The sequence below is a fragment of the Massilia sp. 2TAF26 genome, assembly GCF_052115005.1.
Taxonomy (GTDB): Bacteria; Pseudomonadota; Gammaproteobacteria; order Burkholderiales; family Burkholderiaceae_D; genus Telluria.
On the sequence record NZ_JBFRFV010000002.1, the window covers coordinates 113,674 to 225,715 of the forward strand.

Annotated in this window: 95 protein-coding genes and 1 pseudogene (2 of these 96 running past the window's edge); 54 read left to right on the forward strand and 42 right to left on the reverse strand. The window is 67.4% G+C overall.

Annotated elements, in window-relative coordinates; translation table 11 throughout:
* The 20 genes from cydB to AB4Z32_RS02710 all read left to right on the forward strand — a co-directional run.
* On the forward strand, nt 1-327 hold the final stretch of the coding sequence (gene cydB / locus AB4Z32_RS02615; protein WP_441934450.1) for a cytochrome d ubiquinol oxidase subunit II. It extends 681 nt beyond the left edge of the window; only the last 327 of its 1,008 coding nucleotides appear in the window; the start codon falls outside the window, past its left edge; the stop codon is at nt 325-327.
* On the forward strand, nt 327-449 hold the full coding sequence (locus tag AB4Z32_RS02620; RefSeq protein ID WP_441934083.1) for a DUF2474 family protein: 123 nt from the start codon (nt 327-329) through the stop codon (nt 447-449). Before cydB ends, AB4Z32_RS02620 begins: the two co-directional genes overlap by 1 nt.
* 124 nt (nt 450-573) lie before the next feature.
* Complete coding sequence (locus tag AB4Z32_RS02625; protein ID WP_441934085.1) at nt 574-1,209, forward strand: TorD/DmsD family molecular chaperone; 636 nt, start codon at nt 574-576, stop codon at nt 1,207-1,209.
* Nucleotides 1,210-1,217: 8 nt separating this feature from the next.
* Entirely contained in the window at nt 1,218-1,424 is a 207-nt protein-coding gene (locus AB4Z32_RS02630; RefSeq protein ID WP_441934087.1) for a formate dehydrogenase, read from the forward strand.
* 9 nt (nt 1,425-1,433) lie between these two features.
* Nucleotides 1,434-4,256 carry a formate dehydrogenase subunit alpha gene (locus AB4Z32_RS02635; protein ID WP_441934089.1) on the forward strand — a complete coding sequence of 941 codons (2,823 nt, stop codon included), beginning with the start codon at nt 1,434-1,436 and terminating at the stop codon, nt 4,254-4,256.
* Nucleotides 4,257-4,305: 49 nt separating this feature from the next.
* Nucleotides 4,306-4,986 (forward strand): formate dehydrogenase FDH3 subunit beta, encoded by a 681-nt coding sequence (fdh3B, locus tag AB4Z32_RS02640; RefSeq protein WP_441934091.1) that lies wholly within the window; start codon nt 4,306-4,308, stop codon nt 4,984-4,986.
* Nucleotides 4,983-5,195, forward strand: coding sequence for a hypothetical protein (locus AB4Z32_RS02645; protein ID WP_441934093.1), 213 nt, complete (start codon nt 4,983-4,985; stop codon nt 5,193-5,195). The genes fdh3B and AB4Z32_RS02645 overlap by 4 nt, the downstream gene beginning before the upstream one ends.
* A gap of 10 nt (nt 5,196-5,205) precedes the next feature.
* Nucleotides 5,206-6,291, forward strand: a complete 1,086-nt coding sequence (locus tag AB4Z32_RS02650; protein ID WP_441934095.1) for a formate dehydrogenase subunit gamma — start codon at nt 5,206-5,208, stop codon at nt 6,289-6,291.
* Entirely contained in the window at nt 6,288-6,737 is a 450-nt protein-coding gene (locus tag AB4Z32_RS02655) for a hypothetical protein (RefSeq protein ID WP_441934097.1), read from the forward strand. The genes AB4Z32_RS02650 and AB4Z32_RS02655 overlap by 4 nt, the downstream gene beginning before the upstream one ends.
* 42 nt (nt 6,738-6,779) lie before the next feature.
* Nucleotides 6,780-7,307 (forward strand): hypothetical protein, encoded by a 528-nt coding sequence (locus AB4Z32_RS02660; RefSeq protein ID WP_441934099.1) that lies wholly within the window; start codon nt 6,780-6,782, stop codon nt 7,305-7,307.
* An 18-nt stretch (nt 7,308-7,325) separates the two neighbouring features.
* Nucleotides 7,326-7,766, forward strand: coding sequence for a DUF3305 domain-containing protein (locus tag AB4Z32_RS02665; protein WP_441934101.1), 441 nt, complete (start codon nt 7,326-7,328; stop codon nt 7,764-7,766).
* Nucleotides 7,767-7,768: 2 nt separating this feature from the next.
* A complete protein-coding gene (locus AB4Z32_RS02670; protein ID WP_441934103.1) occupies nt 7,769-8,284 on the forward strand; it encodes a DUF3306 domain-containing protein in 516 nt (171 codons plus the stop codon).
* Entirely contained in the window at nt 8,281-9,969 is a 1,689-nt protein-coding gene (locus tag AB4Z32_RS02675; RefSeq protein WP_441934105.1) for a 4Fe-4S binding protein, read from the forward strand. Before AB4Z32_RS02670 ends, AB4Z32_RS02675 begins: the two co-directional genes overlap by 4 nt.
* Before the next feature lie 68 nt (nt 9,970-10,037).
* Nucleotides 10,038-11,726 carry an AMP-binding protein gene (locus AB4Z32_RS02680; RefSeq protein WP_441934107.1) on the forward strand — a complete coding sequence of 563 codons (1,689 nt, stop codon included), beginning with the start codon at nt 10,038-10,040 and terminating at the stop codon, nt 11,724-11,726.
* Nucleotides 11,727-11,813: 87 nt separating this feature from the next.
* Nucleotides 11,814-12,305, forward strand: coding sequence for an SET domain-containing protein (locus tag AB4Z32_RS02685; protein WP_441934109.1), 492 nt, complete (start codon nt 11,814-11,816; stop codon nt 12,303-12,305).
* Nucleotides 12,306-12,320: 15 nt separating this feature from the next.
* Entirely contained in the window at nt 12,321-13,508 is a 1,188-nt protein-coding gene (gene pncB, locus AB4Z32_RS02690; protein ID WP_441934111.1) for a nicotinate phosphoribosyltransferase, read from the forward strand.
* A 17-nt stretch (nt 13,509-13,525) separates the two neighbouring features.
* Nucleotides 13,526-14,272, forward strand: a complete 747-nt coding sequence (locus AB4Z32_RS02695; RefSeq protein ID WP_441934113.1) for an SDR family NAD(P)-dependent oxidoreductase — start codon at nt 13,526-13,528, stop codon at nt 14,270-14,272.
* 92 nt (nt 14,273-14,364) lie between these two features.
* Complete coding sequence (locus tag AB4Z32_RS02700) at nt 14,365-15,753, forward strand: FAD-binding oxidoreductase (protein ID WP_441934115.1); 1,389 nt, start codon at nt 14,365-14,367, stop codon at nt 15,751-15,753.
* A gap of 67 nt (nt 15,754-15,820) precedes the next feature.
* On the forward strand, nt 15,821-16,582 hold the full coding sequence (locus AB4Z32_RS02705) for an AraC family transcriptional regulator (protein ID WP_441934117.1): 762 nt from the start codon (nt 15,821-15,823) through the stop codon (nt 16,580-16,582).
* Between the two features lie 66 nt (nt 16,583-16,648).
* Nucleotides 16,649-17,611, forward strand: a complete 963-nt coding sequence (locus tag AB4Z32_RS02710) for a DMT family transporter (RefSeq protein ID WP_441934119.1) — start codon at nt 16,649-16,651, stop codon at nt 17,609-17,611.
* Here the strand turns inward: AB4Z32_RS02710 and AB4Z32_RS02715 are convergent.
* Nucleotides 17,608-18,501, reverse strand: a complete 894-nt coding sequence (locus AB4Z32_RS02715) for a LysR family transcriptional regulator (RefSeq protein WP_441934121.1) — start codon at nt 18,499-18,501, stop codon at nt 17,608-17,610. The two genes, AB4Z32_RS02710 and AB4Z32_RS02715, sit on opposite strands and share 4 nt — an antisense overlap.
* 112 nt (nt 18,502-18,613) lie before the next feature.
* Here AB4Z32_RS02715 and AB4Z32_RS02720 point away from each other — a divergent pair, with 112 nt between their 5' ends.
* Together AB4Z32_RS02720 and AB4Z32_RS02725 are read left to right on the forward strand one after the other, a co-directional pair.
* Nucleotides 18,614-19,222: a glutathione S-transferase family protein gene (locus tag AB4Z32_RS02720; RefSeq protein ID WP_441934123.1), complete on the forward strand. Its 609-nt coding sequence runs from the start codon at nt 18,614-18,616 to the stop codon at nt 19,220-19,222.
* A 10-nt stretch (nt 19,223-19,232) separates the two neighbouring features.
* A complete protein-coding gene (locus tag AB4Z32_RS02725; RefSeq protein WP_441934125.1) occupies nt 19,233-20,141 on the forward strand; it encodes a pyridoxamine 5'-phosphate oxidase family protein in 909 nt (302 codons plus the stop codon).
* Here the strand turns inward: AB4Z32_RS02725 and AB4Z32_RS02730 are convergent.
* Complete coding sequence (locus AB4Z32_RS02730; RefSeq protein ID WP_441934127.1) at nt 20,124-21,017, reverse strand: AEC family transporter; 894 nt, start codon at nt 21,015-21,017, stop codon at nt 20,124-20,126. The two genes, AB4Z32_RS02725 and AB4Z32_RS02730, sit on opposite strands and share 18 nt — an antisense overlap.
* A 144-nt stretch (nt 21,018-21,161) precedes the next feature.
* On the opposite strand from AB4Z32_RS02730, the gene AB4Z32_RS02735 reads away from it, so the two are divergent.
* On the forward strand, nt 21,162-21,314 hold the full coding sequence (locus tag AB4Z32_RS02735) for a hypothetical protein (protein ID WP_441934129.1): 153 nt from the start codon (nt 21,162-21,164) through the stop codon (nt 21,312-21,314).
* A 9-nt stretch (nt 21,315-21,323) separates the two neighbouring features.
* On the opposite strand, the gene AB4Z32_RS02740 is transcribed toward AB4Z32_RS02735, so the two are convergent.
* The 3 genes and pseudogenes from AB4Z32_RS02740 to AB4Z32_RS02750 form a co-directional block, all read right to left on the reverse strand.
* Complete coding sequence (locus AB4Z32_RS02740) at nt 21,324-22,370, reverse strand: L-dopachrome tautomerase-related protein (protein ID WP_441934131.1); 1,047 nt, start codon at nt 22,368-22,370, stop codon at nt 21,324-21,326.
* Nucleotides 22,371-22,397: 27 nt separating this feature from the next.
* The gene (locus tag AB4Z32_RS02745) at nt 22,398-23,546 is read right to left on the reverse strand and encodes a DNA topoisomerase IB (RefSeq protein ID WP_441934133.1); all 1,149 of its coding nucleotides are present in this window, start codon (nt 23,544-23,546) and stop codon (nt 22,398-22,400) included.
* Between the two features lie 147 nt (nt 23,547-23,693).
* Nucleotides 23,694-24,068: pseudogene (locus AB4Z32_RS02750) on the reverse strand (SgcJ/EcaC family oxidoreductase); the annotation flags it as partial.
* 126 nt (nt 24,069-24,194) lie between these two features.
* Here AB4Z32_RS02750 and AB4Z32_RS02755 point away from each other — a divergent pair.
* Nucleotides 24,195-25,805 (forward strand): L,D-transpeptidase family protein, encoded by a 1,611-nt coding sequence (locus tag AB4Z32_RS02755; RefSeq protein WP_441934135.1) that lies wholly within the window; start codon nt 24,195-24,197, stop codon nt 25,803-25,805.
* 52 nt (nt 25,806-25,857) lie between these two features.
* On the opposite strand, the gene AB4Z32_RS02760 is transcribed toward AB4Z32_RS02755, so the two are convergent.
* The 3 genes from AB4Z32_RS02760 to AB4Z32_RS02770 all read right to left on the reverse strand — a co-directional run bounded on the left by AB4Z32_RS02760 (nt 25,858) and on the right by AB4Z32_RS02770 (nt 31,236).
* Nucleotides 25,858-26,538 (reverse strand): NAD(P)H-binding protein, encoded by a 681-nt coding sequence (locus AB4Z32_RS02760; protein ID WP_441934137.1) that lies wholly within the window; start codon nt 26,536-26,538, stop codon nt 25,858-25,860.
* A gap of 183 nt (nt 26,539-26,721) precedes the next feature.
* Nucleotides 26,722-30,303: a M1 family aminopeptidase gene (locus AB4Z32_RS02765; protein ID WP_441934139.1), complete on the reverse strand. Its 3,582-nt coding sequence runs from the start codon at nt 30,301-30,303 to the stop codon at nt 26,722-26,724.
* 9 nt (nt 30,304-30,312) lie between these two features.
* Nucleotides 30,313-31,236, reverse strand: coding sequence for an ABC transporter ATP-binding protein (locus tag AB4Z32_RS02770; protein WP_441934141.1), 924 nt, complete (start codon nt 31,234-31,236; stop codon nt 30,313-30,315).
* Between the two features lie 210 nt (nt 31,237-31,446).
* Between AB4Z32_RS02770 and AB4Z32_RS02775 the strand changes: the two genes are divergently transcribed.
* On the forward strand, nt 31,447-31,890 hold the full coding sequence (locus AB4Z32_RS02775) for a nuclear transport factor 2 family protein (RefSeq protein WP_441934143.1): 444 nt from the start codon (nt 31,447-31,449) through the stop codon (nt 31,888-31,890).
* Between the two features lie 12 nt (nt 31,891-31,902).
* Here the strand turns inward: AB4Z32_RS02775 and AB4Z32_RS02780 are convergent, their stop codons facing one another.
* From AB4Z32_RS02780 to AB4Z32_RS02790, 3 genes are all read right to left on the reverse strand, one after another.
* Nucleotides 31,903-33,537: a Na+/H+ antiporter gene (locus AB4Z32_RS02780; RefSeq protein ID WP_441934145.1), complete on the reverse strand. Its 1,635-nt coding sequence runs from the start codon at nt 33,535-33,537 to the stop codon at nt 31,903-31,905.
* Nucleotides 33,538-33,603: 66 nt separating this feature from the next.
* Nucleotides 33,604-35,790 carry a hybrid sensor histidine kinase/response regulator gene (locus tag AB4Z32_RS02785; protein WP_441934147.1) on the reverse strand — a complete coding sequence of 729 codons (2,187 nt, stop codon included), beginning with the start codon at nt 35,788-35,790 and terminating at the stop codon, nt 33,604-33,606.
* 72 nt (nt 35,791-35,862) lie between these two features.
* On the reverse strand, nt 35,863-36,945 hold the full coding sequence (locus AB4Z32_RS02790; protein WP_441934148.1) for a pyridoxal phosphate-dependent aminotransferase: 1,083 nt from the start codon (nt 36,943-36,945) through the stop codon (nt 35,863-35,865).
* A gap of 278 nt (nt 36,946-37,223) precedes the next feature.
* Between AB4Z32_RS02790 and AB4Z32_RS02795 the strand changes: the two genes are divergently transcribed.
* Nucleotides 37,224-37,559: a hypothetical protein gene (locus tag AB4Z32_RS02795; protein ID WP_441934149.1), complete on the forward strand. Its 336-nt coding sequence runs from the start codon at nt 37,224-37,226 to the stop codon at nt 37,557-37,559.
* Between the two features lie 135 nt (nt 37,560-37,694).
* On the forward strand, nt 37,695-38,300 hold the full coding sequence (locus AB4Z32_RS02800) for an isochorismatase family protein (RefSeq protein WP_441934150.1): 606 nt from the start codon (nt 37,695-37,697) through the stop codon (nt 38,298-38,300).
* A 4-nt stretch (nt 38,301-38,304) separates the two neighbouring features.
* Here AB4Z32_RS02800 and AB4Z32_RS02805 read toward each other — a convergent pair whose 3' ends face one another.
* The 3 genes from AB4Z32_RS02805 to AB4Z32_RS02815 are packed head-to-tail and all read right to left on the reverse strand — an operon-like array spanning nt 38,305 to nt 42,576.
* Nucleotides 38,305-39,807 (reverse strand): tetratricopeptide repeat protein, encoded by a 1,503-nt coding sequence (locus AB4Z32_RS02805; RefSeq protein ID WP_441934152.1) that lies wholly within the window; start codon nt 39,805-39,807, stop codon nt 38,305-38,307.
* A gap of 1 nt (nt 39,808) precedes the next feature.
* Complete coding sequence (locus tag AB4Z32_RS02810) at nt 39,809-42,091, reverse strand: molybdopterin cofactor-binding domain-containing protein (protein WP_441934154.1); 2,283 nt, start codon at nt 42,089-42,091, stop codon at nt 39,809-39,811.
* Nucleotides 42,088-42,576 (reverse strand): (2Fe-2S)-binding protein, encoded by a 489-nt coding sequence (locus AB4Z32_RS02815; protein WP_441934156.1) that lies wholly within the window; start codon nt 42,574-42,576, stop codon nt 42,088-42,090. Before AB4Z32_RS02815 ends, AB4Z32_RS02810 begins: the two co-directional genes overlap by 4 nt.
* A 101-nt stretch (nt 42,577-42,677) precedes the next feature.
* On the opposite strand from AB4Z32_RS02815, the gene AB4Z32_RS02820 reads away from it, so the two are divergent.
* Nucleotides 42,678-43,520 (forward strand): hypothetical protein, encoded by an 843-nt coding sequence (locus AB4Z32_RS02820; RefSeq protein WP_441934158.1) that lies wholly within the window; start codon nt 42,678-42,680, stop codon nt 43,518-43,520.
* Here the strand turns inward: AB4Z32_RS02820 and AB4Z32_RS02825 are convergent.
* The 8 genes from AB4Z32_RS02825 to AB4Z32_RS02860 all read right to left on the reverse strand — a co-directional run bounded on the left by AB4Z32_RS02825 (nt 43,502) and on the right by AB4Z32_RS02860 (nt 49,762).
* A complete protein-coding gene (locus tag AB4Z32_RS02825) occupies nt 43,502-44,830 on the reverse strand; it encodes an erythromycin esterase family protein (protein ID WP_441934160.1) in 1,329 nt (442 codons plus the stop codon). The genes AB4Z32_RS02820 and AB4Z32_RS02825 overlap by 19 nt on opposite strands.
* A 16-nt stretch (nt 44,831-44,846) precedes the next feature.
* Nucleotides 44,847-46,109 (reverse strand): SRPBCC family protein, encoded by a 1,263-nt coding sequence (locus tag AB4Z32_RS02830; protein ID WP_441934162.1) that lies wholly within the window; start codon nt 46,107-46,109, stop codon nt 44,847-44,849.
* The gene (locus AB4Z32_RS02835) at nt 46,060-46,800 is read right to left on the reverse strand and encodes a phosphoribosyltransferase (RefSeq protein ID WP_441934164.1); all 741 of its coding nucleotides are present in this window, start codon (nt 46,798-46,800) and stop codon (nt 46,060-46,062) included. Before AB4Z32_RS02835 ends, AB4Z32_RS02830 begins: the two co-directional genes overlap by 50 nt.
* Before the next feature lie 30 nt (nt 46,801-46,830).
* Nucleotides 46,831-47,301, reverse strand: coding sequence for an Hsp20/alpha crystallin family protein (locus AB4Z32_RS02840; protein WP_441934166.1), 471 nt, complete (start codon nt 47,299-47,301; stop codon nt 46,831-46,833).
* A 122-nt stretch (nt 47,302-47,423) separates the two neighbouring features.
* Nucleotides 47,424-48,281, reverse strand: coding sequence for an S-formylglutathione hydrolase (fghA, locus tag AB4Z32_RS02845; protein ID WP_441934168.1), 858 nt, complete (start codon nt 48,279-48,281; stop codon nt 47,424-47,426).
* A gap of 78 nt (nt 48,282-48,359) precedes the next feature.
* The gene (locus tag AB4Z32_RS02850) at nt 48,360-48,947 is read right to left on the reverse strand and encodes a chromate transporter (protein ID WP_441934170.1); all 588 of its coding nucleotides are present in this window, start codon (nt 48,945-48,947) and stop codon (nt 48,360-48,362) included.
* Nucleotides 48,944-49,537, reverse strand: coding sequence for a chromate transporter (locus AB4Z32_RS02855; protein WP_441934172.1), 594 nt, complete (start codon nt 49,535-49,537; stop codon nt 48,944-48,946). The genes AB4Z32_RS02850 and AB4Z32_RS02855 overlap by 4 nt, the downstream gene beginning before the upstream one ends.
* Nucleotides 49,538-49,591: 54 nt before the next feature.
* Entirely contained in the window at nt 49,592-49,762 is a 171-nt protein-coding gene (locus AB4Z32_RS02860; protein ID WP_441934174.1) for a hypothetical protein, read from the reverse strand.
* A 195-nt stretch (nt 49,763-49,957) separates the two neighbouring features.
* On the opposite strand from AB4Z32_RS02860, the gene AB4Z32_RS02865 reads away from it, so the two are divergent.
* Complete coding sequence (locus AB4Z32_RS02865; protein ID WP_441934176.1) at nt 49,958-50,146, forward strand: hypothetical protein; 189 nt, start codon at nt 49,958-49,960, stop codon at nt 50,144-50,146.
* A gap of 301 nt (nt 50,147-50,447) precedes the next feature.
* Nucleotides 50,448-52,553 (forward strand): ATP-dependent helicase, encoded by a 2,106-nt coding sequence (locus tag AB4Z32_RS02870; protein ID WP_441934178.1) that lies wholly within the window; start codon nt 50,448-50,450, stop codon nt 52,551-52,553.
* Between the two features lie 320 nt (nt 52,554-52,873).
* Here AB4Z32_RS02870 and AB4Z32_RS02875 read toward each other — a convergent pair whose 3' ends face one another.
* From AB4Z32_RS02875 to AB4Z32_RS02900, 6 genes are all read right to left on the reverse strand, one after another.
* Nucleotides 52,874-53,704: an SIR2 family NAD-dependent protein deacylase gene (locus tag AB4Z32_RS02875; protein WP_441934180.1), complete on the reverse strand. Its 831-nt coding sequence runs from the start codon at nt 53,702-53,704 to the stop codon at nt 52,874-52,876.
* Nucleotides 53,691-54,302, reverse strand: coding sequence for a phosphohydrolase (locus tag AB4Z32_RS02880; protein WP_441934182.1), 612 nt, complete (start codon nt 54,300-54,302; stop codon nt 53,691-53,693). Before AB4Z32_RS02880 ends, AB4Z32_RS02875 begins: the two co-directional genes overlap by 14 nt.
* A 79-nt stretch (nt 54,303-54,381) precedes the next feature.
* The gene (locus tag AB4Z32_RS02885; protein WP_441934184.1) at nt 54,382-55,611 is read right to left on the reverse strand and encodes a CaiB/BaiF CoA transferase family protein; all 1,230 of its coding nucleotides are present in this window, start codon (nt 55,609-55,611) and stop codon (nt 54,382-54,384) included.
* Between the two features lie 11 nt (nt 55,612-55,622).
* Nucleotides 55,623-56,399 carry an enoyl-CoA hydratase/isomerase family protein gene (locus AB4Z32_RS02890; RefSeq protein WP_441934186.1) on the reverse strand — a complete coding sequence of 259 codons (777 nt, stop codon included), beginning with the start codon at nt 56,397-56,399 and terminating at the stop codon, nt 55,623-55,625.
* A gap of 65 nt (nt 56,400-56,464) precedes the next feature.
* The gene (locus AB4Z32_RS02895) at nt 56,465-57,748 is read right to left on the reverse strand and encodes an MFS transporter (RefSeq protein ID WP_441934188.1); all 1,284 of its coding nucleotides are present in this window, start codon (nt 57,746-57,748) and stop codon (nt 56,465-56,467) included.
* 45 nt (nt 57,749-57,793) lie between these two features.
* The gene (locus AB4Z32_RS02900; protein ID WP_441934189.1) at nt 57,794-59,029 is read right to left on the reverse strand and encodes a pyridoxal-phosphate-dependent aminotransferase family protein; all 1,236 of its coding nucleotides are present in this window, start codon (nt 59,027-59,029) and stop codon (nt 57,794-57,796) included.
* Between the two features lie 163 nt (nt 59,030-59,192).
* On the opposite strand from AB4Z32_RS02900, the gene AB4Z32_RS02905 reads away from it, so the two are divergent.
* The 3 genes from AB4Z32_RS02905 (at nt 59,193) to glpD (ending at nt 64,564) form a co-directional block, all read left to right on the forward strand.
* Nucleotides 59,193-59,909 carry a GntR family transcriptional regulator gene (locus AB4Z32_RS02905; RefSeq protein ID WP_441934191.1) on the forward strand — a complete coding sequence of 239 codons (717 nt, stop codon included), beginning with the start codon at nt 59,193-59,195 and terminating at the stop codon, nt 59,907-59,909.
* 1 nt (nt 59,910) lies between these two features.
* A complete protein-coding gene (locus AB4Z32_RS02910; RefSeq protein WP_441934193.1) occupies nt 59,911-62,934 on the forward strand; it encodes an FAD-binding and (Fe-S)-binding domain-containing protein in 3,024 nt (1,007 codons plus the stop codon).
* Between the two features lie 82 nt (nt 62,935-63,016).
* A complete protein-coding gene (glpD, locus tag AB4Z32_RS02915; RefSeq protein WP_441934194.1) occupies nt 63,017-64,564 on the forward strand; it encodes a glycerol-3-phosphate dehydrogenase in 1,548 nt (515 codons plus the stop codon).
* 81 nt (nt 64,565-64,645) lie between these two features.
* On the opposite strand, the gene AB4Z32_RS02920 is transcribed toward glpD, so the two are convergent.
* On the reverse strand, nt 64,646-67,303 hold the full coding sequence (locus tag AB4Z32_RS02920) for a M1 family metallopeptidase (RefSeq protein ID WP_441934196.1): 2,658 nt from the start codon (nt 67,301-67,303) through the stop codon (nt 64,646-64,648).
* 118 nt (nt 67,304-67,421) lie between these two features.
* On the opposite strand from AB4Z32_RS02920, the gene AB4Z32_RS02925 reads away from it, so the two are divergent.
* Entirely contained in the window at nt 67,422-68,045 is a 624-nt protein-coding gene (locus tag AB4Z32_RS02925; protein ID WP_441934198.1) for a glutathione S-transferase family protein, read from the forward strand.
* A 2-nt stretch (nt 68,046-68,047) separates the two neighbouring features.
* On the opposite strand, the gene AB4Z32_RS02930 is transcribed toward AB4Z32_RS02925, so the two are convergent.
* The 4 genes from AB4Z32_RS02930 to AB4Z32_RS02945 all read right to left on the reverse strand — a co-directional run bounded on the left by AB4Z32_RS02930 (nt 68,048) and on the right by AB4Z32_RS02945 (nt 75,197).
* Nucleotides 68,048-68,500 (reverse strand): RidA family protein, encoded by a 453-nt coding sequence (locus tag AB4Z32_RS02930; protein ID WP_441934200.1) that lies wholly within the window; start codon nt 68,498-68,500, stop codon nt 68,048-68,050.
* 90 nt (nt 68,501-68,590) lie between these two features.
* The gene (locus AB4Z32_RS02935; RefSeq protein ID WP_441934202.1) at nt 68,591-69,340 is read right to left on the reverse strand and encodes a helix-turn-helix transcriptional regulator; all 750 of its coding nucleotides are present in this window, start codon (nt 69,338-69,340) and stop codon (nt 68,591-68,593) included.
* A 36-nt stretch (nt 69,341-69,376) separates the two neighbouring features.
* On the reverse strand, nt 69,377-70,234 hold the full coding sequence (locus AB4Z32_RS02940; RefSeq protein ID WP_441934204.1) for a CheR family methyltransferase: 858 nt from the start codon (nt 70,232-70,234) through the stop codon (nt 69,377-69,379).
* A 34-nt stretch (nt 70,235-70,268) separates the two neighbouring features.
* Nucleotides 70,269-75,197, reverse strand: a complete 4,929-nt coding sequence (locus tag AB4Z32_RS02945) for a response regulator (RefSeq protein WP_441934206.1) — start codon at nt 75,195-75,197, stop codon at nt 70,269-70,271.
* 357 nt (nt 75,198-75,554) lie between these two features.
* Here AB4Z32_RS02945 and AB4Z32_RS02950 point away from each other — a divergent pair, with 357 nt between their 5' ends.
* The gene (locus AB4Z32_RS02950) at nt 75,555-76,286 is read left to right on the forward strand and encodes a helix-turn-helix transcriptional regulator (RefSeq protein WP_441934208.1); all 732 of its coding nucleotides are present in this window, start codon (nt 75,555-75,557) and stop codon (nt 76,284-76,286) included.
* On the opposite strand, the gene AB4Z32_RS02955 is transcribed toward AB4Z32_RS02950, so the two are convergent.
* Both AB4Z32_RS02955 and AB4Z32_RS02960 read right to left on the reverse strand, forming a co-directional pair.
* Nucleotides 76,261-76,584 carry a helix-turn-helix domain-containing protein gene (locus AB4Z32_RS02955; RefSeq protein ID WP_441934210.1) on the reverse strand — a complete coding sequence of 108 codons (324 nt, stop codon included), beginning with the start codon at nt 76,582-76,584 and terminating at the stop codon, nt 76,261-76,263. The genes AB4Z32_RS02950 and AB4Z32_RS02955 overlap by 26 nt on opposite strands.
* An 89-nt stretch (nt 76,585-76,673) precedes the next feature.
* Nucleotides 76,674-78,779, reverse strand: a complete 2,106-nt coding sequence (locus tag AB4Z32_RS02960; RefSeq protein WP_441934212.1) for a prolyl oligopeptidase family serine peptidase — start codon at nt 78,777-78,779, stop codon at nt 76,674-76,676.
* 60 nt (nt 78,780-78,839) lie between these two features.
* Here AB4Z32_RS02960 and AB4Z32_RS02965 point away from each other — a divergent pair, with 60 nt between their 5' ends.
* The 5 genes from AB4Z32_RS02965 (at nt 78,840) to motA (ending at nt 92,037) form a co-directional block, all read left to right on the forward strand.
* Complete coding sequence (locus AB4Z32_RS02965) at nt 78,840-81,893, forward strand: CHASE domain-containing protein (protein ID WP_441934214.1); 3,054 nt, start codon at nt 78,840-78,842, stop codon at nt 81,891-81,893.
* Nucleotides 81,894-81,962: 69 nt separating this feature from the next.
* Nucleotides 81,963-85,406, forward strand: a complete 3,444-nt coding sequence (recC, locus tag AB4Z32_RS02970) for an exodeoxyribonuclease V subunit gamma (protein ID WP_441934216.1) — start codon at nt 81,963-81,965, stop codon at nt 85,404-85,406.
* The gene (gene recB / locus AB4Z32_RS02975) at nt 85,403-89,074 is read left to right on the forward strand and encodes an exodeoxyribonuclease V subunit beta (RefSeq protein ID WP_441934218.1); all 3,672 of its coding nucleotides are present in this window, start codon (nt 85,403-85,405) and stop codon (nt 89,072-89,074) included. Before recC ends, recB begins: the two co-directional genes overlap by 4 nt.
* On the forward strand, nt 89,071-91,059 hold the full coding sequence (gene recD, locus AB4Z32_RS02980; protein WP_441934220.1) for an exodeoxyribonuclease V subunit alpha: 1,989 nt from the start codon (nt 89,071-89,073) through the stop codon (nt 91,057-91,059). Before recB ends, recD begins: the two co-directional genes overlap by 4 nt.
* A gap of 117 nt (nt 91,060-91,176) precedes the next feature.
* Nucleotides 91,177-92,037: a flagellar motor stator protein MotA gene (motA, locus tag AB4Z32_RS02985; RefSeq protein ID WP_441934222.1), complete on the forward strand. Its 861-nt coding sequence runs from the start codon at nt 91,177-91,179 to the stop codon at nt 92,035-92,037.
* A gap of 84 nt (nt 92,038-92,121) precedes the next feature.
* Here motA and AB4Z32_RS02990 read toward each other — a convergent pair whose 3' ends face one another.
* Nucleotides 92,122-93,063 (reverse strand): serine hydrolase, encoded by a 942-nt coding sequence (locus AB4Z32_RS02990; protein WP_441934224.1) that lies wholly within the window; start codon nt 93,061-93,063, stop codon nt 92,122-92,124.
* 303 nt (nt 93,064-93,366) lie between these two features.
* The gene (locus tag AB4Z32_RS02995; RefSeq protein ID WP_441934226.1) at nt 93,367-94,380 is read right to left on the reverse strand and encodes a sulfate ABC transporter substrate-binding protein; all 1,014 of its coding nucleotides are present in this window, start codon (nt 94,378-94,380) and stop codon (nt 93,367-93,369) included.
* A gap of 209 nt (nt 94,381-94,589) precedes the next feature.
* Between AB4Z32_RS02995 and AB4Z32_RS03000 the strand changes: the two genes are divergently transcribed.
* From AB4Z32_RS03000 to AB4Z32_RS03035, 8 genes are all read left to right on the forward strand, one after another.
* Nucleotides 94,590-95,108 (forward strand): GNAT family N-acetyltransferase, encoded by a 519-nt coding sequence (locus tag AB4Z32_RS03000; RefSeq protein ID WP_441934228.1) that lies wholly within the window; start codon nt 94,590-94,592, stop codon nt 95,106-95,108.
* A 115-nt stretch (nt 95,109-95,223) separates the two neighbouring features.
* A complete protein-coding gene (locus AB4Z32_RS03005; RefSeq protein ID WP_441934229.1) occupies nt 95,224-95,895 on the forward strand; it encodes a YcbK family protein in 672 nt (223 codons plus the stop codon).
* A gap of 90 nt (nt 95,896-95,985) precedes the next feature.
* Nucleotides 95,986-96,267: a DUF378 domain-containing protein gene (locus AB4Z32_RS03010; protein WP_441934231.1), complete on the forward strand. Its 282-nt coding sequence runs from the start codon at nt 95,986-95,988 to the stop codon at nt 96,265-96,267.
* 14 nt (nt 96,268-96,281) lie between these two features.
* On the forward strand, nt 96,282-96,737 hold the full coding sequence (locus tag AB4Z32_RS03015; protein ID WP_441934233.1) for a metallophosphoesterase family protein: 456 nt from the start codon (nt 96,282-96,284) through the stop codon (nt 96,735-96,737).
* A gap of 82 nt (nt 96,738-96,819) precedes the next feature.
* Nucleotides 96,820-97,236, forward strand: coding sequence for a hypothetical protein (locus AB4Z32_RS03020; protein WP_441934234.1), 417 nt, complete (start codon nt 96,820-96,822; stop codon nt 97,234-97,236).
* Between the two features lie 78 nt (nt 97,237-97,314).
* The gene (locus AB4Z32_RS03025; protein WP_441934236.1) at nt 97,315-98,121 is read left to right on the forward strand and encodes a transporter substrate-binding domain-containing protein; all 807 of its coding nucleotides are present in this window, start codon (nt 97,315-97,317) and stop codon (nt 98,119-98,121) included.
* Nucleotides 98,122-98,142: 21 nt separating this feature from the next.
* Nucleotides 98,143-98,814 (forward strand): amino acid ABC transporter permease, encoded by a 672-nt coding sequence (locus AB4Z32_RS03030; protein ID WP_441934238.1) that lies wholly within the window; start codon nt 98,143-98,145, stop codon nt 98,812-98,814.
* A 95-nt stretch (nt 98,815-98,909) separates the two neighbouring features.
* Nucleotides 98,910-99,410 (forward strand): EAL domain-containing protein, encoded by a 501-nt coding sequence (locus AB4Z32_RS03035; RefSeq protein WP_441934240.1) that lies wholly within the window; start codon nt 98,910-98,912, stop codon nt 99,408-99,410.
* A 50-nt stretch (nt 99,411-99,460) separates the two neighbouring features.
* Here AB4Z32_RS03035 and AB4Z32_RS03040 read toward each other — a convergent pair whose 3' ends face one another.
* Nucleotides 99,461-101,137 carry a 4Fe-4S dicluster domain-containing protein gene (locus AB4Z32_RS03040; RefSeq protein WP_441934242.1) on the reverse strand — a complete coding sequence of 559 codons (1,677 nt, stop codon included), beginning with the start codon at nt 101,135-101,137 and terminating at the stop codon, nt 99,461-99,463.
* A 223-nt stretch (nt 101,138-101,360) separates the two neighbouring features.
* Between AB4Z32_RS03040 and AB4Z32_RS03045 the strand changes: the two genes are divergently transcribed.
* Genes AB4Z32_RS03045 through AB4Z32_RS03055 form a run of 3 tightly spaced genes read left to right on the forward strand, consistent with a single transcriptional unit; the run spans nt 101,361 to nt 103,317 of the window.
* Nucleotides 101,361-102,101 carry an SDR family oxidoreductase gene (locus AB4Z32_RS03045; RefSeq protein ID WP_441934452.1) on the forward strand — a complete coding sequence of 247 codons (741 nt, stop codon included), beginning with the start codon at nt 101,361-101,363 and terminating at the stop codon, nt 102,099-102,101.
* A complete protein-coding gene (locus tag AB4Z32_RS03050) occupies nt 102,098-102,844 on the forward strand; it encodes an alpha/beta fold hydrolase (protein WP_441934244.1) in 747 nt (248 codons plus the stop codon). The genes AB4Z32_RS03045 and AB4Z32_RS03050 overlap by 4 nt, the downstream gene beginning before the upstream one ends.
* A gap of 41 nt (nt 102,845-102,885) precedes the next feature.
* A complete protein-coding gene (locus AB4Z32_RS03055) occupies nt 102,886-103,317 on the forward strand; it encodes an acyl-CoA thioesterase (protein WP_441934246.1) in 432 nt (143 codons plus the stop codon).
* Between the two features lie 6 nt (nt 103,318-103,323).
* Here the strand turns inward: AB4Z32_RS03055 and AB4Z32_RS03060 are convergent, their stop codons facing one another.
* Nucleotides 103,324-106,224, reverse strand: coding sequence for a WD40/YVTN/BNR-like repeat-containing protein (locus AB4Z32_RS03060; protein ID WP_441934248.1), 2,901 nt, complete (start codon nt 106,222-106,224; stop codon nt 103,324-103,326).
* A gap of 91 nt (nt 106,225-106,315) precedes the next feature.
* Nucleotides 106,316-106,846 carry a LuxR C-terminal-related transcriptional regulator gene (locus tag AB4Z32_RS03065; RefSeq protein WP_441934454.1) on the reverse strand — a complete coding sequence of 177 codons (531 nt, stop codon included), beginning with the start codon at nt 106,844-106,846 and terminating at the stop codon, nt 106,316-106,318.
* A 168-nt stretch (nt 106,847-107,014) separates the two neighbouring features.
* Between AB4Z32_RS03065 and AB4Z32_RS03070 the strand changes: the two genes are divergently transcribed.
* A complete protein-coding gene (locus AB4Z32_RS03070) occupies nt 107,015-107,713 on the forward strand; it encodes a CoA transferase subunit A (RefSeq protein WP_441934250.1) in 699 nt (232 codons plus the stop codon).
* Between the two features lie 23 nt (nt 107,714-107,736).
* On the forward strand, nt 107,737-108,387 hold the full coding sequence (locus tag AB4Z32_RS03075; protein ID WP_441934252.1) for a CoA transferase subunit B: 651 nt from the start codon (nt 107,737-107,739) through the stop codon (nt 108,385-108,387).
* 48 nt (nt 108,388-108,435) lie between these two features.
* Here the strand turns inward: AB4Z32_RS03075 and AB4Z32_RS03080 are convergent, their stop codons facing one another.
* The gene (locus AB4Z32_RS03080) at nt 108,436-109,710 is read right to left on the reverse strand and encodes a TonB family protein (RefSeq protein WP_441934253.1); all 1,275 of its coding nucleotides are present in this window, start codon (nt 109,708-109,710) and stop codon (nt 108,436-108,438) included.
* Nucleotides 109,707-110,093 carry a BlaI/MecI/CopY family transcriptional regulator gene (locus tag AB4Z32_RS03085; RefSeq protein WP_441934255.1) on the reverse strand — a complete coding sequence of 129 codons (387 nt, stop codon included), beginning with the start codon at nt 110,091-110,093 and terminating at the stop codon, nt 109,707-109,709. Before AB4Z32_RS03085 ends, AB4Z32_RS03080 begins: the two co-directional genes overlap by 4 nt.
* A gap of 149 nt (nt 110,094-110,242) precedes the next feature.
* Between AB4Z32_RS03085 and AB4Z32_RS03090 the strand changes: the two genes are divergently transcribed.
* Nucleotides 110,243-112,042: the 5' portion of an ABC transporter permease gene (locus AB4Z32_RS03090; protein WP_441934257.1), read on the forward strand. Its footprint extends 570 nt past the window's final position; 1,800 of the gene's 2,370 nt are visible here — the first part of the coding sequence; its start codon is at nt 110,243-110,245; its stop codon lies off the right edge, out of view.

A 112,042-nucleotide genomic window follows, 5' to 3' on the forward strand; every position in this document is an offset into this window, starting at 1 on the left:
CCGAACCTGCTGATCCTGTCGCCGGTGCCGCTGCTGGTGGCCGGGTCGGCGTTCTGGCTGCTGTGGTCGCTCAAGCGCGATCCGCACCGCCAGCCCTTCATCGCCGCGCTGGCGCTGACCCTGCTCGGCTATATCGGCATGGCAATCAGCATCTGGCCGCACATCGTGCCGCCCGCGATCACGATCTGGGAAGCGGCCGCGCCGCCGGCCACCCAGAGCTTCGCGCTGATCGGCACCCTGATCGTGCTGCCCCTGATCCTGGCTTATACGGGGTGGTCGTATTACGTGTTCCGAGGCAAGGTGGTCGACACGGAGGGTTATCACTGATGAATACGCTCTGGATGCGCAGGCTGGGCTGGATGCTCGGCCTCTGGCTGCTCGGTGTTGCGGCGCTGGGCGCTGTCGCCTGGCTGTTGCGGGTACTGATGCACGCGGCCGGCATGAAATAGAAAAGGCGAAGAAGTTCAACCGTGCGCGCCCTTTGGGTTCCCCGGGACTACACTTTCAGTGCAGATTTGTTAACGGGAGAACCGCTCAGTGCCGCAGGAAGCCACGTCTTTTCAAACGATCTCGATGCCCGTGTCCGACGAAGACCAGGCCAGGGCCGATTTTTATGCCCTGATCGCCCGCCTGATGCTGGCACCGCCCGACGATGTCCTGCTGGCTGCCCTGGCGGCGGCCGACCCGATCGCCGCCGACGGCGAGGACGAGGCAGGGCGCGCGCTCGAAGACGCGTGGCTGAAGCTGACCCAGGCCGCCAGCGTGGTCGATGCCAGCGCGGTGTCCGAGGAATTCGCGAACCTCTTCATCAGCACCGGCACCCCGCTCCTGAATCCCTATGGCTCCTTCTACCTGACGGGCCACATGAACGACTTTCCGCTGGCCGGGCTGCGCCAGGACCTGGCGCGCCTGCGCATCGCGCGCGCGCGGGGCGTCGGCGAGTTCGAAGACCACCTGGGCGCCCTGTGCGAAACCATGCGGGTCCTGATCACCGGCGCACCGGGCATCGCGCGCCAGCCGCTGCTGGAGCAGAAGCAGCTGTTCGTCACCCACATCCAGCCCTGGTACGCGGCCTGCGTGGCCGCCATCGCGGGCGCGGAACCCGCCAATTTCTACCGGGTGGTCGCCGCCTTCGCCGGCGCCTTCCTGGCGGTCGAAGCCCATGCCTTCAGGGTGTGGGAGCCGGCCGACGCAACCCTTGCCGCATGAGGATCGCCATGGCAGATAACGACAAAGTTCCGGACCCCGCCCGCCGCAGCCTGCTGAAGGCCGCGCCGCTGGGCGCCCTTGCCGTGGTGGCCGCCCGCGCCGGCGCCGCCGAGGCCGCGCCACCCGCGCCGGCCCCGGAGCCGCCGGCCAAACCCAAGGGCTATCACGAGACCGAACACATCCGCCGTTACTACCAGACGGCCGCTTACTGGTAAGGAGTTGCCATGACCCTGGTGAAGACATCGCGCGACAGCGGGCTGAAACGCCGCAAATTCCTGGTCGGTGCCGGCGTGACGGCCGGCGCCGCGGCGGTCGCGCGTCACCTGCCGCTGAACGTCATCGAACCGGCCAGCGCGGCCGATCCGGTCAATGCGGCCGAGACCAAGACCGAGATCAAGCACACCGTCTGCAGCCACTGCTCGGTCGGCTGCTCGGTGGAGGCGGTGGTCAGCAACGGGGTCTGGGTGCGCCAGGAAGCGGCCTTCGACTCGCCCATCAACATGGGTGCCCACTGTGCCAAGGGCGCCTCGGTGCGCGAGCACGGCTTCGGCGAGCACCGCCTGCGCTATCCGATGAAGCTGGTCAATGGCAAGTACGAGCGCATCTCCTGGGACCAGGCCATCAACGAGATCGGCGACAAGCTGCTCGAGCTGCGCCAGAAATCCGGTCCCGACGCGCTGATGGTCATCGGCAGCTCGAAGCACAACAACGAGCAGTCCTACCTGCTGCGCAAATGGGTCTCCTTCTGGGGCAGCAACAACTGCGACCACCAGGCGCGCATCTGCCACTCGACCACGGTGGCGGGCGTGGCCCAGACCTTCGGCTACGGCGCGATGACGAACTCCTTCAACGACCTGCACTACAGCAAGGCCGTGATGTTCATCGGTTCGAATCCGGCCGAGGCCCACCCGATCTCGATGCTGCACTTCCTGCACGCGAAGGAGCTGGGCGCCAAGATGATCGTGGTCGATCCGCGCTTCACGCGCACGGCGCGCTTCGCCCACCACTACGTACGGGTCCGTCCGGGCACCGACATCCCGCTGGTGTGGGGCATCCTGTGGCACATCTTCGAGAACGGCTGGGAAGACAAGGAATACATCGCCGCCCGCACCAACGGCATGGATGATGTCCGCAAGGAAGTCGCCAAATGGACCCCGGACAAGGTGACCGACGTCACCGGCGTGCCGGAGGCCTCGGTGCGCATGGCGGCCGAGATGCTGGCCAAGAACCGCCCGTCCTCGGTGGTCTGGTGCATGGGCATCACCCAGCACCACGTCGGCACCGCCAACGTGCGCGCCCTGTGCATCCTGCAGCTGGCGCTCGGCAATATCGGCACCCCGGGCGGCGGCGCCAACATCTACCGCGGCCACGACAACGTGCAGGGCGCCACCGACGTCGGCCCGAACGGCGATTCGCTGCCGGGCTATTACGGCATCGCCGAGGGCGCCTGGAAGCACTTCGCCGCCGTCTGGGGCGTCGACTACGAGTGGATCAAGTCGCGTTTCGGCTCCAAGGAGCTGATGGAAAAGCCGGGCATCACGGTGTCGCGCTGGTTCGACGCGGTGAACGAGCAGAACCAGTACGTCGACCAGCCGAGCAACCTGCGCGCCGTGTTCTACTGGGGCCACGCGCCGAACAGCCAGACCCGCCTGCCGGACATGAAGGCGGCAATGCAGAAGCTCGACATGCTGGTCGTGATCGACCCCTATCCGAGCATGACGGCCTCGATGCACGGGCGCGAGAACGGCGTCTACCTGCTGCCGGCGGCCTCGCAATTCGAGTGCCAGGGCTCGGTGACGGCCTCGAACCGCTCGATCCAGTGGCGCGAACGCGTCATCCAGCCCCTGTTCGAGTGCAAGACCGACCACGAGATCATGTACCTGTTCGCCCGCAAGCTGGGCTTCGGCGACGAACTGGTCAAGAACATCAAGGTGGTCGAGAACGAGCCGGTGATCGAGGACATCCTTCGCGAGATCAACCGCTCCTGCTGGACCATCGGCTATACCGGCTGCTCGCCGGAGCGCCTCAAGCTGCACATGCAGAACAAGCACACCTTCAACCCGACCACGCTGCGGGCCGAGGACGGGCCCTGCAAGGGCGATTATTACGGCCTGCCCTGGCCCTGCTGGGGCACGCCGGAGATGAAGCATCCAGGCACGCCGATCCTGTACGACCTGCACAAGTCCGTGGCCGAAGGCGGCCTGCCGTTCCGCGCCAACTGGGGCGTCGAGCACAACGGCGAGACCCTGCTGGCGGCCGACGGTTCGACCAACAAGGATAGCGAACTCGACGTCGGCTATCCGGAATTCGACCACGTCTTCATGAAGAAGCTCGGCTGGTGGGCCGACCTGACGCCGGAAGAGCAGCTTGCTGCCGAGGGCAAGAACTGGAAGACCGACCTGTCGGGCGGCATCATCCGCGTCGTCATCTCCCACGGCTGCGCGCCCTGGGGCAATGCGCGGGCGCGCTGCAATGTCTGGAACTTCCCGGACCCGATCCCGACCCACCGTGAGCCGATCGTCTCGCCGCGCCGCGATCTGGTGGCGAAATACCCTACCTACGACGACAAGGCCGCCTTCTGGCGCCTGCCGACCCTGTACAAGTCGGTCCAGCAGGTCGACTTCTCGAAGGACTATCCGCTCATCATGACCTCCGGCCGCCTGGTCGAGTTCGAGGGCGGCGGCGAGGAGACGCGTTCGAACCCCTGGCTGGCCGAGCTGCAGCAGAACATGTTCTGCGAGGTGAATCCGAACGATGCGGCCCAGATCGGCGTCAAGATCGGCGACTTCATCTGGGTGCAAACCCCGACCGGCGCCAACCTCAAGGTGATGGCGATGGTGACCGAGCGCGTGCCGCAGGGCCTGGTGTGGATGCCCTTCCACTTCGGTGGCTGGTGGATGGGTGAGGACCTCGAAAAGCACTATCCGGAGGGCGGGGCGCCGGAAGTGCGCGGGGAGGCCGTCAACACCGGCTGGACCTATGGCTACGACGCCGTGACGATGATGCAGGAAACCAAGGTATCGCTGTGCCGCCTGGTGCGCGCATAAGTTAGCTCGTCGCCCCCGCGCAGGCGGGGGCCCAAGTTTAGGAGGTCTTATGGCCAGGATGAAGTTTATTTGCGACACGGAGCGCTGCATCGACTGCAACGGCTGCGTGACGGCCTGCAAGAACGAGAACGAGACGCCCTGGGGCGTGAACCGGCGCCGCGTCGTGACGATCAACGACGGCGTTCCCGGCGAACGTTCGATCTCGGTGGCCTGCATGCACTGCACCGATGCGCCCTGCCTGGCGGTGTGCCCGGTCAACTGCATCTACCACACGGAAGACGGCATCGTGTTGCACTCCAAGGACCAGTGCATCGGCTGCGGCTACTGCTATTACGCCTGTCCCTTCGGCGCCCCGCAGTTCCCTGAGAGCGGCCTGTTCAATCACCGCGGCAAGATGGACAAGTGCACCTTCTGCGCCGGCGGTCCGGAACCGGATACCTCGGAAGCCGAATTCAAGAAATACGGCCGCAACCGCATCGCCGAAGGCAAGCTGCCGGCCTGCGCCGAGATGTGCGGCACCAAGGCCCTGATCGGCGGCGATGCCGGCGTCATCGCGGACATCTACCGCCAGCGCGTCGAAACCCGCGGCTACGGTCCGGAACTGTGGGGCTGGAAGATCGCCTACGGCAAGCCGAAGCGCGGCGGCGACATCAAGGCCACCGGCCAGGGACCGCGCGAGAACCAGAACCTCAAGGATTCGCAGAACGACGAGGGGAGGCTGCCGACATGAAGCGTCTCATCCTCATGCTGATTCCCATGGCGCTGCTGGCCGGCTGCCTGGAAGTCGACCAGCACCCGCACTGGATCAAGGGCCAGTACGCCGGCAAGAAGGACAACCTGCCGTTCGCCACCCACTTCCACAACGACAGGCTGGCCTGGTGGGGGACGATCAGCAACCGCAACCAGCACCAGAACGAATACAACCGGGCCAACCCCTGAGGAGCCGACCATGCGATCGATCATCCTGTGTGTGCTCATGGCGCTCAGCCTGTCGACGGCCTGGGCCGGTGTCCCGAACAACCGCGCCGAGCCGGCCTATGCCGAGGAGCAGACCATCCTGCAGGCCCAGCAGGACTCGCGCGTGCCCGATCCCGGCCTGGCCTCGAAGAATTCCGGCCGCGTGCATATCGACCGCCACTACCTCGGCCAGTACGGCAACAAGGAAGGGGACGTCATCGTCCAGCGCGGCGGCAACCAGTGGCGGGTGTTCCGCAACGGCCCGCTCGCCACCCTGGCCGGCACCGTGCTGGTGCTGGCGCTGCTGGCCGTCTTCCTGGTCGCCAAGGTGGTCGGCAAGCTGCAGCCGGGATCGCCGGATACCGGGCGCCGCATCCAGCGCTTCACCAACTGGGAGCGCCACATCCACTGGGCGACGGCGATCAGCTTCATCATCCTGGCCGTCACCGGCCTGGTGATCCTGTTCGGCAAGAAGCTGCTGATCCCGCTGGTCGGTCATGACGTGTTCGCCTTCATCGCCTATATCTTCAAGTACCTGCACAACTTTATCGGCCCGCTGTTCATCCTGTGCTCGGTGCTGATGTTCTTCACTTTCCTGCGCCGGAATTTCTTCCGCAAGGTCGACTGGCTGTGGTTCAGGAAGGCCGGCGGCATGCTGAGCCACGAACACGTGCCGGCCGGCTTCTTCAATGCCGGCGAGAAGAGCTGGTTCTGGTTCGGCGTGACCCTGCTGGGCCTGGTGATGTCGATCAGCGGCCTGATCCTCGACTTCGTCGCCTTCGGCCAGACCCGCTACGTGCTGCAGATCGCGAACTACCTGCATCTGCTCGGCGCCACCTTCTACATCGCCGCCGCCATGGGCCACATCTATATCGGCACCTGGGGCACGCCGGGTGCCTACCACGCGATGCGCCATGGCGACGTCGACGAAGCCTGGGCGCGGGCCCACCACGGCATCTGGTACGACGAGGTCAAGGCCGGCGTGCCGCCGGGCACCTTCGACAATCACGTGCCGCCGCCCGACCATCCGCCGGCCGGCGGCGCACCGGGCACTCTGCCGCCGGGAGTCAGACCATGAAAGCATTAGTTTTTCTTATGCATGCGGGCGCCCTGGCGCTGCTTGTGAGCGCGGCCGGCTGCAAGAAGCACGGCGACGAGTCGATGCGCCAGACCAGGTTCCCGGGCATGGTGACGGCCGGCGGCGAGTCCAGCGGCGTGGTGATGGCAAGGAATAACAAACCGAAGACCGACGCCACCTATGCGGGCGGTACCCCGGGCATCGCCGGCGGCGCCGGCGGTAATACGGCGGGCGCCGGCACCGGCGGCAGCACGCGCGAAACCGGCCAGGGCCCGAGCTCTGGCGTGTCGACGCCGTCCAGCGGCACCGCCGCGCAGACGGGCGCGACCGAGAAGCCGTCCGGCGACAGCGGCAACAACCCGGTGAAGCCGGCGGCGGAACCGGCGCCGCAGCCGGCCGCCGCCCACCGCGATCCGGGCGCCAACAGCGCTGCCCCCGGACGCTGAGCCGGACGTTGGGCGAAGCGCGGAAACGACGAGGACGATGCGATGAGAACCATTCATTTCAAGCGGGCGCACAAGGGGCGCCACCCGGCGATCAAGGCGGCCCTGCTGATCGCCGGCCTGCTGATCGCCAGCGTGGCCTGGGCGGCCCTGCCGCCGCCGACCCCGGCCCAGCAGCAGGCCGCGGCCGAGAAGAAGGCCAAGGCCGACGCCCAGGCCGCCAAGGACAAGGAAAGCCTGGCGGCGTCGATGGATGCCGTCACCACACGCTGGCGCTCGCGCGCCGGCGAGCAGGGCTGGAAGACCCATCCCGCGGTGGCGATCGCGGCGGCGGCGCCGGCGGCAGGCGCCGTCACCGCCGCCGGGCCGGCGAATCCGCCGCCTGCGGGCTCGCCTGGCGCCGGCAACACCACGGCCGCAGGACAGGCAGCCGGACAGCCGGCGATCAAGAGCGAGAAGCTGGGCACGGCGCCGCCGAGCGAGGACGTCAAGAAGGTCCCGACCCAGGCCCAGCCGAAGGACGCCCCGCCGACGGTACAGAAGGACACGCCGAAGAATGTCAGCAAGAAGTGAGGATGAGGTGAGCGAGCGATGAAGATGGGCAGCATGCCGATCGCGGTACTGATGCAGCGCCGCAGCGTCCGGCACGTGTGGGCGGACGAAGCCTGGGAAGCGGTGGGCGTGGTGCCCGACCGCGGCAACTTGCCGCACGTGCAGATGCTCAGCCAGACGCCGGAGCGCGACTACTACCTGGTCTCCGGCCTCGAACTGGAACTCTATCCGGACGAGAACGAGGGCTATTACGAAAACGTGATGGCGCCCGAGTCCAAGGTCTTCGTGCTGTGGCGCATGGAAGACGGGCGGGCGATGCCGGTGCGGGCCTCGGTCAGCTATGTCGAGGGCACGCGCATGTTCGACTCGGGCGAGAACGCCGACGGGGTCACCATGTCCGCCGATATCTACGCCTGGGTGGCCGCCTATCTGCGCGAGCACTACCAGCCCAAGCCGCGGCGCGGCCGGCAGCACGGGTGACCATGTCCGACGAAGGCTTCCTGCGCCGCTGGGCGCGTAGAAAGAACGAACTTCGGAGCGAAGCCCGGGAAGGCGGCGTGGCGCCGGCCGGGCCGGCACCGCTGCAGCCGGCCGAGCCCGCCGCCGTCGCCACGGCCCTTGCCGCGCAGCCCGCATCGCACTCGATCCCGCAGCCGCAGCCGCAGCCTCAGCCGAATGAGGCCCCGGAACGCCCGCTGCCGACGATGGACGACGTCGCCACCCTGGACAGCGGATCCGACTTCTCGGCCTTCGTCGCCCGCGGCGTCGACCAGGCCGTGCGCCGCAGCGCGCTGAAGAAACTGTTCGCCGACCCGCACTTCAACACCATGGACAGGCTGGACGTCTACATCGACGACTACACCCAGCCCAGCCCGGTGTCGGAACAGATGCTGGCCTCGCTCGATCACGCCAGGAGCGCCTTCCTGAAGATGATCGAGGACCCGGAAGAAGAACCGCAAATACAAACACAACAACCACCTGAGCAAGAGACACAATGAATATCCGCTTCATCGAAGGGCAGGGCGCCGATCCGGAAATCGAGGCACGCAATCGGCTCGCCCGCACGGCCGCCATCGCCGCGCTCGGCAACATCGAGCCGCCGGAGGCGCTGGACACGGTCGGCTACCGCTCCGCCGGCCACACCCTGGTGATCGGCAGCAGCGCCCAGGCCTTGCCCTGGGCCGACCGCCTGGCCGCCGGCCTGAACGTGACGGTGCTGCTGCTCGATGTTGAAGGCAAACCGCCGCTGCGCATCTACCCCGTGTTCCCGGCCCGCGCCATCGTCCTGAGCGGCTGGCTGGGCGCCTTCCAGGCCACCTGGCAGGCACCTGGCCGCGCGCCCGAGCATGGCAAGTTCGACCTGGTGCTGGACCTCGGCGCCAGTCCGCAGATCGCGACCCACCAGCACCCGCACGGCTACTACGCGCCGGGACTGGATGAAGCCGCGCGCGCGGCCGCCGTCGAGGAGCTGCTGGACATGGTCGGCGAATTCGAAAAGCCGACATATTTCAGCTACAAGGAGCGCCTGTGCGCCCACAGCCGCAACCAGCTGGTCGGCTGCAATGCCTGCGTCGAGATCTGCTCGGCCGGTGCGATCGAAGGCGCCGGCGACCTGATCAAGGTGAACCCCTATCTGTGCGCCGGCTGCGGCGCCTGCACCACGGTCTGCCCGACCGGTGCGATCTCCTACGCCTATCCGTCCGCCGGCCACACGGGCGGCCGCATCAAGACCGCGCTGCAGGCCTATGCGGAGGCCGGCGGCGTGGAGCCCGTCGTGCTGCTGCACGGCGCCGAAGGAGCGGCCCTGCTGGCCCAGCTCGGCGATGCCGTCCCCGGCCGCCTGCTGCCGCTCGGCCTGCACCACACGGCCTCGACCGGCATCGACGTCTGGCTGAGCGCCCTGGCCTATGGCGCGGCCGGCATCACGGTGCTGACGACGGCGGCCGAGGCGCCGCAATACGCGGCCGCGCTGGCCCAGCAGATGGAGATCGCCCAGGCCATCCTCGACGGTCTCGGCTACGCCGGCCCCCACCTGCAGCTGCTGCGGGCCGGCAGCGTGGACGAGCTGGCGGTCGGCCTGCAGCACGTGCCGCGTGGACACACCCCAAGCCAGCGCGCCGGCTTCAACATCGCCGCCGACAAGCGCAACACGCTGGACTACGCCCTCGACCACCTGGTGCGCCACGCCCCGGTCAAGGTCGACCAGATCCCGCTGCCGGCGGGCGCGCCGTTCGGCACGCTGGCGGTGGATGCCTCGGCCTGCAGCCTGTGCATGTCCTGCGTCGGCGCCTGCCCGAGTTCGGCGCTGATGGATGGCCAGAATGCGCCCCAGCTGCGCTTCGTCGAAAAGAACTGCGTGCAGTGCGGACTGTGCGCCACCACCTGTCCGGAGGACGCGATCCGCCTGGTGCCGCGGATGAACCTGATGGAGTCGCGCAAGCAGACCGTGGTGCTGAACGAGACCCAGCCCTTCCACTGCATCCGCTGCAGCAAGCCTTTCGGCACCCTGCGCATGGTCGAGACCATGCTGGCGCGCCTGGCCTCGCATCCGGCCTTCGCCGGCAACCTCGACCGCATGCGCATGTGCGGCGACTGCCGCGTCATCGACATGATGATGCCGAAGGACGACGTGCGCGTAGGCGAAGTCGATATCCGCGAAGTGAAGGAATTGCGCCGTCCCTGAAGCAGGTGTGGCAGGGATGCCGCCCGGCATGGCAGAATGTTCGAAGGAGAACATAATAGGAGACCGCCATGGCAGCATCCCCCTACGAGCGCTTCATCCGCACGCGCGACTTCCTGCAACAGCACCGCCTCGACTACGACACCGCCTACCGCGACTATCCGGCCCCGGAATTCGATGAATTCAACTGGGCCCTCGACTACTTCGACGTCCAGGCGAAGGATAACCAGACCCCGGCCCTGTGGGTGGTCGAGGAAGACGGCAGCGAGAAGAAGATCAGCTATGCCGACATGGCACTCCGCTCCGGCCAGGTGGCCAACTGGCTGAGGGAGCAGGGCGTGCGCCGCGGCGACCGCGTGCTGCTGATGCTGCCCAACCGGGTCGAGCTGTGGGAAATCATGCTGGCCGGGATCAAGCTGGGCGCCGTGCTGGTGCCGACCACGATGCTGGTCTCGCCCGCCGACCTCGAAGACCGCCTGCAGCGCGGCCATATCCGCCACGTGATTGCCCAGGCCTCCGAAGCCCATAAGTTCGCGGAGCTGGCCGGCGACTATACCCGCATCGCGGTAGGTGGTGGAAATGCGGGCAGGCCGGACGGCTGGCAAGACTTTGCGGATAGCAGCACGGCCGACGGGCAGTTCACCCCGGACGGCTCTACGCGCGCCACCGACCCGCTGCTCCTGTACTTCACCTCCGGCACCACCGCGAAGCCCAAGCTGGTGCTGCACAGCCACCAGAGCTATCCGGTGGGCCACCTGTCGACCATGTACTGGATCGGCCTCAAGCAGGGTGACGTCCACTGGAACATCAGCTCGCCCGGCTGGGCCAAGCATGCCTGGAGCTGCTTCTTCGCACCCTGGAATGCCGGCGCCACCATCTTCGTCTACAACTACGAGCGCTTCTCGGCGCGCGCCTGCCTGGACGTGATCTGCCGCTGCGGCGTGACCTCGCTGTGCGCGCCGCCGACCGTGTGGCGCATGATGATCAAGGAAGACCTGACGGCGTGGAAGCCGCCGCTGCGCGAACTGGTCGGCGCCGGCGAACCGCTGAATCCGGAAGTGATCGAACAGGTCGAGCGGGCCTGGGGCATCCGCATCCGCGACGGTTTCGGCCAGTCCGAAACCACCTGCCAGATCGGCAATCCGCCGGGCCAGCTCCTCAAGCCGGGCTCGATGGGCCGTCCGCTGCCGGGCTACCGTGTGGCGCTGCTGGACCCCGACGAACAGCCGGCCCAGGAGGGCGAGATCTCCCTTGTCCTGGACCCGGCGCCGTTGGGCCTGATGCTGTGCTACGAGGGCGACGAGGCCAAGACGGCCGACGTCATGCGCGCCGGCCACTATCACACCGGCGACACCGCCACCGTCGATGAAGACGGCTATTACTTCTACGTCGGCCGCAACGACGACGTGTTCAAGTCCTCGGACTACCGCATCAGCCCCTTCGAGCTGGAAAGCGTGCTGATCGAGCATCCGGACGTGCTGGAAGCGGCCATCGTGCCCAGCCCCGATCCGCTGCGGCTGTCGGTGCCGAAGGCCTTCATCACCCTGCGGCCAGGGGTGGAGCCGACCCGCGAGCTGGCAGGCAGGATCTTTGCCTTCGCGCGCGAGCGCCTGTCGCCGTACAAGCGGATCCGCCGCCTGGAATTCACGGACCTGCCGAAGACCATCTCCGGCAAGATCCGCCGCGTCGAGCTGCGCAGGGCCGAGCAGGCGGGGAGCCGGGCCGGCGCCGAATTCCGCGAGGAAGACTTCAGCGCCTGAGGTCTGGAAATGGGGGGCGGTGTGGCAGGCTTGCCGGAATTCAGGCAATAATGAGGCCTCCGCCCCCTCAATCTTTCCGGCCCAGCAATGAGCATCCCGAAGAAATCCGCAGCTTATGAAGTCAGGAAGTCCCCGGTCCACGGCAACGGCGTGTTCGCCCTGCGGCCCATCGAAGCCGGGGAACGCATCATCGAATACCGCGGTGAGCGCATCAGCTGGGACGATGCCACCGCCCGCGCCGCGCAGCGCGGCGGCCCGGTCAACCACACCTTCTATTTCAGCCTCGCCGACGGCAATGTGATCGACGGCGGCCGGCGCGGCAACGATGCGCGCTGGATCAACCACGCCTGCGAACCGAACTGCGAAGCCTACGAGGAAGACGGCCGGGTGTATATCCACGCCCTGCGCGACATCGACGAGGGCGAGGAGCTGAACTACAATTACGCGCTCATTTATGACGAGCGCCACACACCCGCGCTCAAGCGCCTGTTTGCCTGCCGCTGCGGCACGCCGGGCTGCAGCGGCACCATGCTGGCGCCGAAGCGCCGCACGAAAAAACAGGCGCAAGCCCGTGCCTGAACCGAAAGACCTTCAATGAAACCAGTCGTCCGCAGCCTGATCGAAACCGACCTCTATAAATTCACGATGTGGCAGGCCTTCCTGCACATGCACCCGAACGCCATCGGCGAGTACGAATTCAAGTGCCGCAACACGCCGGCCTTTCCGCTGGCCGAGCTGAAGGAGGAAGTCGAGCGCGAACTCGATCACCTGTGCGGGATGATGTTCACGGAGGACGAGGTCGAGTACATGCGCTCGCTGCGCTTCATCAAGAGCGACTTCGCCGACTTCCTGACCCTGTTCCGCTTCCAGCGCAAGTTCATCGAAGTGACGACCGACGGCCCCCACCTGCGCATCCGCGCCACCGGTCCGGTCGTGCACGTGATGGGCTTCGAGATCTTCGTCCTCTACATCGTCAACGAGCTGTATTTCCGCCGCTTCGACCAGGCCGCCGCGCTGGAAGAGGCTCGGCGGCGCCTGGCCCAGAAGATCGAGGAACTGCGCGCCTTCGATGCGGAGCCAAAGCGCCTGAATCCCTTCGACTTCTTCGACTTCGGCGTACGCCGCCGCTTTTCCGGCGAGTGGCACGAAGAAGTGGTGCGGACCATGGCGCGCGAGCTGCCGCAGTTCTTCAAGGGCACCTCGAACGTCTACCTGGCAAAGAAATTCAACCTGGTGCCGATCGGGACCATGGCCCACGAATACATGCAGGCTTTCCAGTCCTTCGACGTACGCCTGCGCGACTTCCAGAAGAAGGCGCTGGAAGACTGGGTGCAGGAATACCGCGGCGACCTCGGCACCGCGCTGACCGACGTGGTCGGCATGGACGCCTTCCTGCGCGACTTCGACCTGTATTTCGCCAAGCTCTTCGACGGCCTGCGCCACGACTCGGGCGATCCGGTCGAATGGGGCGAGAAGGCGCTGGCCCATTACACCAAGCTGCGCATCGACGCCCGCACCAAGCGCCTGGTGTTCTCGGACGCGCTGTCGGTGCCGAAAGCCTTGAACCTCTACCGCCATTTCGCCGACCGCGTGCAGCTCGGCTTCGGCATCGGCACCAAGCTCACCAACGATACGCAATTCGAGCCGCTGAACATCGTCATGAAGCTCACGCGCTGCAATGGCCAGCCGGTGGCCAAGCTGTCCGACAGCCCGGGCAAGGGCATGGGCACGGATGAGACGTTCATTGCTTATCTGCGCCAGGTGTTCGATCAGCGTATTTGAACGACAAGGAGGTCGCCATGAAGCTCGATGAGTGCAGTGCCATCGTCACCGGCGCCGCGGGTGGCATCGGCTACGCCACCGCGCGCCAGCTGCTGAGGGAGGGCGCCAGCGTGCTGCTGGCCGACCTCGACCAGAAGCGGCTGGACGATGCGGCGGGCCGGCTGGCCACCGACACCGGGGCCGATCCCAAGCGCATCGCCACCATCGTCTGCGACGTCTCGCGCGAGGACCAGGTGGCGGCCGCGGCCGACGCCGCCATCGCCGGTTTCGGCCGCTGGGACATCCTGGTGAACAATGCCGGCCTGATGAGCTTCAAGCCGATCGAGGAACAGACCGTCGAGGACTGGCAGCGCATCCTCGGCGTCGACCTGCTGGGCGCCTTCCTCTTCATCAAGCAGGCCTTCCTCAAGATGAAGACGGGCGGCACGGTGGTGAACGTCTCCAGCGTGCATGCGATCAGGACCGAGCCCCTGGTCGCGCCTTACGCGGCGGCCAAGACGGCGCTGCTGTCGCTGACCCGCTCGGCCGCGCTGGAGGGCAAGCCCAAGGGCATCCGTGTGAACGCCGTGCTGCCGGGTGCGGTCGATACGCCGATGCTGTGGGATAACCCGAACGTGCGCTCCGGCGCCGAGACCATCAACAAGGCCGACATCGGCTCGCCGGACGACATCGCCGCCGCCATCGCCTTCCTGGCCGGGCCCGCTGCCGCCTTCATCTGCGGCGACGCCATCCGCGTCGACGGCGGGCGCCTGGTGCGGCTCTGATGCCTCGACCACTTCTCCGCTTGCACATCCCCCGATAGCACCTATGCTGCATGGATGGCGCCCTGTGGCGTCCTCTTTGGTGGAGGTGGAGCATGACCAATATGAAAAACGAAGTGGTCGATGCATTCAAGGCCACGCTGCGGGGGCCGGTGCTGCAGCCGGGCAACCCCGGCTACGACGACGCGCGCGCGATCTGGAATGGCATGATCGACCGCCGTCCGGCCCTGGTCGCGCGCTGTTCCGGCACCGCCGACGTGGTGGCGGCGGTCGGCTTCGCGCGCGACAACGGTTTGCCGCTGGCGGTGCGCGGCGGCGGGCACAATATCGCCGGCAGCGCGTTGTGCGATGACGGCCTGGTGATCGACCTGTCGGGCATGCGCGACGTCCACGTGGACCCGCGCTCGCGCCTGGCCTGGGTGAGCGGCGGTGCGCTGCTGTCCGACGTCGACCACGAAACCCAGTCCTGCGGGCTGGCGGTGCCGCTCGGCATCAATTCCACGACAGGCGCGGGCGGCCTGACCCTGGGCGGCGGCTTCGGCTGGCTCAGCCGCATGTACGGGCTGGCGGTCGACAGCCTGGTCGGCGCCGAGGTCGTCACCGCGGACGGCCGGCGGCACTGGGCCAGCGCCCAGGACGAGCCGGACCTGTTCTGGGCCATCCGCGGCGGCGGCGGCAATTTCGGCGTGGTGACGCTGTTCCAGTTCGCCCTGCACCCGGTCGGACCCGAGGTCACGGCCGGGCTGGTCGTGTTTTCGGCCGCGCAGGGGCGCGAGGTGATGCGCCGCTACCGCGACCTGGTCGACACCCTGCCGGACGAAATGAGCGTGTGGGCCGTGCTGCGCCAGGCGCCGCCCCTGCCTTTCCTGGCGCCCGAGGTGCACGGCAGCGACATCGTGGCGCTGGCGCTGTTCTCGCCGCAGCCCATGGATGCGGTGGCGCCGCTGGTGGAGCGGGTGCGCGCCTGCGGCCAGGCGGTGGGCGAGCACGTCGGCGCGATGCCCTACGAGGCGTGGCAGAAGACCTTCGACCCGCTGCTGGCCCCGGGCGCCCGCAATTACTGGAAATCGCACAACTTCACCCATCTGTCCGACGAGGCCATCGACGTCGTGCTGCGCTATGCCGCTTCGCTGCCGACGCCGCATTGCGAGATCTTCCTCGGCCTGATCGGCGGCAAGGCGAATACGCTTCCACCGGACGCCACCGCCTACCCGCACCGCAACGTGCAGTTCGCGATGAACGTCCACGGCCGCTGGACGGAGGCGGCGGACGACGGCAAGGTGATCTCCTGGGCGCGCGAATTCTTCGGCGCCGCCGCACCGTATGCCGCCGGCAGCGTCTACATCAACTTCCTGACCCAGGACGAAGGGGGGCGCATCCACGAGGCCTACGGCCCGAACTACGCGCGCCTGGTCGACATCAAGCGCCAGTACGACCCGGACAACCTGTTCCGCTTCAATCACAACATCCGTCCTGACGCATGACGCGCCGGACAGGATGTCCCCGGGGCGCCTCCAGCGGGCCCCGGGGTCCACATGCTACACTCGGCCGATGCCTTCTTCCGTCGACCTCCACCTGCGCAGTTACGGCCAGCCCAGCGCGCCCGATCGCCACGAATTCGCCCAACTGGTGCTGCCGCTGAAGGGCGAGCTGCTGCTCGAGGTCGAAGGACGGGAGGGCGTGCTGGATCCGCTGCGCGCCGGTTTCGTCGCCCCCGGCGCCTGGCATGCCCAGCACGGCAATGCTTCCAACCGCTCGATCATCGTCGACATCGGCACCGAAGCGCTTGACGCCGCTACCGCCGGGCGTCTGTTCGAGCGCCCCTTCGCGCCGCTCGGCGCGGCCTCGCGCAAGCTGGTCGAGTTCATGGCGCTGATGGCCGACGGCGGCGCCGTGGCGCCATCGGTGCTGCAGGGCTGGGTGCCGCTGCTGCTCGACACCCTGGCCCTGGACGCGCCGCGTCCGAGTTCGCGCCTGGCCGCGCTGCTGGCCCGCATCGAGGCCGAGCCGGGACTGGCGTGGAGCACCGGCTCGATGGCGAACTCGCTGGGCTGCAGCGTCAGCCGCCTGCACGCGCTGTTCCGCGAGGAGCACGACACCACGCCGCATGCCTGGCTGCTGGAACACCGCCTTGCCCGCGTGCGCGAATGGCTGGCGCGCACCGATGTGCCGATCGCCGAGCTGGCGTTACGGAGCGGCTTTTCGGAACAGAGCGCGCTGACGCGGGCGCTGCGCAAGGCCACCGGCATGACGCCGGCGGCCTACCGGCGCCGGCACCGGGAAGCCGGCCTGGAGAATACGTCAAAACAATAGCAGGGCCGGTCAAGACAATCCCGGGGTAGTCCGGAGATCATTCCGGACTCGGGAGGTTGGTAGAACATGCTTGTACGACATCACTGGCTCGGCATTGGCGCGAGCATCCTGGCCGGCGCCTTCTGGGGCCTGGTCTTTCTCACACCGGAACTGACGCGCGGCTTCCAGCCGATCCAGCTGTCGGCCGGCCGCTACCTGGCCTACGGCCTGGTCGCAGCAAGCCTGCTGGCGCCTTCGTGGCGGCGCGTGCGGCCCCTGCTGGGCTGGCGCGAATGGAAAACCCTGGCCCTGCTCAGCCTTGCCGGCAACATCATCTATTACGTGTTCCTGGCGAATGCGGTGCTGCTGGGCGGTGTGGCGATGACTTCGCTCATCATCGGCCTGTTGCCGGTCACCGTGACCCTGGCCGGCCGGCGCGATGCCGATGCCGCGCCCCTGCTGCGCCTGCTGCCCTCGCTGGCGCTGGGCGTGGCGGGGCTGGTCTGCATCAGCTGGCAGTCGCTGTCGGCGCCCCAGCATGGCTCGCTGCAGGGATCCCTGCTCGGCCTGCTGTGCGCGGCAGGTTCGCTGGCCGCGTGGACCTGGTACGCGGTCGTCAACAGCCGTGAACTGACCCGCCTGAAGGGGATCTCGGCACAGGACTGGAGCCTGCTGGTCGGCGTCGTCACCGGCGCCCAGGCGGTGCTGCTGGCGGTGCCGGCCTTCATCCTGCATCCGGGCGTGCATGCGTCCTCGGCCTGGTGGAGCTTCGCCGGCATCGTCACCACGGTCGCGATCCTGTGCTCGGTGGTCGGCAACGCCCTGTGGAACCACGCCAGCCGCCTGCTGCCGCTGACCATGACCGGACAGATGATCGTCTTCGAGACCCTGTTCGCGCTGTTGTACGGCTTCTTGTGGGAGCAGCGCTGGCCGAGCGGACTGGAATGGCTGGCGATGGCGCTGCTGCTGGGCGGCGTGCTGTCCTGCGCGTCGGCGCACCGCAAGAAGGCGGCGCCGGAGGTCGAGCCTGAAACCGCACTGAGCGCCTAGCCCGGCGCGGAATCCTGGCGCAACTCCTTGACGGCGAAATCGACGAAGGCGCGCAGCCGCGCCGGCATGTGGCGGCTGCTCGGCAGCACCAGGTGGACCGGCAGCGGTTCCGGCTCGTAGTCCCGCAGCAGGCGCTGCAGGCTGCCGGCGCGCAGCAGGGGCTCGACCTGGTAGGACAGGGCGCGGGCGATGCCGAAGCCGTCGCAGGCGCTTGATAGCATGGCCTCGACGTCGTTCACGCGCAGGCGCGGGCTGTAGCGTACCACCTGCTCGTGGGCGCCCGAGCGGAAACGCCATTCGGCCACGCTGCGCACCGAGGTCGACATGATCAGTTCGTGCGTGGACAGGTCGGCGGGCGTCGCCGGCGTCCCGCGCCGCGCCAGGTAGGCGGGACTGGCCACCGTCACCCGGCGTACCTCGCCCAGGCGGCGCGCCACCAGGCTCAGGTTGGTCAAGGGGCCGATGCGCACGGCGGCGTCGATGCCTTCCTCGATCAGGTCGACGTTGCGGTCCGACAGCAGCAACTCGGCCTGCACGTCCGGATAGGCGGACAGGAAGCGCGTGACGACCGGCGCCACGTGGCGGCGCCCGAACACGTTCGGCGCGGCGATGCGCAGCAGTCCGCGCGGCGTCGAGGTTTCCTCGGCATCCAGCGCGGCCTCGTAATCGGCCAGCAGGCGGCGCGCCTGTTCGGCCAGGCGCAGTCCGGCCTCCGTGGGCGTCAGGCGGCGGGTGCTGCGCTCGAGAAGGCGGGCGCCGGCACGCGCTTCCAGGGCACCCAGCACGCGGGTCACGGCGGCCGGCGAGCGGCCCAGCTTGCGCGCGGCGGCCGCCATGCTCCCGGTGTCGAGGATGGCGACCAGCACCTCCAGCTCGTCGAATCGGTCCATTATTGCGAGTGTCGAAATGGTGAATTGCGATTATGCTGGATTCTCGCAATAAGGCAATGGGCCTAGGATGGCATCTCCGATCACATGACGAGAAACGAGAAACGAGACCACCATGGAACAGCCAGCACGCATCCTCCACGGCACCCGCCTGTCCGGCCATACCCACCGGGTCATGCTCTTCCTGCACCTGCTCGACCTGCCCCATGAATTCGTCGACAGCCCGGCCGCGGTGCGCCAGTCGCCCGCATTCCGCGGCCTGAATCCGCTCGGCCAGATCCCGGTGCTGGAAGACGATGGCCTGGCGCTGGCCGACAGCAATGCCATCCTCGTCTACCTGGCCAGGCGCTACGCCCCCGGCAGCAACTGGCTGCCGGACGACCCGGTCGGCGCGGCGCGCGTGCAGCGCTGGCTGTCGCTGGCCGCCGGCGAGATCGCCTACGGCCCGGCCGCCGCCCGCATCAACGCGCGCTTCTTCGATACCGGCGTGCCGGCCGCGCTGGCGCAGCGCCTCGCCGCCCGGGTGCTCGGCCTGATGGAAGAGGAGCTGGGCGCGCGGGACTGGCTGGCCGGCGCCGCGACGACCGTCGCCGACCTGGCCTGTTACGCCTACATCGCCCACGCGCCAGAAGGCGGCATCGCGCTGGATGCCTACCCGCGGGTGCGCGCCTGGATCGCCCGCATGCAGGCCTTGCCCGGCTTCGTGCCGATGCCCGCGGACTGAGGTGGCGGCCATGGACAACGACCGCATCGCCCTGCCTTTCCACGCCGGCGAGCTGCAGGCCCAGCGCCTGGCGGGAGCGGCGCCGGCCGCTGCGCCGATCCGCACCCGCATGCCGGAACAGCATCGCGCCTTCTTCCCTCTGCTGCGCTTCGTCTGCGCCGCCGTGCCTGATGCCGAGGGCTGGCCGCTCGCCACCCTGGTGGAAGGGCCGCCGGGCTTCGCCAGTTCGCCGGACCCGGCGCAGCTCAGCATCGCCGCCTTGCCGCAGTCCGGCGACCCGGTGCGCGCGCATCTGCATGCGGGAGCGCCGGCCGGCCTGCTCGGCATCGACCTCGGCACGCGCCGCCGCAATCGCCTGAACGGCGTCGTCGGCCGGGTGAGTGACGATGGTTTTTCGGTGGACGTGGTCCAGTCCTTCGGCAACTGTCCGCGCTACATCCAGGTGCGCAGCCTGGCGCCGGTGGCGCGCACGCCCGGCGCGGTGACGGCATTCGGGACCGGGTTGCCGGCGCGTGCGCGCGAGATGCTGGCGGCCTGCGGCACCCTGTTCGTGGCCAGCGCCAGCGGTGCCGCCGTGCAGGGCGCCGCGGCCGGGCTGGACATCTCGCACCGCGGCGGCCCGCCCGGCTTCGCGGGGCTGGAAAGCGGCGTGCTGACGGTGCCCGACTACAACGGCAACCGCTACTTCAACACGCTCGGGAATTTCATCGCCGAGCCGCGCGCCGCCATCGTGCTGGCCGATTTCGCCAGTGGCGACCTGCTGCAGCTGCAGGGATTGGCCGACATCGACTGGGCCGCGGCCGATCCCGACCAGATGCCGCCGGTCGAGCGGGTCTGGCGCTTCCGCATCGTGCGCGGCCTGCTGCGCGAAGGCGCCTTCGGGCTGGCCTCGGGGCTGGCCTCAGAAATGGCGCAATAGCCACAGCCAGGCCGGGATGGTGGCCGCGCACAGGAGGCTGGACAGCAGGATGGCCGAATTCACCAGCTGGGCGCCGCCGCCGGCCGGCCTGACCACGAAGGCGGCGTTGACGCCGACCGGGCAGGAAGCCAGCACGATCAGCACCATCGCCGCCGCCGGCGGCAGCTTGAACACGAACACCGACAGCAGCATCACGCCCAGCGGCAGGAAGACCAGCTTGGCCAGCACGATGGCGCCGGTGGCAAGCCAGCGTCCCGGCGCCAGCGAGGCCACCGAGGCCCCCAGCGACAGCAGGGCGCAGGGCAGGGCGGCCGCGCCCAGCATGTCGATCACGCGCAGCAGCGCCGGCGGCAGCATTACGTGGGCGAGATTCAGCGCGAGGCCCAGCAGCAGCGCCGCCACGATCGGGTTCTTCAGCGTATTGGCGACCGGCCCGAGCCAGCCGGAGGGTCCGCCTTCCTCGCTCAGGTGATACAGCGTGAAGCAGCACAGGCTGTGGAAGGCGATCACCGGATAGGCGAATTGCAGGCTGCCTTCACCGAGCACCTGGATCAGCACCGGTACGCCGACGAATACCGTGTTCGAATAGGTGGCCGCCAGGGCCGCCGCGGCGCCGGTGCCGGCGCGCCCGGCGAACAGGCGCGCCCCGGCGAACAGGAAGCCGAGCGGCAGGTAGAAGGCGCACAGAACTTTCCAGGACAGCGAGGGTGGGATGCCGGTGCGCCAGGCGCTGGCGAACAGCAGCGCCGGCACCAGGAATTTCGCCGTCAGTTCGGTCACGCCCGTATGCCATCCGGGACGCAGCCAGGGCAGTTTCACGAGCAGGGCGCCGAGGCCGGCGAGCAGGAAGACCGGCAGCAGCAGGGTAAATGGCATCGGCGCGAAAAGGAGTCGGGGCAGCCGTATTCTAGTCGAGTGTTGCGTTCCCGGCACTCGTTACAATTCGCGTATTTTGGGCGAGGGAGGCTTTGGTATGCTGATTGGCTAGCAGTACGTAAATACCAAAACTAGGATAACAAGATGAGACACTCCCTGCCTTCCACCCGCTATCGCCGCCTGCGCGTGCTGACCATCCTGGCGGCCCTGGTGGCGCTTGCCAGCATCGGCCTGCAGGCGCATGCCGCCGCGCCGCAGCCCGCCCAGGCCGCTGCCCCTGTCGTCAGCGGCGCCTGAGCGCGCCCCTCAGCCTGCGAAGCGCAGCTTCCAGAGCTGCGTCGGCAGCGCCGGCGGCGCATCCGGCTTGAAGAAGGCCGAATCCTGGATGTGCGACGTGGTGACGTAGACCGTGCCGTCCGGGCCCTGGCTGAAAGTATCCGGCCAGCGCAGGCGCTCGTCCTGCACCACGAATTTCGCCTCGGCCTGCGGACCGTCGGACAGCTTGCGCACCTTGATGGCATTGTCCTGGACCGAGGTGAGGTACATGTCGTCGGTGCCGCGCGAGATCAGCAGGCCGTCGTTGACGCCGTTGATGCCGTACTGCTCGACCTGGCCCGACACGTCTTCGCCCTTCAAACCGGCACCTAGCAGGGCGGCGGTCGGGATGCGGTACAGCTCATCGCCCTTGATCGCCTGCCAGTACAGGTAATCGCCGTCCTTGGACAGCTCGATGCCGTCGGCCGAGAACTCGACGCCGCGTCCGTCCGGGCGGCGCAACTCCTTGCCCTCAAGCTTCACCTTCAGTCCCTTTTTCATCTGCGTGGACGGATGGCCGTCCAGCACGCGCACCGCCTTGCCGGCCGCGATGTCGACCACCAGCAGCGCGCCCCGGACGCCCGAATCGGTGATGAAGGCGTACTTGCCGTCCTGCGAGAAGCGCACGTCGTTCAGGTAGGAGCCCTGCGGCGCGGCGTCCTCGTCGAAGGCGATCGTCTGCGCGACCTTGTCGCTGGCGAGGTCGATCCTCACCAGTTTCGGCCCTTTCGACACCACATGGGCCTGGGCCGGCGCCGCCGGATCCAGCACCCACAGGCTGCCGCGCTGGTCCGCCACCACGCTCTGCACGCAGACCCAGTGGTCGTCCGGCGTGATCTCGTCCTTCTTCGCATTGCGCCAGGCGTTCCATTCCTCGTCGGGGTAGGGCTTGAGGCCGCCGTCCCTCAGCTCCGCCACCGAGACGGCGCTGTCCTCGGTCCAGCGCGGGAAGTTGACGAAGATGCGTCCGGTTTCCGAGACCGAGACGCCGGTCACCTGGTGCCCGAATTCGGCCACGAGCTCGATACTTGCTGGCATGCTGCTTCCTTTCCTGGTCGTTTGGGATCACGCGGCCTTGCGCGTGTGCTGCACTTTCCTGGGTTCCGCCGGCACGTCCTGTGCCAGGCGCTGCTGCAGCAAGGCCAGCACGGCCGCCTCCTCGGGCTGCAGGTCCTGCAAGTCTTCGGCCAGCGTTTCCTCGGCGCGCGCGAGCAGGCCTTCGACCATGGTGCCGTCCATATACGACTCCAGCACGGCCGGATGGACATAGCACTTGCGGCACACCGAGGGCGTGTTGCCGAGCTTTTCGGCCACCGTCTCGATGGCGCGCACCACGTTCTTCTTGGCCTGGGCCTCGGAATCGAATTTCTCGAATTCCTGCAGCGCGATCGCGGCCAGCACCGTGCCCGACCAGGTGCGGAAGTCCTTGGCCGTGTAGTCTTCGCCGCTGATCTCGCGCAGGTAGTCGTTGACGTCGGCGGAGCCGATGGTGTGCGTTTCGCCGTCCTCGTCGAGATACTGGAACAGGTCCTGGCCCGGCAGGTCGCGGCTGCGCTGGACGATGCGCGCCAGGCGCCGGTCGTTCACCTTGACGTCATGGTAGACCCCGCTCTTGCCGCGGAAGCGGAACTCGACCTCGCTGCCGTCGATCTTCACGTGGCGGTTGCGCAGCGTGGTCAGGCCGTAGGACTTGTTCTCGCGCGCATACTCGTCATTCCCGATGCGCATCATGGTCGCTTCGAGCAGGTAGACGATGGTCGCCAGCACCTTTTCGCGCGGCAGCCCGGGCAGGCTCAGGGCGCGGTCGACTTCCTTGCGGATCTGCGGCAGGGCCTTGCCGAACTTGATCATGCGCTCGTATTTCACCTCGTCGCGCACCTCGCGCCACTTGGGGTGGTAGCGGTACTGCTTGCGCCCGCGCACATCGCGCCCGGTGGCCTGCAGGTGGCCGTTGGCCTGGGGGCAGATCCAGACCTCAGTCCAGGCCGGCGGAATGGCCAGCGACTTGATGCGCTTGAGCGTGGCCTCGTCCTCGACCGGATCGCCGCGGGCGTCGAGATAACGAAAGCCCTCCTTGTCCGGCTCGCGGCGGATGCCGGGGCGGTCGTCGTGCACGTAGCGCAGGCCGGCCGCCTTGGCCGCGGCGGGCGGATCGCTGTTCGGTATCGGGTCGCTGCCCGATGCGCGTTCTTCCAGGTCGGTATCGCTCTTCATGATGCTCCCGTTCGACATGCAAACCGTCGCCGGTGGGGCACGCGGTGCCCACCGGCGGTCATGCGAAGTCTACGCGGTCGGAGCGGGCGCTCCGTACGGGAGCGCACCTTGCGCGGCCGGCTTGCATCGGGCGGCGCCGAGGCCGAATCAAAAACTGCTGTGTTCCCGCAGGACGGTTTCGCCGGTACGAGGATTCGTCAGGGTAACGTTCTCGAGCGCCTTGATGCGCCATGCGCCGGCCTGCCGCGTGAGAACGGCCAGGATCAGCGTGTCGACGGCGTGCGCCCCGGCCGGGTGCGCGGCGCCGGCCGTGAGACGGCTCCAGAAGTGCACTACGGCCGCATCGTCACCGATCGGAACCACGTCGATCAACTCGTTCACCAGGCTGGAGTCGCTGTAGATGGTGGCGTGGATCGGGGCGTGCAGCTTGACGATGGCGTCCACGCCGCGGAAGTAGTGGCCGAAGCGGTTTACGAAGCTGGCGTCTTCGTGGAAGAGGGCGCCGAGGGCGATTATTGTCCTGGAGGCAAATGCTTACGCTAGCTTGTTGCATGTCGTAAGGGCAAGCGTATTCCCGCTGGGCATCCCCGGACCCAAAGAGTATGATGCTGACCGGTAACGTAGTCTTGCCGAAGTCCGAAAGCATCAATGAAGCCCAGCCTGAAAATCGGCGCCGCGCTCGCGTTCTGTGCAGCCGTGGCGCTCGCTCCCCGTCCCACCCTCGCGCAGCCCGTCCCCGCCACCATCCGCAGCCTGGCCGTTCAGGCCGCCCAATCGCCGGCCGCGCCGACGGGGCCCTACGACGAACGCGGCTGGCTCGACCGTTTCTACGCTCCGCGCAAGTATGCCCCCGCCTGGACGACGTCGACGGCTGCGGCCGCATTGTGGGTGCTGCGCCAGGCGAGGGTGCAGGGCCTGGATCCGCGCGACTACAGTGCCGATACGCTGCAGCGGCAGCTGCTCGCCGGCGAGGCCGACACCGCCCGCTTCGACGTCGCGCTCACGGCGGCGATGCTGCGCTACCTGGCCGACCTGCGCGTCGGCCGCGTGCGTTCCGAATATCACACCCGCCTGCCCGATGCGCGCCTGAAGCAGTACGATCCGGTCGAACGCCTGCGAACCGGGCTGGCCGCCGGCAAGCTGCAGGCGGCGGTGCAGGCGGCCGAGCCGCAGTTCGGGCAGTACGGGCAGGTCAGGGCCGCGCTGGCGCATTACCGCGAGCTGGCCAGGCAGCCCTGGCCGGCGCTGACGAAACCCCAGGCCAAGGTCACTCCCGGCGGCGCCTATGCGGATGCAAAGGCCCTGTACAAGCGCCTGGTGCTGCTGGGCGACCTGCCGCCCGAGACGCCGCCGCCCGACGGCATCTACGCCGCGCGGATGAAAGAGGGCGTGCGGCGCTTCCAGGCCCGTCACGGCCTGGATGAGGATGGCGTGCTGGGCCGCGGCACCATCGACGCGCTCAATGTGTCGCCGACGCTGCGCGTGCGCCAGCTCGAATTGACGCTGGAGCGCCTGCGCTGGCTGCCGGATATCGGTTCCGGTCCGCTGATCGTGGTCGACTTGCCGGCTTACCGGCTGTGGGCGCAACCGCGGGGCAGCGCCGAGCCGCCGCTCGAGATGCGGGTCGTGGTCGGCACCTCCGCGAAGACGGAAACGCCGCTGTTCGTCGGCCAGATGCGCTACCTCGAGTTCAACCCCTACTGGAACGTCCCGCGCAGCATCCTCGACAGGGAAATCCTGCCCAAATTGCAGCGCAATCCCGCCTATCTGAAGCAGAACGAGCTGGAGACGGTGCCGCCCAACGCCAGCGTCGCCGACCTCCAGGCAGGCCGGGCGCGCCTGCGGCAGCGTCCGGGGCCGAAGAACTCGCTCGGCGCGATCAAGTTCGCGATGCCGAACCCGATGGACATCTACCTGCACTCGACCCCGGCGCGCGAGCTGTTCAAGCGCAGCCGGCGCGACCTGTCGCATGGCTGCATCCGGGTCGAGGATCCGGCTGCGCTGGCGCGCTATGTGCTGGCCGGGCAGCGCCAGTGGAATGCCGATGCCGTCGAGGGCGCCCTGCAGCCGGGGCCGACCCGGCATGTGGACCTGGCCCGCCCGGTGCCCGTCGTGCTGTTCTACGCGACCGCCACCGTCGACGGCAAGGGGAGTCCGCGCTTTGCCGCGGATATCTATGGCCGCGATGTCATGCTCGAGCGGGAGCTGGCGGCGCGGCACAGCCAGCTTGTTTCCCTGGTGGGCCGATCGCCGAAATAGCCTGTCGTCACCGGCGGGCGGCGGGTGGCGACGGCGAGCCGGCCTCGCCGGTTCAAGGCCCAGGCTTTGCAGCGCTGCCGATCCTCGCAAGCTCATCGGAAGCAAGTACCCTCAAGCCCTGCGTCAAGGGAAGCGTTCGCACCAGCGCGGCCGCCACGGCGCTGGCTTCGACCGGCGCGTAGCGGCCGGGCACGAAGGGACCGAGCATCCGGGCAAAGGGCATGGCGATCTTTTCGCCCCATCGCGTCGGCTGTTTCAAGCGATCCCGATCGCCAAGCAGGAGAGAGGGGTGGGCGATCAGCAGGTTCGGATACAGGGTCTTGAGCGCATCCTCCAGTTCGCCTTTGACGCGGTTGTAGAACACCGGCGATGCGGCGTCGGCGCCGACGGCGCTCACCAGGGCGGCGCGCGAGGCGCCCGCCGCGATTGCAGCCCGGGCGACGGCAAGGTTGGCCTCCAGGTCGACGGCCCGGAACGCCTGCTGGCTTCCGGCGACCCGGATCGTCGTGCCGAGCGCCAGGTAGACCTCATCCACCCTGGGCAAGGCCGGCAGGCGGGTGAAATCCACGAGTTGGACCCGCACCCTGGGATCGGCTTCGGCGAGGGGCCGCCGGCTGAGCACATGAATGTCGCTCACCGTCCGGTCGTCCAGCAGGGCGCGGAGGATATGCCCTCCGACCAGCCCTGTGGCACCGGCAAGCAAGACCCGTCGAGGTGCTAGATGTTCAGGCATGGTTGTCCAGGAAAGTTCAAGCGCGGATCGTCAGGACGATGCCGGCAGCGATCATGCCGATTGTACAGCGATTGGATGCCGGGCCTGGCTGGCGACCGCGAACCGGCCCTCGGCAAGCAGCTTGCCGACCGGGGCCAGGCGACCGAGCGCGACACCCTGTCCGCAATGCCTGTTCATCATGCCTCAGTCGAATCCGACCTCCTTGCGATTATCGCGCGGCACCCGGTCGATCATCTTGTTATACGGATCGACCCCGACCTCGAAGGGTTTGTCTTTCACCGTCACGGTCAGCACCGGATTGTCGCCCGACAGCTTGCGCTTCTCCAGCAACAGCACCTTCTCGTCCGCCTCCTTCGCTCCCTTGGCGCGCGCAAACACGCCAATCTCCACCGGCTCGTCATAGGCACGCGCGCTTTCCTTGCCCTTGCCGTCGGCTTCCATCTTCGCCAGGTGCAGCTTCATGGTCACGTCCCACTGGCCGTCGGCGCGCCGCTTCGCCTTCGCCTCGAGCACGCGGTTATCGTAGAAGACGATCTTCTCGAACAGGTCGGTGATCAGGGCCTGCTTGTCCGCCGGCGCTTCGGCGCGGATGTAGCCGAGCAGCTCGGCGGAGGTCGTGAACGGCGACTCCTGGTAGCCCTTGTCCTGGAGGAAGCGCTTGAGCGCGCGGTTCAGCGCTTCTTCGCCGATCTCGTCGCGCAGGCGGTAGAAGACCAGGCTGCCCTTGCGGTAGTGGATGTACTGCTGGTTCTCCACGCGCATCAGCGGCAGTTCCTCGATCTTCTCGCTGCCGCGCGAGCTCAGGTAGCGATCGAGTTCGTAGCGCAGGAAGCGGCGCATCTGGCCGCGGCCGTATTCCTTCTCCATCACCATCAGCGCCGAGTACTGCGACAGCGATTCGATCAGCATGCTCGAACCCTGCACGTTGGCGGCGGTCACCTGGTGGCCCCACCATTGGTGCGCCATCTCGTGGGCCGTCACGTAGAACACGTAGTCGATGTCCTCCTTGTCGCGCAGGTCGGCGATGAAGCCGATCGACTCCGAGAACGGGATCGTGTTGGCGAACGACTGGGCGAAGCTGGCGTAGTTCGGGAATTCCAGGATCCGCACCTGCTTGTGCTGGTAGGGCGTGAACTGGGCCGTGTAGTAGTCCAGCGACTTCTGCGTGGCCGAGATCATGCGGTCCACGTTGTACGCGTGCTTGCGGTCGTAGTAGATCTCGATCGGGATGCCGTGCCAGTCGCCTTTCTTCACCTGCCAGCTGGCGGACAGATAGGCGAAGAAGGGCATCATCTTCCGGTCCATCTTGTACTGGAAGTAGTTGCGGCCGTTTTCCTTCCACGACTTCTGCAGGTAGCCCGGCGCCAGCGCGATCTGGTCGCCGCTGGTCGAGACGGTGGTCTCGAAATTGATCCAGTCCGCATCCGCGCCGAACATCGAGTTCGCCTGCGCCGCCTTGTCCTCCAGCTTGGCCATGCGCTCGGGTTCGCCCAGGCCGCGCTTGCAGCGTTCGTTGCGGTCCCTCAGCTCCTGGTCCGGCTGGTAGCCAATCAGCGGGAAGAAGGCGCGGTTGTTGAAGAAGCTGCCGTTCAGGTTGATCGTGTCGGCCTCGCCGTTGTTCTGGAAGCCGGGACGGCGCACGTCGACGACGAAATCCAGCGGCAGGCGTCCGCCCGGCGGCAGGGCCTGCGCCAGCTTGATGATCCGGAAACCGAACTTCTTGTCGTCCAGCTCGACCCGGTGGGCCGGCAGGCCGGAGAGGGTGGTCTCGACATCGGGGTTGAGCTGCAGGCGCAGGGTGTCGAGCGGCTTGCCGGTCTTGTTCTCGAGGATGTAGCTGCCCTTGATCCTCACGTGGCGCTGTTCCGGATAGATGTCCACCGCGGCATGCACGTCCGTGATCTTCGCATGCGGCAGGTCCTTGTACTTGCGGTAGGTTTTTTCGTACTGCGCCTGCTTGTCCATCGCCACGTCGCCGGCCTCGTAGTGCGCCAGGACGTTCGTGTTGTAGAAGATCCAGCCGCCCGCGCCGGCGAAGGCGATGCCGCATGCGGCCAGCGCCGCGCCCAGGGGACCCTTGAGGCGGCGGCGGGCTTCGCGCGCGCGGAAGCGCCACTCGACCGACAGCCCGCGCACCCAGAAGGCCTGGGCGAGGATCAAGGAGGCGACGGTGAACAGGGTCCAGTACAGCGCGAACCAGGCCCAGCCCGTGATGAAGTGGCCGTAGCCGTTCATGTCCGAGTACGGGGTCCGCGGCAGGCCGTCGATGCTGTACAGGTTGTGGTCCAGGTGCATGACGCCCATGACGATCTGCGACACCATCAGCAGGATCATCAGCAGGTAGCCGATGAACTTGTTGTTGGTGATCACCTGCAGCACGACCGCGAACAGGCCCATGAGGATGAAGGGCAGGCCGGAGATCAGGACGCCCTTCAGGTACACCAGCGGCTCGATCGGCGCGCCGCCCTTGACCAGCTGGATCCCGATCGCGGTCAGAACGCCGGCCAGCATGAAGGCCAGCACCACGCCCACCACGGCCAGGCTCTTGGCCACCAGCGGCGCCCAGTTCGGCACCGGGGTCGCATCGGTGACGTCGGCAATCTTCACCTGGCGCTCCTTGAACACCAGCTCGCCGGCATAGAAGGTCACGATGATCAGCAGCAGGAAGTTGAAGCTGTTGTTCAGCAGTTCGACCATCAGGTGGGTCATCGGGTAGACCGAGGTGCCGAAGATCTTGCCCATCTGGGAGCCGGAACCGACCATGTTCAATACGCCGAACAGCAGCATCACGAGGAAGGGCACGCTCCTGAACACCGCCACGGCATCGAAGGTAAAGATGTGCCAGCACTGGATCCAGCGGGTGGTGCGGGTAAAGCGAGGCTCGATGCGCGGCAGGGCCACGTGGGCCGGCATGGCGGCGCTTGGTGCCGGCGCCTTTGCCTTGCCGAACAGGCGCTTGCCGGTGCCGGCGCGCTGCGGCTTGAACAGGACCAGGGTCAGGCCGAACAGCGCCAGCGCGACGGCGGTCCAGAGCAGGCGGTTGGCCAGCATGTAGCCTTTGAGGTCGGGCAGGCCGGCATTCGCCTCGGCGGTCGAGAAGTAGCGGGTGGCGCGGCCCAGCGCGCGGATGCCGAAGGGGTCGGTCAGGACGGCGATCCATTCGTTGTCGATGTTGGCGGTGAACTTGCCGGCCACGACCCACAGGACGAAGAAGGCCAGTACGCCGACGTACACCAGCATGATCGAGCGCGTGGTCGAGGCCAGCAGCATCAGCACGGCGCCGATGAAGAACAGGTTGGGCACCACCAGCACGCCCAGCGCCCACAGGTAGGCGGCGCCGGCGAAGGGGCCGACGCGCTGCGGATCGACCCAGGGCATCAGCGGCCCGACGATCATGCCGATGACGATCACGGCGAAGATGAACAGGCAGGCCACCAGGCCGGCACCGAAGCGGCCGACCAGGTAGTCGCGCTTCTTCATCGGGGTCGCGAACAGCATGTCGGCGATGCCGACTTCCGCATCGCGCAGCACGGTGCCGGCAATGAAGATGGTGACGACGAACATCGACATCAGGCTGAAGATGCCGAGCATCTGGGCGACCACCACCGGCGCGTTGCGGTTCACGTTGCCGATGCTGCCGCCGACCTGGACCGCGTCGGTGGTGCTGGCGCCGAAGGCCAGGGCGCCGAAGACCAGCGCGCAGACCCACAGCAGGGGCTGGCGCAGCTGGGTGCCCAGCTCGAAGCTGAAGAATTCTCTCAACATGGCCGCTCCTTAAGCCGGGACCGCGGGAGCGGGCGAGGCGGCGGCCGGCGCCGGTCCGGCGGCCCGGCCGGCGTTGCGGATCTGCTGGAAGTAGACGTCTTCGAGGTCCGGCTCGACGCTCGTGAAGCCGTCGTCCGGCTGCGTTTCGGCGTAGACGTTGATCTGCGGGCGGCCGGCCACCAAGCGGGTCGACAGCACGTTGAAGCGTTCCTGGTAGTCGGCCAGCGCTTCCTGGCTGACGGTGCGGCGCCACACGCGGCCCTTGAGCGTGTCGATCGCGGCCTGGGGTTCGCCCTGCAGCAGCACGGTGCCCTTGGCGATCATCGCCATGCGCGGGCACAGGTCGGTCACGTCCTCGACGATGTGGGTGGACAGGATGACGACCACCTGCTCGCCGATCCTGGCCAGCAGGTTGAGGAAGCGGTTGCGCTCGTCGGGGTCGAGGCCGGCGGTCGGCTCGTCGACGATCACCAGGCGCGGCGCGCCGAGCAGGGCCTGGGCGATGCCGAAGCGCTGGCGCATGCCGCCGGAATAGGTGCCCAGCAAACGCTTGCGGGCGTCCCACAGATTGGTCTGGTGCAGCAGGGCGTCGACCGCTTCCTTGCGTTCGCCCTTGGCGGTCAGGCCCTTGAGCACGGCGAAGTGGTTCAGCAGCTTCTCGGCGCTGACTTTCGGATAGACGCCGAAATCCTGGGGCAGGTAGCCGAGCTGGCGCAGCAGGCCTTCCTTGTTCGCGAGGACGTCGAGACCGTTGAAATGGATGCTGCCGCTATCGGGATCCTGCAGCGTCGCGATGGTGCGCATCAGCGAGGACTTGCCGGCGCCGTTCGGACCGAGCAGGCCGAACATGCCGTTCGGGATCTCGAGACTGACATTGTTGATGGCTTTGACGCCATTCGCATACGTCTTGTTGAGCTGCTTGATGGATAGCATCGGCGTTTCTCCAGGTTATAAAAATTGTTGCCCTAGAGATAATGTACAGTTAACGAAAAGTAAAGTCAGCATTTTGCGACGAACTGCGGATTCCGGCGCCTGAAATGCTGGCTTGACTTCTCCTGCAAGCGTACTAGGCTGCTTTGATCGACCATCCCCGGCATGACCAGCCGCGATTGCCGTCCGAGGCCGATCCACTGGAGAGACACCATGAGCGCCGAAGAAAACAAACAGATGGTCCAGCAGCTCTACCGGATGTTCCAGCAGGGCGACATCCCGGGCATCCTCGCGCACAGCAGCGACGATTCGGACTGGATCAGTCCGGAATCGGAACTGGTTCCCTTCTCGGGACACTTCCACGGCAGGCAGGGACTCGCCGACTTCTTTACCAAGCTGGGCGAGAACATGCAGGCGATCCGCTTCGAACCGCTGGACTTCATTGCGGAAGGGGACAAGGTGGTGGCCATGGGCGAAGCCAGCTGGCTGGTGAGGTCGACCGGACGCCGCCTCGACTCGCCCTGGGTGCATGTGTTCACCATCCGCGACGGCCAGATGGTGCGCTGCCAGGCGCTGACCGATACCGCGTCGACCGTGCAGGCCTTCCTGCCCGAACCGGCCGCCCAGGCCTCGCCGAGGACCGAACTGCACCACTGATGCCGGCGGCCCTCAGGCTTCCCGGTAGCGCGCCTCCACCAGGTCGATTTCGCGCAGGAGTTTACGCGCCGTCTCGTCGGAGATTTCGCCGCGGCGGCCCAGGCGCAGGATGGTGTCGCGCTCGGCGCGCAGGGCGGTCAGGCGGTAGTCGCGCTCGGCCTTGCGCGCCGCGTGGACGTCGGGACCGGCGCCGTCGCCCAGCTGGATGTTGCGCAGGCGGTTGCGGTAGAGGTTGATCACCGTGGTGCTGGCGTTGGCCTGCACTTCGCTGTCGGCGCCGGTGTGCCGGCGGGCGGCCTGTTCGACCGCGTCGACGGCGGCCAGCACGGCGGCGTGGCGGGCGCGGTCTTCCTCCTGCTCGGCGGAGGTCTCGGGCGGCACTTCCAGTCCGCGCAGCAGGCGCGGCAGGGCCACGCTGGCCAGCAGCAGGGAGACCACGATCACCGCGCTGGCCAACAGGATCGCCAGCTCGCGGCCCGGGAAGGGCGTGCCGTCTTCCAGCACCAGCGGCAGGGTCAGCACGCCGGCCATGGTGAGGGCGCCGCGCACGCCGGCGAAGGACGTCGCCAGGATCAGGCGCATGCGCGGCTTGAACACCTGCTGGCCCAGCCGGCGCTGGTTCAGGATGGTGAGACGCAGCGAGACCCAGACCCAGATGAAGCGCAGCAGCACCAGGCCCAGGCTGAGCGCCAGCGCGTTCCCGGCCAGCCACCACGGATCGAAGGGCGCGCCGCCGCCGGGCGGGTGCAGGGCGCCGCGCGCGATGTCCGGCAGCTGTTCGCCGAGCAGCACGAACATCACGCCGTTCAGGCTGAACTGCAGGGCGTCCCAGATGACGTTGCGGCGGATGCGGGTGGAGGGCGTGGCCGAGCCGCCCAGCTCCACATAGCTCATCGTGACGCCGGCCGCCACCGCGGCCAGGATGCCGGATGCGCCGATGTGTTCCGCCGCCAGGTAGGCGCCGAAGGGCGTCAGCAGGTTGATCAGGATCGGCATGCCTTCGTCCTCGCCGAAGCGGCGCAGCAGGAAGTTGTGCAGGCGCGAGATGGCCCAGGTGACGGTGACCCCGGCGCCGACGCCGGCCAGCGCCACCCACAGGAAGGTGAGGGCGGCCTGGGTCGGCGAGAACACCCCGGTGACGGCGGCCGCCACCGCGAAGCGGAAGCACACCAGGCCGCTGGCGTCGTTCAGCAGGCTCTCGCCTTCGATGATGTGCATCAGGCGCGGCGGCACAGGAATCCGGCTGGTGATCGCGGACACCGCCACCGGATCGGTGGGCGCGACGATGGCCGCCAGCGCGAAGGCGACCGGCAGCGGCAGCGCGGGAATCAGCCAGTGCATCAGGAAGCCGGCGCCGACGACGGTGAACAGCACCAGGCCGAAGGCCAGTTCGAGGATCGTGCCCTTGTCGCGGAACAGGCCGACCTTCGGGATGCGCCAGCCATCCAGGAACAGCAGCGGCGGAAGGAAGAGCAGGAAGAAGATGTCGGGTTCGAGCGCAACCCCATGGTGAAACATGCCCGAGATGACGGCGCCCAGGGCGATCTGGATCAGCGGCAGCGGGATCGCGAACGGCAGCATTCGTCCCACCCACCCGCTGACGATCACCGCGAGCAGCATTGCCAGGACGACTTCGACCGACTCCATCCGCTTACCTCCTTGTCAAAACCCGATGATAAGGGATGCGGCGGCTGAGCGCCGGACTTTAGAACCTTAGCGCTTGATGTTCGCCTCCGCGGCCGCCGCCAGGATGTCGGACAGCTGGGTCGTATTGACGGGCTTGACCAGGTAGTGGTCGAAGCCGGCCGCCATCGAGGCGTCGCGGTCCTGCTGGCGGCCGTAGCCGGTCATCGCGATCAGGGTCGCGTTGCTGGCCTCGGGCAGCATGCGCAGGCGGCGCGCCAGCTCGTTGCCGTCGAAGTCGGGCAGGCCGATGTCGAGCAGGCAGACTTCCGGCGCCATGGTTTTGGCCAGCGCCAGCGCGTCGCCGGCCGAATACGCGACCTCGACTTCGTGGCCGGCAGAGTGCAGGAACAGCTGCAGGGTGTGGACGGCGTCGACGTTGTCGTCCACCAGCAGGATGCGCAGCGGGACGGCGCCGTTGTCCGCGCGCTCGCCGGCCGGCTGCGCGGCCAGCACCACGTCCTGGCTGTAGCGCGGCAGGCGCACCGTGAAGGTCGAGCCCTTGCCCAGGCCCGGACTGTAGGCGGACACGCTGCCGCCGTGCAGCTCGATCAGGCTCTTGACGAGGGCCAGGCCCAGTCCGAGGCCGCCCTGCGAGCGGTCCGGGGTGCGTTCGGCCTGGGTGAACAGGTCGAACACGCGCTCCACCAGCACCGGGTCCATGCCGATGCCGTCGTCCTGCACCGTCAGCACGTATTCCTCGCCGCTGGCGTCCAGGCGCAGCTGCAGCGAGCCGCCTTCCGGCGTGTACTTGGTCGAGTTGTTCAGCAGGTTGGCGATCACCTGCACCAGGCGCTTGTGGTCGCCCTTGACGTGGGCCGGCTCGGGCGGCAGGTCGATCACCAGGCGGTGGCGGCGCGCGGTGACCAATGGGCGGATCTGCTCGGCGGCGTCGTCGACCACGCGGCGCAGGTCCAGTACCTGGGTCGACAGCGACACCAGGCCGCGCGTGACCCGCGAGACGTCCAGCAGGTCGTCCACCAGGCTGGTCATGTGGTCGACCTGGCGCACGATGATCGAGCAGGTCTGGGTGATCTGGGTGTTATCCGAGTGGAGCAGCTTCAGGAGGTGGGCGCCGGTGCTGATCGGCGCCAGCGGGTTGCGCAGCTCGTGCGCCAGCATCGCCAGGAATTCGTCCTTGCGCTGGTCGGCGGCGCGCAGCTCGCGTTCGGCCAGCGAGCGCGCGGATTCCTTCTTCTGCAGCGAGGCGGCCATGCGGTCGAGGGCCTGGGCCAGGTTGCCGATCTCCTCGTTGGCGTAGTCGATGCCGGAGCGGGCGTCGAGGTCGCCGGCGGCGATGCGCTCGGCGGTGCCCATCAGCTTGCGCACCCGCTGCACGATCAGGACGTCGCCCACCAGCCAGGCCGCCAGCAGGGCCAGCAGGGTGGTCGCGGCCAGGCCCAGCAGCGACATCAGCTGGTCGTGGCGCGCGGCCGAGGTGATGGTGTCGGTCGGGATGCCGATCGTGACGGTGTAGTCGGTCAGGGCCGGGGCGCCGACGCGGGCGAAGGTGTGCAGGCGCTCGACGCCGTCGTCGCCGCGGATGGTCACGGCGCGCTGGCCGGCGGTGGACATCGCCTCCAGCGTGGCGGGCGACAGGCGGGTGCCGAAATAGCGTTCCGGGTCGGGACGGCGCGAGATCACGCTGCCGCGCGCGTCGGCGGTCGCCAGCACCGAGCCGGGCGGCAGGTTGATGTCGTTGATGAAGGTGTCCAGGCCTTCCAGGTCCATCGCCGCGAACACCACGGCCAGGACCTTGCCGGTGCGGTCGATCACCGGATAGGTCAGGTTGATGGTGTGCTTCTTGATCACGCGGCCGAACACGTAGTCGCCGGCGATGAAGCGGCGCTCCGAGATCGCGCGGCGGAAGTGGCTGCGGTCGCCCAGGTTGACCGGGTGGAGCAGGGGCACGGCGGAGCAGGTCACGTCGCCGTTCAGCTGGATCAGGCCGAAGTTGACGAAGCCCTCGTTGCGGTCGAGGACATCCGACAGCAGCGAGGTGCATTTGGCGGTATCGCCCATGAGGTCCGGCACGGACGCCAGGTCGACCAGGATCTGGCGCGCGCCCTCGATCGACTGGCCCTCGTTGGCGGCCGCCATGCCGGTAAGGCGGCGCAGGTTTTCCTCGGAAGCCTTGATGGCATGCTCGCGCTCGCGGATGCCCGACAGGATCGTCATCACGGCCAGCGGCATCATCGCCAGCGCTACCAGCAACATGAGCCTGCTGCGCAGGCTGTTCAAGCGAAAACGGCCCTGCGCGAAGCTGCGGCCCAACCCAGATGTCATTATCTATTTCTTCAAATCGCCGAATTCCACAATCCTGCGAATGCCGTCGCGCAGCGTCGCCACGTCGTCGGAAATGTAGCCGAGGCGGATAAAGCCCGGTACGCCCAGCGCGTCGCCGGGCATGATGGCCACTTTCTTGTCTTCGATCAGGCGCTCTGCGAAGCCGACGGTATCCATCGTCAGGCTGCGCACGTCTCCCCACAGGTACGGGCCGGATGCCGGCGCGTGCATGACGATCCAGGGGACCTCGGCAAACAGCCTCACCGCCAGGTCGCGCCGCTGGCGGTAGTCCGCCATCATCTCGTGGGGCGCGCCGGTGGCGAAAGCGGCGACGGCCGCCACCTGCGAGAGGTGGGGCGCGGCGGCCGTGATCGGTCCCTGCAGCGTCTGCATCGCGTCGACCACATCGGCCGGGGCCAGCGCGAAGCCGACCCGCCAACCCATCATCGCGTAGCTCTGCGAGGCGGAGAAGATGGTGATGACACCGATCTTCCGCCAGTCGCACAGCGCGGCAAGGCTGGTGTGTTCGCCTTCGAAGATCAGGTGCTCGTAACTTTCGTCGACGATCACCTTGGCCCCAATACGTTCCACCCAGGCACGAATGTGTTCCAGTTCGTCGCGAGTGTACACCTTGCCGGTCGGGTTGTGCGGGTTATTGATGATGACGACCTTCGGGATTTCCAGACTGTCCAGCAGCTGCGGCGTGATGGCGTCCGGCAGGTCGACCAGGATGGGGCGCAGGCCCAGCAGCTGGGAGGTGGCGACATAGGCCGGCCAGTGCGGCTTGAAGATCAGCACGCTGTCCCCCGGATCGGCGATCGTGTACAGGGCTTCGTACAGCGCCTGCTTGGCGCCGTTGGTGACGATGATCTCGGAGGCGGACGCCTCGATGCCGTTCTCCTCGCGCAGCTTGGCGGCCAGGCGGGCGCGCACGTCGAGGGCGCCGACCACGCTGGTATAGGGCATGGTGCGCTCGCGTTCGACCGCGTGGGCGACCGCGTCCAGCACTGGCCGCGGCGCCGGGAAGTGCGAGATCGCGATCGAAAAATCGATGACCGGCTGACCCTCCGCACGCAAGGCTTCCACCCGCCCATGCATGGCAGTCGTGGCAAGTGGACGGGAGGAAGCGATCCGGGCCGATGTGTGCATTCTTGTCTGTCTCCGTAAGCGTTTGAAAGGCTGGGTTTCTTGCCACCCTGGACTCGAGTGTTGCTTGATTGTACTGGTTTTAAAAATCTGTGACGCACGAGACACACATGTAACTTTTTGGCAATCCCTGTGCGCAACCGGCGCTGGCGCGAGCGCCGCGCGGCGACCGTTTCTGGTACGGTGGACCGGACCGAATCATTTGTTGGAGCAAAGCCATGGCTATGGAAAATGTGATTGTGCGGACCTTCATCCACCCGAGCGCCGCCGAAGAGGCGCGCAATGAGCTGCTCGCCGCCGGCATCCCGGCCGACGACGTCGAGGTCAAGGTCCGCATCGACGAGACCGGCGGCGTGCGGGGCAATTTTTCGGTCGGTGACCCCGGTGTCCGGGGCGACACCGATTACCGCTATACCTATGCGCCGATCGACCAGACCGATGTGCACGACTGCCAGATCACGGTGAACGCCGGCGACGCCGCCCAGGCCGCGCGCGCGGCGGCGATCCTGGACAGGCTGGGGGCGCTGGATCCGGATCCGGCGCATCGGCATTAATACCGCCGTTCCCGCGAAAGCGAAAAGAGCCCAGCGGGCTCTTTTCCCCATGCCGAGCGGCCGAAGTTGTACTGTCGAATACGCTATAGTGTTGTCGAAGCACGGAATCCTGTGCCTCAAGCCAGTGGAAAAAATATGAGCGCCATCCATCTCGATAACACCGACGCCCTCTTGATCATCGACCTGCAAGTCGACTTCCTCCCCGGCGGCGCCCTCGGCGTCGCCAACGGACACGAAGTCGTCGCGCCGATCAACCACCTGATCGAACTGTTCCGCGAACAGGGCCTGGCGGTCTATGCCTCGCGCGACTGGCACCCGGGCGACCATTGCTCGTTCACGGCCCAGGGCGGCCCCTGGCCACCGCATTGCGTGGCCGGTACGCCGGGCGCCGAATTCACCGCCGAGCTGGCCCTGCCGGACGACGCCATCGTCGTCTCGAAGGCCGACACCGCGGCGGTCGACGCCTATTCGGCCTTTGCCGGCACCGACCTGGCGGCCCAGCTGCGCGCGCGCGGCGTCGGCCGCGTCACCGTGTGCGGCCTGGCCACCGACTACTGCGTGCTGAATACCGTGACCGACGCGCTGGAAGAGGGCTTCGACACCATCGTGGTGCCGGAAGCGATGCGCGCGGTGGACGTCAGGGCGGGCGACGGCACCCGCGCGCTCGACCGCATGGTGGCGCGCGGCGCCGTGCCGGTGCGGCTGGGCGAGTTCGGAATGATGGCGCTGTCGGTGGCCTGAGGAATCAGGGGCGGCGCAGCAGGAACAGCATGCCGGCGACGTCGGCCCCATGTTCCTGGCGCAGGACGGCGTCGCGCTGTTCGTGCACCGTCATGCCGGCCGCGGCGGCGCAGGCGCGCACATAGGCCGGTGCGTGCGCGAAGCGGTTCGAGGCCGTGATCGCGTAACCGCTGCCGCTTTCCTGCGCCAGCGTCTCCACCGAGAACGCGAAGCGCCCGCCCGGCCGAAGGGCGCGCGCCACCCGCTCGAACAGCTTTCCCAGTTCGCCGATGTACACGAGCACGTCGGCCGCCAGCACCAGATCCCATTCCGCCTGCCGGCCGTCCAGCCAGGCGACGATATCGGCGCAGGCCAGTTCGTCGTACAGGCAGGTCTCGCGGGCCTTTGCCAGCATCTTTTCGGACAGGTCGACGCCGCCGAGACGCCGCGCCAGTGGGCGCAGCAGGGGCGCGCACAGGCCGGTGCCGCAGCCGAGATCCAGCACGGCATCGAAGGGCGTATCCGATCCCGCCGGAAGCATCGAGACCAGCAGCTCCGGCGTCCGGTACCCCAGCACCCCGACCAGGTGACGGTCGAAGTGCCCGGCATACTGGTCGAACAGGCCCTTCACGTAATCGGCGGGCGCCGAAGCGGGCGGATCGCCTTCGCCCAGCGCCGCCAGCGCGAAATCGATGCCGGCGGGGTCGGCGCCCAGCTCACGGGCGCGCCGATAGGCGGCGATCGCCGCTTCGCGCCGGCCCAGCGCGCGCAGCGCGTTGGCGCGGTAGTGCTCGGCCATCGCGTAATCGGGGCGGAGCCGCAGGGCGTGTTCGTAGCTGTCCAGCGCCCGGGACAGGTCGCCGGATTTCTTGAGGGCCGCGCCGCGTGCGCACCAGATCTCGGCCTGGCGGGCCGGCGCGGCGCTCGTCAACGCGGCGTCGTAGGCCTCCACGGCCTGCGCAAACCGGTCGAGCGCCTGCAGGGCGTTGCCCAGTGCCTGCAGCGCGTCCGCATAGTCGGGGCGTGCGGCCAGGGCCTGTTCGGCGCTGGCGGCGGCGTCGCCATGGCGGCCGAGATCGTTGAGGACGATGGCGCGGTGGCACCAGGCTTCCGGATAATTCGCGCTCAGCGCGAGGGCGCGTTCGTAGCTGTCCAGCGACTCGGGAAGGCGGCCGAGGCGGCGCAGGGTGTTGCCGCGGTTGTTCCAGGCCAGGGCATAACGCGGGTCGAGGCGCAGCGCGGTTTCGACGCTCTGCAGCGCGGCCTCGGCCTGGCCCAGGTCCTGCAGGGCGGCGCCGAGGTTGCAGTGGGCACGGGCCTGCCGAGGGTCGACCTGCAGTGACTGCCGGATCAGCTCGACGGCCTGTGCCGGATCGCCGCGCTGGCGTTCGATGACCCCGCTCAGGTGCAGGGCGTCGAACTGGCGCGGGTCGAGCGCCAGCACCTGCCGGTAGAGTTCGCGCGCCTGCTCCAGCCGTCCCTGCTGGTGCAGGGCGACGGCCTGGCGGAGCAGGGAGGCCGCATCCAACTCAGCTCCAGCTCAGGTCGGTCTTGCTGAGCGGGAGTTCGCGCACGCGCTTGCCGGTGGCGGCGAAGATCGCGTTGCAAACGGCCGGCGCCAGCGGCGGGAAGACCGGTTCGCCCAGGCCCGTGACCGGGTAATCGGTCTTCAGGAAGTGGGTTTCGATCCTGGTCGGCGTGTCCGGCATGCGCAGCAGCGGGTAGTCGTGGAAGTTGCTCTGCACGATGCGGCCCTTCTCGAGATTCAGCGAGGGGTACATCAGCGTCGAAAGACCATCGATCACCGAGCCCTGCACCTGGTTCTCGGCGCCGGACAGGTTGACGGTCTGGGCGCCGATGTCGCTCACCACCACCACGCGGTCCACCTTCAACTGGCCTTCCTTCGACACCGTGACCTCGGCCACTTCCGCCACATAGCCGCGGTGGCTGAAGTGGAAGGCCACGCCGGCACCCTGGCCGCGCGCGAACTTGCGCCTGCCCCAGCCGGACTTCTCGGCCACGGCCTTGAGCACATTGCGCATGCGCGAGACGTTATAGGGCACGCCGCGCTCGCCGGTACCGGCCACCATGTTGGCGTCACCGAGGATCTCGAGGCGGAACTCTATGGAATCGCGGCCGGCGGCATGGGCCAGTTCGTCGATGAAGCTGTGGAAGACCCAGGCGAACACGTTCGAGCCCGGCGCACGCCACGGTCCCATCGGGATGCGGCATTCGAGCGGGGTCTGCTCGAGCAGGCAGTTGGCGACCCAGCGGCCCGGGAACTCGTCGCCCGACAGGCTGGCGCCGCTGCCCGGCCGCAGCACTCTGCCCGTGGTGCCGTCGCTTTCTTTCTGCTCGACGCGGTTGGCGAAGGTGACGAAGTGATCGTGCCAGGCCACCAGCTTGCCGGCGGAATCGACGCCGCCGCGCAGGAAGTGGAAGCCGCCGGCGCGGAAGTGGTCATGCTGCAGGTCGTCCTCGCGCATCCAGGTCAGCTTCACCGGCGCCTTGACCTTCTGGGCGATGGCGACCGCGTCGACGATGAAGTCGGACGACAAGCGTCGGCCGAAGCCGCCGCCGCTGCGCGTGATGTGCAGGGTAATCTTCTCTTTCGGGATGTTGAAAGTGCTGGCGACCAGGGCCTGGCCGGCGCCCGGGTTCTGGGTCGGCGCCCACAGTTCCACGCTGCCGTCCTTCGGATCGATGGCGGCGGTGCAGTTCTGCGGCTCCATGCTCGCATGCGAGATGAAGGGGTAGGTGTAGGCCGACTCCACGGTGCGGGCGGCGCCGGCCAGCGCGGTGTCGACGTCGCCATCGCGGCGCATGGTGACCGTGCCCGGCTGTTTGGCTGCAGCCTGGGCCTGGGCCAGGAAGCCCGCCCAGCTATGGTGCGCGCCTTCGCCTTCGTCCCACTGCACCTGCAATTTTTTACGCGCGCTGATCGCGTTCCAGGTGCTGTTGGCGACGATCGCCACGCCCGGACGCAGGCCGTTCAGGTTTTCGGTGCCTTCGACGATGAAGGCATCCTTCACGCCCGGCATGGCCTTGATGGCGGCCAGGTTGGCGGAGCTTGGTGCGCCGCCCAGCACCGGACATTTCACATACACGGCGTACAGCATGCCGGGCAGCTGGACGTCGATGCCGAACAGAGGCTTGCCGGCCACGACCTTGTCGTTGTCGACGCCGCCGATGCGCGTTCCCAGCAGGCGGTAAGTGGACGGATCCTTGAGCTGGACGCCTTTCGCATCCGGCACCGGTAGCGCGGCCGCGGTCTTCACCAGCTGGCCGTAGCCGAGGCGGCGCTTCGACGCATCGTGCAGCACGGCGCCGCGTTCGGCGCGGCATTCGCCGGCCGGCACGCCCCAGGTCTGGGCGGCGGCCTGGACCAGCATGGTGCGCGCGGTGGCGCCCAGGCGGTGGAAGTTCTCGTAATTGGTCGGGGTCGAGGTGGAACCGCCGGCGCCCTGCGGACCATAGGCCGGGTTCAGGTCGCCCTGGACCACGCGCACATCTTTCCATTCGACGTCCAGCTCTTCGGCGATCACCATCGGCAGCGAGGTCTTGATGCCCTGGCCGATTTCCGGCTGCTTGGACACCAGGGTGACGATGCCGTCCTGGGCAATGCGGATGAAGACGTTGGGCGAGAATTCGGTGGCGGCGCCCGGGGCGGCGGCCTGGCCCTGGGCGAGGGCGGCGATGGTGCCGCCGCCATACAGGCCGAGGGCCAGCAGCGAGCCGCCGGCGGCGGACTGGCGCAGGAAGCTGCGGCGCGAAGCGGAAGCGGATTTCAGCTCGTCTTGGCGCGCGCTCATTGCTTGCCCTTTCCGGCGGGTTTGGCGGAAGCGATCTCGGCGGCGCGGTGGATACCGGCGCGGATGCGGACATAGGTGGCGCAGCGGCACAGGTTGCCGGCCATGGCGTCGTCGATTTGGGCGTCGGTCGGTCGCGGATGCTGCTTGAGCAGGGCGCAGGCGCTCATGATCTGGCCGGACTGGCAGTAGCCGCACTGGGGCACGTCGAGTTCCTGCCAGGCCTGCTGCAGCGGGTGGGCGGCGTTCGCATCCAGTCCCTCGATGGTCGTGACCTTGCGCTTGCCGATGGCGGACACCGGCAGCTGGCAGGCGCGCGCCGGCTGGCCGTCCACGTGGACGGTGCAGGCGCCGCAGGCGCCCACGCCGCAGCCGTACTTGGTGCCGACCAGGCCCATGGTATCGCGCAGGGCCCACAGCAGCGGCGTGTCCGCTTCGACGTCCACGGTCTGCGCCTTGCCGTTGACGCTCAAGGTGTATTTACTCATGTCTTCCGTTTCCGAGTTGCCAGAACATAAGGACGCAATCGTAAACCAAAGCGGGGCGTCTGGAAAAAGGATTTATCGCACACCGCGCTTTGCGGGCTAAGATGATGCCATTTCGATACTCCGGCTGGCTGTCCGGGCAAGGGGAAGCGATGGTCGAATTGAATCCAGACGTGGTCCGGGCGATCGCCGCCAGGCATGAAGGACGTCCTGAAGACGCACTGGCGATACTGATCGGGCTGTTCGCACGTGTCTGCAAGGATGAAGCCTTCGCCGGCAAGAATATGTTCATCGTGGTGTTCGAGTGGGAAATGCTGGCCGGGGAGCACGGTCCGGCACGCGATGCCCTGGCCCGCGCGCGCGACGCCCAGGCCCGGCAGTTGCTGGACGGCGACAACATATTCCGCTCGGGCCGCGGCTACCCCGGCACGCGCTTCCAGCTGATCGCCGGCATCAACGACACGCTGAAGGATCCGCAGTCGACCGTCGAGCTGTTCGCGCACATGGAAGACACGATGCCCGAGGATGCGCGGCATGCGGCCTGGACGGCCTTGCCGGCGATGGTGGCGGCCGGCGACTTCGAGCGCGCCGAACGCTACCTGCCCGATCCCCTGGCGCGTACCGGCGAGCTGAACGCGATGGCGGCCAGCCTGCCGCTGTTCCCGCCGCTGGGCGCCGCGCCGCGGCTGGCGGCCGAGCTGGCCAATGCGATGAAGGACGTCTGGCTATGCGCTTCGACCTTCGAGGGACTGGGGCGAGGCACCGAAGCGGACGAATTGCGCGGCGCGGCGCTGGCCGGCATCGAGTCCGAAGAAATGCGCGCGCTGGCCGCGCGCGAACTGGCCGACCCCGGAACGATCTTCCGTGAGATCGGCGAGCACCAGGAGGCGCAGGAGGCGCGCGCCGGCCGCCTCCACCTCGTGTCGAATCAGAATCCGCCCGGATAGGTTTCCGGCGGCTCTTCCGAGTGCCAGCCGCCGCCCGGATCGATGGGCGTGACGGCCGTGGTGCGGTCGATGTGGATCACGGCGTCGAACTGGACCGCCATCTGGGCCGAAAAATAATGGCTCTGGCGTTCCGTGCGCGGCAGGTAGATGACGCCGATCGCCCGCTCCAGGCGCTTCTGCATCAGGGCTTCGCGGGCCGGACTGTCTCCGCGCAGAGGCAGCAGGAAGCGCTCGATGCCGGTCTCGTGCAGCAGCTCTTCGTAGCTGCCGGGCATGCCGGGGCGCACCCGCTTGTGTTCGGCCGGGCCATCCCATTCCGAAGCCGCCGTGACGAAGCCTTCGTAGGTCGAAAAGCCGATCAAGCGTGTCTGGCCGTCGTAGGCCTTGCGCGCCAGTTCGCCGACGTTCCATTCGCCCAGCTGGCCGACCTCGGTGGCGCGTGCATCGCCGATGTGGGAATTGTGCTCCCACACGACAATTTTGGCCGGCTCCCCGTGCCGCGACAGGTGCTGGGCCAGGGCTTCCAGGGTCTCGGCCATGTGGCTGTCGCGCAGGTTCCAGGACGAGACGCGGCCGCGGAACATGGTCCGGTAGTATTCCTCGGCATTCTTGACCAGGCGCGCATTCTGCTGGGCGTAGAAGAAGCCGTCCTCGCTGCCGTCCTTTTGCGCGTATTCGCAGGCGCGCCGCTGCATCTGGTTCAGCTGCTCGATCACGCCTTCCTCGCAGGAAGCCGACAGGTCCAGGTTGGCCGAGTAGCCGTAGTGCTGGCTGTCCTCGTAGTAATGGTCGAAGCAGGCATAGCGTTCGCGCGCGATTCTGGCGGCCTGCGGATCGACCTTGTCGAGATAGGCCAGCACTTCGCGCAGCGAGGTGAACAGGCTGTACAGGTCGAGGCCGTAGAAGCCGACCTGCTTGCCGCCGGCCTGTTTCTCATTGTGCTCGCGCAGCCAGTCGACGAAGGCGGAAACGTCGGTATTCCGCCACATCCAGCTCGGGAAGCGTTCGAAGCCGGACAGGGCGGCGTTGGTATCGGCATCCTCGCCCTGGCCGCGCACGTAGCGGTTGACGCGGTAGGCGTCCGGCCAGTCGGCCTCGACGGCCACGGCATGGAAGCCCTTTTCCTCGATCAAGCGTTGCGTGATGCGCGCGCGCTCCTCGTAGAACTCGTGGGTGCCATGGGTGGCCTCGCCCAGCAGCACGAAGCGGGCGTCGCCCACCAGGTCGAGCAGTTCATCGTAGTCGCGCCGGCCGCCTCCCAGCGGGATGGCGGCGGCGCGGATGGCGGCAACGGGGTCAGGGCTGGCCATGATGCCGGGTTCCGCTTCAGTGCAGCAGGCGGCTCATCCAGCCGGACTGCGCGGCTTCACGCGGCATCGAAGCGCGCTCGATGAAGGCCTTCATGCGCGCCAGGTCCTCGTCCATTGCCGACTTCGGATCGGAGCCGAGCAGCAGGGCCAGGCCGTGGCCGATGGCGCCGGCCGGCGGCGTGTAGGACATGCGCACGGTGACCAGGGTGCCGCCGCGGTGGCGCTCGAACTGGATCGAGCCGGTCTGCGGGATCTCGGCGCCGGGTTCGCTGCGCCAGGCCAGGCGGTTCGGACGGTTCTGCTCGGTCAGGACGGAATTCCATTCGAACTCGGAGCCGCCCGGGCCTTTCACGATCCAGTGCGAGCGGCGGCGGCCAAGGTCGCGCACCTCGACCACGTGGGACATGAAGCGCGGGAAGTTCTCGTAATTCGCAAATTGCTGGTAGACCTCGTCAGGCGACGCGTCGATGTGAACGGTCTTCTCGAAGTCGATGGTCTTGTCCATGCCAAGGCTCAGACCCTTGGCCATGCCGAGACCGGCGGCGCCGCGGCTTGCCAGGCTGCGCAGCGGCTGGTTGGCGACGCCGCGCGCCAGCAGGGCGGCGCCGGCCAGGCCCAGCACGGCGGTCAGCGGCGAGCGGCGCATCAGGCCCATCAGGGCCAGCAGGCCGCCGCCGACCAGGGCGGTGTTGCGCATCCCCGGGTTCCAGGCGCCTTCGCTGTCGCCGTGCACTTCCTGGGCCACACGCTTGCCGAGGCGGCCGGCGGTCTTGCGGGTGTCGTCATAGAAGTCGGCGACGCTGTCGGCGGCGCGGCTGACCGCGCTGCGGGCGCTCGCATAGCCGTCGCTGTCCCGGGCCTGGCTGGCGCCGCTCTTCGCTTTGGAGATTGCGTCGTCGGCCAGGTCGCCGGCGGCGCTGGATGCGCGGGCCATGGCGTCTTTCGCCTTCGAGACGGTGTCGCCGATCATGTCGCCGGCGGCGCTTTTCACGCGCGAGATCGTCGAGCCGATGCCGCCGTCCGGCCTGGCCGATTCCACCAGCTCGTCGGCGGCGGCGCCCATGCGGCTGCCCGTGCCGTGCCAGACATTGCCGATGGCGCCGGATGTGCGTGAGCCGACGTTGCGCACGGCGGCGGCCGACTGCGCGCGGCGTGCGCTGCCGCGGTCGGGGTCGAGCATGTACATCAATAGGGCGCCGGCGGCGGCGCCGCCCAGCCATTTGGCAAGTTCAAGCCCGGTGTCCGTCGTCGTCGTGCTTTGCGTCGGCAGTCGTTGCATGATGTTCGTCCTCCATTGGTTGTTGTCGGTCGGCCGTCCGCGCATGCCAGGCGGCGGCCAGCAGATCCTGTACTTCCTCGTCGCTGGTCTGGTCGAAGGCCTCATACCACTGGCCCACGGAGCGGAACAGCGGCGGCGCCGACAGGCAGACCAGCAGGTCGACCTGACCCTCGAGCGCCGCCAGGGTTTGCGGCGGCGCCACCGGCACCGCCAGCACCAGCTTCGCCGGCTTCAAGCCGCGCGCCACGCGGATGGCCGCCAGCATGGTCGAACCGGTGGCAACGCCATCGTCGACCAGGATCGCGGTCCGTCCGGTCAGCGCCAGCGGCTTGCGGGCGCCGCGGTAGGCACGTTCGCGCCGCTGCAGTTCGGCCAGTTCGCGCACGGTGACGGCCTCGACCTGTTCGGCGCTCACGCCCATCAGGCCGGGCACGCCGGGCTGCAACACCCGTACGCCGCCGCTGCCGACCGCGCCCATCGCATATTCCTCGTGCCCGGGCATGCCCAGCTTACGTACGAGAAGGATATCGAGGTCGATGCCGAGCCGCTGTGCGATAGCGAACCCAACGGGCACTCCGCCGCGCGGCAGCGCCAGCACGACCGCGTCAGCGCGCCCCGCATATTCCCGCAGCTCGCGGGCCAGCAGCTTGCCGGCCTGTCTGCGGTCCTTGAAGTGGCGAAACTCGGCCATGCTGTGCTGCGCCCCCTTGCCGCTTCGGGCCTACTGGATGGTCAGCCGCTTTGCCGCGCCGCCCTGTTTCTTGGGCAACGTGAGCATGAGGACGCCATTCTCGAGCCGCGCTTCGGCGCCGGCATCGTCGACCTCGGAGGGCAGCGTGAAGCTGCGCTGGTACCTGCGTGTCGAACGTTCAGAATACACCACCTGTTCGCCCTCACGCTGTTCGTTTGCCTGCTGGCATTCCCCTTCGATCGTGACGCGCTGGCCGTCGATCGAGACCTTGACGTCTTCCTTCTTGACGCCCGGCAGCTCGGCCTGCACTTCGAAGGCTTTCTCGTGCTCGCTGACGTCGAGGCGCGGCATGGCCAGGCCCTCGTCGGCCCAGCGCCCGCCCTGGGCCAGGGGCGCGAAGAAATCCTGGAACATGCTCTCGACCATGCGGCCGAACTGGTCTTCCATGGGGCCGCCGCGCAGGGTGGACAGCGGGCTATTGTTTCTGCGGATGAGATTCATGATGACCTCCATTGCAAATGAATGCATCACCATTTATACGGCGGCCGGAAGCCGATTTCAAGGGCCGCACAAGCAGGTTTGATGCCCGCCAGCCGGCGGGCAGGTGGAGGGAATTATCGGACTCAGGCCAGATTGCGGCGATGGAAGCGCAAATGATCTTCGACGAAGGTCGAGATGAAGTAATAGCCGTGGTCGTAGCCGGGGTGGCGGCGCAGTTCGAGCGGCTGGCCGGCGGCGCGGCAGGCTTCCTCGAAGGCTTCCGGATACAGCTGTTCCGCGAGGAATTTGTCGGCCAGGCCCTGGTCGATCAGGATGCCGTCCGGGAACACTGCGCGGCCGGCATCCTTCACCAGCTCGCTCGCGTCGTGGGCGCGCCAGGCCGCCTGGTCCTGGCCGAGATAGCCGCCGAAGGCCTTCTGGCCCCAGGGGCAGCGGGTCGGCGCGGCGATCGGCGCGAAGGCCGAGACCGAGCGGAACAGGTCCGGGTGGCGCAGCGCCAGGGTCAGGGCGCCGTGCCCGCCCATCGAGTGGCCGAAGATGCCGACCCGGCCCGCATCCGCCGGCAGGGTGGCCAGCACCAGTTGGCGCAGCTCGAGGATGTAGCTTTCCATGCGGTAGTGGCGGGCCCAGGGCTCGGCGCTGGCGTCGAGATAGAAGCCGGCGCCCACGCCGAAGTCCCAGCTGTCGGTCTCGCCGGGAACGCCGGCGCCACGCGGACTGGTGTCGGGCGCGACCAGGATCACGCCGAGCTCGGCGGCGACGCGCTGGGCGCCGGCCTTGATCATGAAGGTTTCTTCGGTGCAGGTCAGCCCGGCCAGGTAGAACAGCACCGGCAGCTTCTTGCCTTCCGCTCCGGGCGGCAGGTAGACGGAAAAGCGCATCGGCAGGCCGATGGCGCTGGAGTCGTGCTGGTAGAAGCGCTGCACGCCGCCGAAGCAGGCGTGTTCGCTGAGTACATTGGCTTGGGCAAGATCGGTCATCGTCTTTCCATCGATAGGTGAACAATTGCATAAGTATGCCCGCTGCGCCGCCGTCTTGCAGTAGACATTGCAGCGAACTCAGACGATGCCGAGCGCGCCGAGCAGGGCGCCGGCCGCCAGCACCCACAACAGGTGCAGCCGGGTACGCCAGATCACCGCGCCGGCGGCGACGGAAAGCAGCCACAGCCGCCATTGTCCGCCGCCGGCCGAACTGCCGAGGATCCAGGCGGTCGACAGCAGCAGGGCGATCACCACCGGCGCCATGCCCTGCTTGAAGGCGCGCACGGCGCGCAGGTCGCGGTTGCGGTGGCCCCAGCGCGCCGCCGTGTAGGTGATGATGGTCGAGGGCGTCATGATGCCGACCATGCAGACCAGCACGCCGAACAGGGCGGCGCCGACGCTGCCGGCATTGAGGCCGACGTGCCAGCCCATCAGGGCCACGAACAGCACGTTGGGGCCGGGCGCGGCCTGGGCCAGGGCGATCGCGGCGTTGAACTGGTCCTGGGTCAACCAGTGGTGCTGCTCGACCAGGAAGCGGTGCATCTCGGACGAGGTCGAGATCGCGCCGCCGATCGACATCGTCGACAGCAGCAGGAAGTGGCCGAACAGGTTCAGCCAGTCGGACCAGGCCAGCGCCAGGTGCAGGGTCTCGTGTGCCGGGCTCATGATGTCAGGCGGCGCCAGGTGAGGACGCAGCCGAGGCCGCCCAGGCCCAGCAGCACGTACAGCAGCGGGCATTTCAGCAGCGCCACCAGCACGAAGCCGAGGGCGGCGATGGCCAGGCACCAGGACATCGGCAGCGGGCTGCGCTTGAGGGCCGCGGCCAGCCGCAGGCCGGCGACGCCGATCAGGCCGGCCGAGACGGCGGCCATGCCGCGCAGGGCGCCGGCCACCTGCGGGCTGTCGGCGAAGCGGTCGTGCAGCACCGCCAGAGTCAGCACCAGCACCAGCGGCAGGGCCAGCAGCCCGGCCAGGGCGGTCATGGCGCCGGGCAGGCCGAAATAGCGGCCGCCGATCATCAGCGACAGGTTGACCACGTTCGGGCCCGGCATGATCTGGGCGACGGCCCAGTCTTCGATGAATTCCTCCTGGGTCAGCCAGCGTTTGCGCTCGACGAGCTCGCGCTGGACGACGGCGAGCACGCCGCCGAAACCTTGCAAGGCCAGCAGCGTGAAGGAGATGAAGAGGTCGGACAGGGATTGCGGGCGGGGCGGGGAGCCGGGCTCCCCCGGCAGCGGATGCGGCGAGGTAGTCATGCACCGATTATCGCGCTGCGCCCACCCTCCTGTCCATGTGGCAGTGGCTGAGCTTTAGCCGCCGCCGATGCCGCGCATCACGCGGCCGGAACCTTCGCATTCCGGGCAGATCTTGCCGTCGGCCAGCTTGCCGCTGCCGCCGCAGGTCTCGCACAGGTCCTCGCCCGCGCCCGGGGTGCCCGGTTCGGCTTCGTCGCCCGGTTTCAGGTCGGGATCGGGAGTCATGGCCATGGGGTCCTCGCTGGTGATGGTTGACGGGATCATTCTAGGCCGGGCGGCGCGGCGGCGGCGCACGCGGATGCGCTGCGCCGTCATCTGCGCGTAATATGCGGATGCGATATGTCCTCTTGACTTGCAATTAATCTGGCCGATACTGCATCTGCGGCAAGCGGCCTCGATTCCGATCAAACAGGAGATGCAATGGAGCAAACTAGCCTGACCCAGCGCCTGGATGCGCAGCGCAGCAGCGTCGTCGATCTCGGCGTAGCCTTGCAATCACGCGACGGCACGATCTCGGCCGTGGAATTCCTGCGCTCGCGGGACATCGATCCAGCGGTCATCGAAAGGGTGCTGGGCGAGCCGGAACGCCGCCGCCCGCCCTCCGCTTGAGTGTTTCTGGGGTGTCGTGGTTATGCACAAATTTTTCTGCAATGCATCTTGCAAAAATATTTGAATCGTGCGCCGCTTGACATCGTAAGCCCTTGATTTTGCGTGCTTCACATCCTGCACGCACAATGGGCAAATTGTTGAAAGCCGCATCATTCCTTGCTTCCCGCATGTCAAGGGGGTGCTTTTCCACATGGTTATTCACAGATTTTGTGGATATCTGAACAAGCCTGGCCAGCTTATGGGGCTTGCCTAACTCTACTGGATAAATGTACAGTTCTGGCATCTCCAGACCTGTTGCATTATGCCCGATACCGCCGACCCCAGCGTTTCCGCACCCGCGCTGCATGATCCGCTGCCCGACCCCTATGCGTCCCTGAATCCGGAACAACGCGCGGCCGTCGAACACGACGTCGGCCTCGCCATGCCGCGGCCGCTGCTGGTCGTCGCCGGCGCCGGCTCGGGAAAGACGAATACGCTGGCCCACCGCGTGGCCCGGCTGATCCAGTCCGGCGCAGATCCGCAGCGCATCCTGTTGCTGACCTTTTCGCGGCGCGCCGCCAACGAGATGGTGCAGCGCGCCGGCGGCGTCCTGCAGCGCGTCTTCGGGACCTCGCCCCAGGCGGTGGCGGGCTTGCCCTGGGCCGGCACTTTCCACAGCATCGGTGCCCGCCTGCTGCGCGAGTACGCCGGCCGGATCGGGCTGGAGTCCTCCTTCACCATCCACGACCGCGGCGATTCCGAAGACCTGATGGGCATGGTGCGCCAGGATATTGGCCTTACCGGTGGCCAGAAGCGGTTTCCCTTGAAAGGCACCTGCCTGGCCATCTATTCGCGCGTGGTGAACAGCCAGGACGCGCTCGGCGAGGTGCTGCAGACGACCTTCCCCTGGTGCAGCGAATGGGAGGAGCAGCTGAAACGCCTGTTCGGCGCCTATGTCGACGCCAAGCAGGAGCAGAACGTGCTCGACTACGACGACCTGCTGCTGTTCTGGTCCGAGATGGCGTCCGACCCGGAACTCGGACCGGAGCTGGGCGCGCTGTTCGACCACGTGCTGGTCGACGAATACCAGGACACCAACCGCCTGCAGGCCGCCATCATCCAGGGCATGAAGCCGGACGGGCAGGGCGTGATGGTGGTCGGCGACGACGCCCAGGCCATCTATTCCTTCCGCGGGGCGACGGTGCGCAACATCCTCGACTTCCCGCAAGCCTTCTCGCAGCCGGCCCGCGTCATCACCCTCGACCGCAACTACCGCTCCACCCGGCCCATCCTGGATGCCTCGAACGCCGTTATCGCCGCCGCGCTGGAGCGGCATGCGAAGACGCTGTGGACGGATAAAGTGTCGACGGCGAAGCCGCAGCTGGTGCTGATTCCGGACGAGGCCGAGCAGGCGCGCTGGGTCTGCAAGCGCGTGCTGGAACAGCGCGAAGCCGGCACCAGGCTGACCCAGCAGGCGGTGCTGTTCCGCGCCGCCAGCCACAGCGCCGCGCTGGAGCTGGAGCTGGTGCGCCGGAACATCCCCTTCGTGAAGTTCGGCGGCCTGAAATTCCTGGAAGCGGCCCATATCAAGGACATCCTCGCGGTGCTGCGTTTCGCCCAGAACCCGGCCGGACGCCTGGCCGGATTCCGTGTCGCCCAGCTGATCCCCGGCATCGGCCCGGCGAACGCGGCGCGGCTGCTGGATGCGGTAGGCGAGGCCGTCGATCCGCTTGCGGCCGTGGAAGCCTTCGAAGCGCCGGCGCGCGCCCAGGGCGACTGGGAAGCCTTCGTGGCCCTGTTCCGCAACCTGCGGACGCCCGGGCTACGCTGGCCGATGGACATCGAACTGGTGCGCGGCTGGTACCAGCCCCACCTGGAGCGCCTGTACGACGACGCCCCGGTGCGCGCAGCCGATCTCGAGCAACTGGTGGCGCTGGCCGGCGGCTACGGTTCGCGCGAGACCTTCCTGACCGAGCTGACCCTCGATCCGCCCGAAGCGACCAGCGACCGCGCCGGTCCGCCGCTGCTGGACGAGGATTACCTGATCCTGTCGACCATCCATTCGGCCAAGGGCCAGGAGTGGCAGTCGGTGCACGTGCTGAACGTGGTCGACGGCTGCATCCCCTCCGACATGGCCACCGGCAGCGGCGACGACATCGAGGAGGAGCGGCGCCTGTTGTATGTGGCCATGACGCGCGCCAGGGAGCAGTTGCACCTGGTGGTGCCGAACCGCTTCTTCATCAAGCAGCAGTCGCAGATGGGCGACCGGCATGTCTACGCCCAGCGAACCCGCTTCATCAGCCCGGCGATGCTGAAGCATTACGAGGAATGCGTGTGGGTGAACGGGGATACGCCGCACAGCCGCAAGCCGATGCCGGACGAAGTAAGGATGCTGGTGCGCGAGCGGGCGCGAAGCCGCTGGAAATGAGCTTGGAAAGAATAGTTATCCCCCGTGTCCTACCCTTGTAGGAATTTGCCGCATAGCCATGTCCTGCACAAAACTGGGGCTTAGCTAAGTCCTTGATTTTGCAGGGCTAAGATTTTGCCTGTTGAACGGGCAATTTGTTGAAACCCGCACCAATACTGCCCTCCCGGCTTGTCAAGAGGCGCTTGTCCACAACTTTATCCACATTTCCTGTGGATATGAAAATAAAGGCTGTGGAATCAAGTATTTAGGGCCTGATCTTGAGAAAAGCCTTGGCATTTTCGTCAGGTAAATTCTTGCGCCGGGCGATGGGCCCGGCCGGCTCAGTCCAGATGCTCGCGCAGGCGCCGCAAGGCTTCCAGCGCCCCGGCCGGAATGCCGACGTCGCGCGCGGACGGCACCCGCGGCTCGCGCGGATTGATGCGGACCAGGGGCGCGCTCCGGGACTCGCATATGCGCCGCACCGAGGGCACGTCGGTGCCGGCGCCGAGCTCGATCACCACCAGGCGCCGCGCCTGCGCCAGCCAGCCCTCCAGGCGTTCGTACTGCGCTTCGGTGCGCTCGTCCAGCCAGGCGCCGTCGTTGAACATCAGGACATTCGGACGCGCCAGCGCACCGCAATGCGGGCAGGCCGGCAGGGGCGGGCGCATCAGGCAGTCGGCCGGATCGATCTCGGGGCGGACCGCATCCGCCGGCCAGATCGCCTCGCCGCAGGGGTGGCTGCATTGCAGGTGGTGAATGGAGCCGTGGCATTCGACCAGCCGTTCCTCGGGAAAGCCGGCACGCTGGAACTGGCCGTCGACATTGCTGGTGAAGACGAAGGCGCCCAGCGGCAGGCGCTCGCCCAGTTCGCGCAGGATCGCAAAACCTTCGTGGGGCACCGTGTCGCGGTAGAGCGCCAGCCGGTGTCCATAGAAGCCCCAGGCCAGTTCGGGATGGTGGGCGAAGCTGCGCGGGTTCGCGATCTCGACGAAGCGGATGCCGAGTTCGGCCAGCGGCGGATAGGCGCGCCAGAAACCGTGGTCGCCGCGGAAGTCGGGCAGGCCGGAATCGACGCCGATGCCGGCGCCGGCGCCGATCAGCAGGGCGTCGGCCTCGCGGATCAAGACGGCAGCGCGGGCGATGGCGGCGTCGAATGCCTCAGTCACGGACATCTTCGGCATCGATGAGCCGCTTCTGGTGGTCTAGTTCAGCCAGGAAGCGCTCGGCGGCGACGGTCGGCGGCCACGGTTCCCAGGGACGGCAGCGGTAGCGCGCCGCCAACGGATCCTCCTCCAGCACGGCGGCGCGGATCTTTAAGGTAGTGCGCACCTCTTCTTCCTTCCAGCCGACCACGTGGACGGCCTCGCTGGCGGCGGCCAGGCGGTCGGCCTGCTTGTGCTTCGCGTGTTCGGTGGGTGTCCAGGCCGGCAGGCCGTAGCGCAGGAAGACCATGTGTTCGAGTCTTTGCGTGAGCGCCTTGAAGCCCTCGCCAAGGAAGGGTTTGAGCGGCGACACGGCGTCGAAGCCGAGCAGGCCTTCCTCGGCGTCGTGCAGCAGTTCGCGCAGTTCGATCACCGGGGACAGCGGGATGGGCGAGGCGGCGCGCCGCAGCAGCATCACGCAGATCGAGTGCTGGGCCACCGACAGGGGCAGCGGCCAGGCCGAGTGTCCGCCCCAGCGGTAGGTGCGGGCCAGGCCCAGGGCCAGGTCGGCGTCGTCCCAGTCGAAGGGCGTGGGATTCAGCAAATCGAGCCGTTTGCCGGAAGGCATACGAACCCAGGCACGCAGGTCCTGCACCATCAAGGAAGCCCCATCATTGTTTCAGATGGGGGGATTGTACACGCAGCGCCTAATCCAGCCGGGCTTCCTCGATCACCCCGTCGGCCGCGAAACCGTCGATCTCCTCGTCGCCATAGCCGTACTCCCTGAGCAGTTCGCGCGAATGCTCGCCCAGCATCGGCGCGTGGCGGTCGACGCGGGTGGGCGTCTGCGAAAAATGCACGGGGCAGCCCAGCGCGCGCGTGGTACCGGCCTGGGGATGCTCGACCTCGACCACCATGCCGCGCGCCTCCACCTGCGGATGGCTGAGCGCTTCGGCGATCGTATGCACCGGACCGACCGGCACGCCGGCGGCGTCGAAGGCGGCGATCCATTCGTCGCGCGAGCGTGTCTTCAGCACCGCAGCCATCGCATCGGTGAGCACGCTCAGGTTGCGCATGCGCGCGCCGTTGTCGGCGAAGCGCGGGTCTTCGCGCCATTCCGGGTGGCCCAGCACGTCGGCGATGCGCTCCCAGTTGGCCTGGTTGGCGCCGCCGATATTGATCCAGCCGTCGCTGGCCTGGAAGGCCTGGTAGGGCGCGGTCAGCAGGTGGGCCGAGCCGGTCGGGCCGCTGGAGTGCCCGGTCGCGAAATAGATCGCCGCGTGCCAGTAGGTCTGCTGCAGCGCCGCTTCCATCAGCGAGGTGTCGACCACCTGGCCCTGGCCGGTCTTCTGCTTGTGCGCATAGGCGGCCAGGATGCCGACCACCGCCAGGATGCCGGCATTGATGTCGGCGATCGAGTTGCCGGTCTTGACGGGCGGGCGTCCGGGTTCGCCGGTCACCGACATCAGGCCGGCAAAGCCCTGGGCGATGAGGTCGAAGCCGCCCTTGTCCGCGTAGGGGCCGTCGCGGCCGTAGCCGGACACCGAGCAGTAGATCAGGCCCGGATTGATCTCCCTGAGGGTTTCGTAGCCCAGGCCCAGGCGCTCCAGCGTGCCGCGGCGGTAGTTTTCGGTCAGGACGTCGGCTTCCTTCACCATCCGCAGCAGGATCTCGCGCCCCTTCGCATGCTTCAGGTTGAGGGCGATGCCGCGCTTGTTGCGGTTGAGGATCAGGAAGGGCGCCGAGACGCCGTTGATGCGCGGTTCGCGATAGCCGCGCGAATCGTCGCCGCCGGGGAGCTTTTCGACCTTGACGACGTCGGCGCCCATGTCGGCCAGCATCATGCCGCAGGTGGGGCCGGCCATGATCTGCGCGAGTTCGAGCACGCGCATGCCGGCCAGCGGTCCGGGATGGGGAGTGGTGTTTGTGCTTGTCATGGATGTCGTGTTCAGGAGCCGGACCAGGCCGGTTTCTGTTTATCGAGGAAGGCGGACACGCCGATCTTGAAATCGGCACTGCCGTAGCAGGCGGCCACCAGGTCGTCGCCCTGCGGGACGGTTTCCGCCACCACGCGCCGGATCGCTTCCTTCGACACCCGCTGGGTCACCGGCGCCAGCTTTTCGAGGCGGGCGCACAGCTTGTCGGCGGCATCGTCGAGCGCACCGGCGTCGGCGATCTCGGCCAGGAAGCCGCAGTCGTAAGCTTCCCGGGCCGGGAGCAGGTCGGCCAGCAGCAGCATGCGCTTGGCGCGCGCCACGCCGAAAGCCGCGACCACGCGCGCGGTATTCGCCATCGACAGGCAGTTGCCGAGCGTGCGCGCGATCGGCACGCCGAACGACGCGGTGGGGGCGGCGATGCGGAAATCGCAGGCGGCGGCGATGGCGAGGCCGCCGCCGATGGTCCAGCCGTCGAGGATGGCGACGGTGGGCATGGGCAGGCCCTCGATCTGGCCGATGCGCCGGTCGATCACGCGTTCGTAGGCGAGACCGTCGTCGCCGCCTTCGAAGGTCTTGAATTGTTCGATGTCGGTGCCGGCCACGAAGGCGTCGCCGCCGGCGCCGCGGAAGGTGGTCACGCGCACGTCGGCGCGTTCGGCGATCTCGTCGCAGATGCGGCCCAGCTCTTCGTACATGGCCCAGGTCATGGCGTTGCGCGCCTCCGGGCGGTCGATCAGGATGGATGCGATGCCGTTACGGACGCTCAGTTGTACACGGCCCTTGTTCATGGATTTCCTTTCGCGGCTTGACTGGGCAGCCGGCCGGCCCGGACGGCGCGGCCGGCTGCCATGGCTCAGATGGCGACGGTCGGCTGCGGCTGCAGCGCGCCGTGCGCGGTTTCGTCGAACTGCTTGCCCGGCTTCATGGCGAAGGCGGTGATCGAACCGACGATCATCAGCGCCATCGAGAAGATGAAGGGCGTGTCCCAGTTGCCGGTCTTGTCGATCAGCCAGCCGCCGAACAGCGGGCTGATGATGGCGGCCAGCGCCGAGCCGGTGTTCATCATGCCGCTCGCGGTGCCGGAGAATTTCGGCGCGATGTCCATCGGGATCGCCCACATCGGGCCGATGGTGAATTCGATGAAGAAGAAGCCGAGGCTCAGGCAGACCGCCGAGATCACCAGGTCGTGCACGAACATCAGCGGCACCAGCGAGGCCAGGGTCAGCAGCATGCAGATCACGACCACGTTGCGGCGCGCGGTGTTCAGGTTGCCGGTCTTCTTCAGCAGGTGGTCGGAGACGATGCCGCCCAGTGCATCGCCGACCACGCCGGCCAGGAACACGCCGGCCGAGAAGATCGCCGACTTCTTCAGGTCGAGCTGGTAGTTGTGCAGGAAGTACTGAGGAATCCAGCTCAGGAACAGCCACAGGATCCAGCCGTAGCAGAAGTAGGTGATCGTCACCGGCGACATGCGGCGGAACAGCGGCATCCACGGGACTTTCGGGCGGTCCTTGAACTGCTTGTATTCGGGCAGGGAGGCCAGCTCGTCCTTCGTGATGCGGGGATGGTCGGCCGGGTTGTCGCGGAAGCTGATCGCCCACCACATCACCCACAGCAGGCTGATGCAGCCGAGGATGATGAAGGAGCCGCGCCAGCTGGTGGCGGCCATCAGCGCCACCACCAGCGGCGGGGTGAGGGCGTTGCCGAGGCGCGCGCAGGCGTGGGTGATGCCCTGGGCGAAGCCGCGCTTCTCGGCCGAGAACCAGCTGGCCATGGCGCGGGTGGCGGTGGGGAAGGTGGCGCCTTCGCCCAGGCCCAGCAGCATGCGGGCGAGAAACAGGGAGACCAGGCCGGTGGCCAGGCCGCTGAGGATGGTGGCGCCGGCCCACACCACGGCGCAGACGGTCAGGGTCTTGCGCGCGCCGAACTTGTCGCCCAGCCAGCCGCCGATGATCTGGAAGACGAGGTAGGGATAGGCGAAGGCGGAAAACACGAAGCCGAGTTGGGTCTTGCTGAGCCCGAACTCCTTGCCGAAGCTGGCGGCGGCGGTACTGACGTTGACGCGGTCTACATAGGTAATCAGGTACATCACGCAGAGTAGTAACAGCACCTGCGTCGTGGCACGGCTTGCTTTCATGTGGTGTCTCCTGTTTGGTTTTTCTTGGATCCGGCGCGGCGCTCGTCAGGCGGCCTTGGCCAGGGTGTCGGCGTGCTTCCCTTGTGGGGCGGTCGCCGTCAGGTACTGCATGGCGGCCAGTACGCCGCCCTTGCGGTGCGGGACGCCCGCCACCTCGAAGCCCATCTCGACACCGGCGAGGGTGCCCATCAGGCTCAGGTCGTTGAAGTCGCCGAGGTGGCCGATCCGGAATACCCATCCGGACAGCCTGGTCAGGCCCTGGCCCAGCGACATGTTGAAGTTCTCCAGCACCGCCTTGCGGAAGGCGTCGGCATTCGCATACTGGCCGGAGGCGTCCTTCGGCATCACGACGGCGGTCAGCACGCCGCTGTACTCGGCCGGGTTCTGGCACAGGATCTCCATCCCCCAGGCCTCGACCGCGGCGCGGGTGGCGGCCGCATGGCGCTGGTGGCGCGCGAACACGTTCTGCAGGCCTTCCTCGAGCAGCATGTCGCAGGCTTCGGACAGGCCGTAGAGCAGGTTGGTGGCCGGGGTGTAGGGCCAGAAGCCGTTCTTGTTGGCTTCGAGGATCTCGTCCCAGCCCCAGTAGGCCTTCGGCAGCCTGGCCTGGCGCGAGGCGGCGATGGCCTTGCTTGACACCGCGTTGAAGGACAGGCCGGGCGGCAGCATCAGGCCTTTCTGCGAGCCGCTGACGGTGACGTCCACGCCCCATTCGTCGTGGCGGTAGTCGATCGAGCCGAGCGAGGAAATGGTGTCGACCAGCAGCAGGGCCGGGTGGCCGGCGCGGTCGATGGCGCGGCGCACGGCGGCGATGTCGGAGGTGACGCCGGTCGAGGTTTCGTTATGCACCACACATACCGCCTTGATGGTGTGCTCGGGGTCGGCGGCCAGGCGCGCCTCGATGGCGGCGGCATCGGCCCCGCGGCGCCAGTCGCCGCCGAGGAATTCTGCATTCAGCCCGAGCTTGTCGGCCATCTTCTTCCACAGGGTGGCGAAGTGGCCGGTCTCGACCATCAATACCGTGTCGCCGGGCGAGAGGGTGTTCACCAGCGCGGCTTCCCAGGCGCCGGTGCCGGAGGCCGGATAGATCACGACCGGGTTCTCGGTCTGGAAGATCTTGCGGATGTCGGCCAGCACCTTCCTGCCGAGGGCCTGGAATTCCGGCCCGCGATGGTCGATGGTCGGATAGTCCATCGCGCGCAGGATGCGGTCGGGGACGGTGGAGGGGCCGGGGATCTGCAGGAAGTGGCGGCCGGCGGGATGGGAGTTCAGTTTGACCATGTGGGACCCTGTCGTAGTGAGAAAAATGGCGAAAACATTTTGTATACAATATTCAAACGTAAAACGAAGTCAATGCGAATTGCATTCGTATCCATCGTTACCTAGCAGGATTGACAGGATGTGCTGGCATCCAAATTTGTATGTGGTATACAATTTTGGAACCATGAATAATCCTGCAACTCCACCCATCATCGCCAGCATCGACCGCCTCGGCCTGTCCGCCGCAGTCGGTGCGCGTTTGCGCGACATGATCGTCGAGGGCGTCCTCGCCCCCGGCACCCGCCTCAACGAACGCATGCTGTGCGAGCAGCTGAACGTCTCGCGCACGCCGCTGCGCGAAGCCTTCAAGACCCTGGCGGTCGAAGGCCTGATCGTGCTGCAGCCCAACCGCGGCGCCGTGGTCGCCCAGATGTCCGTACCCGAGATCGAGCAGACCTTCGAAGTGATGGGCGCGCTGGAAGGGATGTCGGGCGAGCTGGCCTGCGCCCGCGCCACCGACGCCGAAATCGCCGAGGTCAGGGCCCTGCATTTCGAGATGATGGCGGCCCACGCGCGGCGCGACCTGCCCACTTACTACAAGCTGAATCACGCGATCCACGACTGTTTCAACGCGATGGCGCGCAATGGGGTGCTGACCGAGACCTACCAGCAGATCAATGCGCGCATCCAGAGCCTGCGCTTCCGCTCGAACTTCAACCAGGACAAATGGGATACCGCCGTCAGGGAGCACGGCGCCATGCTCGAAGCCCTGGAGAAGCGCGACGGCGAGGCCCTGCGCCAGATCCTGCTGCAGCACCTGCGCAACAAGCGCGACGCGGTGCTCGCCGTGCTGCGCGCAGCGTCGCAGGCGCCCGACGACACCCCACCCGGAGCCCCATGACATGAACGATTCGGTACCTTCCAGAGTATTGCTTTCCACCGGCCTGCAGGCGCGCATCGACAGCCAGGAACTGGCCGGCCGGCTGCGCAAGGAAACGACAGGGGAGGTACTGTTCGACCGCGGGTCGCGTGGGCGCTACGCCACCGACGCTTCGATCTACCAGATCGAGCCGGTCGGCGTGTTCGTGCCGCGCACCCCCGACGACGTCGCGCTGGCGCTGGCCATCGCCCGCGACGCCCGGGTGCCGGTGCTGCCGCGCGGGGCCGGCACCAGCCAGTGCGGGCAGACGGTCGGCGCCGCGCTGGTGCTCGACAACAGCAAATACCTGAACCAGGTGATCGCCTTCGACAAGGAAGCGATGACGGTCACGGTGCAGCCCGGGATCGTGCTGGACCACCTGAACGCCTGGCTGAAGCCGCACGGGCTGTGGTTCCCGGTGGACGTCTCGACCGCCGCCCAGTGCACCCTCGGCGGCATGGCCGGCAACAACTCCTGCGGCTCGCGCAGCCTGTATTACGGGAACATGGTGCACAATGTGCTGGCCATCGACGCCTGGCTGGCGGACGGCAGCCAGGCCCGCTTCTGCGAACTGGACGCGATGCGCGCCGGAGCGTCCGCCCGCATCGGCCAATTGGTCGACACGGTGGAGGCGATCGCCGCCCGCGAGCATGCGGAAATCGCCGAACGCTACCCGAAGGTGCTGCGGCGCGTGGGCGGCTACAACCTCGACATCTTCCATCCGCAATCGGAGCGGCCCTATACCCGCGACGGCAGCGTCAACCTGGCGCATCTGCTGGTGGGCTCGGAAGGCACGCTGGCCTACACCGGACAGATCACGCTGGCGGTGGCGCCGCTGCCGAAGGCGAAGGCGCTCGGCATCGTCAACTTCACGGACTTCAGCAAGGCGATGGACAGCACCCGGCACATCGTCAAGCTCGGGCCGGTGGCGGTGGAGCTGGTCGACCGCACCATGATCGAACTGGCGCGCGGCAATCCGGCCTTCCGCCCGACCATCGAGAAGGCCCTGATCGGCAAGCCGGATGCGATCCTGCTGGTAGAATTCGCCGGCGAGGACAGGGCCGGGCAGCTGCGCGGCTTGAAGAGCCTGGTGGACCTGATGGGCGACCTCGGGCTGCCCGGCTCGGTGGTCGAGATGCCGGACGAGCAGGAGCAGAAGGCGCTGTGGGAAGTGCGCAAGGCCGGCCTGAACATCATGATGAGCCTGAAGGGCGACGGCAAGCCGGTCTCCTTCATCGAAGACTGCGCGGTGCCGCTCGAGCACCTGGCCGAGTATACCGACCAGCTGACCGAAGTCTTCGCCAGGCACGGCACGCGCGGCACCTGGTATGCCCACGCCTCGGTCGGCACCCTGCACGTGCGCCCGATCCTCGACCTGCGCCGCGACGGCAGCGCCAAGATGCGCGCCATCGCCGAGGAAGCGGCAAGCCTGGTGCGCCGCTACAAGGGCGCCTTCTCGGGCGAGCACGGCGACGGCCTGGTGCGCAGCGAATGGGTCGACTGGCAGTTCGGCGAGCGCATGATGGGCGCCTTTGCCGGGATCAAGGATGCCTTCGACCCGGACGGCCTGATGAACCCGGGGAAGATCGTGCGTGCGACGAAAATGGACGACGCCTCGCTGTACCGCTTCAAGCCCGGCTATGCCGAGCAGCCGCTGCGCACCGCGCTCGACTGGTCGGCGTGGAACGTGCAGACCGACCCGGTCACGGAACAGGCGGGCGCGCCCGGCAGCGGTGGCGATGCGACCGGCGGCTTCGCCAAGGCCATCGAGATGTGCAACAACAATGGCCACTGCCGCAAGTTCGACAGCGGCACCATGTGCCCGAGCTACCGCGTGACGAAGGACGAGCAGCACCTCACGCGCGGCCGCGCCAACACCCTGCGCCTCGCCGTGTCGGGCCAGCTCGGGCCGGACGCCATGAGCTCCGAGACCCTGCACGAGACCCTCGACCTGTGCGTGAGCTGCAAGGGCTGCAAGCGCGATTGCCCGACCGGCATCGACATGGCGCGCATGAAGACCGAATTCCTGTACCACTACCGCAAGCGCCACGGCATGCGCCTGAAGGACAAGCTGGTGGCCAACCTGCCGCGCTATGCGCCGTGGGCGGCGAAGTTCGCGCCGCTGCTGAACCTGCGCGACCGCCTGCCCGGCGCCGCCCGCCTTTCCGAACACTGGCTGGGTCTCAGTGCGAAGCGTTCGCTGCCGCGCTGGCGCGCCGATACCTTCATGGCGGGCCTGGGCGCGCCCTCCGCGGCGCCGGCGGGGGCGGCGGAAGTGGTGCTGTTCGCCGACACCTTCAACAACTATTTCGAGTCCGAGAATGCGAGCGCCGCCCTGCGCGTGCTGCAGGCCGCCGGCTACCACGTGCACGTGGCGCGGGCGAAGGGGGAGTCGCGGCCCCTGTGCTGCGGGCGAACCTACCTGGCCGCAGGCCAGGTCGACCAGGCCAGGCAGGAAGCGCGCCGCAGCATCGATGCGCTGCTGCCCTTCGTGGCGCGCGGCATCGCCGTCGTCGGGCTGGAGCCGTCCTGCCTGCTGACCATGCGCGACGAGTTCCTGGCTTACGGCTTCGGCGAAGAAGCCAGGCTGCTGTCCGGCGCGGCCATGCTGTTCGAAGAGTTCATCGCGCGCGAATCGAAGGCGGGCAGGCTGAAGCTGAAGCTGAAGGCGCTGCCGCAATCGACGGCCCTGTTGCACGGCCACTGCCACCAGAAGGCCTTCGATGCCGTCAAGCCGGTACAGGCCGTGCTCGGGCTCATACCCGGTCTCGAGGTCAAGCTGATCGAGAGCAGCTGCTGCGGCATGGCCGGCAGTTTCGGCTACGAGGCCAGCCATTACGAGGTTTCGATGAAGATGGGCGAGCTGGCGCTGCTGCCGGCCGTGCGCCAGGCCGGAGCGGATACACTGATCGTGGCCGACGGCACCAGCTGCCGCCACCAGATCCTCGACGGCGCCCAACGCGAAGCCCTGCATGTGGCGCGGGTACTGGAGGCGGCGCTGGCTTGATATGGCCGAACACCCGGGCCGGGAGGGGCACTAAACTTGTCTGTTGCGGCCATCCGGGGCCGTCCAGGCGAGGGAGCGGCAGATGGCAGACAATCCGAAGCGCATCGATTGCGACGTACTGGTGGTGGGCGGCGGCATCAACGGCGCCGGCATCGCGCGCGACGCCAGCGGGCGTGGCCTGCGCGTGCTGCTGTGCGAGAAGGACGACCTGGCCCAGCATACGTCCTCGGCGTCGAGCAAGTTGATCCACGGCGGCCTGCGCTACCTCGAGCAATACCACTTCGGCCTGGTGCGCAAGGCCCTGGCCGAGCGCGAGGTGCTGCTCAAGAGCGGTCCTCACATCATGCATCCGCTGCGCTTCATCATGCCGCATACGGCTGGCCAGCGCCCGGCCTGGCTGATCCGCATGGGCCTCTTCCTCTACGACCACCTGGCGCGGCGCGACTTCCTGCCGGGCTCCGAGGCGCTCTCGCTGCAGGGCCATCCGGCCGGCGCGCCGCTGCAGCCGCGCTTTGCCCGTGCCTTCGCCTATTCCGATGCCTGGGTCGACGATGCGCGGCTGGTGGTGCTGGCCGCCGTCGATGCGCGCGAGCGCGGCGCCAATGTCCTGACCCGCACCCGCTGCACGGGCCTGGCGCGCGAGCCGCAGCGCTGGATCGCCACCCTGCAGGGACCGGACGGCGAGCTGCGCGTGCATGCGCGCTGCCTGGTGAACGCGGCCGGCCCCTGGGCCGCCGGCTTCCTCGGCACGGCCACCGGCAAGCCCGGCGCCGCGCGCCCGCTGCGCCTGGTGAAGGGCAGCCACATCGTGCTGCCGCGCCTGTTCGAGCACGACAGCGCCTACATCCTGCAGCAGCCGGACGGCCGGATCGTGTTCGCCATTCCCTACGAGGGCCGGTTCACCCTCGTCGGCACCACCGACATCGACTACCAGGGCGACCTCGACCGCGTCGCCATCGACGCCGCCGAGATCGATTACCTGTGCGCGGCCGTGAACCGCGCCTTCGCGCAGCCGGTCGCGCCGAACGATGTGGTGTGGACGTACGCCGGCGTGCGGCCGCTGATCGGCGAAGAGGGGGCCACCGCTTCGAGCGCCAGCCGCGACTACAGGCTGGAGACGAATCTGGACGGCGCGCCGCTGCTGTCCGTCTTCGGCGGCAAGGTCACCACCTTCCGCAAGCTGGCCGAACAGGCGGTGGACTGGATCGCGCCGGCGCTGGGCCGCCGGGTACCCGGCTGGACCGACAAGGCCTGCCTGCCGGGCGGCGACCTGTTTGGACGCCAGCCCAGCGCGCGTTCGGTGCTCGAGTTCGAAGCCTGGACCCGCACCCGCCAGCAGCAGTACGCCGGCCTGGCGCCGGCGCTGGTGGCCCGCTATGCGCGCGCCTACGGCACCCGGCTCGGCGCCATGCTGGGGCATCGCCGCAGCCGCGCGGATCTCGGCGAGGAAATCGTGCCGGGACTGTTCGAAGTGGAGGCGGACTGGCTGGTGAAGCAGGAATGGGCGCAGACCGCGGACGACATCCTGTGGCGCCGCACCAAGCTGGGCCTGCACATCCCGCCAGGCACGGAGCGCCGCCTGGAGATATGGCTGGCGGCGCGCCGCGGCCTGCCGCTGCCGGCCGCGTAGCGCGTGCATGAATAGACGAGCGTGCGCCCGTTAGCTACGCGCAGTAAAACATCGTTCCCGCCAAGCTCCCAAGCCAAGCTCTCAACCGCCATTCCTGGCCAGCCAGGCATCAATCTCCGGCAAGCGCGCCGCATTCGTCTTGATCCGATCCTGAATTGCCGCAATCGCCGCATCGACATCGCCGCGCGAACTCGGCGCCAGGTTGGCCTGGGCATAGGACTTCAACTTGTCGATCATCGCCGGATTTGCCGACACGCTGCCCAGGCGCGCGAAATAACGGCTGCGCGAACTGGCGTCGACGCGCTGGTTGATCTTGTCCACGTTCGCCAGCGCGAAGTCGACCGCCATGTCCGGGAAGTTCTGGGCCACCGCCGAGATCATCGCGGCGCTGTTGGTCAGGCCGGGTTCGTCGGTCAGCGCAAGCTGCAGGGCGCGCTGGGCCAGGGCCTTGTCCTTGGCGGCAGCGAGCAGCACGTACAGGTGGTCGCGCAGCAGCGGCGTGGTCTCGGCGCGGGCGCGGGCGCGCAGCGCATCCCAGGTCGCGGCGTCGGCATGCTGGGCGACCACCGCCAGCACGGTCTTGCGCAGCGGGCCCGGCACCGCGGACGGATCCTTGTCCATGGCGGCGTAGCGGCGGCGCGCTTCGGCGATCACGGTGGTGTCGCCCAGTTCGCTCAGGGAGTCGATCAGGGTCTCGCGCAGGTTGGCCACCGCGGCGGCTTCGCCGTTGCGCGCTTCCCAACCGGTCTGCGCCATCACCGGCGCCAGGCGGGCGATGGCGAAGGCGTCCAGGCGGTGCTGGCGTTCCTGGTCTCCCTGATAGCGCCAGTGCAGGCCATCGAACAGGCGGGCGATGCGGCTCCAGACCTGCGGATCGGCGCTCACCGGCGTGGCCTTGACCAGCTCCAGCGCGCTCGATGCCGGCTGCAGGCCGGCCAGGCCCAGCGCCGAGCTGTCCGACAGCAGGCCGAGCTGGTCGATCGGCGCCAGGCCGGCGAAGGCTTGTGCCAGCTGGGCGAATTCCTTCGGCGCGTACAGGGTGCGGTAGTAGCCGCTCTGGCCGGCGTTGACGATCACCGCGCCGCAGCCCGGCAGGGTGACCGTAGCCTTGCCGCCCGAGACCAGGGCGGTCGCCTGTTTCGAATTTCCCGCGACTTGCGCGATCACCGGCACGCGCCAGGCCAGCGGCTTCTTCTCCGGCAGGTCGCGCGAAAACTCGCCCTGGACCAGCGGAACACTCGTGCTGCCGTTGCGGCACACCGGTTCGCCGACGCGGATCAGCGGCACCCCCGGCTGCAGCGTGAAGTCGTGGGCGATCGCCGTCACCGGCTTGCCGGCGGCCTTCTCGATCTGCTTCCACAGGTCGTCGGACACGGTATTGCCGTAGGCATGGGCCTTCATGTAGCTGCGCACGCCGTTGCGCCAGGCGTTCTCGCCCACATAGGCTTCCAGCATGCGGATCACCGCCTCGCCCTTCTGGTAGGTGATCTCGTCGAAGGCCTGGTTGGCCTGCTCGACGGTCTCGATGTGCTGCACCACCGGGTGGGTGGTGGCGACCGAGTCGCGCTGCATGGCGCCGTCGCGGCTGCCGACCGCGCCCAGGTGGGTATTCCATTCCGGGTGCAGGCGCTGGGTCATGCGGCTTTCCATCCACGAGGCGAAGCCTTCGTTGAGCCACAGGTCGTCCCACCAGCGCATCGTGACCAGGTCGCCGAACCACTGGTGCGCCATCTCGTGGGCCGCGGTGGCGAAGATCTCCTGGCGGTCGTGCTGGGTCGAGCTGGCCGGATCGAAGAGCAGCGCGTATTCGAAGGTGAAGATCGCGCCCCAGTTTTCCATCGCGCCGAAGAACTGGCTGCGGCCGGGGCCGGCGATGTTGTCGAGCTTGGGCAGCGGATAGCGCACGCCGAAGTAATCGTTGTACTCGCGCAGGATGTCCTTCGAGGAGTCCAGCGCGAACCTGGCCTGGTCGATGGCGCCGCGGCGGGTGACGACGCCCAGCTCGGTGCCCTCTACTTTGGTGGTGGCGCGCTCGAAGTCGCCGGCGCCGAAGAACAGCAGATAGGTCGACATCTTCGGCGTCTTCGCGAACACCACGCGCTGGCGGCCGTCCGGCAGTCTGGTGACGCTCGACGGCGGCATATTACTGACCGCCATCTGGCCGGCCGGGATGGTCGCCTCCAGCGAGAACGTCGCCTTGTAGGCCGGCTCGTCCCAGGACGGGATCATGCGGCGCGCGTCCGAGTTCTCGAACTGGGTATAGATGGCGCGCTGCTGCTTGCCCTCAAGCCCCGGGTAATCCAGCGAGAACAGGCCCACGGCCTGGGTGCCGATCACGCCGCTGTAGTCGAGGCTCAGCTTGTACAGGCCGGGCGCCAGCGGACGTTCGAAGCTGAAGGTGGCGGTCTGGGCGCCGGCGTCGACCTTGACCCTGGCCGCCTGCGCGCTGCCGCCGGCGGCCGGGACCAGGCTCACGCTGTTGAAACTGAGGTCGGCGGCGTTCAGGGTGATGCTGTCGGTCGCCTTCGTGATATTGACGGTGATGCCGGCATTGGCCGTGAAGCGTCCGCCGGCGGCGTCCGGCGTCAGCGCGATCTCGTAGTGGCTGGGGATCACGCCGCGCGGCAGCTGGGTGGTCGCTTCCTGGACCGCGGCCGCTTTCGGCGCGGCGGCGGCATGCTGGAAGGGGAGGGCGGCGAAGGCGAGTGCGACGGCGGCGGAGATCAGGCTGCGATGCATGGAAAATCCTGTGTGGAAGGGGACCAGTCAGCGAATCTACGTTCAAGATGCATGCCTGTCAATCGGCGTTCGTGATGCGCTATGATCGTCCTTACAAGCATAAAACCGGAGGAGACACATGAAGTTGTACACCAGCCACCGCACCCCGAATCCGCGCCGCGTCCTCATGTTCATCGCCGAGAAAGGCATCACCGGCATCGAGCTGGTGCCGGTCGACCTGTTCAAGGGCGAGCACAGGGATGCTGTATTTACGGAGCTGAATCCGATGGCCCAGGTCCCGGTGCTGGAGCTGATTGATGGCCGCCGGCTGGCCGAGACCCGCGCCATCTGCACTTACCTGGAAGGACTTTACCCGCAGCCCAACCTGATGGGCGAGGGCTTCGAGGAACGCGCCTTCATCGAGATGGCGGACCGCCGCGCCGAGCTGCAGCTGTTCCTGAAGGTGGCCAACTGCATCCGCCACACGCACCCTGGCCTGGCGCCGCTGGAGCAGCCGCAGTTCGCCGAGTTCGGCGCGTCCCAGGGCCGCAAGGTGCGCGACACCGCGCGCTGGCTGGACGGCGTGCTGGCGCAGCAGGAATACGTGGCGGGCGGGCGCTTCACGATCGCCGATATCACCACCTTCTGCGCGCTGGAGTTCGCGCGCGGACTGATGAAGTTCAGGCCGGGCGAGGAGGGTTTCGGTCACCTGCAGGCATGGCGCGACCGCATCGCGGAGCGGCCGAGCGCGCAGGTGGTGTGACTCTACCTTACCGCGATCGCCGAGATCTCGACCGCCACGTCCTTCGGCAGGCGGTCGACCTGGACGGTGGCGCGGGCCGGCGGTTTGTCGGTGAAGTACTTGCCGTAGACCGCGTTCAGCTTGGGGAAGTCGTCCAGGTTCTTCACGTACACCGTGGTCGAGACCACGTTGTCCATCGACATGCCGTCCGCCGCCAGTGCCGCCTTCAGGTTGTCGAGCACCTGGGCGGCCTGTTCCTCGATTGGCCCGGTGCGTGCCTGGTTGGTCTTCGGATCGATCGGCAGCTGGCCCGCCAGGAACACCAGGTTGCCGGTCCTGACCGCCTGCGAATACGGCCCGACCGCGGCCGGGGCGTCCTTGGTGGCGACGATGTCCTTCGCCGGCGGCGCGGCCACAGCGCTGCCGAGCGTAGCGATGGCCAGCAGCGCAAGCACTGCCCGTGGCGTGGTCCTCATGATGTGTCCTCCCTTCGTGGAAAAAGACCGGTATGCAGGCAGTCTAGAGGCTGCCACGGCCGATTTCATCACCCGATCGGGTGAAAGGGCTCATGCAAGCAGGTCAAGGCTCGACACCAGCCGCGTCAGCGCGGTCTGGCTGGCGCAGCCAGTCTTGCGGAACACCGACTTGAGCTGGGTGCGCGCCGTTTCCGGACTGATGTCGAGGCAGGCGGCGGCGTCCACCAGGCTACCGCCGGCAGACCAGGCCAGCACCAGCCTGACTTCGGCCTTGCTTAGACCATACAGTTCGCGCAGTAAGCCGAGGTCGCCGTGGCGGGCCAGCTCGCTGAAGCGGGCCCGCAGCCTGGCGGCGCAGCGCAGATGCGGGATCAGTGGCTGCAGGCGGCGTGCCTTGGCGGTGCCCGGCTCGCGGTCGCTCAGGTGCGACTGGAAGGCCAGACCGGCCAGCGTCGGGCCGGCATTGATGAGGGGTGTGCAGATGATGGCGCCGAGGCCGTAGGGCCGCAGGAAATCCTGGTAGAACTCGCTGTGCCGCTTGGTGCTGGCGCCGAGTTCGCGTTCGTCGATGAACCATTCGCCTTCCGGCATCGCGTCGGCGACCGGACGGACCGGATCGAGGGCGACGTAGCGGGTCTCGTACTGGCGCACGAAGTCGAGGTCGAGCTGGGCGACTTCGGCGATCAGGGTCTGCTGGCTGCCGCGGTCATGCACCAGGTAGGCCGACTGCTCGCAGCCGAGTTCCAGCCGCAGTGCGGCCAGCACCGGCTGCCAGCCATCCGGCGCCAGCACGCCTTCGGAGATCGAACGGACCAGACTGTCGAAGCGCCGCGCGTCCATATCGCCTCCCGCATTGCACTGCAATGATTTCTGTCGTCAACCCACCCTTTTGTACCAGGGCCGGTCGCCCTCGATCGCCTGGTAGGTCCCCGCATACGCATCCGCCACCGACATCTGCTGGTCCAGGCACAGCACGCCGAAACGCGCGAGGCTGTCGTGGAACAGGCGCAGCACGCGCTGGCGCAGCACCGGACCGAAATCGGCCAGCGTGTGGCAGCACAGGATGGCCTGGAACTCGTTGAAGGAGGCGTCGGTCACCAGGCTGTACTGCGACCAGGTGACGCGGCGGCGCAGGTCGGCGCGCAGCCGTGCGCGCCGTTCGCCGTTCGCACCAATCTCGATCTCGAACCAGGACAGCAGGTCGCCGCGCCCGCCACTTTCTTCGTGGCGTCCGCGCGCTTCCTCCAGCGCGGCCAGCGGCAGGCAGGCATCCTGCATGTCCGCGAGCAGCTCCTCGTTGGCGAGGGTGGCGTGGATGTCCAGCTTGCCCAGCACGCCTTCCTCGGCCAGCACGACCGCCAGGGTCCAGGCTTCGCCCACGCCGGCGCACTCGGCCAGCCAGACCCGCGGCACCGGCCAGCCGCGCAGCGACGGCGCCAGCACCCCGCGCAGCCTGGCCGCATGGCCGACGCAGTCGAACAGCGGCGCCGGTGGCGGCGACAGCGCACGCAGCAGCTTCGATGCCGCGCCCGCATCGTGCAATGCCTTCTCCTGCAGCCCGGACAGGGTGGCGGCGCCGCTGGCGTGCACCGCCTGGCTCAATTTTTGCCGCACGGCGGCGCGGTCGTAGGCGCGGAAGTCGTAGCCGAAGCGCTGGAAGATCGCTTCCAGCAGCAGCTCCGTTTCCAGCTCCTCGACCGCGAGGCCGGCGGCGAGGCCGGTCCACGCATTCATGCCAGCCCCCTCGATGCAGCCATCAATGGAGCCATCAATGGAGCCAAACCCGCATCATCGACAGCAGCTGGGCCACGTCGACCGGCTTGGTGATGTAGTCCGAGGCGCCGGCGGCGATGCACTTGTCGCGGTCGCCCTTCATCGCTTTCGCGGTCAGGGTGATGATGGGCAGCGACTTGAACCTCGGGATCCGGCGGATCGCCCGCATGGTGTCGTAGCCGTCCATCTCCGGCATCATGATGTCCATCAGGACGATCTCGATGCCGGGGTCCTTCTCCAGCACCTCGATGCCGTCGCGGCCGTTCTCGGCAAACAAGACCTGCATCTGCTGGCGCTCGAGCAGCGAGGACAAGGCAAAAATGTTGCGCAGGTCGTCGTCGACGATCAGCACCTTGCGTCCGGCGAGGCCGGAATCGAGGGCCTGGATCTCTTCGAGGATGCGGCGCTGCGTGTCCGGCAGGCTGGCATGCGAACGGTGCAGGAACAGCGCGGTCTCGTCCAGCAGGCGCTCGGGCGAGCGGGCGTCCTTGACCACGATGGTCTTGGCGTAGCGCTTGAGCTTCGTGACTTCCTTGCGGCCCAGTTCCGCGGCCGTGTAGATCACGATCGGCAGGTCGCGCAAGGCCGGCTGCTTGCCGATCTGGTCGAGCAGTTCGAAGCCCGAGATGTCCGGCAGGGTCAGGTCCAGCACCATGCAGTCAAAGTGCTGGCCGGCCAGCGCCGCCAGCGCGGCCTCGCCGGTTTCGGCGGTGACGATGCGGACGTCGGAATCGCCGATCAGCGAGACGATCGCCTCGCGCTGGGCCATGTCGTCCTCGACCACCAGCAGCGAGCGTTTGCCGCCCATCAGGAACTTCTGGATGCGCGTGAATTCTTCCTGCAGCGTCTCGCGGCTGACCGGCTTGTTGATGTAGCTGATCGCGCCCTGGCGCAGCGCGCGTTCGCGTTCGCGCATCGCCGACAGCACGTGCACCGGGATGTGGCGGGTGCCCGGGTCGCGCTTCAGGCGTTCGAGTACGGTAAGGCCGTCGATGTCGGGCAGGTCGATGTCGAGCAGGATCGCGGCCGGCTGGAAGTCGCGCGCCAGCGACAGCGCGGAGTCGCCGCGGTGGGTCACGATGCCCTTGAAGTTCTTCTCGCGGGCGAAGTCGAGCAGTGTCTTGGCGAAGCGCTCGTCATCCTCGACGATCAGCACCGAGGGATCGCCCGGCGCGATCAGGCCGCGGTCGTCCAGCATGGCCGCATACTCGACCAGGTTGTTCGCGGGATCGGGCACGGCGATGCTGGTGGTGGTGGCTGCCGTATCGGCGTCCAACTCGGCTTCCAGCGAGGCGCGCGACGCCGGCGTCGCGGCCGGCGCGGGCTGCGGCGGCGCCAGGCGGGCCGGCTGGGGCTGGCGGGTCTGCTCGTAGTTGATGAAGCCGGCGCGGTTGTAGGGCAGGTACAAGGTGAAAGTGGACCCGACGTTGACCGTGGACTCCACGCGGATCTCGCCGCCCAGCAGGCGCGCCAGTTCGCGCGAGATCGACAGGCCCAGGCCGGTGCCGCCGTATTTGCGGGCGGTCGAGCCGTCGGCCTGCTGGAAGGCTTCGAAGATCAGCTGCAGCTTGTCGGACGGGATGCCGACGCCGGTGTCGCGCACCGAGAAGGCCAGCACCGCGTCCGCGTGCAGCAGGTGGGGGTGGTCGGCGGTCCAGCCGCTCGTGACCAGGCTGATGGTCAGCGCGACGTTGCCGTGGCTGGTGAACTTGAAGGCGTTCGACAGCAGGTTCTTGAGCACCTGCTGCAGGCGCGTCGTATCCGTCATCAGCGCGGTCGGAAGGTTGTCCGCCAGGTCGACCTGGAAGCCGAGGTGCTTGGCTTCGGCCATGTGGCGGAAGGTGCGGTCGACGTAGTTGCGCAGCGCCGAGAAGCGATACTCGGACACGTCCAGCGTGACGGTGCCGGACTCGATCTTCGACAGGTCGAGGATGTCGTTAATCAGGGTCAGCAGGTCGGAGCCGGAGCCGTGGATGGTCTTCGCGAATTCCACCTGCTTCATCGACAGGTTGCCCTCGGGGTTATCCGAGAGCTGCTGCGCCAGGATCAGCAGCGAGTTCAGTGGCGTACGCAATTCGTGCGACATATTCGCCAGGAACTCGGACTTGTACTTCGAGGACAGCGCCAGCTGGGTCGCCTTTTCCTCGAGCGCCAGCTTGGCCTGTTCCACCTCGCGGTTCTTGCGTTCCACCTCGATGTTCTGCTCGGACAGCAGGCGCGCCTTCTCCGCCAGCTCCTGGTTGGTCTGCTGCAGTTCCTGCGCCAGCGACTGCGACTGGGTCAGCAGCGATTCGGTACGGCTGTTCGCCTCGATGGTGTTGAGCACCACGCCGATCGATTCCATCAGCTGGTCGAGGAAGGACAGGTGGGTTTCCGTGAAGCGGTCCAGCGAGGCGATCTCGATGACGGCCTTGACCTGCTGTTCGAACAGGATAGGCAGCACCACGATATTGGTCGGCGGCGCCGCGCCCAGGCCGGACGAGACCTGGATGTAGTCGCGCGGGACGTCGGTCAGCCAGATGCGGGTCTTCTCCAGCGCGCACTGGCCCACCAGGCCTTCGCCCGGCAGGAAGGAGGTCGGCAGCTTGCGGCTGGAACGGTAGCCGTAGGAGGCGATCAGGCGCAGGCGCGCATCGCTCTCCTGCGAGTCCATCATGTAGAACACGCCGTGGTGGGCGGTAATCAGGGGCGCCAGTTCGGACAGGATCAGCTTGGTCACGGCCTGCAGGTCGCGCTGGCCCTGCAGCAGGCGGGTGAAGCGCGCCAGGTTGGTCTTCAGCCAGTCCTGCTGCGCGTTCTTCTGCGTGGTTTCCTTCAGGTTGCGGATCATCTCGTTGATGTTGTCCTTCAGGTAGGACATCTCGCCGCGCGCTTCCACGGTAATCGAACGCGAAAGGTCGCCGCGGGTCACCGCCGTCGCCACCTCGCCGATCGCACGCATCTGGTTGGTCAGGTTCGCCGCCAGCTGGTTCACGTTCTCGGTCAGGTCCTTCCAGGTACCGGCCACGCCGGACACGTTCGCCTGGCCGCCGAGCTTGCCCTCGGTACCCACCTCGCGCGCCACCCGGGTCACTTCGGAGGCGAAGGAGGACAGCTGGTCCACCATCACGTTGATGGTGTCTTTCAGCTCCAGGATCTCGCCCTTCACGTCCACCGTGATCTTCTTCGACAGGTCGCCGCGCGCCACCGCGGTGGTCACCGCCGCGATGTTACGCACCTGGCCCGTCAGGTTCGACGCCATGAAGTTCACGTTGTCGGTCAGGTCCTTCCAGGTGCCGCCGACGCCAGGCACGTAAGCCTGGCCGCCCAGCTTGCCTTCCGTACCCACTTCGCGCGCCACCCGCGTCACCTCGGAGGCGAAGGAGGACAGCTGGTCCACCATCACGTTGATGGTGTTCTTCAGTTCCAGGATCTCGCCCTTCACGTCCACCGTGATCTTCTTCGACAGGTCGCCGTTCGCCACCGCGGTGGTCACGTCCGCGATGTTACGCACCTGGCCGGTCAGGTTGCCGGCCATCGAGTTCACGCCGTCGGTCAGGTCCTTCCAGGTGCCGGCGACGCCAGGCACGTTCGCCTGGCCGCCCAGGCGGCCCTCGGTACCCACCTCGCGCGCCACGCGGGTCACCTCGGAGGCGAAGGAATTCAGCTGGTCCACCATCACGTTGATGGTGTTCTTCAGTTCCAGGATCTCGCCCTTCACGTCCACCGTGATCTTCTTGGACAGGTCGCCGTTCGCCACCGCGGTGGTCACGTCCGCGATGTTACGCACCTGGCCGGTCAGGTTGCCTGCCATCGAGTTCACGGAGTCGGTCAAGTCCTTCCAGGTACCCGCCACGCCCTTCACCTGCGCCTGGCCGCCCAGCTTGCCCTCGGTACCGACCTCGCGCGCCACCCGGGTCACCTCGGAGGCGAAGGAGGACAGCTGGTCCACCATCACGTTGATGGTGTTTTTCAGTTCCAGGATCTCGCCCTTCACGTCCACCGTGATCTTCTTGGACAGGTCGCCGTTCGCCACCGCGGTCGTCACCGCCGCGATGTTACGCACCTGGCCGGTCAGGTTCGACGCCATGAAGTTCACGTTGTCGGTCAGGTCCTTCCAGGTGCCGCCGACGCCAGGCACGTAAGCCTGGCCGCCCAGCTTGCCTTCCGTACCCACTTCGCGCGCCACCCGCGTCACCTCGGACGCGAAGGAACGCAGCTGGTCCACCATCACGTTGATGGTGTCCTTCAGCTGCAGGATCTCGCCGCGCACGTCCACCGTGATCTTCTTCGACAGGTCGCCGTTCGCCACCGCGGTGGTCACCTCGGCGATGTTACGCACCTGCGAGGTCAGGTTACCCGCCATCGAGTTCACCGAGTCGGTCAGGTCCTTCCAGGTACCGGCGACACCCGGCACATAGGCCTGGCCGCCGAGCTTGCCCTCGGTACCCACTTCTCGCGCCACCCGGGTCACCTCGGAGGAGAAGGAGGAGAGCTGTTCCACCATGGTGTTCGCGGTGGTCGCCGCGCGCAGGTACTGGCCCTTCAGCGGGTGGCCATCGACCTCGAGGGCCATGGTCTGCGACAGGTCGCCTTTCGCCACCGCGCCGATGACGCGCGCCATCTCGGTGGTCGGACGCACCAGGTCGTCGATCAGGGTGTTGACCGAGCTGATGATGGTTGACCAGCCGCCGACCACGCCCGGCACGTCGGCGCGCTGGGTCAGGTGGCCTTCGCGGCCCACGACGCGCGAGACCTCCGTCACCGTCTCGACCATCTTCTGCTTGGTCTCGATGATGTCGTTCAGGGTGTCGGCGATCTTGCCGGACACGCCGGTCCAGTCGGAAGGCATGCGCACGGAGAAGTCGCCTTTTTTGAGCGCCATCAACGTGGATAGCAGCAGCTTGACATCTAGCTGTTCAGCCATGTCAGTCATGTTATTCATTGACCAGAATTCCTCGAAGGTGAGAAGGGTAGGGCGGACACTTTTTGTTAAATCTCAGAAACTTGTAAAGATACGCTTGTGTTTTATCAAGTCAAGCAGTAATGACGACACTGTCAAGGGCTGCCATAAACTTGCATTTTTGCAATTTTGCATGGACAATTCGCGCGAGCTTATCCAATTTCAACGGTGAGGGGCGCACGATTGCCGGGACCGGCAAGCTGGTTGTTGTATCAAAACGACAAGCTTTGTGCGGTGGTGGCTGGGAAAAAGATGACTAAAAGAATAATTCTTCGTGCTTTTTAGTTACAAGTCATCTAGCATACGGTTGTTACACCATCAATACAGCGCGGAGTTACCATGATGAGCGTCGAACTTGGCGAGCTGATGCATAGCGACACGGCGTCGAGCTGGGGAGAGGCGCTGTTTTCCCTGGGCCGGCACTACGGTTTCGAGAAAGTGCTGTTTGCGATGTCGGGCTCGCGCCATGCGCGCCTCGAACACGCTTTCTTCCAGACGAATTATCCGCGCCAATGGCGGGAACGTTACGAGGCCGAGCGCCTTGCCTACGTCGACCCGCTGGTCAGCCATTGCCTGGCGAGCACCCTGCCGCTGGTGTGGCAAGCCGATACTTTCCGCAGTCCCGCCCAGCGCGCCATGTATGAAGACGGCTGCAACCATGGCATCCGGGCCGGTGTGGCCTTTCCGATCCACGGGCCGAACGGCGAATTCGGGCTGCTCAGTTTTGCCTGCGATCCGAAGCCGGAAAATGGGTTTGCGGAGACGGTGACGCCCTTGCTGCCGGAACTGGCCCTGGTGCGTGACCATGTGTTCGCTTCCGGAGTACGCTTCTGTCCGCCAGTCACGCACGAAGCTGCGCCACGGCTCACGCCGCGCGAACTCGAAGTGCTGAACTGGGTGATGGCGGGAAAGTCTTCGTGGGAGATTTCAAAGATTACCGGCTGCTCCGAGGCGACGGTGAATTTCCATATGGGCAATATTCGCCAGAAATTCAACGTCAACACCCGGCAGCAGGCGGTGGTGCGAGCGATCTCGCTGGGCTTGATCAGCCCAGAAGATCACCATCGTTGAGTTTGCCGTTCACATAGAGCTTCAACAGCAGGGCAACCGGTGCCGGAATCGTGAGACCGGTTTCGAACCGGCTGCCGCTCGATTGCGTCACGCCGAAGCGTCCCCAGAATTTTTCCTGACTTTCCCGTTTGCTGATCCGGTATTTCTTCAGCTCGCTGACTGTCGGAGCCAGCGCTGCTTGGAATTTTGCCGCATTAGCCTCGGGCTCCCGCAGGCTTGCTTCGGTAACGAAATCATTAGCCATCGCCGCTCCTCCTTGAAAAAGGTTGTAAAGATGTGTGGAAGACAAGTATTCCATGCATCATTCATCCGGCGACCTAGCAATATTGATAGTTCCGACAGGAACTCCCCCCTAGAGAGGGGGGAAGTGTTGTATCGCTAATTGAGCTAGCGCAAGTTTGCGGATTTCGGGCTTGATTTTCGGGTCAATTCTTCCCACAGGAAAGTATAGGTCAAGGCCCACATCGTGGCGGTCTGCTCGTTATTCGCCGCGCCGGCATGGCCGCCCTCGGTGTTTTCCCAGTACAGCACGTTGTGGCCCTGTTCCCCCATCAGGGCCGCCATCTTGCGCGCATGGCCCGGATGCACACGGTCGTCGCGGGTCGAGGTCGTGAACAGCACGCGCGGATAGCGCCGCTGCGGCGACACCTGGTGGTAAGGCGAGTACTTGCCGATATAGGCCCATTCCTCGGGCTGGTCTGGATCGCCGTATTCGCCCATCCAGGATGCGCCGGCCAGCAACTGGTGGTAGCGGCGCATGTCCAGCAGCGGCACCTGGCAGACCACCGCGCCGAACAGTTCCGGACGCTGGGTCAGCGCGGCGCCCACCAGCAGGCCGCCATTGCTGCCGCCCATGATGCCGAGGTGATCGGGGCTGGTGAGCTTGCGCGCGATGAGATCTTCGGCCACCGCCAGGAAGTCGTCGAAGGCTTTCTGGCGCTGGTGCTTGAGCGCGGCCTGGTGCCAGCGGGGGCCGAATTCGCCGCCGCCGCGGATGTTGGCCAACACGTAGACGCCGCCGCGCGCCAGCCCGCGGTCCAGCCAACCCGCGCCGGTGACGCCGCTGTAGAAGGGCGTGAGCGAGACTTCGAAGCCGCCGTAGCCGTACAGCAGGGTGGGATTGGCGCCGTCCATGCGGGTGTCCGCGCGCATCACCGTGAAGTAGGGGATGCGGGTGCCGTCCGGCGACACCGCTTCGAACTGGCCGACCGTGTAGGGACTGGCGTCGAAGAAGGCCGGCATCGACTTCAGCAGCTCGCGCTCGTCGCTGCCGGCATGCCCCAGGTAGAGCGAGCTCGGGGTCAGGAAGTCGGTCACGGTCAGGAAGTAGTCGTTCGATTCGAGTTCGTCGACGCCGGACACGCCCAGCGCGCCCATCCCCGGCGCGGCGACTTCGCGCCGCTGCCAGGCGCCGTCCGCATGGCGCAGTTCGACGATGCGGTTCTTGACCTTGTCCAGTACCGTCAGCAGGATCGCGTCGCGGGTCACGGCGATGCCGTCCAGCGACGTCGTCTCGGTGGGCAGGAACAGGGCGTCGAACTCGCGTGCGCCGGCCAGGAAGGCGGCGAAGCCGATCGCCAGCAGGGCGCCCTGCGGCCACATTGTCGCGCCGATCCGCCAATCCGAGCGGAGCTGGACCAGCAGCTGGTCGCGCACCGTGAAGGCATCGGCGTCCTCCGGCTTCTCGACCCTGGTCAGCACGCCGGTAACGGCGTCGCGCACGAACAGCTCGCTGCTGTAGAAGCCGATCTGGCGCTGCACGAACTGGCGCTCGTGGCCGGGCGTGTAGTCGAACCAGGCCGAGGCCGACAGATCGTCTTCCTGCGCTTCGTAGACCAGGCGGGCATCCGCCAGCGGGGTGCCGCGCCGCCATTCCTTGACCACGCGGGGATAGCCGGAACTGGTCATCGAGCCGGGGCCGAAATCGGTGGCCACGAACAGGGTGTCGCGGTCGATCCAGGCGGCGCTGCCCTTGGCCTCGGGCAGGCTGAAGCCGTCCGGCACGAAGGCCGGCGCGTCCAGGTCGAATTCGCGCACCACGTGGGCATCGCCGCCGCCGCGCGACAGCGAGACCAGGCAGCGGCTGCCGTGGGGCTTCAGGAAGGAGGCACCGGCCCAGACCCAGTTCTCGTCCTCGTCGCGGGCAAGCTTGTCGAGGTCGAGCACGGTCTCCCATTGGGGCTCCGGCTTGCGGTATTCCTCGAACGAGGTGCGGCGCCAGAGGCCGCGTTCGTGGCCGGCGTCGCGCCAGAAATTGTAATAATGCCCGCCATGCAGGCCGACGTAGGGAATCCGGTCCTTCGAGTCGAGGATGGCCTTCAGGCGCGTGCGCAGGGCCGCATAGCCGGGCGCCGCCGTCAGTTCGGCTTCGGTGCCGGCATTGCGTTCGCCGACCCAGCCGAGGGCGGGCTCGGAGGCGACCTCCTCCAGCCAGAGATAGGGATCCTGTTCCATCGATTGCATAATCACTCCATATTGCCGGGCTCTCGCCATTTGAGGCCGATTGCGTAATACTAGCAATTATCCAAATTCAGCCGCACGACGAACACAGACATGCCTGAAGCGAGCACGCGCAATATGGGGAAAACCGTCGGCGCCAGCGGCCCGATGCGCATCGCTTTATGGGCCGGCGGCCTGTGCCTGGCCCTGCTGGTCGGCGCGGCCCTCTACCTGGGCGCGGCGCGCACCGCCGACGACGAAGCCCAGCGCCGCTTCGACGGCATCGCCCAGGGCGCCCGCCAGCGCCTGGACGGCGCGGTGCAGTCCTACACCCAGGTGGTGCGCAACCTTGCCGGCCTGTTCAACGCCAACGGCGGCGAGGTCTCGCGCCTGCAGTTCCACCGCTACGTCGAGTCGCTGAACGTGCGCGAACACTATCCGGCCATCGTGTCGGTCAACTACGGCGCCTGGGTGCCGGACGCCCAAAGGGAGGCCTTCGTGGCCGCGGTCCGCGCCGACCGCAGCATGGATCCGCGCGGCTATCCCGAATTCGACATCAAGCCGCCCGGCCGCCGCCCGGCCTACCTGGTGCTGAACTACATGGAGCCGACGATGGCGTCCCGGTTCGGCGTCGACATGCTGGCGGCCGGTCCGGACGTGGCGCGCACGGTCGAGGAATCGCGCGACCGCGGCGAAATGGCGGCCTCCGGCAAGCCGGTGCAGATCGAGACTCCGCGCCGCTACCTGGGCCTGGGCCTGCGCTTTCCGGTCTACCGCGGCGGCGCCATGCCGGCCGACCTCGAAGCGCGGCGCGCCGCCTTCCTCGGCTCGGTCGGGATCGGGTTCTCGATTCCGGACCTGGTGCAGGGGGCGTTGGCCGGCATGGGACGGCATCCAGTGACCCTGCAGCTGTATGCCGCCGCGGAGACCCAGCCGCCGGCGGGGCAGCCGCTCGCCATCGGCCCGGCAGACACCCTGCTGTACGACAGCGCCGACGGCCATGCGCCGCAGCCGCGCGCCCAGGGCGGCGACGGCGAGCCGTTCGAGACGGTGCTGCCGGTGCGCTTCCAGGGCAATCTGTGGAAGGCCCGCTTCCTTGCCGATGGTGCCGAACTGGTCGACGGCTTCGGGCGCTGGTTTCCGCGCCTGGCCTCGGTCCTGGGCGCCGGCGCGACCCTGCTGATCTACGCGCTCTTCCTCAAGCTGTACTGGTCGCGCCGCCAGGCGGTGGAGCAGCGCGTGCTGCTCGACCTGGTGCTCGACAACGTCGACGCCTACGTCTACATGAAGGACCGCGAACGGCGCTTCAGCTACGTGAACGCGAAGATGGCGCAAGCGGCCGGCCTGCGCGCCGAGGAGATGGTCGCGCGGCGCGACCGCGAGGTGCTGCCGCAGGCGCGCGCCGACGAGGTCTGGGAGCTGGACCGGCCGGTGCTGGAAACGGGGCAGGGCCGTTCGGTGCAGCACGAGGCGGTGCTGGCCGACGGCAGCGTGCGCCAGCTGTGGAGCGTGAAGGTGCCGGTGCGCGCCGCCGGCGAGGTGGCGGCGGTGCTGTGCGTATCGACCGACGTCACCGATCTGCACCAGCTGAAGGCGAGGGCGGACGCCGCCAGCCAGGCCAAGACCGACTTCCTGTCGAACATGAGTCACGAGATCCGCACACCGATGAACAGCATCATCGGCATGTCCTACCTCGCCCTCAAGCAGGCGGACGAGCCGCGCCAGCGCGACTACCTGCAGAAGATCCACCATTCGGCCCAGCACCTGCTGGGCATCATCAACCACATCCTCGACTTTTCCAAGATCGAGGCCGGCCGCGTCGAGCTGGAACTGCTCGACTTCACGCTCGACGCCCTGATGCGCAACCTCGCCAACCAGCTGGGCGAGGCCGCCGCCGCCCGCGGCCTGAGCCTGGAGTTCGAGATCGCGCCGGAGCTGCAGCGCCCGCTGCGCGGCGACCCCCTGCGCCTCGAACAGGTGCTGCTGAACTTCACCTCGAACGCGATCAAGTTTTCCGAGCAGGGCAGGGTGCTGGTAAGGGCCAGCGTGCTGCGCACCCTCGGCGCCGAGACCCTGGTGCGTTTCGAAGTGCGCGACCGCGGCATCGGCATCGCCTTTGATGAGTTGCCGAAGCTGTTCGCACCCTTCCACCAGGCCGACCCCTCGACCACGCGGTGCTATGGCGGGACCGGCCTCGGCCTGGTGATCAGCAAGCAGCTCGCCGAACTGATGGGCGGCGAGGTCGGGGTCGACAGCACGCCGGGCGAGGGCAGCACCTTCTGGTTCACGGCCCGCCTGGCCAGTCCGGCCGACGCTGCCGCGGCGGCGCGGCGCGCATCCACGCCGGCCGGCGCCGCGACCGCCGGACCGGGCGCGCTGGCGGGCAGCGCCATCCTGCTGGTCGAGGACAATGCCTTCAACCAGCAGGTGGCGCAGGAACTGCTCGAAGACGCCGGCGCCCGCGTGACGGTGGCCGGCAACGGCAGCGAGGCGCTGGCCCTGATGCGCGAGCGCGGTCCGCACACGCCCTTCGACTGCGTGCTGATGGACGTGCAGATGCCGGTGATGGACGGCTTCGAAGCCACCCGCCGGATCCGCGCCGACGCACAACTGAAGGACACCCGCGTGATCGCGATGACGGCCAACGCCGGGCTGGAAGACCAGGCGCGCTGCCTGGCCGCCGGCATGGACGAATTCGTGACCAAGCCGGTGGCGCCGGAAGCCCTGATCGCGACCGTGGCGCGCGCCCTCGGCCGCAGCGTGCAGCGCGCGGTCGCGGCGCACGTGCCGGCAGCACCCGCGAACACGCCGGCGCTGCTCGACATGGACGTCCTGGCCGACACCTTTGCCGGCAATCCCGACAAGATGCGTAAATATGCCTTCATGTTCCTGGAGACGGCGCGCGAAGGCCTGCTGGAGATCGACCGCGCGCTGGCGTCCGGCGAGGTCGGGCGCGCCGCCGGCGTCGCCCACCGCATCAAGTCCTCGGCGCGCACGGTGGGCGCGCTGGGCTTCGGCGAGGTCTGCGCCGACCTCGAAGCCCAGCGCGAGCGCGGTTCGATCGCCCAGGCGCGTTCGCTGGCGGCGCGCCTGCGCGCGCTGCTGGCGCGGCTGGAACGCCACGTCGCCGCCGAACTCGGGGCGCGCCAGCAGGACCAGAAGGTCTAGCCCAGCCATAAACTTGTTCGGGAACCCCCTTGGTAGTATCCTGCGGGGGTCTATCCGAAGTCTTCCACCATGCGATCCCCGATCTCCCCCGGCCTCCTCATCCTCCACGGCAACCAGATGGAGCTGCTGCGCGCCGCCGTCTTCGACTGGCTGCGTGCCAATCCCCTCGGTCCGCTCGAGGAGGAAATCATCCTCGTGCAGTCGAACGGCGTGGCCGAATGGCTGAAGATCGCCCTGGCCGAGGAGCTGGGCGTGTGCGCGGCCACCCGGGTGGCGCTGCCGGCGCGCTTCCTGTGGGAGGCCTACCGCGGCATGCTGGGGCCGGAGCGGGTGCCGAAGCGCTCGCCCTTCGACAAGGACGCGCTCACCTGGCGCCTGATGCGCCTGCTGCCCGAGGTGCTGGCCAAGGAACAGTTCGCGCCGCTGCGCCACTTCCTGCTGGATGGCGATCCCGAGCGCCGCCTGCAGCTGGCGGAGCGCCTGTCCGATCTCTACGACCAGTACCAGGTATATCGCGCCGACTGGCTGACCGACTGGGCCAAGGGACTCGACCAGCTGCGCCGGCCCGGCGGTGAGCCGGTGCCGCTGGCCCCCGACCAGTGCTGGCAGGCCCAGCTCTGGCGCGAGGTCCACGAAAGCCTGCCGCCGGAGCGCCGCTGGTCGGGCCGCGCCACCATCCACCAGCAGTTCATGGCCGCGGTCGAGGAAGACCGCCAGCCGGCCCAGCGCCTGCCGCGCCGCGTGGTGCTGTTCGGGATGTCGACCCTGCCTTACCAGACCATCGAGGCGATGGCCGGCCTGTCGCGCCACACCCAGGTGCTGCTGGCGGTGCCGAATCCCTGCCAGTACCACTGGGGCGACATCATCGAGGGCCGCGAACTGCTGACCGCAGCCTACCGCCGCCACCAGGGGCGCAACGGCAGCAACCTGGCCGAGATCCCGGTCGAGGAACTGCATGCGCACAGCCATCCGCTGCTGGCCAGCTGGGGACGCCAGGGACGCGACTTCGTGCGCATGCTGGACGAGTTCGACGGCGGCCAGGGCGCGAAGTTCGGCAACCTGCGGGTCGACCTGTTCAACGAGGGCGACAACGGAAGCCTGCTGTCGCAGGTGCAGGCCGCGGTGCGCGACCTGCTGCCGCTGCTTGAGCATCCGCACGTGCCGCCGGAGCCCGGCGACCGCTCGATCGAATTCCACATCGCCCACAGCGCCCAGCGCGAGGTGGAGGTGCTGCACGACCAGCTGCTGTCCTGGTTCGAGGACAGCGATGGCACATTCGGCGACCAGCCCCTGCGTCCGCGCGACGTGGTCGTCATGGTGCCGGACATCGACACTTTCTCGGCCGCCGTCCACGCGGTGTTCGACCAGCACAAGCGGAACGACCCGCGCTACATCCCCTTCGAGATCGGCGACGTCAAGGACCGCAGCGTGAACCCGCTGCTGGTGGCCATGGAATGGCTGCTGCGCCTGCCGCAGCAGCGCTGCCGCCAGAGCGAGGTGCGCGACCTGCTGGACGTGCCGGCGCTGGCCGCACGCTTCGGCCTGGAGGAGGATGACCTGCCGACCCTCGGCCGCTGGATCGAGGGCGCAAGCGTGCGCTGGGGCCTGGACCAGACCCACCGCGCCGGCCTCGGCCTCGGCTCGGCCGGCGAGCAGAATTCCTGGCTGTTCGGGATCCGGCGCATGCTGCTGGGTTACGCCACCGGCGCCGGTCCCAGCTTCGGCGACATCGAGCCCTATGCCGAAGTCGGCGGCCTCGATGCGGCCCTGGCCGGCGCCCTCGCCGAACTGGTGGAGAGCCTGCTGGCCTGGCGCGAACAATTGGATGCCGTCCTGACCCCGGTGGCGTGGGGCGAGCGCGCCCGCGCCCTGATGGCGCGCTTCTTCCGCGCCCGCGACGACGAAGACCGCATGATGCTGAACCAGCTCGAGGAAGCCCTGCAGTGCTGGCTGGAGATCTGCGAGAACGCGCTGTTCGAAGAGCCGGTACCGCTGGGCGTGATGCGCGAAGCCTGGCTGTCCGAACTCGACCAGCCGGCCCTGAACCACCAGTTCGTTTCCGGCGGCGTCACCTTCTGCACCCTGATGCCGATGCGCGCCGTGCCTTTCCGCGTGGTCTGCCTGCTGGGCATGAACGACGGCGATTTCCCGCGCCGCGGCCACCAGTCCGACTTCGACCTGCTGGCGCTGCCCGGCATGCAGCGTCCGGGCGACCGCTCGCGCCGCGACGACGACCGCTACCTGATGCTGGAAGCGCTGCTGGCGGCGCGCGACAAATTCTACGTGAGCTGGGTCGGCCGCAACGTGCGCGACAATACCGAGCAACCGGCTTCGGTGCTGGTCTCGCAGCTGCGCGACTACCTGAAGGCGGGCTGGGACCTGGACCTCGATGAGCGCACCACGATGCACGCCCTGCAGCCTTTCTCGCGCCGTTATTTCGAACGCGGCGGCCTGCTGACCTATGCCGGCGAGTGGCGTTCGGCGCACCGCGATGACGAAGAATCGGCGCTCGAGGGCGACGCGCTTCCGCCCTACGAGCTGGAAGCCGACTACCGCCTCAAGCTGAGCGAGCTGGCCAGCTTCCTGCGCCAGCCGGCACGCTACTTCTTCCGGCGCCGCCTGGGCGTCAACTTCGGCAGCCACGAGGTGGTGGGCGAGGACGAGGAACCGTTCTCGCTGGACGCCCTCGACCGCTACTTCCTCGAGGACGCCCTGCTTGGCGAAGACAGAAATGCGGACAGCGGCACGCCCGAACCCCAGGACGAGGTGCGCCAGGTACTGGATGCGCGCGCCCAGCGCCTGGTGCGCGAGGGCAGGCTGCCGATCGGCCTGGTGGGCCGGCAGTGGCAGCAGCAGCTGGTGGAAGAACTGGTGCCGGTGCGGCGCAGCTGGCTGGCGCTGGGTGCCCGCTATCCGACCCCGGCGGCCAAGCTCGTCGTCAGCCTGGACCTGGACGGCCGGGGCGCCGTACCGATCCTGCTCGACGACTGGATCGACAAGCTGCGCAGCAATGACGACGAGACCGTGTGGTTGCTGCAGATCTCGTCCAAGGTCCTGGATCGCAAGGGTGCGCCGCGCGGCGACAAGCTGATCGGCCCCTGGCTGCGCCAGCTGGCGGCAAGTGCCGTCGGCGAGGCGGTGAGCGGTTACCTGGTGGCGCGCGACGCCACCCTGAAGATGGCGCCGCTGGATGTTGAGGCCGCCCGCGCCACCCTCGGGAAACTGGCCGCGCTGTGGCGGGCCAACCTCGACCACCCGCTGGCGGTGGCCTGCAAGACAGCACTGGCCCAGCTGGCCGGGGACGACCCCCGCGAGGCCTACGATGGCGGCTTCGAGATCGGCGGCGAGGTCGATGATCCGGTACTGGCGCGCATGTGGCCGGAATTCGCCGTGCTGCGCGCGTCCGGCGACTGGCCGCGTACGGCCGAGGCCCTGTATGGTCCGCTGGCCGCCTGGCTGCGCGACAGCGTGCAGGTGACCCGCTTCGGCGACAAGGAAGGGGAGCAGGCATGAGCCAGTTGCTGCAACCCCTGGATTTCCCCCTGCACGGTTCGCGCCTGATCGAGGCCAGCGCCGGCACCGGCAAGACCTGGACCATCGCCGCGCTGTATTTGCGCCTGGTCCTCGGCCACGGCGAAGCGAACGGCTTCGCCAGGCCGCTGCTGCCGCCCGAGATCCTGGTGATGACCTTCACCCGCGCCGCCACCCGCGAGCTGTCGAACCGGGTGCGCGAACGCCTGGTGCAGGCCGCCGCGTACTTTCGGGGGGAATCCCATGCGGACGATCCCTACCTGGAAGCGCTGGCCGACAGCTATGCCGACGATGCCGCGCGCCTGGTCGCCGCCCACCGCCTGGTGCTGGCCGCCGAAACCATGGACGAGGCGGCGATCTTCACCATCGACGCCTGGTGCCAGCGCATGCTGCGCGAGCACGCCTTCGACAGCGGCAGCCTGTTCGACGAAGAGCTGGTTAGCGACGAGCGCGCCCTGTTCGAGGACGCCGCCAACGACTACTGGCGCCAGCACGTCTATCCGCTCAACGGCCATGCCCTGAAATCGCTGCTGGCGGTCTGGCCCGACGTCGAGGCCCTGAAGGGCGCGGCGCGCGAGCTGGTCAAGCGCGCCGAGCTGCTGGGCCCGGACTGCGTCGACGAGAACGGCAATCCGAACGACATGGCGCCGCTGGGGGCCGTGATCGCTGGCGTCGAGCGCGCCCAGCAGGCCAGGCTGGCGCGCCTGAAGGAAGGCTGGAGCGAACGCGCCGATGCGATGGAGTCCTGGATCGGCTCGCACCGGGCGGCGAATCCGCGCTGCTTCAACGGCAACAAGATGCGTCCCGACTCGCTGGTCAAATGGTTCGAAGCCCTGCGCAGCTGGGCCGCCGATCCCGCGCGGGTCATGCCCGACCTCGGCGACGCGGCCTGGCGCCGCCTGACCCCGCACGGCATCGCCGATGCCTTCTCGCGCGACTTCAGCGCCGAGGTGCCGGAATGCTTCGAACATACCGAAGCCCTGAAGGAAGCGCTCGACCGGATCGAGCCGATGGCGCACGCGCTGCTGCGCCACGCCGCCTGCAATATCGCGCGCCGCATGATCGACCTGAAGCGTCGCAACCGCCAGTTCGGCTTCGCCGACATGCTGGCGCGTCTGAAGGCCGCGCTCGAAGGGGCGAACGGCGAAGCGCTGCGCAAGCGCATCCTCGACCAGTTCCCGGTCGCGATGGTCGACGAATTCCAGGATACCTCGCCCGACCAGTACCGCATCTTCGACCTGCTGTACCGCGTGGCCGACAACGATCCGGGCCACGGCCTGTTCCTGATCGGCGACCCGAAGCAGTCGATCTACGGCTTCCGCGGCGCCGACATCCATAGTTATCTGTCGGCGCGGCGCGCCACCGAAGGGCGGCATTACCAGCTCGGCACCAACTACCGTTCGACCAAGGCGCTGGTGAAGGCCGTCAACCGCCTGTTCGAATACGCCGAGGGCGGCGCCGAGGGAGAAAGTACATGCGCCGGCTACGCTGCCGGCGCCTTCCGCTTCCGCAAGGACGGCGAGAATCCGCTGCCCTTCGAGCCGGTCGACGCGGCCGGGCGCGGCCAGGAACTGGTCGGCGTGGACGGTCCCTTCCAGGCGCTGGCGGTGGCCTCGACCCCGCGCGACGACCTGCGCGCCGAGGACTACCGCGAGTTCTTCGCCCACCACTGCGCCGAGCACATCGTGACCCTGCTGAACGATCCGCAGGTGGGCTTCCGCGACCGCGAGGGCGGATTCAAGCGCCTGATGCCTGCCGATATCGCGGTGCTGGTGCGCGACCGCCGCGAAGCCTCGGCGATCCGGCGCGCGCTGGTGCAGAGGAAGGTCGCCAGTGTCTACCTGTCCGACCAGGATTCGGTGGTCGAGAGCCAGGAGGCGGTGGACGTGCTGCGCTGGCTGCAGGCGGTCGCCAGTCCGCTCGACGGCGCGCTGGCGCGGACCGCCTTCGCCACCGCCACCTGCGCGCTGCCGCTGACCGAGCTGGCGCGCCTGTCGAGCGACGAACTGGCCTGGGAAGAGCGGCTCGAGCAATTGAAAGGCCTGCACCAGACCTGGCAGCGCCAGGGCGTGCTGGCGATGCTGCGCCGTTTCATCCACGAACTGGGCTTGCCGGCCAAGCTGCTGGCCGCCTCCGGCGGCGAGCGGCGCCTGACCAACCTGCTGCACCTGGCCGAGCTGCTGCAGGAAGCCAGCCGCGAACTGGATGGCGAACAGGCCCTGATCCGCTGGTTCGCCGAGCAGATCGAGGGACTCGGGGAAGGCGGCGATGAGCGCGTGCTGCGCCTGGAGAGCGACGCCGAGCTGGTCAAGGTCGTCACCGTGCACAAGTCGAAGGGCCTGGAATACCCGCTGGTCTACCTGCCGTTCGCCGTCACCGCGCGCAAGACCGACCGCCGCAACCGCGCCTTCTTCGAATACGTGGTCGAAGACGGTGCGCGCCGCATCGACCTCGGCCTGAGCGAAGATGCGCTGCAGGCGGTCGACCGCGCCCGCCTGGAGGAAGACCTGCGCCTGCTGTACGTGGCGCTGACCCGCGCGCGCCACTTCCTGTGGCTGGGCGTGGCGGCGGTGGCGGCCGGCCGCAAGGGCGAGAACCGCCTGCACGAATCGGCGCTCGGCTACCTGCTGACCGGCGGCGAACCGATCGGGGCCGACGCCATGGCCGAACGTTGGGAAGCCCTGCGCGGCGACCTGGACGCGATCGAGCTGCACACCCTGGACGCGCCCGAGGGCTGTACCCGCCTGGCGCGCGCCGACGTGCGCCCGGAGCTGGTCGAGGCGCCGGCCTTTGCCGGCCAGTTCGAGCGCAACTGGGCGGTCGGTTCCTTCACCTCCCTGACCCGCCACACGGTGGCGCCGCCGACCCGGCCGCAGGAAGAGAACCTGCTGGAAGAGGACGAGCCGGGTACGGTCGAAGCCTTGCGGGTGGACGACGCGCCCTGGCACCGCTTCCCGCGCGGCGCCACGCCCGGCAACTTCCTGCACGAGCAGCTGGAGTGGATGGCGCAGGAAGGTTTTGGACGCATCGACGAGGACGACTTCATCAAGCGCCTGCACCAGCGCATCAAGCGCGCCGGGTGGGGGAACCGCGTGGATGACGCAATGGCCTGGCTCGATGCCCTGGTCACCTTGCCCTTGCCACCAAGCGGCTGCGCCCTGTCGGAGCTCGAGGAGCTGCTGCCGGAGATGGAGTTCTGGTTCCCGAGTCAAGCCCTCGACGTCGGCGCGCTCGACCGTTTGTGCCGCCAGCGCCTGCTCGGCGACCTGCCGCGTCCGACCCTGCCGGAGCGCCAGCTGCACGGCATGCTGAAAGGCTTTACGGACCTGGTGTTCGAATGCCAGGGCCGCTACTGGGTGCTGGACTACAAATCGAACGCGCTGGGACCCGGCGACGCCGCCTATACCCAGCCGGCGATGGCGGCCGCGATGGCCGTGAACCGCTACGACATCCAGGGCGCCATCTACCTGCTGGCCCTGCACCGCCTGCTGCGCGCGCGCCTGGGCGAGCGCTACGACCCCCGCGAGCAGCTGGGCGGCGCCGTCTTCCTGTTCCTGCGCGGGATCGGGAACGAGGCCACCCGCGGCTGCTACCTGATCGAGCCCGACATGGAACTGCTCGACGGACTCGACGAGCTTCTTGCGACATGAATACCTTTATCGACCCCGACAAGATCGACGTCTTCTGGTGCGAGGTGGAACGCCTGACCGAAGCCGGCGAGCTGCGCCGCCTGTCCGGCGCCTTTGCCCGTTTCGTCGCCTCGCTCGGACCGGCGCCCGGTCCGCTGCTGCTGGCATCCCTGGTGCTGTCCGAACTGGAAGGCCGCGGCCACAGCTGCCTGCTGCTGTCCGACCTGGCCGAGGACGCGGCCGCGCTGCTCGGCCTGCCCGCCGAGGAGTGGACGGAACTGGCCGCCGCCATCAAGCCGCTGCCGAAGAACGTCAAGGGCTGGATGGCCCAGCTGGCCGGCTGCGAGCAGGTGTGGCAGGCCGGCACCTTCGATTACGGCCAGCCCCTGGTGCTCGACGGCGATGCCGACGAAGCGCGCCTCTACCTGCGCCGCTACTGGCGCGATGAGACGACGGTGGCGACCAGCGTGCGCGAGCGCGCGCGCGAACGGCGCGAGGTCGACGCCGGCGCCGTGCGCGGCTGGCTGGACCTGCTGTTCGCCTCCCAGCGCGCGTCCGGGACACCTGACGCCGCCCGACCGGACTGGCAGAAGCTGGCCTGCGCGATCGCCCTGCGCGGCAGGATGGCGATCATCACCGGCGGCCCCGGCACCGGCAAGACGTATACGGTGGCGCGCCTGCTGGCGCTGCTGTTCGCGACCGCGCCGGACGCCGCCCGCCAGCGCATCGCCCTGGCGGCGCCGACCGGCAAGGCGGCCGCGCGCCTGAAGCAGTCGATCGACAAGGCGCTGGGCGAGCTGGCCGACAAGGTCGGCGCCCGGCTGCCGTTGCGCGAGCTGACCGCGCGCATGGGCGCCGCCCGCACCCTCCACAGCCTGCTGGGCGCGCGTCCGGACAGCCGCGCCTTCGCCCACCACCGCGGCAATCCGCTCGACGTCGACGTGCTGATCGTCGACGAAGCCTCGATGGTGCACCTGGAGATGATGGCTTCGCTGCTGGACGCGCTGCCGCCCACGGCGACCCTGATCCTGCTGGGCGACAAGGACCAGCTGGCCTCGGTGGAGGCGGGCGCGGTGCTGGGCGACCTGTGTGCCGACGCCCAGGGCGGCAACTACGACGATGCCACCGTGGCCTATGTGCGCGAGGCCAGCGGCGAGGAGATCCCGGCGGACTATGTGCACCGCGGCGGCGCCCTGGCCCAGCAGACCGTGATGCTGCGCCACAGCCGCCGTTTCGGCGGGCCGATCGGACGGCTGGCGCTGGCCGTGAATGCCGGCGACATCGAGGCCGCGGCGGCGGTGCTGCGCGCCCGCGGCGTCCAGGACGTCGAAGGCGCCCACACCCTGCGCTGGATCGAGCACGCCCAGCAGCAACACGCGATCGGACTGGCGCTGGAAGGCTACCGGCCCTATCTGCGCCAGCTGGGCGAGGGACAGGCAACGGGGCAGGACCACGAAGACTGGGTCCGCAGCGTGCTGCAGCGTTTCGAAGCCTTCCGCATCCTGTGCGCGGTGCGCGAGGGCGAGTGGGGCGTCGAGGGCCTGAACACGGCGATCGAGCAGCGCCTCGACCAGACCGGCCTGATCCGCCGCGGCGGCGACTGGTACGTCGGCCGCCCGGTCATGGTGACCCGCAACGACTATTCGACCAATGTGTTCAACGGCGACATCGGCCTGACCCTGGCCGACCCGGGCCGTCCAGGTTCGCTGCGCGTCTACTTCCTCGAAGGCGACAAGGTCCGCAGCGTGCTGGCCACCCGCCTGCGCCACGTCGAGACGGCGTACGCAATGACGGTGCACAAATCCCAGGGCTCGGAATTCGCCCACACGGTGCTGGCGCTGCCGAAAGAGGGCGGGGCGGTGCTGGCGCGCGAGCTGGTGTATACCGGCATTACGCGGGCGAGCCGGGAGTTCACCTTGCTGACGCCGGTGCCGAATGTGCTGGGGGAGGCGATTGGGCGGCGTACGCACCGGGCCAGTGGCTTGCGGGGGATGATCGAGCGATGAGGTCCTGGAACCTCATTTCCGCTTTCGCGGGGATGACGATGTAACTTTGCGCCAGTCTTTGCTTTCCGTGCGGCAACAATGTTAAAGTTGCTGTCTGGGAATTCTGGAGACCGAGCCATGTTGATCGTAGTCGGATTTGTCGTCGTGCTGCTGGCCGTGTTCGGCGGCTTCGTGCTGCAGGACGGGCATTTGGCCGCGCTGTTCCAGCCCTATGAATTGCTGATGATCTTCGGCGGCGCGCTCGGCGCCTTCGTGATCGGCAACGACCGCAAGGCCATCTCGCTGACCTGGCACAGCATCCCGACCCTGTTCCACGGCTCGCGCTACACGCGGGAGCTGTACATGGAGCTGATGGCGCTGATGTTCGACCTGCTGACCAAGGTGCGCCGCGAAGGCCTGATGTCGCTCGAGAACGACATCGACGCACCCCACGAAAGCGCGATCTTCGCCAAGTACCGGCAGGTAGCGATGGACCATCACCTGCTCGACTTCATCACCGACTACCTCCGCCTGCTGGTGTCCGGCACCATGAATTCCTACCAGCTCGAGAACCTGATGGACAACGAGATCGAGACCTACCAGGAAGACGCCGAGATCCCGGTACAGGCGATCAGCAAGCTGGCCGACGGCATGCCGGCCTTCGGCATCGTCGCCGCGGTGATGGGCGTGGTGCACACCATGGGTTCGATCGGCCGTCCGCCGGCGGAGCTGGGCAGCCTGATCGCGGCGGCCCTGGTCGGCACCTTCCTCGGCATCCTGCTGTCCTATGGCCTGGTGGCGCCGCTCGCCAGCCTGCTGCACCGCCGCCACCAGGAAGTGGTCAAGGCCCTGCAGTGCGTGAAGGTGACCCTGCTGGCCAGCATGAACGGCTATGCGCCGACCATCGCGGTCGAATTCGGGCGCAAGGTCATCTCCGCCACCGAGCGTCCGAGCTTCGCCGAACTCGAAGGACACGTGCGGCAGCTGAAGTCGCGCTGAGACTCGCGACTGCCTGCCTGATCGGGCGAAAAAAAAACCGCGACAGTGAACCGTCGCGGTTTTTTTCGTTTGACGCCGGACCGATCAGCGGTGACGGCGGTGGCGCGACACCGGCGCATGCTTGAAGCGGCCGCGGCTTGCGGAGGCCTTGACGCGGGCGCCGCCGGCCGAGGCCTTGATGCGCGGACCGCCGACGGCGGCGCGAGCGCGGACCGGGCTGGTGGCCACCGGCGCATCGTCGCCCAGCACGTGGCGGCGGATGTTCAGGGCGTCCAGCACGCGCACCGAGGAGGCGCCGGCGTTCAGCAGCACCATGGTCGCGTTCTTGCCGGCGGCCTTGATGCGCATGATCAGGCAGCGGCCCGCTTCCTGGGTGTAGCCGGTCTTCGATAGGCCGATGTCCCAGCCCTTGGCGCCGACCAGGCGGTTGGTGTTGTGGTACTCGACGTCGCGGCCCTTGATGTTGATCAGGTGCTCGGAGGAGGTCGTGATGCGGGTGATCTCCGGGTAGTTGGCGGCGGCGGTCGCCATCTTGACCAGGTCGGCCGCGGTCGACTGGTTATGCGGGCTCAGGCCGGTCGGTTCCTCGATCACGGTCTGGGTCATGCCCAGGGCGGCGATCTTGCGCTTCACCGCCATGCGGAAAGCATCCATGCCGCCCGGATAGGTCCGGCCGAGAGCGGCGGCGGCGCGGTTATCCGAAGACATCAGGGCCAGCTGCAGCACGTCGCGGCGCGGAATGGTCGCACCGACCGGCACCCGCGAGCTGCTGTGCTTGAGCATGTCCACGTCCTGCTTCTCGATCTCGATCGGCTCGTTCATGTCCTGGTGGGCATCGAGCACGACCATCGCGGTCATCAGCTTGGTCAGCGAAGCGATCGGCGCGACTGTCGAGGCGTTCTTCTCGTACAGCACCTTGCCGGTGTCGTCTTCGACCACCAGCACCGATTGCGATCCGAAAGGCACGGCGAAGGCGGCCGCGCTGGAAATCGTCATCAGCACCGCAGCGAGGAATTTTTTGATCATGTGTGTGTATGGGGTACGGTTAATGGTCGGGCGCCGGACGGCGGCGGAGCATCAAATCGTTCAGTTAGCCCAATAGCGTCGAGCTACATGGGAACTTTTATTGGCGATCCATAGAGATCGAAACCAACAGCAAGATTCTACAAGAAAAAAGGCCTCGCGTTGAAGCAAGGCCTTCTTTGTGAACGGAAATTTAGCGAATTATCTTAAAGAAATCTCTTAAAAGCGACTCAGCTTTATTTTCCAGCGATTAATCCTGTATATCTATACAGCATTATTGTATTTATACATTCTAATTCGACTTATTTATTTGGATTGATAGATCTTGTCGAATTCGCCGCCATCGTCGAAGTGACGTTTCTGGGCCGCGCGCCAGCCGCCGAATACGTCGTCGACCGTGAACAGCTGGATCGGTTTGTAGTTCGCGGCGTATTGCTTCATCACCTTTTCGTTACGCACGCGCAGGTAGTGCCTGGCGCCGATCGCCTGGCCGGCATCCGAGTACAGGAAGTTCAGGTAGGCGGTGGCTTCCTTGCGCACGCCCTTGCGGTCGACCACCTTGTCGACGATGGCCACCGGGGTTTCGGCCAGCACGGAAATCGACGGGTAGACGACTTCGAAGTTGTCGCCGAACTCGGCGCGCACCAGGTTCACCTCGTTCTCGAAGGTTACCAGGATGTCGCCGATCTGGCGCTGGGTGAAGGTGGTGGTGGCGGCGCGGCCGCCGGCGTCCAGCACCGGCACGTTCTTGAAGATCTTGCCGACCAGCTCGCGGGCCTGGGCTTCGTTGCCGCCTTTCTTGATGACCGAACCCCAGGCCGCCAGATAGGTGTAGCGGCCGTTGCCGGCGGTCTTCGGGTTCGGGATCACGACCTTGACGCCAGGCTTGGCCAGGTCGGCCCAGTCGTGGATGCCTTTCGGGTTGCCCTTGCGCACCAGGAACACCATGGTCGAGTAATAGGGCGAGGCATTGTTCGGGAACTTCTTGGTCCAGTCCTTGGCGACCAGGCCGCGGTCGGCCAGCATGTCGATGTCGTTGGCCTGGTTCAGGGTCACGACCGAGGCTTCGAGGCCGTCGGCGACGGCGCGCGCCTGCTTGCTGGAACCGCCGTGCGACTGCTTGATGGTGACGGTTTCGCCCGTACTCTTCTTCCATTCGGCGATGAAGGCGGGGTTCACGTCCTTGTATAGTTCGCGCGCGACGTCGTAGGAGACGTTCAGCAGTTCGACCTCGGCGGCCTGGGAGGCGATCGGGAGCGCAGCGCCCAGCGCCAGGGTGAGCGCCAGCAGGCGGCGCAGCGGGGAATTAGTTTGGACCATTATTTGTTCTTCCTTGTAGAGACCAGTGGAAAGCGGATTCATCATCGACGAAGACTCAGGGGAACAGAAGTACATTTTAATCATATGCTTAGAGCGCCTCTTTTGGAGCGGATGCCCGGCGCATGGACGGACAGCAGGATCCCGGACTTTGGGTTATAGTCCGGCCTTCCACATCCCGGAACAACTTTTTTAAACCTCGCAAGTACTACATGGGTATTGACATTCGCCAGGCAACACTGAACGACGCGCCAGCAGCGTGCACACTGCTGCGCCGCTCGATCGAGGAGGGCTGCGCGGCCGATCACGGCCGGCGCGCGGACATCCTCCAGTCCTGGCTGAGCAACAAGACGACGCAGAACGTCAGCGCCTGGTTGTCCTCGCCGAGCAATTACGCGGTGGTTGCCGTCGACGGCGGGGAGCTGGCCGGGCTGGCCCTGCTGACCCAGGCCGGCAAGCTGGCCTTGTGCTATGTGATGCCGGGCCAATTGCGCAAGGGCATCGGCCGCGCCATGATGCGCGCCGTCGAGGTCCAGGCGCGCAGCTGGGACATCGGCCGCCTGCACATGCAATCCCCGGCCTCAGCCAGTCCCTTCTTCGAAACCCTCGGCTATATCAATGCGGGCAAGGACAAGGCCTGTTTCGGCCTCGAATGCGATTTCCTGTGGAAGCAGTTGAATGCGGTCGAGCCGCCGGCCGGCAAGCGATTCTGTAATTGCACCGGCAAATAAGCACAACGGCGCGTAACTGGCGCGTTTGTTGCACGAAACCTTACGTTACACGAACTCATCTTTTTTCCTTTTGTCCATTGAGATATAGTAAGGAAGTTTCAATGATGAGTTTGATATGGCTTCCCGCAGAGATTTTCTTCACCAAGGCTTGCGTCTTACCGCACTCGGCCTGGTCGCGACGCCGCTGATCGACGCCAGGGCCGCCAGGCGCGACGCCGGCGCCTCCAGCCAGGCCACGCCGGACGCACCCAGCATCGACATCGCTCCGCCGCCCGACCTGTTCGACGCCCAGGTCGTCGACCTTGACTTCTGGGTCAAGCCGCGCACCCTGTCCGTGATCCGTCCCGCCAGCGGCGAGCGCAGCAAGGTCCTGTACTGGAAGGATGGCGCGATCATCGACTCGGCCTACCAGGAACTGTGCCACATGCTGCGCGACGTGAACGGCAAGGCCAGCATGGCGATCGACCCCAAGCTGATCGAGACCCTGTGGGCGTCCCAGGCCTTCGTCCAGCGCTACGGCCTCGACAAGCCGCTCGAAATCCTGTCCGGCTACCGCACCCCGGCTTCCAACAACCGCCTGATCGAGCAGGGCGTGCCGGCCGCGCGCCAGTCCCTGCACATGTCCGGCAAGGCGGCCGACGTCCGCATCGCCGGCCTCACCGAGGAGGTGCTGGGCGGCCTGGTGCGCAGTTTCCGCCAGGGCGGCGTCGGCTTCTATTACCGCTCCGGTCCCAAGGGCGGCTGGATCCACACGGACACCGGCCTCAACCGTACCTGGAAGGGCTGAGGCCCGAGCGGTAGGCGGCGCGCGCCCGCGCGCATTTTTGCTATCGTGGTTACCGCATCGACCTTTTCGAGGGAGGACATGATGGCAACCATGAACGCACCTACCATGGAACGGCGGCACCTGCCCGAGCGGCGGGCGGCCGTGCGCGAGGAGCACTCGACGATGTCGGCGATCGACTACATCGCGATGGCCCTGCTGATCATCGGCGGCCTGAACTGGGCCATGGTCGGCCTGTTCGACGTCGACGTCGTCGCCAGCCTGTTCGGCGCCGGCAGCCCGGCCAGCCGGCTCGTGTATGTGATCGTCGGCATTGCCGCCCTGTGGTCGATCTGGACGGCCACCAGGATGGGCCGCGCCCGGCATTCGGGCTGAGCGCACGGCGGGCCATGCGGATCGGACTGATCTCGGATACGCACGGCCTGCTGCGCCCGGAAGCGCTGGCCTTCCTGGCGGGCAGCGAACACATCGTGCATGGCGGCGACATCGGCAAGCCCGAGATCCTCGAGCGCCTGGCCGCCATCGCGCCGCTGACCGTGGTGCGCGGGAATAACGATACCGCCGCCTGGGCCGGGACGATTCCCGAGACCGCCCGCCTGGTCGTGGGTGGGGTGGCCATCCTCGTCATCCACGACCTGAAGGAACTCGCGGGCGAGCCGGCCGCGGACGGCGTGCGCGTGGTCGTGTCCGGGCATTCGCACAAGCCGGCCTGCGTGGAGCGCGGCGGCGTGCTCTACGTGAACCCTGGCAGCGCGGGGCGGCGCCGCTTCAGCCTGCCGATCGCGGCGGGCGAACTGCTGGTCGAGGATGGACGGGTCGAGGCCAGGCTGGTCACGCTCATGTGAGCCGTCCTTCTTGCGCCGCCGGGTATAGTGGCTTAGCATACGCGCCGTTTCCATCCTCATCATCACCGTAGCCGAGCCCCTCATGAGCCAAGATTCGACCAAGGACAGTGCCGAACGCCCCCGTTTCCGTCCGGTGCCCTGGACCCCGCTGGAAACCCCGCAGGACGTCGAACTCTGGATCGATGCGCACAACCGCACCATGCAGGAGATGATCGGCCCGCAGGAGACCGGGATCGGGGTGCGCTTCACCCTGGCGCCGGGCGGCGAGGTCTACCTGCAGACCGCCGGCGACGCCGTGCTGCTGGACGTCGAGCCGGATGCCTCCTGGATCGCGCCGCTGATCATGGCCGCGACCGGGGCCGAACAGCCGTCCGGCCAGGTCTGGGTCCTGCCCGACGACAAGCTGGTGCAGCTGCTGCTGGGTCTGTCGACCCTGGTCGAGAGCACCCTGATCGTCACCGGCCACAACTTCGGCAAGCATAGCCGCAGGCTATATTGATAGACGAATAATTCCCTTTTCGCATGCCCGTAATTGCGTTATAACTCTGGCTCTAGTGCTTGAAAGGAGAGCGAGGCGATGCAAACGGGGTCCCCGAACAATTTCCGTAGAACGCTGCTGGGCGCCGTCGTCGCGGCCTGCGCGGTGCTGGCGTTGCCGGTCCATGCGGCCGACCTGCTCGACGCCGCCAAGGCGCGCGGCACCCTGCGCATCGCCCTCGAGGGAACCTATCCGCCTTTCAATTTCAAGGATCCGAAGACCGGCCAACTGACCGGCTACGACGTCGACGTCGCCAGACTGGTGGCGGCCAGGCTGGGTCTGAAGCCGGAATTCGTGACCACCGAATGGGCCTCGATCCTGGCTGGTCTGGGCGCCGGCAAGTACGACGTCATCATCAGCCAGGTCAACGTCACGCCCAGGCGCGAACAGGCTTTCGACTTCTCCACCCCCTACACCTATTCGACCCCGCAGCTGATCGTGCGCCGCAACGAGCGCATCGAGTACCGGAAGCTGGAAGACCTGAAGGGCAAGAAGGTCGGCGTCGGCCAGGGCAGCGTGTTCGAGCAGCAGGCCAAGGCCATGCCCGGCATCGACGTGAAGAGCTACCCGGCGGCGCCGGAAAACCTGCAGGACCTGGCCTTCGGTCGCATCGACGCGGCCCTGAACGACAGCCTGATGGTGGCCTACCTGCTGAAATCCTCGCAGCTGCCGATCCGCGCCGGCGCCCGCGTGGGCGCGGTCGAGCGCACCGCGGTCGCCTTCCCGAAGAACAATCCGAAGTTCCGTGCCGCCATCGACAAGGCGCTCGAGGACGCCCGCGCCGACGGCAGCCTGAAGGCCGCCTCGGTGAAGTGGTTCGGCGTCGACGCCACCCACGCGCCATGACCGGTCCTTACTGAAGCCGGCATGGCGTTCCAGGAACTGCTGGACTTGCTGCGCGAGTCCGCGCCGGTCATGCTGCGCGGCGCCGGCTACACCCTGCTGCTGGCGGTCGCCGCCATGCTCGGCGGACTGGTGCTGGGCCTGCCCACCGCCCTGATGCGGGTATCGCCGTGGGCGCTGCTGCGCTGGCCGGCGGTGGTCTACGTCAGCGCCTTCCGCGGCACGCCGCTGCTGGTGCAGCTGTTCGTCGTCTATTACGGCCTGCCGAGCATCGGCATCGAGTTCACGCCGGTCACGGCCGGGGTGCTGACCCTGTCGCTGAACGCCGGCGCCTACCTGTCCGAGAGCCTGCGCGGCGCCATCCTGGCGGTCGCCCAGGGCCAGTGGCGGGCCGCCTACAGCCTCGGCCTCGGCTGGGGCCAGACCCTGGGCCACGTGGTGCTGCCGCAGGCGCTGCGGGTGGCGGTGCCGTCGATGAGCAATACCTTGATCAGCCTGATCAAGGACACCTCGCTGGTGTCGGTGATCACCATGACCGAGTTGATGCTTGTCACCAAAGAATTGATCTCCGTCACATTCCGTCCATTGCCGCTCTACCTCGCAGCGGCCATCCTCTACTGGATCCTGAGCCTGTTCTTCGAACGCCTGCAACGCCGTGCCGAGCGGCGCTTCAGCCGGGGCCATCAAGCACACTAAGCCTGGTCACCGACATCACGCGCAGCAAGGAGTCGGTCGAGCGGATCTGGCACCCGGCGAATTTCGACGAGCTGACCGGGCTGCCGAACCGCCACATGTTCCGCGACCGCCTGGCCCAGGAGATGCGCAAGGCCGACCGCGGCGCCGGCCAGTACCAGGGCTGGCTCGACTACCTGCGCGAGCTGACGCTGCCGCCGCAGAGCATCGTGGTGGAGATCAGCGAAGGCGCGCTGCAGGGCGGCGCCGACCCGCTGCTCGGCCGGCTTGCCCAGTGCCGCATGCTGGGGCTGCAGGTGGCGCTGGATCACTTCGGCAGCGGCCATGCCTCATTGGCGTATTTGAAACGCTACGACATCGACCAGGTGAAGATCGACCCTTCGCTGGCGCAGACCCTGGACGGAGAAGGCGGGGAGCTGGCGCTGTACGAGGCGATCGTCGCCATGGCGCACAAGCTGGGACTGAAGGTGGTGGCGGAGGGCGTGGAGACGGCGGTGCAGCGGGCGCTGCTGGTCGATGCCGGCTGCGATTATGCGCAGGGCTATATGTTCGGGCGGCCGATGACGGCGCAGGAGTTGGAAAAGCTGGCGCTGCGCTGACACGTGGGCACACCGTGCCCACGTGCGACGTACGTGTCGCGCCGACCGGATTACATGTTCGGGTAATTCGGCCCGCCGCCGCCCTCCGGCGTGACCCAGACGATGTTCTGGGTCGGATCCTTGATGTCGCAGGTCTTGCAGTGCACGCAGTTTTGCGCATTGATCTGCAGGCGGTCCTTGCCCGAATCAAGCTTCACGAATTCGTAGACCCCCGCCGGGCAGTAGCGCTGTTCCGGACCGGCGTACTTGGCCAGGTTGATCTCGACCGGCACGTCCGGGTTCTTCAGGGTCAGGTGCACCGGCTGGTCTTCCGCGTGGTTGGTGTTCGAGATGAACACCGAGGACAGGCGGTCGAAGGTCAGCTTGCCGTCCGGCTTCGGATAGACGATGGGCTTGAAGCTGGATGCCGGGCGCAGGCATTCGTGGTCGGCGTGCTGGTGGTGCAGGGTCCACGGCGCCTTGCCCTTGAACAGGATCTGGTCGATGCCGGTCATGATGGTGCCCAGGTACAGGCCCTTGCTCATCCACGGCTTGAAGTTGCGCGCCACGTGCAGTTCCTCGTGCAGCCAGGACTGCTCGAAGGCGGCCGGGTAGCTCGCCAGTTCGTCGTTCTGGCGGCCTTCGCCCAGTGCCGCGAAGGCGGCGTCGGCTGCCAGCATGCCGGTCTTGATGGCGGCGTGGCTGCCCTTGATGCGGCTGACGTTGAGGAAGCCGGCATCGCAGCCGATCAGGGCGCCGCCCGGGAACACGGTCTTCGGCAGCGACTGCAGGCCGCCGGCGGTGATCGCGCGGGCGCCGTAGGAGATGCGCTTGCCGCCTTCGAAGAAGTGGCGGATTTCCGGGTGGGTCTTGTAGCGCTGGAATTCCTCGTAGGGCGACAGGTAGGGGTTCTGGTAGGCCAGGCCGACCACGAAGCCGACCGCGACCTGGTTGTTCTCCAGGTGGTACAGGAAGGAGCCGCCGTAGGTATCGGAAGGCAGCGGCCAGCCGGCCGTGTGGATCACCAGGCCAGGCTTGTGCCTGGCCGGGTCGATCTCCCACAGTTCCTTGATGCCGATGCCATAGGTCTGCGGGTCCTTGCCCTGGTCCAGGCTGTACCTGGCGATCAGCTGCTTGCCCAGGTGGCCGCGCGAACCTTCCGCGAACAGCGTGTACTTGGCGTGCAGTTCCATCCCCAGCTGGAAATCCGGACCCGGTTCGCCGTCGCGCTTGACGCCCATATTGCCGGTGGCGACGCCCTTCACGGAACCGTCGTCGTTGTACAGGATCTCGGCGGCCGGGAAGCCGGGGAAGATCTCGACGCCGAGGCTTTCCGCCTGCTGGCCCAGCCAGCGCACCACGTTGCCCAGCGAGATCACGTAGTTGCCGTGGTTGGTCAGCGCCTTCGGCACCATGAAGTGCGGGGTCGCGTAGGACTTGGTCTCGGTCAGGAACAGCACGCGGTCCTCAAGAACGGCGGTGTTCAACGGTGCGCCCAGTTCTTTCCAGTTCGGGAACAGTTCGTTCAGCGCGCGCGGATCCATCACCGCGCCCGACAGGATGTGCGCGCCCAGCTCACCGCCTTTCTCGAGCACGCAGACCGAGACGTCGCGGCCCTGTTCCGAAGCCAGCTGCTTCAGGCGGATGCTTGCCGCCAGGCCGGCAGGGCCGCCGCCGACGATGACGACGTCGTATTCCATCGCTTCGCGCGGACCGTATTGTTCGATGAGGTTGTTGGGCTGAGTCATGTTTTAATAGTGTTAGAAAAATTTAAGCACGAGTGTGCACTTTTTTGCTCATGATTGCAACGCAGCGCGCTATTGTAGGGCAGATATTAGATGCGGCAATCTAAACGAGGCGAATTTGGTGAAGTATGTAATGATTATGTCGTCGCAACAGAATATAGTTCGGTGGGCTCAGGCAGAGGAGTGGAACGTGGGGATTGAAGTCAATTTCGAAGGCAAGATCGCAATGGTGACGGGCGCATCCAGTGGACTGGGCGCGCGTTTCGCGAAGGCCCTGGCAGGGGCGGGGGCGCAGGTGGTGCTGGCCTCGCGGCGCGTCGAGCGCCTGAAGGAGCTGCGCGCCGAGATCGAGGCGGACGGCGGCGCGGCCCACGTGGTGTCGCTGGACGTGACCGACCTTGCCAGCATCAAGTCGGCGATCGCGCATGCCGAGACCGAGGCCGGCCCGATCGACATCCTGGTCAACAACTCGGGGGTGTCGAACACCCAGCGCCTGCTGGACGTCACCGAGGACGATTACAACTACATCATGGACACCAACCTGCGCGGCGCCTTCTTCATGGCCCAGCAGTGCGCGAAGCGCATGATCCAGCGCGCCAAGGGCGATCCCAGGAAGCAGCACCGGATCGTCAACATCGCCTCGGTGGCGGGCCTGCGCGTGCTGCCGCAGATCGGCGTCTACTGCATGAGCAAGGCTGGCGTGGTGCAGATGACCAAGGCGATGGCGGTCGAATGGGGCCGCTACGGCATCAACGTCAACGCGATCTGTCCCGGCTACATCGCCACCGAGATGAACGAGGATTACTTCGGTTCCGAGCAGGGCAAGAAGCTGATCGAGATGCTGCCGCGCCGCCGCATCGGCAAGCCGGAAGACCTCGACGGCCTGCTGCTGCTGCTGGCGGCCGAGGAAGCCCACTTCATCAACGGCACCATCATCACGGCCGACGACGGCATGACGGCGCAATGACGGCACTGGTCGTGGTCCACGGCCTGCTGGGGTCAAGCAGCTACTACGAACCGCAGCGGCGGCTGCCCGGGCTGGACGTGCGCACCCCCGACCTGCTCGGCTACGGCGCGCAGCGCAGCGTGGACATCGGCATCGACCTGCACGCCCAGGCCGAGGAGATCGCGCGCGTGCTGCGCGAGGAAGTCGGCGAGCCGGCCTGGCTGCTCGGCCACAGCGTCGGCAGCGCCGTCATGATGCTGGCCGCGCAGGAGGTGCCGGAACTGGTGCGCGGATTGATCAGCGTTGAAGGCAATTTCACGCTGAAGGACGCGTTCTGGTGCTCGCGCATCGCGCCGATGCTTGACGCCGACTGGGCGGCCGAATACGGCGCCATGGAAGACGATCCGGCCGCCTGGCTGGAGCGCATCGGCATCGAGGCCAGCGACGAGCGCGTCGCCCTGGCGCGCGAGGTCCTGGAAAACCAGCCCTACACGACCATCCAGGCGATGGCGCGCTCGGTGCTCGAAGCGACCGGTGCGCCCGGCTACCTGGAAGGCGTGCGGCGCGTGCTCGGGCTAGGGGTGCCGCTCTACCTGCTGGGCGGCGAACTGTCCGCGGCCGGCTGGGACATCCCCGAATGGGTGCTGGCGCTGGCCTGCGCCAGCCTGGTCCAGCCGAAGGCCGGACACATGATGATGCTCGAGGACCCGGCCGCCTTCTGCGGCATCGTCGGCGACATCGTGCGCCGGCACGCCGGCGGCTGAACGACTACAATGCCTGCTTTTTCAAAACGAAGCAGGCAACGATGAGCAACGAAAAACCGACGCGCAAGCTGATGCACACGATGCGCCAGGCGATCCGCTGGGGCGACATGGACGTGCTGGGCCACGTCAACAACACAGTCTATTTCCGCTACATGGAAAGCGGCCGCATCTGCTTCCTGGAAGAGGCCGCGGGCGAATTCAATATGCAGGGCGAGGGACCGGTGATCGTCACCGCCTACTGCACCTTCATCAAGCAGCTGAAGTATCCGGGCGAGATCGAGGTCCGCACCTACGCCGGCGCCCCGGGCCGTTCCAGTTTCGAAGTCACCCACGAGATCAGCCTGGTGGATGCCGAGGGCAAGGCCGACGTCGTCTATGCGGAAGGCGGCGGCAAGGTGGTGTGGATCGACTTCAAGAAGGAGAAATCGGTGCCGCTGCCGGAGCACCTCAGGAGCGTGCTGCCAGCAGCCTGATCGCGCTCAGCGGCGCTTGCGTTTGTCCTCCTCGCCGCGCTCATTGTCCTGCAAGGGGATGATGAAGGTGGCGGCGTCGCGCAGGATGCCCTCCGGTCCCTGCTGCTCGACGACGATGGTGTGGCCGCCGATGCTCACCACGGGCGGCAGGGGCAGGGTGAAGCCGCGGGCCGCGTCGAAACGCGGCTGCACGTCGATCCGCACGGGAACGCCGTCGATCGAGACCGACAGCGGCAGGGCCGGATCGAAGCCGAATCCGTGCAGCAGCACGACCAGCGCACCGCCTTCGCCGTTCGGATTCTCTTCCTGCCTCACCTCGACCCGCACATAAGGCCCGAGCGCCGACTTGCGCGGCAGCTGCGCTTCCTGCACGTCCCGCGGCGCCAGGACCACGCCTTTCAGGATCGCCCCATCCAGGTAGAGTCCCTTGATATGGGCGCCGGCCTTCACCTGCGCGCGCAGCTCGTGGTCACCGCCGAGCTTGCCGAGGCGGTCGGCATGCGTCACCTTGAACGGCGCCGGCACCGGCGTGCGCTCCCAGGTGAGGCCGCGGATGCTGCCGCCGCTCAGCGCCACTTCGCGCAACTCGCCGGTGGCCGGGTCGAGCACGAAGTCGAGGATGTCGCCGCCTTCGGTGACGAAATAGCCGCATACCGGGCAGACGTCGGGATTGTGGATCTGGCTGAGCGGCACGCGGGCCCCCTTCCAGTAGATGGTCGGCTCGGCCAGGGCGGTCAGGATGCCGGGCCGGATGATGCGGCGCGGGCACGAATAAAACTTTTTCCATAGTCCGCGGCCGTAGGAAGAGATGATGACCTGTCCGCTGCCCTGGAAGTAGAAGGACGACACCTGCGGGATGTTGTCCGAACCGGCCAGGTAGCTCCAGGTCGCGCCGCGGTCGAAGCTTTCCATGATGCCGGCCTGCTGGGTCCCGACCAGGATGTGGCCGGCGCAATCGGGATCGAAGCCGAACGCGCTGATCTGGGAGAACGGTCCGAAGCTGAACTTGAAGATGCCGCCGCGCGTGGCCAGGCCGGTCAGCGCGGTGTCCGTGGTCCAGGTGGCGCCGGCGTCATGCGTCACCCTGACCGTGTTGCCGACGATGTCGGGCACGATCAGGAAGTTGGCGTCCCGCGGGTCGACCCCGAAAGGCTTGTACCACGCGAACTCGGTGGGAAAGATGCCGAGGCTGCCGAAGCCGCCGATGTCCGATACCAGGGGCGAGCCGGCGGCCAGCGTATCGGCGATACGCTTGATGCCGACGACCGGGAAGCCGGCCGGCGTCGCGCCCGACAGCTTGACCGCGGTGTAGATCACCGGATTGGCCACCGGCCCCGCGACCTTCGGCAAGTCCTGCGGATCCTCGAGGAAGCCGTAGCGTGGCGTCCAGCTGGCGCCGTTGTCGGTGCTCAGGTCGTAGATATTGCCCGGCAGGCCGCTGAGCTGGGTGTTCTGGACATAGGCTCCGGGCTTGAGCAGGCGCGGGTTGCCGGCCGTGTTCGGCGGGTTGGGGAAGGCGCTGAAGCCTGCCAGCAGCGGGCCCGAGATGAAGTTGAAGCAGGCGCCGCAATCGACGCCGGTCAGCCTGGTATCCGCGGCCGGGATGGGCTCGCGCCAGATGTTCAGGTAAAAGCCTTCGCAGCAGACATTGGTCGGCCAGGTGACGCCGGCATCGGCCGAGGCCCAGATGGAATTGTCCTGGGTCGCGAAATACAGGTCGGAAGCCCGGCGGTCCGGGTGCAGCTGGCCGATCACCTCGGTGATCTGCAGGGCATCGTAGCCGGCGTCGCCGCCGCCGGTCACGTGCCAGTGGAGGCCGGCGTCGGGGGTGCTGTTCAGGCCGGCGTCGGAGGTGAGCAGCAGGGGCGTCCTGCCGTCGGCGGCGCTGAAGGCAAGGTCGGAGGTGTCGCAGTGGTCGAGTTCGGACGTGGTCCAGCCCGACAAGGTCGGCACCGGGCCGTTCGTCACCGTGGCGCTCTGCTGGGTGCAGCTGCCGTCGCCGAAGTGGATGCCGTAATGCGTCGCATCGCTCGGCTGGGCCGTCTTGACGAAAGAGGGGCGGTTATAGCCGGGAATATCCAGCAGCGGCCCCCAGGTCGCGCCATTGTCCCAGGACCGGTACAGCAGCGTGTGGCCCTCCCATTTCGCCGCGGCGACGGTCCAGACCCACTGGTTGAAGGTGAAGAAGAGGTGGGAAGGATTGAGCGGCGATACGGCGATCTCGTTATGCACGCCCCTGACGATGAAGCCCGGCAGGCCGGTGGTCGACAGGCTCCAGCTACCCCCGGCGTTGGCGGAGACTTTGACGCCGCCGTCGGTCAGGATCGCCAGGCGCGTGGTGGTGGGCGCCAGCACCGCATAGCTCCTGTCGTTGTCGTAGCCGGCGGCCTTGGGCAGGAAGTGCCAGCTCGCGCCGGAGTCGCTGCTGAAGGCGACGCCGCAGGAGGTGGCCGCCCAGACCCGGTTGCGCGCGGTTTCCGCGGCCAGCCCGAAGCCGGAGAGGTCGGCCGCGCAGGCCGGGACCGGCGTGGTGATGGCCACCCTCGACCAGCTGGCGCCGGCGTCGAGGCTGCGCCAGATGCCGCCGCCGGTGCTGGTCCTGGTGTCCGAGAGGGCGGTGGCGATGACGATGTTCGCGTTGCTCGGCAGGTACTTTAGGTCGGTGAAGGCGAAGGTGCCGTTGCCGCTGGTCTGGGTCCAGGTGGCGCCGGTGTCGGTGCTGCGAAAGATGCCGCCCGAGGCCGACGCCACCACGATGCGGCTGGAGTCGCCCGGTGCGACGGCGGCCGCGACCGCACGCCCGCCGTTCTTGATGTTGGGTTGATACTGGAAGGGCGAACAGCCGGCCAGCGCGGCTGCAAGAATGGCGGATGTGAGCAATCCGCGCCAGGTCAATCGTGCCATCATGTCCTCCTCGAGCGCATTCGTATGGAAATGCACGCCGCATAGCGTGCTCATCCATAATGGCTAGGGGAGGCGGGTCGGGCGTTGACGCGGCTCAGCGGGCCACGCCGACCAGCTTGTGCACCAGCTCGGACGAAGTCGATGCCGAGAACTTCTTCATCAGCTTGGCCCGGTGCATCTCCACCGTGCGCGGGGAAAGGTCGGTTTCGCGCGCGATCACCTTGCTGGTCTTGCCTTCGACCAGCAGGGCCGCGATCTCGCGCTCGCGCGGGGTCAGTGCGGCCGTCACCGGGCGCTTCTCGCTGACATCTTCGAAGGTCCAGATGCCGGCGCCCAGCGGCTGCTGCGGGTCGAGGGCGCGGCCGCTTACGTGGCACCAGAACAGCTCGCCGTTGGCGCGGCGCATGATGCGCTCGTCCGAGTAGCGGCCCTTCGCGTTCATGATGGGGACGATGCGGTCGCCGGTGCGCAGGAATTCGTCCTGGGTCGGGTAGAGCACTTCGAAGGACTTGCCGTCGAGCTGGGCACAGTCGTAGCCGAACATCGACGCCAGTGCCTGGTTGCACGCCTGGATGATCCGATTGACGGAGATGCACATGCCGACCGGGGCATGCTGGAAGATCATCTCGTAATCGATGGCGTATGATGCTGTCGTCTGATGCAAACTAAAGTCTCCATGGCCGGCCCTTGCCGGTATTTCTACGGTATTGTGCTTTGCAGGGGGCTATTTTATTCTCGAATTCTACTCTGCTGTACAGAAAGAGCTGTTGGCTTAACTACTAAAGGGACGGGTATGAATAAAGTTTATCCAGATGCGCGGTCCGCACTCGAAGGCGTCGTCAAGGACGGCCAGACCATTGCCGTGGGCGGCTTCGGCCTGTGCGGCATTCCTGAAGCGCTGATCGCCGCACTGCGCGATTCCGGCGTCAAGGACCTGACGGCGATCTCGAACAATGCCGGCGTCGACGACTTCGGCCTCGGCCAGCTGCTGGCCACGCGCCAGATCAGGAAGATGATTGCGTCCTACGTCGGCGAAAACAAGGAGTTCGCGCGCCAGTACCTGGCCGGCGAACTGGAGCTGGAATTCACGCCCCAGGGCACGCTGGCCGAGAAGCTGCGCGCCGGCGGCGCCGGCATCCCGGCCTTCTTCACCAAGACCGGCTACGGGACCATCGTCGCCGAAGGCAAGGAAACCCGTGAATTCGACGGCGAAATGTTCGTGATGGAACGCTCGCTGAACCCGGACGTCGCCCTGGTCAAGGCCTGGAAGGCCGACCGCGCCGGCAACCTGGTGTTCCGCAAGACCGCGCGCAACTTCAACCCGAACGTCGCCACCGCCGGCAAGATCTGCATCGTCGAGGTCGAGCAACTGGTCGAGACCGGCGAGATCGATCCGGACCAGGTGCACCTGCCGAGCATCTTCGTGCACCGTATCGTTCACAACCCGACGCCGGAAAAGCGCATCGAACAGCGCACCGTGCGCGCAGCCTAAGCTAGGAACAGGAGACAGACGACATGGCATGGACTCGTGATGAAATGGCCGCGCGCGCGGCGAAGGAACTGCAGGACGGCTTCTACGTGAACCTGGGCATCGGCCTGCCGACCCTGGTGGCGAACTACGTCCCGAAGGACGTGGAAGTCTTCCTGCAGTCGGAAAACGGCCTGCTGGGCATCGGCCCCTTCCCGCTTGACGCCGAAGTGGACGCCGACCTGATCAACGCCGGCAAGCAGACCGTGACGGCGCTGCCGGGCTCGGCCTACTTCAGCTCGGCCGATTCCTTCGGCATGATCCGCGGCGGCAAGATCAACCTGGCGATCCTGGGCGCGATGCAGGTCTCGGAAAAGGGGGACCTGGCCAACTGGATGATCCCGGGCAAGATGGTCAAGGGCATGGGCGGCGCGATGGACCTGGTGGCCGGCGTCAAGCGCGTGGTGGTGCTGATGGAGCACGTCGCCACCGCCAAGGACGGCTCGGTCAGCCACAAGATCCTCAAGAAGTGCGATCTGCCGCTGACCGGCGTGGGCGTGGTCGACCGCATCATTACCGACCTCGGCGTGATCGACGTCACCGACACCGGGCTCAAGCTGGTGGAACTGGCGCCGGGCGTCACCAAGGAAGAGGTGGTGGCCGCGACGACTGCCGAGCTGGACGTTTCGGCGGTCTGAAGCCGGGCATTGCACACCGAAGCCGCGGCCGGGACTGGCCGCGGCTTTTTATTTGAGCGTCCAGACGTACTGGATATGCGCCAGTTGCTCGATTGGCTTGCCGGCTTCGAGCGCCGGACTGAAGCGGCACAGCGCCAGCGCAGTGCGCGCGGCCTCGTCCATGCTGGCGTAACCGCTCGATTTAGCGATGGACGAGCCGGTTACCATGCCATGCTCGTCGATCATGAAGCCGATCGTTACGGTGCCTTCATGCCCGGCTGCGATATCGGCCTTCGGGTAGTAGGGCTTGCGGCAGGTCGAGAAATCTGCGATCGCGCCCCGGGTTTCGCCGCGCAGGACAGGTGCCGCGTCGTTACGGTTCGCCGGCGCATGCGCGCTGGCCGCGCACACCACGGCCAGGCCCAGCACCGGAATCGCCGCCTTCCAGTTGAGCGCCTGCACGTCAGGGCGCAGCAGGCGGCGGATCCTTGCCATCAGGTCGCCGCCGTTCGCGGCCTGGGCCAGGTGATGGCTGGAAAACTGCAGCTTTTCCAGTTCCGACAACGCCAGCGCCAGGCGGCGCGGCTCGCCCAGGTGGCGGGCGGCGAAGTCGTCGGCGATCTGCTCGCGCTCGGCGCGGATGCGGCGCGATAGCCACCACACGGCCGGGTGGTAGAACAGCAGGGTTTCGATCACGTTCTGCAGCAGGTTGACCAGGTAGTCGTGGCGCCGCACGTGGCCGAGTTCGTGGGCCAGCAGGGCTTCCAGCAGATGCGGCGGCATGCCGGCGACCAGGCTGGCCGGCACCAGCACCACCGGGCGCCACCAGCCGGCCGTGATCGGACTGGAGAGACCGTCGACCACGCGCAGCCGCACTTCGCGGCCCAGGCCGCAGCGCTCCGCCAGGCGCGACAGGCGTTCCTGCCAGGCCGGGTCGCAGGCTTGCGCGCGGGCCGCGCGGCCGATCCACAGCAGGCCGACCGCCATCCGCAGGCTCAGCGCGCAGGAGCAGGCGGCCCACAGGGCGACGATCCAGCCCAGGTTTTGTCCAAGCCAGGGCAGCAGGCCGGTCGCACCGGGCGCGACGGCACCGGCACCGCCGGCGCCGGGGAAGAGCCTGCCGCCCGCATCGCCGGCGCCGGCCTTCAGCAACAGCGCCAGGTCGACCGCCGGCCAAGCAAGGCACAGCAGCAGGCCCCCGCATGCGACCGCATAGCGCGTCTCGGGCCGCGCATTGCGCAGGGCGACGAGCAGCACCGCGACGGCGCAGCCGAGCAGGGCGCCTTGCCACACGAAATGGACCAGGGTCCAGCCCAGCGCCGCCACCAGGGCCTGGCCGCTCATCGTTTGTCCTCGCTCTTGAGCAGTTCTTCGATTTCCTCCCTTTCCTTCTTCGAGATCCCGGACTTGAGGGCCGCCAGCACCAGCGCTTTGGCGGAGCCCGAGAAGGCGCGCTGCATCAGGTCCTTCAGCAGATTGGTCTGCAGCGATTCCTGGGCCTGGGCCGGCGCGTACACGTGAGACCGTTCGCTCTCGTCGCGGATCAGTAAACCCTTGGCATGCATGATCTGCATCAGGCGCAGCACGGTCGCGTAGGTGACGTCCGGTCGCGTCCTGAGGATCTCGTCATGCACCTGGCGGGCGGTGCCGGAGCCCAGCGGCCACAGCACCTGCAACAGGTCGAGTTCGGCCGGGGTCGGCTTGGAGGGGGCGGGGGACTTGGCCATGATTCATCCTCGAAAAACACAATGCACACGCGCGTAGACTAGCCCTTCTAGATAGGACTGTCTACAGAAATATTTATTGAAATGCTATTGCGAGAACAGCCATAAAAGGCATAGCATAGACATCATTGTCTACTTCTGCGGGAGTGCGGATGCGGCTTCGGAACCTGAAACTGGCCTGGCGCCTGCTGGCGAGGGAGCCCCTGTATTCGGCGGTCGCGGTGCTTGGCCTGGCCGTGGCGCTGGCCGCCTGCTTCCTGCTGTTCGGTCTGGTGCGCTACGCCTGGACCTATAACGACGCCATCGCCGGCGCCGACGGCATCTACGTGGTCAAGGAGCGCCGCAACCTGCTGCCGCGCCCGGACTGGGGCGAGAGCGCGCCGCCGCCCTTGGCCAGGGTGGCGCTGGCGGCCGGGCTGGTCCAGGACGCGACCAGCGCCAAGCCCTTCCAGCTGGCGGCACGCGTGGGCGAACGCCTGCTTCTGGTGGACCTCGCGGTGGCCGCACCGAATTATCTGCGCTTCTTCGGCATCAAGGCCCTGGCCGGCGATGCCGACGCGGCGCTGGCGCGCCCAGATGCGCTGGTGGTGAGCCGCAGCGAGGCCCTGCGCCTGTTCGGGACCGCCGATGCGCTCGGCAAGGTGGCCTCGATCGACGGCGTCCCCTTCGTGGTGCGCGCGGTCCTTGCCGACATGCCGGTAAATACCAGTCCGGAATTCGGCCTGCTGCTCGGCGAGGGCCGGCACAGCTGGGATCGGCCGCCGGACAGCGAGCGCCAAGCGTGGTCGCGGCGGGCGCGGCTCTACCTGAAGACCGAACCGGCCATCGATACCGCCGCCTTGCGTCTGACCCTGGAGCAGGCGGTCGCCACCCAGCGCGACAGCGTGTTCAGCGGCGCGCTGGTCGCGGGCCGACCCAAGCCCTACACCAGCATCGCCGTGACGCCGCTGTCGAAGGTCTATTTCGATCCCGACCTGCTGTCCAGCCGCGGCGGCAGCCGTTACGGCAGCCCGGCGGCGATCGCCGGCCTGGCGAGCCTCGGCATCCTGATCCTTGCGCTGGCGGTCACCAATTACGTGAACCTGGCGGCCGTGCGTACCGCCGCGCGGCGCCGCGAGATCGCGGTGCGCAAGACCCTCGGCATCTCGGGCGCCGCCCTGGCCGGGCAGTTCCTGGCCGAATCCCTGCTGGTCGGCGCCGCCTCGACCTCGATCGGCGCCGTGCTTGCCTGGCTGGCCCTGCCCCTGTTTTCGGAACTGGTTGGCCGCCCGCTGTCGTCCACCTATGGGCCGGCCGGCTGGGCCATGCTCGCCGCCATCGGGCTTGGCTCCGGGCTGCTGTCTGGGCTGTATCCGGCATGGCTGGCGGCACGGGTCCCGGCCAGCGTTGCTCTCGGCGGGCGTGGCGGCGAGACGTCCGAGGGGCAGCACATGCGCCGCGTGCTAACGGCGGCCCAGTTCGCCGCGGCAATCGGGCTGGCGGCCGCCAGCCTCGCCGTGTGGTGGCAGGCCCGTTACGCGAGCCATGCCGATCCGGGCTTCGATCCGCGGCCGCAACTTGTGATCGAACTGCCCGACAAGGCCGGCCCGGCCGCCGCACATGCCTTCAGGACGGAGCTGGCGCGGCAGTCCGACGTCGCCGGCGTGGCCGCCATGCAGGACGCGGTCGGCCGCGACGGCAACAAGAGCGTCATCATGATTCGGCGGTCCGGGGCGGAATCCGTGCCGTTGGAGCTGAAAGACGTCGGCGCGAATTTCTTCGAGGTGTTCGGCCTGCGTCCGCTGGCGGGCAAGCTGTTCTCGCGCGAGGGCGAAGAAGGCGTCGTGTTGAATGCGCGCGCCGCGCTGGCGCTCGGCTTCCCTTCGCCCGAGGCGGCGGTCGGCCAGTTCATCGACGACGACAGCCGCATCATCGGCATCGCGCCCGACCTGCGCTACAACTTGCTACGCGAA

What these genes read in the sequence shown, in the direction of transcription:
- AB4Z32_RS02620 (WP_441934083.1), top strand. Translation starts at nt 327, where the DNA reads ATGAATACGCTCTGGATGCGCAGGCTGGGCTGGATGCTCGGCCTCTGG.
- AB4Z32_RS02625 (WP_441934085.1), top strand. Translation starts at nt 574, where the DNA reads ATGCCCGTGTCCGACGAAGACCAGGCCAGGGCCGATTTTTATGCCCTG.
- AB4Z32_RS02630 (WP_441934087.1), top strand. Translation starts at nt 1,218, where the DNA reads ATGGCAGATAACGACAAAGTTCCGGACCCCGCCCGCCGCAGCCTGCTG.
- AB4Z32_RS02635 (WP_441934089.1), top strand. Translation starts at nt 1,434, where the DNA reads ATGACCCTGGTGAAGACATCGCGCGACAGCGGGCTGAAACGCCGCAAA.
- fdh3B (WP_441934091.1), top strand. Translation starts at nt 4,306, where the DNA reads ATGGCCAGGATGAAGTTTATTTGCGACACGGAGCGCTGCATCGACTGC.
- AB4Z32_RS02645 (WP_441934093.1), top strand. Translation starts at nt 4,983, where the DNA reads ATGAAGCGTCTCATCCTCATGCTGATTCCCATGGCGCTGCTGGCCGGC.
- AB4Z32_RS02650 (WP_441934095.1), top strand. Translation starts at nt 5,206, where the DNA reads ATGCGATCGATCATCCTGTGTGTGCTCATGGCGCTCAGCCTGTCGACG.
- AB4Z32_RS02655 (WP_441934097.1), top strand. Translation starts at nt 6,288, where the DNA reads ATGAAAGCATTAGTTTTTCTTATGCATGCGGGCGCCCTGGCGCTGCTT.
- AB4Z32_RS02660 (WP_441934099.1), top strand. Translation starts at nt 6,780, where the DNA reads ATGAGAACCATTCATTTCAAGCGGGCGCACAAGGGGCGCCACCCGGCG.
- AB4Z32_RS02665 (WP_441934101.1), top strand. Translation starts at nt 7,326, where the DNA reads ATGAAGATGGGCAGCATGCCGATCGCGGTACTGATGCAGCGCCGCAGC.
- AB4Z32_RS02670 (WP_441934103.1), top strand. Translation starts at nt 7,769, where the DNA reads ATGTCCGACGAAGGCTTCCTGCGCCGCTGGGCGCGTAGAAAGAACGAA.
- AB4Z32_RS02675 (WP_441934105.1), top strand. Translation starts at nt 8,281, where the DNA reads ATGAATATCCGCTTCATCGAAGGGCAGGGCGCCGATCCGGAAATCGAG.
- AB4Z32_RS02680 (WP_441934107.1), top strand. Translation starts at nt 10,038, where the DNA reads ATGGCAGCATCCCCCTACGAGCGCTTCATCCGCACGCGCGACTTCCTG.
- AB4Z32_RS02685 (WP_441934109.1), top strand. Translation starts at nt 11,814, where the DNA reads ATGAGCATCCCGAAGAAATCCGCAGCTTATGAAGTCAGGAAGTCCCCG.
- pncB (WP_441934111.1), top strand. Translation starts at nt 12,321, where the DNA reads ATGAAACCAGTCGTCCGCAGCCTGATCGAAACCGACCTCTATAAATTC.
- AB4Z32_RS02695 (WP_441934113.1), top strand. Translation starts at nt 13,526, where the DNA reads ATGAAGCTCGATGAGTGCAGTGCCATCGTCACCGGCGCCGCGGGTGGC.
- AB4Z32_RS02700 (WP_441934115.1), top strand. Translation starts at nt 14,365, where the DNA reads ATGACCAATATGAAAAACGAAGTGGTCGATGCATTCAAGGCCACGCTG.
- AB4Z32_RS02705 (WP_441934117.1), top strand. Translation starts at nt 15,821, where the DNA reads ATGCCTTCTTCCGTCGACCTCCACCTGCGCAGTTACGGCCAGCCCAGC.
- AB4Z32_RS02710 (WP_441934119.1), top strand. Translation starts at nt 16,649, where the DNA reads ATGCTTGTACGACATCACTGGCTCGGCATTGGCGCGAGCATCCTGGCC.
- AB4Z32_RS02715 (WP_441934121.1), bottom strand. Translation starts at nt 18,501, where the DNA reads ATGGACCGATTCGACGAGCTGGAGGTGCTGGTCGCCATCCTCGACACC.
- AB4Z32_RS02720 (WP_441934123.1), top strand. Translation starts at nt 18,614, where the DNA reads ATGGAACAGCCAGCACGCATCCTCCACGGCACCCGCCTGTCCGGCCAT.
- AB4Z32_RS02725 (WP_441934125.1), top strand. Translation starts at nt 19,233, where the DNA reads ATGGACAACGACCGCATCGCCCTGCCTTTCCACGCCGGCGAGCTGCAG.
- AB4Z32_RS02730 (WP_441934127.1), bottom strand. Translation starts at nt 21,017, where the DNA reads ATGCCATTTACCCTGCTGCTGCCGGTCTTCCTGCTCGCCGGCCTCGGC.
- AB4Z32_RS02735 (WP_441934129.1), top strand. Translation starts at nt 21,162, where the DNA reads ATGAGACACTCCCTGCCTTCCACCCGCTATCGCCGCCTGCGCGTGCTG.
- AB4Z32_RS02740 (WP_441934131.1), bottom strand. Translation starts at nt 22,370, where the DNA reads ATGCCAGCAAGTATCGAGCTCGTGGCCGAATTCGGGCACCAGGTGACC.
- AB4Z32_RS02745 (WP_441934133.1), bottom strand. Translation starts at nt 23,546, where the DNA reads ATGAAGAGCGATACCGACCTGGAAGAACGCGCATCGGGCAGCGACCCG.
- AB4Z32_RS02755 (WP_441934135.1), top strand. Translation starts at nt 24,195, where the DNA reads ATGAAGCCCAGCCTGAAAATCGGCGCCGCGCTCGCGTTCTGTGCAGCC.
- AB4Z32_RS02760 (WP_441934137.1), bottom strand. Translation starts at nt 26,538, where the DNA reads ATGCCTGAACATCTAGCACCTCGACGGGTCTTGCTTGCCGGTGCCACA.
- AB4Z32_RS02765 (WP_441934139.1), bottom strand. Translation starts at nt 30,303, where the DNA reads ATGTTGAGAGAATTCTTCAGCTTCGAGCTGGGCACCCAGCTGCGCCAG.
- AB4Z32_RS02770 (WP_441934141.1), bottom strand. Translation starts at nt 31,236, where the DNA reads ATGCTATCCATCAAGCAGCTCAACAAGACGTATGCGAATGGCGTCAAA.
- AB4Z32_RS02775 (WP_441934143.1), top strand. Translation starts at nt 31,447, where the DNA reads ATGAGCGCCGAAGAAAACAAACAGATGGTCCAGCAGCTCTACCGGATG.
- AB4Z32_RS02780 (WP_441934145.1), bottom strand. Translation starts at nt 33,537, where the DNA reads ATGGAGTCGGTCGAAGTCGTCCTGGCAATGCTGCTCGCGGTGATCGTC.
- AB4Z32_RS02785 (WP_441934147.1), bottom strand. Translation starts at nt 35,790, where the DNA reads ATGTTGCTGGTAGCGCTGGCGATGATGCCGCTGGCCGTGATGACGATC.
- AB4Z32_RS02795 (WP_441934149.1), top strand. Translation starts at nt 37,224, where the DNA reads ATGGCTATGGAAAATGTGATTGTGCGGACCTTCATCCACCCGAGCGCC.
- AB4Z32_RS02800 (WP_441934150.1), top strand. Translation starts at nt 37,695, where the DNA reads ATGAGCGCCATCCATCTCGATAACACCGACGCCCTCTTGATCATCGAC.
- AB4Z32_RS02810 (WP_441934154.1), bottom strand. Translation starts at nt 42,091, where the DNA reads ATGAGCGCGCGCCAAGACGAGCTGAAATCCGCTTCCGCTTCGCGCCGC.
- AB4Z32_RS02815 (WP_441934156.1), bottom strand. Translation starts at nt 42,576, where the DNA reads ATGAGTAAATACACCTTGAGCGTCAACGGCAAGGCGCAGACCGTGGAC.
- AB4Z32_RS02820 (WP_441934158.1), top strand. Translation starts at nt 42,678, where the DNA reads ATGATGCCATTTCGATACTCCGGCTGGCTGTCCGGGCAAGGGGAAGCG.
- AB4Z32_RS02825 (WP_441934160.1), bottom strand. Translation starts at nt 44,830, where the DNA reads ATGGCCAGCCCTGACCCCGTTGCCGCCATCCGCGCCGCCGCCATCCCG.
- AB4Z32_RS02830 (WP_441934162.1), bottom strand. Translation starts at nt 46,109, where the DNA reads ATGCAACGACTGCCGACGCAAAGCACGACGACGACGGACACCGGGCTT.
- AB4Z32_RS02835 (WP_441934164.1), bottom strand. Translation starts at nt 46,800, where the DNA reads ATGGCCGAGTTTCGCCACTTCAAGGACCGCAGACAGGCCGGCAAGCTG.
- AB4Z32_RS02840 (WP_441934166.1), bottom strand. Translation starts at nt 47,301, where the DNA reads ATGAATCTCATCCGCAGAAACAATAGCCCGCTGTCCACCCTGCGCGGC.
- fghA (WP_441934168.1), bottom strand. Translation starts at nt 48,281, where the DNA reads ATGACCGATCTTGCCCAAGCCAATGTACTCAGCGAACACGCCTGCTTC.
- AB4Z32_RS02850 (WP_441934170.1), bottom strand. Translation starts at nt 48,947, where the DNA reads ATGAGCCCGGCACACGAGACCCTGCACCTGGCGCTGGCCTGGTCCGAC.
- AB4Z32_RS02855 (WP_441934172.1), bottom strand. Translation starts at nt 49,537, where the DNA reads ATGACTACCTCGCCGCATCCGCTGCCGGGGGAGCCCGGCTCCCCGCCC.
- AB4Z32_RS02860 (WP_441934174.1), bottom strand. Translation starts at nt 49,762, where the DNA reads ATGACTCCCGATCCCGACCTGAAACCGGGCGACGAAGCCGAACCGGGC.
- AB4Z32_RS02865 (WP_441934176.1), top strand. Translation starts at nt 49,958, where the DNA reads ATGGAGCAAACTAGCCTGACCCAGCGCCTGGATGCGCAGCGCAGCAGC.
- AB4Z32_RS02870 (WP_441934178.1), top strand. Translation starts at nt 50,448, where the DNA reads ATGCCCGATACCGCCGACCCCAGCGTTTCCGCACCCGCGCTGCATGAT.
- AB4Z32_RS02875 (WP_441934180.1), bottom strand. Translation starts at nt 53,704, where the DNA reads ATGTCCGTGACTGAGGCATTCGACGCCGCCATCGCCCGCGCTGCCGTC.
- AB4Z32_RS02880 (WP_441934182.1), bottom strand. Translation starts at nt 54,302, where the DNA reads ATGCCTTCCGGCAAACGGCTCGATTTGCTGAATCCCACGCCCTTCGAC.
- AB4Z32_RS02885 (WP_441934184.1), bottom strand. Translation starts at nt 55,611, where the DNA reads ATGACAAGCACAAACACCACTCCCCATCCCGGACCGCTGGCCGGCATG.
- AB4Z32_RS02890 (WP_441934186.1), bottom strand. Translation starts at nt 56,399, where the DNA reads ATGAACAAGGGCCGTGTACAACTGAGCGTCCGTAACGGCATCGCATCC.
- AB4Z32_RS02895 (WP_441934188.1), bottom strand. Translation starts at nt 57,748, where the DNA reads ATGAAAGCAAGCCGTGCCACGACGCAGGTGCTGTTACTACTCTGCGTG.
- AB4Z32_RS02900 (WP_441934189.1), bottom strand. Translation starts at nt 59,029, where the DNA reads ATGGTCAAACTGAACTCCCATCCCGCCGGCCGCCACTTCCTGCAGATC.
- AB4Z32_RS02905 (WP_441934191.1), top strand. Translation starts at nt 59,193, where the DNA reads ATGAATAATCCTGCAACTCCACCCATCATCGCCAGCATCGACCGCCTC.
- AB4Z32_RS02910 (WP_441934193.1), top strand. Translation starts at nt 59,911, where the DNA reads ATGAACGATTCGGTACCTTCCAGAGTATTGCTTTCCACCGGCCTGCAG.
- glpD (WP_441934194.1), top strand. Translation starts at nt 63,017, where the DNA reads ATGGCAGACAATCCGAAGCGCATCGATTGCGACGTACTGGTGGTGGGC.
- AB4Z32_RS02920 (WP_441934196.1), bottom strand. Translation starts at nt 67,303, where the DNA reads ATGCATCGCAGCCTGATCTCCGCCGCCGTCGCACTCGCCTTCGCCGCC.
- AB4Z32_RS02925 (WP_441934198.1), top strand. Translation starts at nt 67,422, where the DNA reads ATGAAGTTGTACACCAGCCACCGCACCCCGAATCCGCGCCGCGTCCTC.
- AB4Z32_RS02930 (WP_441934200.1), bottom strand. Translation starts at nt 68,500, where the DNA reads ATGAGGACCACGCCACGGGCAGTGCTTGCGCTGCTGGCCATCGCTACG.
- AB4Z32_RS02935 (WP_441934202.1), bottom strand. Translation starts at nt 69,340, where the DNA reads ATGGACGCGCGGCGCTTCGACAGTCTGGTCCGTTCGATCTCCGAAGGC.
- AB4Z32_RS02940 (WP_441934204.1), bottom strand. Translation starts at nt 70,234, where the DNA reads ATGAATGCGTGGACCGGCCTCGCCGCCGGCCTCGCGGTCGAGGAGCTG.
- AB4Z32_RS02945 (WP_441934206.1), bottom strand. Translation starts at nt 75,197, where the DNA reads ATGAATAACATGACTGACATGGCTGAACAGCTAGATGTCAAGCTGCTG.
- AB4Z32_RS02950 (WP_441934208.1), top strand. Translation starts at nt 75,555, where the DNA reads ATGATGAGCGTCGAACTTGGCGAGCTGATGCATAGCGACACGGCGTCG.
- AB4Z32_RS02955 (WP_441934210.1), bottom strand. Translation starts at nt 76,584, where the DNA reads ATGGAATACTTGTCTTCCACACATCTTTACAACCTTTTTCAAGGAGGA.
- AB4Z32_RS02960 (WP_441934212.1), bottom strand. Translation starts at nt 78,779, where the DNA reads ATGGCGAGAGCCCGGCAATATGGAGTGATTATGCAATCGATGGAACAG.
- AB4Z32_RS02965 (WP_441934214.1), top strand. Translation starts at nt 78,840, where the DNA reads ATGCCTGAAGCGAGCACGCGCAATATGGGGAAAACCGTCGGCGCCAGC.
- recC (WP_441934216.1), top strand. Translation starts at nt 81,963, where the DNA reads ATGCGATCCCCGATCTCCCCCGGCCTCCTCATCCTCCACGGCAACCAG.
- recB (WP_441934218.1), top strand. Translation starts at nt 85,403, where the DNA reads ATGAGCCAGTTGCTGCAACCCCTGGATTTCCCCCTGCACGGTTCGCGC.
- recD (WP_441934220.1), top strand. Translation starts at nt 89,071, where the DNA reads ATGAATACCTTTATCGACCCCGACAAGATCGACGTCTTCTGGTGCGAG.
- motA (WP_441934222.1), top strand. Translation starts at nt 91,177, where the DNA reads ATGTTGATCGTAGTCGGATTTGTCGTCGTGCTGCTGGCCGTGTTCGGC.
- AB4Z32_RS02990 (WP_441934224.1), bottom strand. Translation starts at nt 93,063, where the DNA reads ATGATCAAAAAATTCCTCGCTGCGGTGCTGATGACGATTTCCAGCGCG.
- AB4Z32_RS02995 (WP_441934226.1), bottom strand. Translation starts at nt 94,380, where the DNA reads ATGGTCCAAACTAATTCCCCGCTGCGCCGCCTGCTGGCGCTCACCCTG.
- AB4Z32_RS03000 (WP_441934228.1), top strand. Translation starts at nt 94,590, where the DNA reads ATGGGTATTGACATTCGCCAGGCAACACTGAACGACGCGCCAGCAGCG.
- AB4Z32_RS03005 (WP_441934229.1), top strand. Translation starts at nt 95,224, where the DNA reads ATGGCTTCCCGCAGAGATTTTCTTCACCAAGGCTTGCGTCTTACCGCA.
- AB4Z32_RS03010 (WP_441934231.1), top strand. Translation starts at nt 95,986, where the DNA reads ATGAACGCACCTACCATGGAACGGCGGCACCTGCCCGAGCGGCGGGCG.
- AB4Z32_RS03015 (WP_441934233.1), top strand. Translation starts at nt 96,282, where the DNA reads ATGCGGATCGGACTGATCTCGGATACGCACGGCCTGCTGCGCCCGGAA.
- AB4Z32_RS03020 (WP_441934234.1), top strand. Translation starts at nt 96,820, where the DNA reads ATGAGCCAAGATTCGACCAAGGACAGTGCCGAACGCCCCCGTTTCCGT.
- AB4Z32_RS03025 (WP_441934236.1), top strand. Translation starts at nt 97,315, where the DNA reads ATGCAAACGGGGTCCCCGAACAATTTCCGTAGAACGCTGCTGGGCGCC.
- AB4Z32_RS03030 (WP_441934238.1), top strand. Translation starts at nt 98,143, where the DNA reads ATGGCGTTCCAGGAACTGCTGGACTTGCTGCGCGAGTCCGCGCCGGTC.
- AB4Z32_RS03035 (WP_441934240.1), top strand. Translation starts at nt 98,910, where the DNA reads ATGTTCCGCGACCGCCTGGCCCAGGAGATGCGCAAGGCCGACCGCGGC.
- AB4Z32_RS03040 (WP_441934242.1), bottom strand. Translation starts at nt 101,137, where the DNA reads ATGACTCAGCCCAACAACCTCATCGAACAATACGGTCCGCGCGAAGCG.
- AB4Z32_RS03045 (WP_441934452.1), top strand. Translation starts at nt 101,361, where the DNA reads ATGGTGACGGGCGCATCCAGTGGACTGGGCGCGCGTTTCGCGAAGGCC.
- AB4Z32_RS03050 (WP_441934244.1), top strand. Translation starts at nt 102,098, where the DNA reads ATGACGGCACTGGTCGTGGTCCACGGCCTGCTGGGGTCAAGCAGCTAC.
- AB4Z32_RS03055 (WP_441934246.1), top strand. Translation starts at nt 102,886, where the DNA reads ATGAGCAACGAAAAACCGACGCGCAAGCTGATGCACACGATGCGCCAG.
- AB4Z32_RS03060 (WP_441934248.1), bottom strand. Translation starts at nt 106,224, where the DNA reads ATGATGGCACGATTGACCTGGCGCGGATTGCTCACATCCGCCATTCTT.
- AB4Z32_RS03065 (WP_441934454.1), bottom strand. Translation starts at nt 106,846, where the DNA reads ATGATCTTCCAGCATGCCCCGGTCGGCATGTGCATCTCCGTCAATCGG.
- AB4Z32_RS03070 (WP_441934250.1), top strand. Translation starts at nt 107,015, where the DNA reads ATGAATAAAGTTTATCCAGATGCGCGGTCCGCACTCGAAGGCGTCGTC.
- AB4Z32_RS03075 (WP_441934252.1), top strand. Translation starts at nt 107,737, where the DNA reads ATGGCATGGACTCGTGATGAAATGGCCGCGCGCGCGGCGAAGGAACTG.
- AB4Z32_RS03080 (WP_441934253.1), bottom strand. Translation starts at nt 109,710, where the DNA reads ATGAGCGGCCAGGCCCTGGTGGCGGCGCTGGGCTGGACCCTGGTCCAT.
- AB4Z32_RS03085 (WP_441934255.1), bottom strand. Translation starts at nt 110,093, where the DNA reads ATGGCCAAGTCCCCCGCCCCCTCCAAGCCGACCCCGGCCGAACTCGAC.